Annotated in this window: 100 protein-coding genes, 1 tRNA gene and 1 pseudogene (2 of these 102 only partly in view); 49 read left to right on the plus strand and 53 right to left on the minus strand. The window is 63.4% G+C overall.

Annotated elements, in window-relative coordinates; genetic code table 11:
- Positions 1-37, plus strand: partial view of an LPS biosynthesis protein gene (locus DQ397_RS08065; protein WP_043210365.1) — the end only. It extends 740 nt beyond the left edge of the window; only the last 37 of its 777 coding nucleotides appear in the window; the start codon falls outside the window, past its left edge; it ends in the stop codon at positions 35-37.
- A 10-nt stretch (positions 38-47) separates the two neighbouring features.
- On the opposite strand, the gene DQ397_RS08070 is transcribed toward DQ397_RS08065, so the two are convergent.
- Positions 48-596 carry a serine acetyltransferase gene (locus DQ397_RS08070; protein WP_043210363.1) on the minus strand — a complete coding sequence of 183 codons (549 nt, stop codon included), beginning with the start codon at positions 594-596 and terminating at the stop codon, positions 48-50.
- A gap of 156 nt (positions 597-752) precedes the next feature.
- Here DQ397_RS08070 and DQ397_RS08075 point away from each other — a divergent pair, with 156 nt between their 5' ends.
- The 10 genes from DQ397_RS08075 to DQ397_RS08120 all read left to right on the plus strand — a co-directional run bounded on the left by DQ397_RS08075 (position 753) and on the right by DQ397_RS08120 (position 11,592).
- Positions 753-1,214 carry an Lrp/AsnC family transcriptional regulator gene (locus DQ397_RS08075; protein WP_043210362.1) on the plus strand — a complete coding sequence of 154 codons (462 nt, stop codon included), beginning with the start codon at positions 753-755 and terminating at the stop codon, positions 1,212-1,214.
- A gap of 208 nt (positions 1,215-1,422) precedes the next feature.
- Positions 1,423-3,105, plus strand: a complete 1,683-nt coding sequence (locus DQ397_RS08080) for an NAD(P)/FAD-dependent oxidoreductase (protein WP_043210361.1) — start codon at positions 1,423-1,425, stop codon at positions 3,103-3,105.
- A gap of 14 nt (positions 3,106-3,119) precedes the next feature.
- Positions 3,120-3,914, plus strand: coding sequence for a carbon-nitrogen hydrolase family protein (locus DQ397_RS08085; protein ID WP_043210359.1), 795 nt, complete (start codon positions 3,120-3,122; stop codon positions 3,912-3,914).
- An 84-nt stretch (positions 3,915-3,998) separates the two neighbouring features.
- Positions 3,999-6,317, plus strand: coding sequence for a pyrroloquinoline quinone biosynthesis protein PqqF (gene pqqF / locus DQ397_RS08090; protein ID WP_043210358.1), 2,319 nt, complete (start codon positions 3,999-4,001; stop codon positions 6,315-6,317).
- A gap of 167 nt (positions 6,318-6,484) precedes the next feature.
- Positions 6,485-6,556, plus strand: a complete 72-nt coding sequence (gene pqqA / locus DQ397_RS08095) for a pyrroloquinoline quinone precursor peptide PqqA (RefSeq protein WP_003243383.1) — start codon at positions 6,485-6,487, stop codon at positions 6,554-6,556.
- Between the two features lie 78 nt (positions 6,557-6,634).
- A complete protein-coding gene (pqqB, locus tag DQ397_RS08100) occupies positions 6,635-7,546 on the plus strand; it encodes a pyrroloquinoline quinone biosynthesis protein PqqB (RefSeq protein WP_043210355.1) in 912 nt (303 codons plus the stop codon).
- A gap of 88 nt (positions 7,547-7,634) precedes the next feature.
- Entirely contained in the window at positions 7,635-8,390 is a 756-nt protein-coding gene (gene pqqC / locus DQ397_RS08105) for a pyrroloquinoline-quinone synthase PqqC (protein WP_043210353.1), read from the plus strand.
- The gene (gene pqqD / locus DQ397_RS08110; RefSeq protein ID WP_043210350.1) at positions 8,387-8,662 is read left to right on the plus strand and encodes a pyrroloquinoline quinone biosynthesis peptide chaperone PqqD; all 276 of its coding nucleotides are present in this window, start codon (positions 8,387-8,389) and stop codon (positions 8,660-8,662) included. The genes pqqC and pqqD overlap by 4 nt, the downstream gene beginning before the upstream one ends.
- Positions 8,634-9,794, plus strand: a complete 1,161-nt coding sequence (gene pqqE, locus DQ397_RS08115) for a pyrroloquinoline quinone biosynthesis protein PqqE (RefSeq protein WP_043210349.1) — start codon at positions 8,634-8,636, stop codon at positions 9,792-9,794. The genes pqqD and pqqE overlap by 29 nt, the downstream gene beginning before the upstream one ends.
- A complete protein-coding gene (locus DQ397_RS08120; protein ID WP_148921527.1) occupies positions 9,760-11,592 on the plus strand; it encodes a S9 family peptidase in 1,833 nt (610 codons plus the stop codon). The genes pqqE and DQ397_RS08120 overlap by 35 nt, the downstream gene beginning before the upstream one ends.
- A gap of 82 nt (positions 11,593-11,674) precedes the next feature.
- Here the strand turns inward: DQ397_RS08120 and DQ397_RS08125 are convergent, their stop codons facing one another.
- Together DQ397_RS08125 and DQ397_RS08130 are read right to left on the minus strand one after the other, a co-directional pair.
- Positions 11,675-11,833 carry a YqaE/Pmp3 family membrane protein gene (locus DQ397_RS08125; protein WP_009681539.1) on the minus strand — a complete coding sequence of 53 codons (159 nt, stop codon included), beginning with the start codon at positions 11,831-11,833 and terminating at the stop codon, positions 11,675-11,677.
- A 165-nt stretch (positions 11,834-11,998) separates the two neighbouring features.
- Entirely contained in the window at positions 11,999-13,276 is a 1,278-nt protein-coding gene (locus DQ397_RS08130) for an aspartate aminotransferase family protein (protein WP_043210346.1), read from the minus strand.
- A gap of 187 nt (positions 13,277-13,463) precedes the next feature.
- Between DQ397_RS08130 and DQ397_RS08135 the strand changes: the two genes are divergently transcribed.
- Positions 13,464-14,387 carry a LysR family transcriptional regulator gene (locus DQ397_RS08135; protein WP_043210345.1) on the plus strand — a complete coding sequence of 308 codons (924 nt, stop codon included), beginning with the start codon at positions 13,464-13,466 and terminating at the stop codon, positions 14,385-14,387.
- Between the two features lie 318 nt (positions 14,388-14,705).
- Here the strand turns inward: DQ397_RS08135 and DQ397_RS08140 are convergent, their stop codons facing one another.
- From DQ397_RS08140 to bioB, 9 genes are all read right to left on the minus strand, one after another.
- Complete coding sequence (locus DQ397_RS08140; protein WP_043210343.1) at positions 14,706-16,484, minus strand: acyl-CoA dehydrogenase C-terminal domain-containing protein; 1,779 nt, start codon at positions 16,482-16,484, stop codon at positions 14,706-14,708.
- 131 nt (positions 16,485-16,615) lie between these two features.
- Entirely contained in the window at positions 16,616-17,902 is a 1,287-nt protein-coding gene (locus DQ397_RS08145) for a diguanylate cyclase (protein WP_090346249.1), read from the minus strand.
- Positions 17,903-18,083: 181 nt separating this feature from the next.
- The gene (locus tag DQ397_RS08150; protein WP_043215854.1) at positions 18,084-19,889 is read right to left on the minus strand and encodes a phenylacyl-CoA dehydrogenase; all 1,806 of its coding nucleotides are present in this window, start codon (positions 19,887-19,889) and stop codon (positions 18,084-18,086) included.
- Between the two features lie 316 nt (positions 19,890-20,205).
- Entirely contained in the window at positions 20,206-20,502 is a 297-nt protein-coding gene (locus DQ397_RS08155) for a hypothetical protein (RefSeq protein WP_043215853.1), read from the minus strand.
- 117 nt (positions 20,503-20,619) lie between these two features.
- Complete coding sequence (bioD, locus tag DQ397_RS08160) at positions 20,620-21,300, minus strand: dethiobiotin synthase (RefSeq protein ID WP_043215852.1); 681 nt, start codon at positions 21,298-21,300, stop codon at positions 20,620-20,622.
- 1 nt (position 21,301) lies between these two features.
- Positions 21,302-22,126, minus strand: a complete 825-nt coding sequence (gene bioC / locus DQ397_RS08165; protein WP_043215851.1) for a malonyl-ACP O-methyltransferase BioC — start codon at positions 22,124-22,126, stop codon at positions 21,302-21,304.
- Entirely contained in the window at positions 22,119-22,850 is a 732-nt protein-coding gene (locus tag DQ397_RS08170; protein WP_043215850.1) for an alpha/beta fold hydrolase, read from the minus strand. Before DQ397_RS08170 ends, bioC begins: the two co-directional genes overlap by 8 nt.
- Positions 22,843-24,015, minus strand: a complete 1,173-nt coding sequence (gene bioF / locus DQ397_RS08175) for an 8-amino-7-oxononanoate synthase (RefSeq protein ID WP_148921528.1) — start codon at positions 24,013-24,015, stop codon at positions 22,843-22,845. The genes DQ397_RS08170 and bioF overlap by 8 nt, the downstream gene beginning before the upstream one ends.
- 1 nt (position 24,016) lies before the next feature.
- Positions 24,017-25,075 (minus strand): biotin synthase BioB, encoded by a 1,059-nt coding sequence (gene bioB / locus DQ397_RS08180; protein WP_043212657.1) that lies wholly within the window; start codon positions 25,073-25,075, stop codon positions 24,017-24,019.
- Between the two features lie 89 nt (positions 25,076-25,164).
- Here bioB and DQ397_RS08185 point away from each other — a divergent pair, with 89 nt between their 5' ends.
- The 4 genes from DQ397_RS08185 (at position 25,165) to rarD (ending at position 28,761) form a co-directional block, all read left to right on the plus strand.
- On the plus strand, positions 25,165-25,902 hold the full coding sequence (locus tag DQ397_RS08185; RefSeq protein WP_043212655.1) for a ComF family protein: 738 nt from the start codon (positions 25,165-25,167) through the stop codon (positions 25,900-25,902).
- Positions 25,903-25,998: 96 nt separating this feature from the next.
- Positions 25,999-26,763: a TOBE domain-containing protein gene (locus tag DQ397_RS08190; protein WP_043212653.1), complete on the plus strand. Its 765-nt coding sequence runs from the start codon at positions 25,999-26,001 to the stop codon at positions 26,761-26,763.
- 72 nt (positions 26,764-26,835) lie between these two features.
- Complete coding sequence (locus DQ397_RS08195; protein ID WP_043212651.1) at positions 26,836-27,810, plus strand: serine/threonine protein kinase; 975 nt, start codon at positions 26,836-26,838, stop codon at positions 27,808-27,810.
- A gap of 63 nt (positions 27,811-27,873) precedes the next feature.
- Positions 27,874-28,761: an EamA family transporter RarD gene (gene rarD, locus DQ397_RS08200; protein WP_043212649.1), complete on the plus strand. Its 888-nt coding sequence runs from the start codon at positions 27,874-27,876 to the stop codon at positions 28,759-28,761.
- A 238-nt stretch (positions 28,762-28,999) separates the two neighbouring features.
- Here the strand turns inward: rarD and DQ397_RS08205 are convergent, their stop codons facing one another.
- Positions 29,000-29,518, minus strand: coding sequence for a glycine cleavage system protein R (locus DQ397_RS08205; protein ID WP_043212645.1), 519 nt, complete (start codon positions 29,516-29,518; stop codon positions 29,000-29,002).
- Positions 29,519-29,978: 460 nt separating this feature from the next.
- Between DQ397_RS08205 and DQ397_RS08210 the strand changes: the two genes are divergently transcribed.
- Entirely contained in the window at positions 29,979-32,156 is a 2,178-nt protein-coding gene (locus DQ397_RS08210; RefSeq protein WP_043212643.1) for a malate synthase G, read from the plus strand.
- A 33-nt stretch (positions 32,157-32,189) separates the two neighbouring features.
- Here the strand turns inward: DQ397_RS08210 and DQ397_RS08215 are convergent, their stop codons facing one another.
- Positions 32,190-32,639, minus strand: coding sequence for a response regulator (locus tag DQ397_RS08215; protein ID WP_232095199.1), 450 nt, complete (start codon positions 32,637-32,639; stop codon positions 32,190-32,192).
- Positions 32,640-32,853: 214 nt separating this feature from the next.
- On the opposite strand from DQ397_RS08215, the gene DQ397_RS08220 reads away from it, so the two are divergent.
- The 7 genes from DQ397_RS08220 to DQ397_RS08250 all read left to right on the plus strand — a co-directional run bounded on the left by DQ397_RS08220 (position 32,854) and on the right by DQ397_RS08250 (position 41,137).
- A complete protein-coding gene (locus DQ397_RS08220) occupies positions 32,854-34,791 on the plus strand; it encodes a DUF294 nucleotidyltransferase-like domain-containing protein (protein ID WP_043212641.1) in 1,938 nt (645 codons plus the stop codon).
- The gene (locus DQ397_RS08225; RefSeq protein ID WP_043212639.1) at positions 34,788-35,501 is read left to right on the plus strand and encodes a PolC-type DNA polymerase III; all 714 of its coding nucleotides are present in this window, start codon (positions 34,788-34,790) and stop codon (positions 35,499-35,501) included. Before DQ397_RS08220 ends, DQ397_RS08225 begins: the two co-directional genes overlap by 4 nt.
- 198 nt (positions 35,502-35,699) lie before the next feature.
- Positions 35,700-36,218 carry an RNA polymerase sigma factor gene (locus tag DQ397_RS08230; protein ID WP_043212637.1) on the plus strand — a complete coding sequence of 173 codons (519 nt, stop codon included), beginning with the start codon at positions 35,700-35,702 and terminating at the stop codon, positions 36,216-36,218.
- Positions 36,215-37,171, plus strand: coding sequence for a FecR domain-containing protein (locus DQ397_RS08235; protein ID WP_043212635.1), 957 nt, complete (start codon positions 36,215-36,217; stop codon positions 37,169-37,171). Before DQ397_RS08230 ends, DQ397_RS08235 begins: the two co-directional genes overlap by 4 nt.
- Positions 37,172-37,332: 161 nt before the next feature.
- Complete coding sequence (locus DQ397_RS08240; protein ID WP_043212633.1) at positions 37,333-39,765, plus strand: TonB-dependent siderophore receptor; 2,433 nt, start codon at positions 37,333-37,335, stop codon at positions 39,763-39,765.
- Between the two features lie 83 nt (positions 39,766-39,848).
- The gene (locus DQ397_RS08245) at positions 39,849-40,961 is read left to right on the plus strand and encodes a PepSY domain-containing protein (protein WP_043212631.1); all 1,113 of its coding nucleotides are present in this window, start codon (positions 39,849-39,851) and stop codon (positions 40,959-40,961) included.
- Positions 40,958-41,137: a hypothetical protein gene (locus DQ397_RS08250; RefSeq protein WP_043212628.1), complete on the plus strand. Its 180-nt coding sequence runs from the start codon at positions 40,958-40,960 to the stop codon at positions 41,135-41,137. The genes DQ397_RS08245 and DQ397_RS08250 overlap by 4 nt, the downstream gene beginning before the upstream one ends.
- A 90-nt stretch (positions 41,138-41,227) precedes the next feature.
- Here the strand turns inward: DQ397_RS08250 and DQ397_RS08255 are convergent, their stop codons facing one another.
- From DQ397_RS08255 to glnE, 8 genes are all read right to left on the minus strand, one after another.
- On the minus strand, positions 41,228-42,670 hold the full coding sequence (locus DQ397_RS08255; protein ID WP_043212627.1) for a lipopolysaccharide kinase InaA family protein: 1,443 nt from the start codon (positions 42,668-42,670) through the stop codon (positions 41,228-41,230).
- A complete protein-coding gene (locus tag DQ397_RS08260) occupies positions 42,670-43,422 on the minus strand; it encodes a lipopolysaccharide kinase InaA family protein (RefSeq protein ID WP_043212625.1) in 753 nt (250 codons plus the stop codon). The genes DQ397_RS08255 and DQ397_RS08260 overlap by 1 nt, the downstream gene beginning before the upstream one ends.
- A complete protein-coding gene (locus DQ397_RS08265; protein ID WP_043212623.1) occupies positions 43,419-44,162 on the minus strand; it encodes a lipopolysaccharide kinase InaA family protein in 744 nt (247 codons plus the stop codon). Before DQ397_RS08265 ends, DQ397_RS08260 begins: the two co-directional genes overlap by 4 nt.
- Positions 44,162-44,968 (minus strand): lipopolysaccharide core heptose(I) kinase RfaP, encoded by an 807-nt coding sequence (rfaP, locus tag DQ397_RS08270; protein WP_043212621.1) that lies wholly within the window; start codon positions 44,966-44,968, stop codon positions 44,162-44,164. The genes DQ397_RS08265 and rfaP overlap by 1 nt, the downstream gene beginning before the upstream one ends.
- Positions 44,965-46,089: a glycosyltransferase family 4 protein gene (locus DQ397_RS08275; RefSeq protein WP_043212619.1), complete on the minus strand. Its 1,125-nt coding sequence runs from the start codon at positions 46,087-46,089 to the stop codon at positions 44,965-44,967. The genes rfaP and DQ397_RS08275 overlap by 4 nt, the downstream gene beginning before the upstream one ends.
- Positions 46,089-47,147 carry a lipopolysaccharide heptosyltransferase I gene (gene waaC / locus DQ397_RS08280; protein WP_043212617.1) on the minus strand — a complete coding sequence of 353 codons (1,059 nt, stop codon included), beginning with the start codon at positions 47,145-47,147 and terminating at the stop codon, positions 46,089-46,091. The genes DQ397_RS08275 and waaC overlap by 1 nt, the downstream gene beginning before the upstream one ends.
- A complete protein-coding gene (gene waaF / locus DQ397_RS08285; protein ID WP_043212615.1) occupies positions 47,148-48,197 on the minus strand; it encodes a lipopolysaccharide heptosyltransferase II in 1,050 nt (349 codons plus the stop codon).
- Positions 48,198-48,330: 133 nt separating this feature from the next.
- Positions 48,331-51,264, minus strand: coding sequence for a bifunctional [glutamate--ammonia ligase]-adenylyl-L-tyrosine phosphorylase/[glutamate--ammonia-ligase] adenylyltransferase (gene glnE, locus DQ397_RS08290; RefSeq protein WP_043212613.1), 2,934 nt, complete (start codon positions 51,262-51,264; stop codon positions 48,331-48,333).
- A 384-nt stretch (positions 51,265-51,648) separates the two neighbouring features.
- Between glnE and aceE the strand changes: the two genes are divergently transcribed.
- From aceE to DQ397_RS08315, 5 genes are all read left to right on the plus strand, one after another.
- Positions 51,649-54,294 (plus strand): pyruvate dehydrogenase (acetyl-transferring), homodimeric type, encoded by a 2,646-nt coding sequence (gene aceE, locus DQ397_RS08295; RefSeq protein WP_043212611.1) that lies wholly within the window; start codon positions 51,649-51,651, stop codon positions 54,292-54,294.
- Positions 54,295-54,307: 13 nt separating this feature from the next.
- Positions 54,308-55,948 carry a dihydrolipoyllysine-residue acetyltransferase gene (aceF, locus tag DQ397_RS08300; protein ID WP_043212609.1) on the plus strand — a complete coding sequence of 547 codons (1,641 nt, stop codon included), beginning with the start codon at positions 54,308-54,310 and terminating at the stop codon, positions 55,946-55,948.
- Positions 55,949-56,272: 324 nt separating this feature from the next.
- A complete protein-coding gene (locus DQ397_RS08305) occupies positions 56,273-58,966 on the plus strand; it encodes an EAL domain-containing protein (RefSeq protein ID WP_043212606.1) in 2,694 nt (897 codons plus the stop codon).
- Positions 58,967-59,110: 144 nt separating this feature from the next.
- The gene (gene msrA, locus DQ397_RS08310) at positions 59,111-59,779 is read left to right on the plus strand and encodes a peptide-methionine (S)-S-oxide reductase MsrA (protein WP_043212604.1); all 669 of its coding nucleotides are present in this window, start codon (positions 59,111-59,113) and stop codon (positions 59,777-59,779) included.
- 9 nt (positions 59,780-59,788) lie between these two features.
- The gene (locus DQ397_RS08315; RefSeq protein ID WP_043212602.1) at positions 59,789-60,412 is read left to right on the plus strand and encodes a glutathione S-transferase; all 624 of its coding nucleotides are present in this window, start codon (positions 59,789-59,791) and stop codon (positions 60,410-60,412) included.
- 142 nt (positions 60,413-60,554) lie between these two features.
- On the opposite strand, the gene creD is transcribed toward DQ397_RS08315, so the two are convergent.
- From creD to DQ397_RS08335, 4 genes are all read right to left on the minus strand, one after another.
- Positions 60,555-61,883 (minus strand): cell envelope integrity protein CreD, encoded by a 1,329-nt coding sequence (creD, locus tag DQ397_RS08320; RefSeq protein WP_043212600.1) that lies wholly within the window; start codon positions 61,881-61,883, stop codon positions 60,555-60,557.
- A 133-nt stretch (positions 61,884-62,016) separates the two neighbouring features.
- The gene (creC, locus tag DQ397_RS08325) at positions 62,017-63,450 is read right to left on the minus strand and encodes a two-component system sensor histidine kinase CreC (RefSeq protein WP_043212598.1); all 1,434 of its coding nucleotides are present in this window, start codon (positions 63,448-63,450) and stop codon (positions 62,017-62,019) included.
- On the minus strand, positions 63,450-64,130 hold the full coding sequence (gene creB, locus DQ397_RS08330) for a two-component system response regulator CreB (protein ID WP_043212596.1): 681 nt from the start codon (positions 64,128-64,130) through the stop codon (positions 63,450-63,452). Before creB ends, creC begins: the two co-directional genes overlap by 1 nt.
- 183 nt (positions 64,131-64,313) lie before the next feature.
- Positions 64,314-64,814: an ATP-dependent zinc protease gene (locus tag DQ397_RS08335; RefSeq protein ID WP_043212593.1), complete on the minus strand. Its 501-nt coding sequence runs from the start codon at positions 64,812-64,814 to the stop codon at positions 64,314-64,316.
- A gap of 182 nt (positions 64,815-64,996) precedes the next feature.
- On the opposite strand from DQ397_RS08335, the gene DQ397_RS08340 reads away from it, so the two are divergent.
- Together DQ397_RS08340 and DQ397_RS08345 are read left to right on the plus strand one after the other, a co-directional pair.
- The gene (locus DQ397_RS08340; RefSeq protein ID WP_043212591.1) at positions 64,997-65,884 is read left to right on the plus strand and encodes an acyltransferase; all 888 of its coding nucleotides are present in this window, start codon (positions 64,997-64,999) and stop codon (positions 65,882-65,884) included.
- Between the two features lie 184 nt (positions 65,885-66,068).
- Complete coding sequence (locus DQ397_RS08345; protein WP_148921529.1) at positions 66,069-67,430, plus strand: APC family permease; 1,362 nt, start codon at positions 66,069-66,071, stop codon at positions 67,428-67,430.
- 182 nt (positions 67,431-67,612) lie between these two features.
- On the opposite strand, the gene DQ397_RS08350 is transcribed toward DQ397_RS08345, so the two are convergent.
- The 8 genes from DQ397_RS08350 to glyA form a co-directional block, all read right to left on the minus strand.
- Positions 67,613-68,194, minus strand: coding sequence for a DUF2780 domain-containing protein (locus tag DQ397_RS08350; protein WP_043211124.1), 582 nt, complete (start codon positions 68,192-68,194; stop codon positions 67,613-67,615).
- A 153-nt stretch (positions 68,195-68,347) separates the two neighbouring features.
- Positions 68,348-69,547: a formaldehyde dehydrogenase, glutathione-independent gene (gene fdhA / locus DQ397_RS08355; protein WP_043211122.1), complete on the minus strand. Its 1,200-nt coding sequence runs from the start codon at positions 69,545-69,547 to the stop codon at positions 68,348-68,350.
- 250 nt (positions 69,548-69,797) lie between these two features.
- Complete coding sequence (gene purU / locus DQ397_RS08360; RefSeq protein ID WP_043211119.1) at positions 69,798-70,655, minus strand: formyltetrahydrofolate deformylase; 858 nt, start codon at positions 70,653-70,655, stop codon at positions 69,798-69,800.
- Between the two features lie 14 nt (positions 70,656-70,669).
- Complete coding sequence (locus tag DQ397_RS08365) at positions 70,670-71,302, minus strand: sarcosine oxidase subunit gamma (protein ID WP_043211110.1); 633 nt, start codon at positions 71,300-71,302, stop codon at positions 70,670-70,672.
- Positions 71,303-71,443: 141 nt separating this feature from the next.
- Positions 71,444-74,461 carry a sarcosine oxidase subunit alpha gene (locus tag DQ397_RS08370; RefSeq protein ID WP_043211107.1) on the minus strand — a complete coding sequence of 1,006 codons (3,018 nt, stop codon included), beginning with the start codon at positions 74,459-74,461 and terminating at the stop codon, positions 71,444-71,446.
- Positions 74,458-74,790, minus strand: coding sequence for a sarcosine oxidase subunit delta (locus tag DQ397_RS08375; RefSeq protein WP_043211106.1), 333 nt, complete (start codon positions 74,788-74,790; stop codon positions 74,458-74,460). The genes DQ397_RS08370 and DQ397_RS08375 overlap by 4 nt, the downstream gene beginning before the upstream one ends.
- A gap of 16 nt (positions 74,791-74,806) precedes the next feature.
- A complete protein-coding gene (locus DQ397_RS08380; RefSeq protein WP_043211104.1) occupies positions 74,807-76,057 on the minus strand; it encodes a sarcosine oxidase subunit beta family protein in 1,251 nt (416 codons plus the stop codon).
- A gap of 15 nt (positions 76,058-76,072) precedes the next feature.
- Complete coding sequence (gene glyA, locus DQ397_RS08385; RefSeq protein WP_043211101.1) at positions 76,073-77,326, minus strand: serine hydroxymethyltransferase; 1,254 nt, start codon at positions 77,324-77,326, stop codon at positions 76,073-76,075.
- 324 nt (positions 77,327-77,650) lie between these two features.
- On the opposite strand from glyA, the gene DQ397_RS08395 reads away from it, so the two are divergent.
- Positions 77,651-78,691 carry a low specificity L-threonine aldolase gene (locus tag DQ397_RS08395; RefSeq protein ID WP_043211099.1) on the plus strand — a complete coding sequence of 347 codons (1,041 nt, stop codon included), beginning with the start codon at positions 77,651-77,653 and terminating at the stop codon, positions 78,689-78,691.
- A gap of 66 nt (positions 78,692-78,757) precedes the next feature.
- On the opposite strand, the gene DQ397_RS24990 is transcribed toward DQ397_RS08395, so the two are convergent.
- The 4 genes and pseudogenes from DQ397_RS24990 to DQ397_RS08410 form a co-directional block, all read right to left on the minus strand.
- On the minus strand, positions 78,758-79,495 hold the full coding sequence (locus DQ397_RS24990) for a methyl-accepting chemotaxis protein (RefSeq protein ID WP_371906664.1): 738 nt from the start codon (positions 79,493-79,495) through the stop codon (positions 78,758-78,760).
- 126 nt (positions 79,496-79,621) lie between these two features.
- Positions 79,622-80,695: pseudogene (locus tag DQ397_RS24995) on the minus strand (cache domain-containing protein); the annotation flags it as partial.
- 273 nt (positions 80,696-80,968) lie between these two features.
- Positions 80,969-81,271: a cell division protein ZapA gene (locus tag DQ397_RS08405; protein WP_043211094.1), complete on the minus strand. Its 303-nt coding sequence runs from the start codon at positions 81,269-81,271 to the stop codon at positions 80,969-80,971.
- A complete protein-coding gene (locus DQ397_RS08410; RefSeq protein WP_043211092.1) occupies positions 81,268-81,498 on the minus strand; it encodes a hypothetical protein in 231 nt (76 codons plus the stop codon). Before DQ397_RS08410 ends, DQ397_RS08405 begins: the two co-directional genes overlap by 4 nt.
- Positions 81,499-81,833: 335 nt before the next feature.
- Between DQ397_RS08410 and DQ397_RS08415 the strand changes: the two genes are divergently transcribed.
- Entirely contained in the window at positions 81,834-83,393 is a 1,560-nt protein-coding gene (locus DQ397_RS08415; protein WP_372240751.1) for a methyl-accepting chemotaxis protein, read from the plus strand.
- Between the two features lie 104 nt (positions 83,394-83,497).
- Here DQ397_RS08415 and gbcB read toward each other — a convergent pair whose 3' ends face one another.
- A complete protein-coding gene (gbcB, locus tag DQ397_RS08420; protein WP_043211132.1) occupies positions 83,498-84,601 on the minus strand; it encodes a glycine-betaine demethylase subunit GbcB in 1,104 nt (367 codons plus the stop codon).
- A gap of 293 nt (positions 84,602-84,894) precedes the next feature.
- Here gbcB and gbcA point away from each other — a divergent pair, with 293 nt between their 5' ends.
- Positions 84,895-86,187 carry a glycine-betaine demethylase subunit GbcA gene (gene gbcA / locus DQ397_RS08430; protein ID WP_043211087.1) on the plus strand — a complete coding sequence of 431 codons (1,293 nt, stop codon included), beginning with the start codon at positions 84,895-84,897 and terminating at the stop codon, positions 86,185-86,187.
- Positions 86,188-86,946: 759 nt separating this feature from the next.
- On the opposite strand, the gene DQ397_RS08435 is transcribed toward gbcA, so the two are convergent.
- From DQ397_RS08435 to DQ397_RS08460, 6 genes are all read right to left on the minus strand, one after another.
- On the minus strand, positions 86,947-87,717 hold the full coding sequence (locus DQ397_RS08435) for an electron transfer flavoprotein subunit beta (protein ID WP_043211085.1): 771 nt from the start codon (positions 87,715-87,717) through the stop codon (positions 86,947-86,949).
- Between the two features lie 10 nt (positions 87,718-87,727).
- Positions 87,728-88,960 carry an electron transfer flavoprotein subunit alpha/FixB family protein gene (locus tag DQ397_RS08440; protein ID WP_043211083.1) on the minus strand — a complete coding sequence of 411 codons (1,233 nt, stop codon included), beginning with the start codon at positions 88,958-88,960 and terminating at the stop codon, positions 87,728-87,730.
- A complete protein-coding gene (dgcB, locus tag DQ397_RS08445; protein ID WP_043211081.1) occupies positions 88,960-90,912 on the minus strand; it encodes a dimethylglycine demethylation protein DgcB in 1,953 nt (650 codons plus the stop codon). Before dgcB ends, DQ397_RS08440 begins: the two co-directional genes overlap by 1 nt.
- A 178-nt stretch (positions 90,913-91,090) precedes the next feature.
- Complete coding sequence (gene dgcA / locus DQ397_RS08450) at positions 91,091-93,151, minus strand: dimethylglycine demethylation protein DgcA (protein ID WP_043211079.1); 2,061 nt, start codon at positions 93,149-93,151, stop codon at positions 91,091-91,093.
- Positions 93,152-93,166: 15 nt separating this feature from the next.
- Entirely contained in the window at positions 93,167-93,697 is a 531-nt protein-coding gene (locus DQ397_RS08455; RefSeq protein WP_043211077.1) for a DUF5943 domain-containing protein, read from the minus strand.
- Between the two features lie 77 nt (positions 93,698-93,774).
- Positions 93,775-94,752: a dipeptidase gene (locus DQ397_RS08460; RefSeq protein ID WP_043211075.1), complete on the minus strand. Its 978-nt coding sequence runs from the start codon at positions 94,750-94,752 to the stop codon at positions 93,775-93,777.
- Between the two features lie 275 nt (positions 94,753-95,027).
- Here DQ397_RS08460 and DQ397_RS08465 point away from each other — a divergent pair, with 275 nt between their 5' ends.
- A complete protein-coding gene (locus tag DQ397_RS08465; RefSeq protein WP_043211074.1) occupies positions 95,028-95,429 on the plus strand; it encodes a lysozyme inhibitor LprI family protein in 402 nt (133 codons plus the stop codon).
- A 48-nt stretch (positions 95,430-95,477) separates the two neighbouring features.
- Here the strand turns inward: DQ397_RS08465 and DQ397_RS08470 are convergent, their stop codons facing one another.
- Positions 95,478-96,422, minus strand: coding sequence for a GlxA family transcriptional regulator (locus DQ397_RS08470; protein ID WP_043211072.1), 945 nt, complete (start codon positions 96,420-96,422; stop codon positions 95,478-95,480).
- Positions 96,423-96,568: 146 nt separating this feature from the next.
- Between DQ397_RS08470 and choX the strand changes: the two genes are divergently transcribed.
- From choX to DQ397_RS08495, 5 genes are all read left to right on the plus strand, one after another.
- A complete protein-coding gene (gene choX, locus DQ397_RS08475; protein ID WP_043211069.1) occupies positions 96,569-97,513 on the plus strand; it encodes a choline ABC transporter substrate-binding protein in 945 nt (314 codons plus the stop codon).
- Between the two features lie 164 nt (positions 97,514-97,677).
- Positions 97,678-98,562: a 3-keto-5-aminohexanoate cleavage protein gene (locus DQ397_RS08480; RefSeq protein WP_043211067.1), complete on the plus strand. Its 885-nt coding sequence runs from the start codon at positions 97,678-97,680 to the stop codon at positions 98,560-98,562.
- Positions 98,563-98,581: 19 nt separating this feature from the next.
- Entirely contained in the window at positions 98,582-99,547 is a 966-nt protein-coding gene (locus tag DQ397_RS08485) for an L-carnitine dehydrogenase (RefSeq protein WP_043211065.1), read from the plus strand.
- Positions 99,548-99,557: 10 nt separating this feature from the next.
- On the plus strand, positions 99,558-100,028 hold the full coding sequence (locus DQ397_RS08490; RefSeq protein WP_043211063.1) for a thioesterase family protein: 471 nt from the start codon (positions 99,558-99,560) through the stop codon (positions 100,026-100,028).
- A 363-nt stretch (positions 100,029-100,391) separates the two neighbouring features.
- Complete coding sequence (locus DQ397_RS08495) at positions 100,392-100,649, plus strand: hypothetical protein (RefSeq protein WP_043211060.1); 258 nt, start codon at positions 100,392-100,394, stop codon at positions 100,647-100,649.
- Positions 100,650-100,739: 90 nt separating this feature from the next.
- On the opposite strand, the gene DQ397_RS08500 is transcribed toward DQ397_RS08495, so the two are convergent.
- A complete protein-coding gene (locus tag DQ397_RS08500) occupies positions 100,740-101,846 on the minus strand; it encodes a GlxA family transcriptional regulator (RefSeq protein WP_043211058.1) in 1,107 nt (368 codons plus the stop codon).
- A 389-nt stretch (positions 101,847-102,235) separates the two neighbouring features.
- Entirely contained in the window at positions 102,236-103,612 is a 1,377-nt protein-coding gene (locus DQ397_RS08505; protein WP_043211056.1) for an L-serine ammonia-lyase, read from the minus strand.
- A gap of 442 nt (positions 103,613-104,054) precedes the next feature.
- On the opposite strand from DQ397_RS08505, the gene DQ397_RS08510 reads away from it, so the two are divergent.
- The 3 genes from DQ397_RS08510 to choV all read left to right on the plus strand — a co-directional run bounded on the left by DQ397_RS08510 (position 104,055) and on the right by choV (position 107,116).
- A complete protein-coding gene (locus tag DQ397_RS08510) occupies positions 104,055-105,002 on the plus strand; it encodes a choline ABC transporter substrate-binding protein (protein WP_043211054.1) in 948 nt (315 codons plus the stop codon).
- A gap of 90 nt (positions 105,003-105,092) precedes the next feature.
- On the plus strand, positions 105,093-105,941 hold the full coding sequence (gene choW / locus DQ397_RS08515) for a choline ABC transporter permease subunit (protein WP_177343688.1): 849 nt from the start codon (positions 105,093-105,095) through the stop codon (positions 105,939-105,941).
- On the plus strand, positions 105,938-107,116 hold the full coding sequence (gene choV / locus DQ397_RS08520; protein WP_043211048.1) for a choline ABC transporter ATP-binding protein: 1,179 nt from the start codon (positions 105,938-105,940) through the stop codon (positions 107,114-107,116). Before choW ends, choV begins: the two co-directional genes overlap by 4 nt.
- Before the next feature lie 123 nt (positions 107,117-107,239).
- Here choV and hisF read toward each other — a convergent pair whose 3' ends face one another.
- From hisF to hisB, 5 genes are read right to left on the minus strand one after another with little or no spacing between them, the layout of a single operon-like run.
- Positions 107,240-108,010, minus strand: a complete 771-nt coding sequence (hisF, locus tag DQ397_RS08525) for an imidazole glycerol phosphate synthase subunit HisF (protein ID WP_043211046.1) — start codon at positions 108,008-108,010, stop codon at positions 107,240-107,242.
- Between the two features lie 9 nt (positions 108,011-108,019).
- The gene (gene hisA, locus DQ397_RS08530) at positions 108,020-108,757 is read right to left on the minus strand and encodes a 1-(5-phosphoribosyl)-5-[(5-phosphoribosylamino)methylideneamino]imidazole-4-carboxamide isomerase (protein ID WP_043211043.1); all 738 of its coding nucleotides are present in this window, start codon (positions 108,755-108,757) and stop codon (positions 108,020-108,022) included.
- A 27-nt stretch (positions 108,758-108,784) separates the two neighbouring features.
- Positions 108,785-109,045 carry a DUF2164 domain-containing protein gene (locus DQ397_RS08535; RefSeq protein ID WP_043211041.1) on the minus strand — a complete coding sequence of 87 codons (261 nt, stop codon included), beginning with the start codon at positions 109,043-109,045 and terminating at the stop codon, positions 108,785-108,787.
- Positions 109,046-109,684 (minus strand): imidazole glycerol phosphate synthase subunit HisH, encoded by a 639-nt coding sequence (gene hisH, locus DQ397_RS08540; RefSeq protein ID WP_043211039.1) that lies wholly within the window; start codon positions 109,682-109,684, stop codon positions 109,046-109,048.
- Positions 109,684-110,277: an imidazoleglycerol-phosphate dehydratase HisB gene (hisB, locus tag DQ397_RS08545; RefSeq protein WP_043211130.1), complete on the minus strand. Its 594-nt coding sequence runs from the start codon at positions 110,275-110,277 to the stop codon at positions 109,684-109,686. The genes hisH and hisB overlap by 1 nt, the downstream gene beginning before the upstream one ends.
- 264 nt (positions 110,278-110,541) lie before the next feature.
- On the opposite strand from hisB, the gene DQ397_RS08550 reads away from it, so the two are divergent.
- The 6 genes from DQ397_RS08550 to DQ397_RS08575 form a co-directional block, all read left to right on the plus strand.
- Positions 110,542-112,782: an AsmA family protein gene (locus tag DQ397_RS08550; RefSeq protein WP_043211036.1), complete on the plus strand. Its 2,241-nt coding sequence runs from the start codon at positions 110,542-110,544 to the stop codon at positions 112,780-112,782.
- Positions 112,779-113,846 (plus strand): A/G-specific adenine glycosylase, encoded by a 1,068-nt coding sequence (mutY, locus tag DQ397_RS08555; RefSeq protein ID WP_043211034.1) that lies wholly within the window; start codon positions 112,779-112,781, stop codon positions 113,844-113,846. The genes DQ397_RS08550 and mutY overlap by 4 nt, the downstream gene beginning before the upstream one ends.
- Complete coding sequence (locus tag DQ397_RS08560) at positions 113,843-114,115, plus strand: oxidative damage protection protein (protein ID WP_043211032.1); 273 nt, start codon at positions 113,843-113,845, stop codon at positions 114,113-114,115. Before mutY ends, DQ397_RS08560 begins: the two co-directional genes overlap by 4 nt.
- An 89-nt stretch (positions 114,116-114,204) precedes the next feature.
- Positions 114,205-114,280 (plus strand) — tRNA-Phe (locus DQ397_RS08565).
- Between the two features lie 216 nt (positions 114,281-114,496).
- Entirely contained in the window at positions 114,497-114,958 is a 462-nt protein-coding gene (locus tag DQ397_RS24495; RefSeq protein ID WP_043211030.1) for a DUF4234 domain-containing protein, read from the plus strand.
- A 79-nt stretch (positions 114,959-115,037) separates the two neighbouring features.
- Positions 115,038-115,343, plus strand: the 5' portion of a protein-coding gene (locus DQ397_RS08575; protein ID WP_043211028.1) for a hypothetical protein. Its footprint extends 15 nt past the window's final position; the window shows 306 of its 321 coding nt (coding positions 1-306); it begins with the start codon at positions 115,038-115,040; the stop codon falls past the right edge of the window.

The raw sequence follows: 115,343 nt of genomic DNA on the forward strand, positions 1-115,343 counted from the left end.
GAAGATCAGCATCGAGGCGTTCAGATCGATGATCTGACGCCTGAAGCTCATTTCTCGACCAGAACGCCACTGCGCTGCGTGTAATAAATGCTATTGGCAGGCACACTTTTATTGACCAACGACATCGCGCCAATGGTCACGTTGTCGCCGATGGAAAGCGTATCGCCAATGATGCAACTATTGGCACCAATGCTCACATTGTCACCAATTTCCAGTTGGTAACGTTCGAGGCCAAGGGTCTTTATCCCAATGGTGCTGTTCTGGCGAATGAACAAATTCCGACCAATCCGGGCGTAGCCGCTGATGACGATACCCGGCAAATGGGCAATTCGCAGCCCTGGTCCAATGCTAGCGTCCAGACTTATGTCGACAGCGTACTTGAGATTCAAACGCTGATTGAGCCGGCGAGCATAAGCTGCGCGTAGCCCTTTCTTTCGATGAAGGTATTGGGCGAAACGAAACCACAACAAATAGCGCAGCTTATTGTTTCGGCGTGCACGCCTGAGAATATTGAAAAACAAACTGACACGGCGCCCTGGTTTTTTCTTGTTTGACACTTCTGCACGCCAGCACTCGAGCAACTCTTCAAAACTCACTTTCCGCCCCGCTTGACCATTTCCAAGATTACCCCTCTTCCCAACTGCTGGTCAGCATAGCGGCTGCGCTCTTATGATAAAAGGCGGCCCAGGCAGGCACTTTTCCTCCTGCACAGCACTCCCACCCCGCTGAACCGCCTATCAAAGAGATTCGCCATGCCCGACGCTCGCTCCATCACCCTCGACGAAATCGACCGCCAGTTGATCTCCCTGCTGCAGATCAACGCCCGGGAAAGCGTCGCCACCCTCGCTCGGCAGTTGGGTATTGCCCGTACTACCGTCAATTCCCGCCTGGAGCGGCTGGAGAAGGGCAAGATCATCACAGGCTACGGTGTGCGTCTGGGCCAGCGGATGCGTGGAGGGGGGTTGCAGGCCTATGTGGGCATCAAGGCGCAGCCGCGTTCGGGAAAGGACATCGTGCGCCGCCTCAGCGCCATGGGCCAGGTTCAGCAGCTGTGCGCGGTCAGTGGCGAATTCGACTACGTGGCCTGGCTGAGCAGCGACTCGCCGGAACAATTGGACCAGCTGCTCGATCAGATCGGCAGTCTCGAAGGGGTCGAGAAAACCACGACTTCCATCATTCTCAGCAGCAAGGTCGACCGGGGCCAACCGGGCTGATCATTCAGCCTCGTAACCAAGGCGAGCTTGCCCCTGGCGATCAGCGCTCGTCATTCTGCATGCAAAAGCCGTCATTAAGACGACAAATTTCACATAACGACGCCACTCTGCACCTTAATTACGAACGTCCCGCTTCATAAAATGGCCTCCAGACATTTTCTATACTCAGGCTCCGCCTTCTGCGTAGCCTCCCTGGCAAGGTCATCACATGAACAAGAAAAACCGCCACCCCGTCGACGGCAAGAAACCTGTCACCATCTTCGGCCCGGACTTTCCCTTCGGCTTTGACGATTGGCTGGAGCACCCGGCTGGCTTGGGCAGCATCCCGGCCGAGCGTCATGGCGAGGAAGTGGCGATCGTCGGGGGCGGCATCGCAGGTCTGGTGGCGGCGTACGAGCTGATGAAGCTGGGCCTCAAGCCGGTGGTGTACGAAGCCTCGAAACTGGGTGGGCGTCTGCGCTCGCAGGCCTTCAACGGTACTGATGGCATCGTCGCCGAACTGGGCGGCATGCGCTTCCCGGTCTCGTCCACGGCGTTCTATCATTATGTCGACAAACTGGGCCTGGAAACCAAACCTTTCCCCAACCCGCTGACCCCAGCCTCCGGCAGCACGGTCATCGACCTGGAAGGCCAGACCTATTACGCCGAGAAGATTTCCGACCTGCCGGCATTGTTCCAGGAAGTGGCCGATGCCTGGGCCGATGCCCTGGAAAGCGGCGCCCAGTTCAGCGAGATCCAGCAAGCCATCCGTGACCGCGATGTACCGCGCCTGAAAGAGCTGTGGAACACCCTGGTTCCGCTGTGGGACGATCGCACCTTCTATGATTTCGTCGCCACCTCGCGCTCCTTCGCCAAGCTCAGCTTCCAGCACCGCGAAGTCTTCGGTCAGGTCGGTTTCGGCACGGGCGGCTGGGACTCGGACTTCCCCAACTCGATGCTGGAAATCTTCCGCGTGGTGATGACCAACTGCGACGACCATCAGCATCTGGTGGTCGGCGGCGTCGAGCAAGTACCTCAGGGCATCTGGCGTCACGTACCCGAGCGTTGCGCCCACTGGCCAGCCGGCACCAGCCTGAGCTCGCTGCATGGCGGCGCGCCACGCGGCGGCGTCAAGCGCATCCACCGAGCAGCCGATGGCAGCCTGGCGGTCACCGATACCTGGGGCGATACCCGCAATTACGCCGCAGTGCTCGCGACCTGCCAGACCTGGCTGCTGACCACCCAGATCGACTGCGAGGAGTCGCTGTTCTCGCAAAAGATGTGGATGGCCCTGGACCGCACCCGCTACATGCAGTCGTCGAAAACCTTCGTCATGGTCGACCGGCCGTTCTGGAAGGACAAGGACCCGGAAACCGGGCGCGACCTGATGAGCATGACGCTCACCGACCGCCTGACCCGTGGGACCTACCTGTTCGATAACGGCGACGACAAGCCGGGGGTCATCTGCCTGTCCTACGCGTGGATGAGCGATGCCCTGAAGATGCTGCCGCACCCGACTGAAAAACGTGTGCAGCTGGCCCTCGATGCTCTGAAGAAGATCTACCCGAAAACCGATATTGCGGGGCACATCATCGGCGATCCGATCACCATCTCCTGGGAGGCCGACCCGTACTTCCTCGGCGCCTTCAAAGGCGCGCTGCCAGGGCACTACCGCTACAACCAGCGCATGTACGCGCACTTCATGCAGCAGGACATGCCTGCCGAGCAGCGCGGCATCTTCATTGCTGGCGACGATGTGTCGTGGACCCCAGCCTGGGTGGAAGGCGCGGTGCAGACATCGCTGAATGCGGTGTGGGGTATCATGAACCACTTCGGCGGCAAGACCCATCCTGAAAACCCGGGCCCAGGCGATGTCTTCCATGACCTCGGCCCGATCGCCCTGCCGGACTGACACGAGGACGCACCATGCGCATCGCCCTGTACCAAGGCGCGCCAAGGCCACTGGACGTACCCGGCAACCTCGAGCGCCTGCAACAGCAGGCGCAACTGGCCGCCGCTGGCGGCGCGCAGTTGCTGGTATGCCCGGAGATGTTCCTGACCGGCTACAACATCGGCCTGGGCGCCGTACAGCGCCTGGCTGAGCCCAACGATGGCCCGTCGGCCATGAGCGTGGTCGATATCGCCCAGGCCCATCGCATCGCCATCGCCTATGGCTATCCGGAGCGAGGCGAGGATGGCGCGCTGTACAACAGCGTGCAGTTGATCGACAGCCACGGTCGCAGCCTGTGCAACTACCGCAAGACGCACCTGTTCGGCGAACTGGACCGTTCGATGTTCAGCCCAGGCCCTGATCACTTTCCGGTGGTCGAGCTGGAGGGCTGGAGGCTGGGTATGTTGATCTGCTACGACATCGAGTTCCCGGAAAACGCCCGGCGCCTGGCGCTGGGCGGCGCCGAACTGATCGTGGTGCCGACGGCCAACATGCAGCCGTACGACTTCACTTGCCAGGTCACCGTGCGCTCGCGGGCACAGGAAAACCAGTGCTTCCTCGTCTATGCCAATTATTGCGGGGCCGAGGGTGAGATTCACTACTGCGGCCAAAGCAGCATCATCGGGCCGGACGGCAGCGTTCTGGCGATGGCCGGCCAGGAGGAATGCCAGTTGGTGGCGGACCTTGACCACGAATGCGTGGAGCAAGGGCGCAAGGCATTTCCTTATTTGACCGACCTGCGCTGCGAGCTGCATCTTCGTAACACCTGAAACCTGCGAGGGGCCGGATGCGGCCTGGCACTAAGCAGGCCCACGCCTGCAGCTCAGGGCCGGCCAATGCGTTAGGATTACGCCATGCCTGACGCCACCCGCCACCTCACCCTCTCCAATGGCCTGCAGCTCACCCTGCGCCACGCCCCGCGCCTCAAACGCGTTGCCGCGGCCATCCGGGTGCATGCTGGAAGCCATGACGCTCCAGCCCAATGGCCTGGGCTGGCGCACTTTCTCGAGCATTTGTTCTTTCTCGGCACCGAGCGCTTTCCCCTGGCAGATGGCCTGATGCGCTACGTGCAGGGCCTGGGCGGTCAGGTCAATGCCAGTACCCGCGAACGCACCACCGATTTTTTCTTCGAAGTCCCGCCCCACGCGTTGGCAGGTGGCCTTGAGCGACTGTGCCAGATGCTGGCGGAACCTGACCTTAGCATCGAGCGCCAACGCCGTGAGCGGGAAGTGATCCATGCAGAGTTCATCGCCTGGGCGCGCAACCGGCAAGCCCAACGGCATTTCGCCCTGCTGCAGAGCGCAGCCCCTGCACATCCGCTGGGCGGCTTTCACGCTGGCAATCGATACACACTGGCCATACAGGCGCCAGCATTCCAGTTGGCGCTGCGCGACTTCCATCGATGCTATTACCACGGCGGGCAAATGGTGCTCAGCCTGTGCGGGCCCCAGTCGTTGGATGACCTTCAAACGTTGGGCACTCGCTTTGGCCTGTTGCTGGCCTCTGGCGATCCCACCGCGCAAGCCCTGCCGCCGAGGCTCTTGCAGCGTGCGGAGCCGGCCGCTGTCAGAGTCGATGATCGTCTCGTCCTGCTGTTTGCCCACGAGCATCTGCCCGAGGGCACCGAAGCCGCCCTGGAGTTGCTGCTCGCCTGTCTGGGCGACAACCGGCCTGGCGGCTGGCTGGCCTATCTGCGCCAGCGCGGCTGGCTGCGCAGCTTCAAGGCCGAGCCCCTTTATGTTCATGCCGGGCAGTTGCTTTGGAGCGCCCAGCTACAGGTAAGCGAAGACGCCTCGCAAGATGAGATCCTGGCCTCGCTCCAAGGCTGGCTGGGCTTTCTGCGCCAGACCGATCACAACGCACTGAACCGCACCCATGCCCAGTTGCAGCAACGTCGCGCATACACGGCCAGCGCTCTGGAACTGGCACGCCGGGATAGCACAGGTCTGCCCTTTCGCCACCTTGACGAGCAGGGCCTCGCGGCCTTGCGCACGCTGCTGGACAGCCTGCCGCACCGCGACCATGGCCACTGGCAACTAGCGCCCGCGGACCCCCTTTTGCTGGCAACCCTGCCTCGCCATGCGCGCGTAGCCCTGCCCGCGAGCCTCACGATCAGCGATGCCTTGCCCGCTTCACGCCGCTTTGCCGCGCTCTACCTGCGCTGGCACGTCAGCTCTCCCTTGGGCCAGCGCTTCCAACCCCTGCTCGAGCATTCGCTACAGCCGCTGGTCGAACGCGCCGAGCGGGCGTCATTGCAGTTGGATTTCACGGCGAGCGGCAATGCCTGGCTATTGCACTGCGCAGGTGCACCACAAGCGGTGATACGCGCACTTGACGAAGCCCTCCCGCTGCTACGCCGACCTGGCGTGGACGACTGGACATCACCATCGGCGTCCAAGCCTGCGTTGGTTCCGATCCGCGCGTTGCTTCAGGCCCTGCCCGATGCGATCCGGCACGACCCGTCTCGACAGCCCGATGACACAGTGCTGGACCAAGCCTCACTTGACGCGCTCTGGCAAACCGCTCGCTGGCAGGGCTTGGCGGTGGGGTTCGCCGCGGCCGAGCAGTCAGCGCTGGCTGCAGCACTGCAGGGGGTGATGGGCACGCCTGAAACGCGCCATGCCCCTCCATCGCTCATGGGTCGTCGTTGGCATGCGCTACAGACCCCAGGCAGCGAACCGGCGCTGTTGCTGTTCTGCCCACTGCCCGCGCACCAGCAAGCCGCTGGCCGTCTGCTCGCCCACTTGCTGCAAGGCCCGTACTATCAGCGTCTGCGAGTCGAATTGCAGTTGGGCTACGCCGTGTTCAGTACCTTTCGTCAGGTCGAAGGTGTCTGCGGGCTGCTCTTCGGCGTGCAGTCGCCCAAGGCCAGCCATGCACAGATCCTCGACCATATCCTGAATTTGCTCGGGCAGAACCTGCCGCTCGACGTGCAAGCCCGCGAAAACCTCGCCGCTCAATTTGAAGAAAATGCCATGAACAATGGCGATGTCGCGCAATGGGCATGGCAGACACACCTGGCTATACAAGCCGACGATCTTGCTGCGCTAAGGCGGTCTATCCTGACGACAGAGCAAACGCATCTGGATCGGCTCAGGCAGGCCCTGCTGACAGCCGAGCATGGCTGGGTGTGCCTGGCCAACGCCCCGGCGCCGGATGCCAGTTGGCACTGAACCCAGCCGGATTGTTACGGAGACTGCAACGGCACTTTTCGAATAATTAACCTTTCGGTACAAATTTTTCTTGTAAGATAGCGCAATCTCAGTCAATGGAACCTCCTCCCCAAGGCGGCGCCAAACAAGTAACTGACCACCCAACCCCATCCGGAAGGAGAACGCCCATGTGGACCAAACCTGCTTACACTGACCTGCGTATCGGCTTCGAAGTGACCATGTACTTCGCCAACCGCTAAGCATCGCTGCGATCAGACGCCTCGGTCCGCCGGGGCGTTTGCGTTTTTTGGCAACGGTTTTTCGGATAGAGAGCAGCCATGTACATCCAGATTCTCGGTTCCGCCGCCGGTGGCGGGTTTCCTCAGTGGAACTGCAATTGCGCCAACTGCAAGGGCTACCGCGATGGCACCTTGCGCGCCACCGCGCGTACCCAGTCCTCCATTGCACTGTCGGACGATGGCGAGCACTGGGTCCTGTGCAACGCCTCGCCGGACATCCGTGCCCAGCTCCAGGCCTTCGCGCCAATGCAGCCAGCCCGCGCCCTGCGCGATACCGGTATCGACGCGATCGTCCTGCTCGACAGCCAGATAGACCACACCACCGGCCTGCTCAGCCTGCGCGAAGGCTGCCCGCACCAGGTCTGGTGCACCGAGATGGTCCACCAGGACCTGACCACCGGCTTCCCGCTGTTCACCATGCTCAGCCACTGGAATGGCGGTCTGGTGTGGAACCGCATCGAGCTCGAAGGCAGCTTCGTCATCCCAGCCTGCCCGAACCTACGGTTCACCCCCTTCCCCTTGCGCAGCGCCGCGCCGCCCTATTCGCCCCACCGCTTCGATCCACATCCGGGAGACAACCTCGGCCTGCTGGTGGAAGACACCCGCACCGGCGGCAAGCTGTTCTATGCCCCGGGCCTGGGCCAGGTCGACGACAAATTGCTGCAGATGATGCAGGGCGCCGATTGCCTGCTGGTCGATGGCACCCTGTGGGAGGATGATGAAATGCAACGCCGCGGTGTCGGCACCCGTACCGGCCGCGAGATGGGCCACCTGGCGCAGAACGGTCCGGGTGGCATGCTCGAGGTGCTGGACGGCTTCTCGCGTCAGCGCAAGGTGCTCATCCACATCAACAACACCAACCCGATTCTCGATGAGGACTCACCCGAGCGGGCCGAAGTGCAACGCCGCGGCGTGGAAGTGGCCTACGACGGCATGAGCATCGAGCTGTAACGAAGCTGCTCGGCCCTTGTGGGAACGGGTTCACCCGCTCCCACAGGCGGCGAAGTCAGCCGATAGTGCGTTCTATGGGAGTCAATTGATGAACGATGCACGACCCATGTCCCCTGCCGAATTCGAGCAGGCCCTGCGCGCCAAGGGCGCCTATTACCACATCCACCACCCCTACCACGTGGCGATGTACGAAGGCCGCGCCACCCGTGAACAGATTCAGGGCTGGGTGGCCAACCGCTTCTATTACCAGGTCAACATCCCGATGAAGGATGCGGCGATCCTGGCCAACTGCCCCGATCGCGAAGTACGCCGCGAGTGGATCCAGCGCCTGCTCGACCACGATGGCGCACCGGGCGAGGACGGCGGCATCGAAGCGTGGCTGCGCCTGGGCCAGGCCGTGGGCCTGGACCCGGACCAATTGCGCTCCCAGGCTTTGGTACTGCCGGGCGTGCGCTTTGCCGTGGACGCGTACGTCAACTTCGCCCGCCGCGCCAGTTGGCAGGAGGCCGCCAGCAGTTCGCTGACCGAGCTGTTCGCCCCGCAGATCCACCAGTCGCGTCTGGACAGCTGGCCCACGCACTACCCCTGGATCGACCCGGCCGGGTACGACTATTTCCGCACCCGCCTGGGCCAAGCCCGGCGCGACGTGGAGCACGGCCTGGCGATCACCCTGCAGCACTACACGACCCGCGAGGGGCAGGACCGCATGCTGGAGATCCTGCAATTCAAGCTGGATATTCTCTGGAGCATGCTCGATGCCATGAGCATGGCCTATGAACTGAAACGCCCGCCTTACCACACCGTCACGGCTGAGCGGGTCTGGCACAAGGGGATCGCCCTATGAGTTTCGACCGCAAGCAAGTCCCCGCCTGGCGCCCGGGCTATCGTTTCCAGTACGAGCCTGCGCAAAAAGGCCATGTCCTGCTATACCCCGAGGGCATGATCAAGCTCAATGAGAGCGCTGGCCTGATCGGCGCGCTGATCGACGGTGAGCGCGATGTGGCAGCGATCATCGCCGAGCTCGAGGGTCAGTTCCCGGATGTCCCGCAAGTCGCCGAAGACATCGAGCAGTTCATGGAGGTGGCCCGTGCCGAACACTGGATCGTCCTCGCCTGAAATGCCAGCCAAGCCCGAAGTCGGTCTGCCGCTGTGGCTGCTCGCCGAGCTCACCTACCGCTGCCCTTTGCAATGCCCGTACTGCTCCAACCCGCTGGATTTCGCCCGGCAGGGTCAGGAGCTCAGCACCGAACAGTGGTTCCGGGTGATGGCCGAGGCCCGCGAGCTGGGAGCGGCCCAACTGGGCTTCTCCGGCGGCGAGCCGCTGGTACGCCCGGACCTGCCCGAGCTGATCGGCGAAGCCCGCCGCCTGGGCTATTACACCAACCTGATCACCTCCGGCATCGGCCTGACCGAGCAGAAGATCGCCGCCTTCAAGCAGGCCGGGCTGGACCACATCCAGATCAGCTTCCAGGCCAGCGACGAGCAGGTGAACAACCTGCTGGCAGGCTCCCGGAAGGCCTTCGCCCAGAAGCTGGAGATGGCCCGCGCAGTGAAGGCCCATGGCTATCCCATGGTGCTCAACTTCGTCACCCACCGGCACAACATCGACAAGATCGACCGCATCATCGAGCTGTGCATCGCCCTGGAAGCGGATTTCGTAGAACTCGCCACCTGCCAGTTCTACGGTTGGGCGCACCTCAACCGCCTGGGGCTGTTGCCGAACCGCGCCCAACTGGAACGGGCCGAGCGCATCACCAACGAATACCGCGAGCAACTCAAGGCCGCGGGCAACCCCTGCAAGCTCATCTTCGTCACCCCGGATTACTACGAGGAACGCCCCAAGGCCTGCATGAACGGCTGGGGCAGCCTGTTCTTGACCATCACGCCCGATGGCACCGCCCTGCCCTGCCACGGCGCACGTCAACTGCCGGTGCAATTCCCCAACGTGCGCGACCACGATCTGCGGCATATCTGGTACGACTCCTTCGGTTTCAACCGCTTCCGTGGCTACGACTGGATGCCCGAGCCCTGCCGCTCGTGCGACGAGAAGGAAAAGGACTTCGGCGGCTGCCGCTGCCAGGCCTTCATGCTCACAGGCGATGCCAGCAACGCCGACCCGGTGTGCGCCAAATCCCCTGATCACGGCATCATTCTCAAGGCCCGTGAAGAAGCGCAAACCGCCCAGTTGACCATCGAAGAGATGACCTTCCGCAATGAGCGCAATTCACGAATCATCACCCGCGGCTGATTTCAGCGCCGCCCAGGCGGTCGCGGCCAGCACCGATTTCGCTGAGCTCAAGGTCGGTGCCAACGGCGTATTCTGGAACGAATTCCGCCCCGCCGATGGCGCCTGCCGCCTCTGGCATTGGCGCAACGAGCAGGCCCACTGCCTGACGCCGGACGGCTTCAGCGCCCGCAGCCGCGTCTATGAATACGGCGGCGGCAGCTTCTGCCTTGGCGGCGACGGCGTGGTGTTCGTCAATGAAGCCGACCAGCAACTCTATACCCAGGCCCTCGATGGCTCCCCACCGCGTCCGCTGACCCAGGATGCGCAGTGCCGCTATGGCGATGTGCTGTGGCATGCGCAACGGGTACTGGCGGTCGAGGAGCGCCATGGTGTGTCGGTCGAGCATCGGCTCGTGGCCATCGGGCCCGAGGGGCGCGAAGTATTGGCCGAAGGGGCTGATTTTTATGCCTCGCCCACCCTCAGCGACGATGGACAGCGCCTGGCCTGGATCGAGTGGGACCGCCCCGCGCAGCCCTGGACCCAAACACGCCTGATGTGCCAGGCGCGCAACCATGACGGTCGTTGGGGAGCAGCGTTTTGCCTGGCAGGGCATGGGACGCGGGAGGTTTCACTGCAACAACCGCGCTTCGATGCCCAAGGGCAGCTCTACTGTCTCTCTGACCAAAATGGTTTCTGGCAACCCTGGGGCGAGCTGGGTGGCACCTGGCAAGCCTTGCCTGCCGCAGCCGCCGACCATGCCGCCGCACCTTGGCAACTGGGCGCCAGCACCTGGCTGCCGATCGGGCCGCAAGCGTACCTCGCCAGCTGGTTCGAGGATGGGTTCGGGCTGCTGGGGCTGTACGGCGAAGATCGTCAGGTTCAGCGCCTGGGCCGTGAATACACGCGCTTTCGCAGCCTCGCCGCGGATGACGGGCATGTCTATGCCATCGCCGCCTCGCCCCTGACCCCGCCTGCGGTCGTCGCGTTCGATCGGCACACCGGCCGGAGCAGGGTACTTGCCGGCGGTGGCCTTGCGTTACCCGCCGACCGGGTCAGCCGCCCGCGCCCCATCCACTACCCCAGTGGCGATGGCCAGGCCCATGGCTTCTTCTATCCTGCCGTCGGCGCCGAAACCCCTTCGCCACTGGTGGTGTTCATCCATGGCGGACCGACCTCGGCCTGCTACCCGGTGTTCGATGCACGCATCCAGTACTGGACCCAGCGCGGTTTCGCCGTGGCCGACCTCAACTACCGGGGCAGTACCGGCTATGGCCGTGCCTATCGCCAGGCCCTGCACCTCAACTGGGGCGAGCTCGATGTGCAGGATGCCTGCGCCGCCGTCGACCATCTGGCCAAACTCGGCCTGGTCGACCCGCGTCAAGCCTTCATCCGCGGCGGCAGTGCCGGGGGCTACACCACGCTGTGTGCCTTGGCCTTCCATGATGTGTTCCGCGGGGGGGCGAGCCTCTATGGGGTCAGCGACCCGGCCGCCCTCGACCAGGCCACCCACAAGTTCGAAGGCGATTACCTGGGCTGGCTGATCGGTGATCCGCAGCTCGACCAAGAACGCTATCGCCAACGCACGCCGTTGCTACACGCGGCCCAGATCAAGGTGCCGGTGATCTTCTTCCAGGGCGAGCTGGACGCCGTGGTAGTGCCCGAACAGACCCGCGCCATGCTGGCCGCACTCAAGGCCAATGGCATCGAAGCCGAAGGGCACTTCTATGCCGGTGAGCGGCACGGGCTGCGCAAGGCGCAGAACCTGGCGCACGCGTTGGAGGAAGAATGGAAGTTCTATTGCCGGGTGCTGGGGCGATAGACATCGGAGGCCTTTTCGCTGGTAAGACCGCTCCCGCAAGACGGGCAATGAGCCGTGGGGGAGCAGGCTTACCCGCGAAGTGTCAGCGCTTGGCGATGATATACACCGCGTGCACGATGCCCGGAATGTAACCCAGCAATGTCAGCAGAATGTTCAGCCAGAACGCGCCGCCGAACCCGACCTGGAGGAATACGCCCAGTGGCGGCAGGATGATAGCGATGATGATGCGGATGAAATCCATGTTCGTCTCTCCTTGGAAGGGTTTCAAAAGAGACTAGCCGGGCCACGCCAGGGTTCCATGACCAAGCGCCAGGCAAAAAAAACGCCCCGAGCCAAATACTGCTGGCCAAGGGCGATGCGCAGGAACGCGAGACGGTTCGGTGAAATTCGTGGCGCCCGGGGCCGGTCAGGCCGAAACCTCGCGGCGACTGTGTTGCTGGGCATGCAGGCGGGCGAAGGCGCGGGCCAAGCGCAGGAGCATCTCGTCGATGTTGCCCTTGCTCACGGTCAGCGCTGGAGAGAAGCGCACCACATCGGCCTGCGGTGCGTTGAGCAGCAGCCCCTCGTGCAGCGCCGCCTCGACCAGCTCGCGGGCCAGGTCCTCGTGCAACTGCAGCGCCCAGAGCAGCCCTTGGCCACGCACTTCGCCCTGGCCATAACGACCGGCCAGGCGGCTGAGGCCGTCACGCAGGTGGCGACCGCTGTCCTGCACGTGTTCGAAGAAGCCTGGCTCGAGCACAGTCTCCAGTACCGCAAGGCCGGCCGCGCTCATCAGCGCGTTGCCATGATGGCTGCCCTCCAGTTCGCCCGGCTCGGCGCAGCATGCGCTGCCGCGGGCCAGCAAGGCCGCCAGCGGCACACCACCACCCAGGCCTTTGCCCAAGGTAATGATGTCGGCACGCACGCCGTAGGTCTGCTCGGCGAGCAGGGCGCCACAACGGCCGATGCCCGTCTGCACCTCGTCGAGGATCAGCAGGATGCCGAGTTCGCGACACAGACGCTCGACCCCTTGCAGATACTCGCGAGTCGCCGGGATCACCCCCGCTTCGCCCTGGATCGGCTCGAGCATGATCGCCACGGTGCGCGAGTCCACGGCGGCGTGCAGGGCCGCGAGGTCGTTGAAGGGCACCTTGCTGAAACCTGGCAGGCCAGGCTCGCAGCGATTGCAGGGCAACGGGTCGGAAGCCGACAGCGCCCCCAGGCTGCGTCCATGGCAGGCCTGGCTGGCAGTGATGATGTGATAGGCGCCGTTGCGATGCAGCTGCCCCCATTTGCGCGCCAGCTTGATGGCGCCCTCGCAGGCCTCGGCACCGCTGTTGAGCAGGTAGGCTTGATCGCTGCCGGTGCTCTGGCAGAGGCGATCGACCAGACTCAGCAAGCCACGACTGTGGAACCCCGCGCCAGGGTTGATCAGCGCCTGGGCCTGGTTGCCCAGGGCCTTGACCAGCACGCTTGGGCTGTGGCCGAGACTGTTGACGGCGCAGCCCTGGGTGAAGTCCAGGTAGGCATGGCCTTGGTTGTCCCACAGCCAAGAGCCCTGGCCTCGTACGAACACCTGAGGCGCCCGCTCGGCGCTTGGCATCAGCCGTTCGCGGGTCGGCTCCGACGCCGCTGGCGCGCTCACCGGAGCAGGCTTGGGCTCGGCAGCGGCAGGGGCCGAACGGCGCAGGTTGAACAGGTTCATCGGGGCTCCAGCCATCTGGGTCAGGGTCGGCAGCGGTTTATTTTGCCTTGCCTATCAAAAGTGTTTTTCCCTGCAGGTAACAATCGGCTCGGCGAGCGCTGTAACCCTTTGGAATACGGCGATAGACTAGGCTTCAAGCCGACATTCGGCCATTCCGTTTTTCCAGCTTTTTCGATAAGTAGATCTTATGGATTTTCGACAACTGCGCTATTTCGTCGCGGTGTATGAAGAAGGCCATGTGGGCAGGGCCGCCGAGCGCCTGTCGCTGTCCCAGCCGGCGTTGTCGCAGCAGATCCGCCAACTTGAACACAGCCTCGACCTGAGTCTGTTCGAGCGCAGCAACAAACGCCTGCTGCCGACCCTCGCCGCCCATACCTTGTACAACCACGCCCTGCCCTTGCTTGACGGCCTGCAGCGCGCCCATGAAGCGATGCGCAACTTCAAAGGCCAGTCTCTGCGTACGCTGGCCATCGGCGTACTGCAGACCGTGCGCCCGAGTTTGGTACCGCAATTGCTGGAGCGCGTGCGCCGGGCTCAACCGCACCTGGTGGTGCAGATCTATGAGTTGTCAGGGTTAGAAATCGAGCGGCGCCTACTTAATGGCAGCCTGGATATCGGCATCAGCTACCTGCCGCCACGCCAACCGGGCTTGCATGGATTGCTGTTGTACGAAGATGAACTTCAATTGGTCATCCCCAATACCCACCCCTTGAAGGACTTCAAGAAAGTCTCGTTGCGCCAGGCGGCTGAGTTGCCGATGCTGATGCTCGGCGAAGAGTTCCAGATTCGGCAGATCTGGCAGGCGCAACTGGCCAGCCTGGGGCGCAGGCCGCAAGTGCAGGCGGAGATGAACAACATGGCGGGGATTCTCGACAGCCTGGCCCATACCGCCTTGGCAACCATCCTGCCCGGCCGGGCGAAGGATGCCACCGAAGATGACCAGGACTTGCTGTGGAAGCCTTTGAGCGAACCGAGGGTGCCGCTGAAGGTCGGCCTGGTGTTCCGCGATGCCCAGCGCCAGCAGGCCTCGGTGGAACTGCTGCGTACACTGCTGGAGGAAGAGACCGACGCCCGCCTGCCAGGCGTTTCGCCCTTGGACGTGCTTGGCTGAAAAACGAGCGGACAAAGAAAACCCCGCCGAAGCGGGGTTTTCCAGACTGTTTCCCTTGACATCCTTATCGCCCCGCCACCCTGGCAGGAAATCCTACGTTGTCCCTGTTCTGTCCATTGCGCATCCTGCGCTACGTCCATGGGGTGAAGATTAGCCCTGGATCCAATTTCAGAAAAGAGGAAAAAAGCCACCGCGTCGTGTAAGAAATCACTTACACAAAAGTCTCAAAAGACGACATGCTGTGGATTCGCACTCGAAAAAAAGCCCACTCCTACCTGGCCGTGGTGACCGTGTAGGAGCGGGCTTACATGGGCGATATCAGAACTGTGCGGCGTCGAGCAGGTATAACGTCTCGCTACCGGCTTTCACCGATGCCACCAGCGAATTCACGCGCGGCAGCAGACGGGCAAAGTAGAAGCGCGCGGTGCCAAGCTTGGCACCATAGAACGCCTCGTCGTCCTTGCCGGCCCGAGCAGCGCGCGCCATCAAAGCCCACATGTAGCCATAAGCCACGTAACCGAACGCCTGCAGGTACTCCACCGAGGCCGCACCGATCTCGTTGGGGTTGCCCTTGGCCTGCGCCAGTACCCATTCGGTCAACCCGTCCAGCTCGTCGAGCGCGGTGGCCAGTGGCTGGGTGAACTCATCCAGCTCGGCACCGGCGCTGGCAATGAACTGACGGATCTCATCGGAGAACAGGCGGTAGAACGCGCCGCCACTGCCGATCACCTTGCGTCCCATCAGGTCCAGGGCCTGGATGCCGTTGGTGCCTTCGTAGATCTGGGTGATTCGCACATCGCGGACCAGTTGCTCCTGCCCCCATTCGCGGATGTATCCGTGACCGCCGAACACCTGCTGGCCGTGAACGGTGCACTCAAGGCCCAGGTCGGTGAGGAAGGCCTTGGCCACGGGGGTCAGCAACGCTACCAACTCTTCGCTGCGCTTGCGCGTGGCGGCATCTTCGCTGTACTTGGCGCTGTCCAGTTGCAGGGCGACATAGGTGGAGAAGGCACGCCCGCCTTCGATCAGCGCCTTCATGGTCAGCAACATGCGACGCACGTCGGGGTGGACGATGATCGGATCGGCGGCCTTGTCCTTGGCCTGCGGGCCGGTCGGTGCCCGGCTCTGCAAGCGTTCGCGGGCATACTCGACAGCGTTCTGGTAGGAGCGCTCGGCCGACGCCAGGCCCTGGATGCCAACACCCAGGCGCTCGTAGTTCATCATGGTGAACATGGCCGCCAGGCCTTTGTTCGGCTCGCCCACCAAGTAACCGGTGGCGTCATCGAAGTTCATCACGCAGGTGGCCGAGGCCTGAATGCCCATCTTGTGCTCGATCGAGCCGCAGGTGACCGGGTTTCGTGCCCCCAGGCTGCCATCTTCGTTGACCAGGAACTTAGGCACCAGGAACAGCGAGATGCCTTTGGGACCCGCCGGCGCATCCGGCAGCTTGGCCAGCACCAAATGGATGATGTTCTCAGTCAGGTCGTGTTCGCCGCCGGTGATGAAGATCTTGGTGCCGCTGACCTTGTAACTGCCGTCAGCCTGGGGCTCGGCTTTGGTACGGATGATTCCCAGGTCGGTACCGGCATGGGGCTCGGTCAGGCACATGGAGCCGGCCCAGACACCGGCGTACATGTTGGGCAGGTACTTTTCCTTCAGTGCCTCGCTGGCGTGGGCGTTGATCGACAGGCAGGCACCTGCGGTCAGCATCGGGTATAGGCCAAAGGCAAGGCTGGAGGCGTTGACCATCTCTTCGACCTGCGCCGAAATGGCTTTGGGCATGCCCATGCCGCCAAACAGCGGGTCACCGCCCACGCCCACCCAGCCGCCTTCGGCGTAGGTCTTGTAGGCCTCGATGAAGCCAGCCGGGGTGCGCACGGTGCCGTTGTCCCAATGGCAGCCTTCTTCGTCGCCGCTACGGCTTAGCCCAGCGATGGTCTTGCCGGTGACCTTGCCCGCCTCTTCCAGAACAGCCATGGCGGTATCCTGATCGACCGCCTCGGCCAGGGCCGGCAGTTGGGACCAGAGCTTGGCCACCTCGAAGACTTCATTCAGAACGAAACGCATGTCGCGCAGCGGCGCTTTGTACTCAGCCATGACAACCTCTCGCTATCAGGTCGGGGCGATCCCTCAGGATCGCGACACTAGGTTGGAGCCAGTGTAACCGAACAACTTTTACGAGACATAGGGTCATCATGCGACTGATAAGTCAGTTTCAGTCACCACGATCACGACGCCATGCGAACCGCCCCGCGCCGGGAATGCTGCCCGAAAACCATGACGCAGTTACGACCGGCTCCCTTGGCGCTGTAGAGCGCCTCGTCGGCTGACTTGAGCACCTCGTCCGGTGAACGATGATCCACCTGGCGTTCCGCAACCCCAATGCTGATGGTCACCGAGACCGTACTGCCCGCGCCGCCCGCGCGGCGCTGACGTCCGGTCGAATCGTCCTGTGGGCGGCTGTTCTGGTCACGCAGCTGGATCGCATAGTTGGCAATCATTTCCCGCACCGCTTCCAGGTGGGGCGTGCACTCCTCGACCGTCTTGCCGGCAAAGACCAGCGCGAACTCCTCGCCACCGTAGCGATAGGCGCGCCCACCCCCGGTCACACGCCCCAAGCGACTGGCCACCAGACGCAACACCTGGTCACCGACATCGTGACCATGGGTGTCGTTGAATTTCTTGAAGTGGTCCACATCGGTCATGGCGATCACGTAGTTGCGCCCCAGCCGCTGCATGCGCTCATTCAGAGCGCGGCGCCCCGGCAGGCCAGTCAGCTCATCGCGAAAGGCCATTTGATAGGCCTCGTGAGACACCGCCGCTGCGATCATCAGCATGACCTGACTGCACATGATGTTGAGGGTGAACGGCAGGATGAATGTTTTGGGCAGCATCCAGAAGATGCCGATCAGACCGATGATCTGCGCCGCATGCAAGGGCCGTGGCTGGCGCAGGTACTGCACCACCAAGAGCACGAACATCCCCAGGAACAGTGGATAGGCCAGCTGGATCAGGCTCATCCATTGACCATGCAGCGATGGCCAGCGAATCTCCGCCAACCAGCTCAGCAGTGCCTGGGGAAAACTCTGCTCCAACGCCACTGCCACGCTGCCGACGGCGAACAGCACGGCGAAGCGGGCGAGCAGGTCTTGGGCCAGGTGGGTGCGCTCCTGCCACGCCGCGAACAGCCCGAACAGGAGGGGCAACAGCAGGCAGACCAGATGGAACACGACCGCCGCATCCTCTCGGACCCGGCCGTTGTCGCGATAGAAATCGGTCTGCGTGTCGAGCAGGAAGTAGGCGATGTACACCGTGACCATCAAGAACAGCTCGCGCTGGCGACGGTACACGGCGCAATAGGCACCGCCGAGCAACAACACCAATGTCGGCAGTACATTGAATAGGGAGGTGAAGAAGACGCTGAGGTCCCTCACATAAGCTGCCGCCAGCCCCGACAGCAACAGGAACAACGAAGGCAGGAAATGGCTCGCGCGTACAGCGGATAGACGAAACAAAAGGCAATCTCCGACCCGGCAGATCAATAATAGCATTGTGCCTCTAGTTCATCGGCAGCGCACATGAATAGATGAATACACGGAACGTTTAAACGATTGCTGGATGTGTGCTTGCAGCGCCAGGCAAAAAAAAAACCGCCTGCCGGTGAAGGCAGGCGGTTTTTCCTGGTTACCGCTTGGCTCAGCAGGACAGACCGAAGTCTTCTTCCTTCATGGCCATCAGGTTGCCCGCGCCGGACAGCATGGCCGCCACGTGCGCACGGGTACGCGGCAGGATACGCTGGAAGTAGAAGCGCGCGGTTTGCAGCTTGGCAGTGTAGAACGCCTCTTCGCTGGTGCCGGCGGCCAGCTTCTCGGCAGCCAGGCGGGCGATGTCGGCCCAGAAGTACGCCAGGCAGGCGTAGCCGGAATACATCAGGTAGTCCACCGAGGCAGCACCGACTTCTTCGCGGTCTTTCATCGCGGCCATGCCCACCTTCATGGTCAGTTCGCCCCACTCCTTGTTCAGCGCGGCCAGCGGCTCGACGAATTCCTTGACGGCTTCGTTGCCTTCCTGGGCCTGGCAGAACTTGTGCACGATCTTGGTGAAGCCTTTGAGCGCCTCGCCCTGGGTCATCAGCACCTTACGACCGAGCAGGTCCAGGGCCTGGATACCGGTGGTGCCCTCGTACAGCATGGAGATGCGGCTGTCGCGTACGTTCTGCTCCATGCCCCACTCGGCGATGAAGCCATGGCCACCGTAGATCTGCACACCGTGGTTGGCAGCCTCGAAGCCAACCTCGGTCATGAAGGCCTTGGCGATCGGAGTCATGAAGGCCAGCAGGGCGTCGGCTTTCTTGCGCTCTTCCTCGTCCTGGCTGTACTTGACGATGTCCACTTGTTTGGCGGTGAAGTAGACCATGGCGCGGTTGCCTTCGGCGAAGGCCTTCATGGTCAGCAGCATGCGGCGCACGTCCGGGTGGACGATGATCGGGTCGGCTGCTTTGTCTGGCGCTTTCGGGCCGGTCAACGAACGCATCTGCAGACGCTCGCGGGCATACTTAAGGCCACCCTGGAAAGCCACTTCGGCGTGGGCCAAGCCCTGCAGCGCGGTGCCCAGGCGGGCGGTGTTCATGAAGGTGAACATGCAGTTCAGGCCCTTGTTGGCAGGGCCGATCAGGAAGCCGGTGGCGCCGTCGAAGTTCATCACGCAGGTGGCATTGCCGTGAATACCCATCTTGTGCTCGATGGAGCCACAGCTCACGGCGTTGCGCTCGCCAACACCGCCTTCGGCGTTGGGCAGGAACTTCGGCACGATGAACAGCGAGATGCCTTTGGTGCCCGCCGGGGCATCGGGCAGGCGGGCCAGGACGATATGGACGATGTTGTCGGCCATGTCGTGCTCGCCAGCGGAAATGAAGATCTTGGTGCCGGACACCTTGTAGGTACCATCCGCCTGGGGCTCGGCCTTGGTGCGCAGCATGCCCAGGTCAGTACCGCAGTGCGGCTCGGTCAGGCACATGGTGCCGGTCCACTCACCGGTCACCAGCTTGGTCAGGTAGGTGTGCTGCTGCTCGGCGGTGCCGTGGGCAGACAGGGTGTTCATGGCGCCGTGGGACAGGCCTGGGTACATGCCCCAGGACCAGTTGGACTCACCGACCATTTCGCTGATGGCAAGGCCCAGGGACTCAGGCAGACCTTGGCCGCCATGTTCCACGTCATGCGCAAGGCTCGGCCAGCCGCCTTCGACGAACTGCTGGTAGGCCTCCTTGAAACCGGTCGGGGTCTTAACGCCAGACTCGCTCCAGGTGCAGCCTTCCAGGTCACCGACACGGTTCAGGGGCGCCAGCACCTGCTCACAGAACTTCGCGCCTTCCTCGAGGATCGCGTCGACCATGTCCGGCGTGGCGTCCTGGCAACCCGGCAGGCTCTGATAATGCGCCTCGTAGCCGAGCAGCTCGTCACGGACGAAGCGAATATCACGCAAGGGGGCTTTGTAATCAGGCATAGCGATGAACCTCTGTGATGAGTCCAGTGGAGAGACCGCAGGTACCAACCAGCTCTTGGCGGCTTTCGGTCAAACAGTTGTTTGAAACTTACGTTTAGCCCCGCCCAATGTCAAGGATGGACTATGGTGCCATTTACGCCGCGAAACACGACATAAACGCCATAAGCGCCGAAGCGACCCTGGATGCCGCAGCCTGTTCGCAGGTTTAACCGCGAATAGGACGACACAGACAACGGAGCCGTCTGGTTGAGGTCAGAAAATCAGCGGATAGAACCGCCGCTCTACAAGGAGTCTAGGCGGTGGATGGGGGGTTGGATCAGACGTAAGTATCGATGAACCGGCCAAGCATCTCGTCCGAGGCTTTGGCGACTTTCACGCCCAATGCGACTTCATGCTTGCCCAGCGCCAACTCGACGGTGCTGGTGGCCAGGTCCATCTGCTGGCTGCGATCGACCGCTCGCAGGCGTTCGGCTTGATAGTCGCTGGACTGGCTGGTGGCGGCACGCTCGACGGTGCTGCTGGCGATTTGACTGGCGGCTTGGTCGACTCGGTTCTGCCCGGCCTGGATGGCGCCAAGGCCAGCGTAATAGGCAGTGCTACCGGTGATTTCCATGTCAGGACTCCAAAGACGCAGGATGCGAGGTCAGGCTTATTAAAGCAGCCGAAAGCGTAAAAGGCCCGTTTAAATACCTAATAGCCTTGTGCCACTTAATAGACAATGTTGAGCGCGTCAATCCAGAAGATCCAAGTGCAGGTGCTCCGCCACGGCCTCGGCTGTGGCCTGCTTGAGCTTCGGCACCCGTCCCAGGCAAGGCGCCGGCAATCGCTCGGCGAGGCTGGCGAGGTTTTCTTCCAGACGCGACGTCCGCGGGTCGACGATATTGGCCACCCATCCTGCCAGTGGCAGCCCATCACGGGCGATGGCTTCAGCGCTCAGCAAAGCGTGGTTGATGCAGCCCAGGCGCACGCCCACCACCAGGATCACCGGCAGCTTCAAGGCGATAGCCAGGTCCGACAGATGGGCATGGGCGGACAACGGCACCCGCCAGCCCCCTGCCCCCTCCACCAGTGTGAAGTCGGCCCCTTGGGCCAGTACATGCTGCATGGCCTGCAGCAGCACCGGTACGTCCAGGCTGACCCCTGCCTCACGGGCCGCCACATGCGGAGCGATGGCCGGCTCGAATGCGAATGGATTGACCTGCTCGTAGGGCAGCTTCACCGAGCTTTCGGCGATCAAGGCCAGGGCGTCGGCGTTGCGCAGGCCCTTGGCGCCTGGCGTGCAGCCGGATGCCACCGGTTTGGCGCCCAGGGTGCTCAAGCCCTCCAACCGCGCCGCATGCAGCAGCCCGGCCGCGATGGTGGTCTTGCCGACATCGGTGTCGGTGCCCGCGATGAAATAGGCCTGGCTCATGTCACGCCTCGTCTGCCAAGGGTTTGCGCAGTACGCCATAGACCACCTGGTAGGTGGCCGGCAGGCCCTCGGGCTGGCGGAAGCGTTCATAGGCCTGCAACAGGCCCTGCATCCGCGCCCGCCCGGTCAGGCCCGAAGGCCGTCCAGGGTTGAGATTGTGCGCCCCCAGGGCCTTGAGCTCGTGGGTCAGGCTGCGCACGTCTGGGTAATGCAGGACATGCGGGCGACGCTCCAGGCCAAGCACCTGCAGGCCACTCTGGCCACACAGCCGCTGATAGTCCTCCAAGCGTCGGAAACGATTGACGTGGACCAGGCCGTCCACCGCCTGCCAACTGGCACGCAGCTCATCGAGGGTGCCGACGCACAGGCTGCTGAATGCCAGCACCCCGCCCGGCCGCAGCACACGGCGGGCTTCGCTCAGCACGCTGCCGAACTGGTCGCACCATTGCACCGCCAAGCTGGAGAACACCAGGTCGACACTGTCATCGCGCAACGGCAGCCGCTCGGCATCGCCCGCCACATGATGATGCGCCCCGCCCTGTTCACGGGCATGGCGCAACATGCCTTCGGCGATGTCCACTGCCACACCCGTCGCAGCGCTGAAGCGCTCGGCCAGGGCGCGGCTGAAATGCCCCGTGCCGCTGCCCAGGTCAAGCCAGCGCTCAGGCTGCAGGTCAGCAGGGAGCTGGCCGAGCAGCGCCAGGCCCACCGCCCGTTGCAGGGCCGCCACGCTGTCGTAGCTGGCTGCAGCGCGGGAGAACGAGACCGCCACCTGGCGCTTGTCCGGCAGAGTGCCGGGCAGGGTCGGACGGGAAAGGTCAGTCATCACCACTCTCATGCAGGAAACTCTTGATACCCGCCGCCAGCTCCTGTGGATACTCCAGCAGGAAGGCGTGGGAACTGTCTTCGACCAGGCCGACTTCCACATCCGGCAACAACTCGCTCAAGGCCTTGGCTGCCTCCGCCGGCACCAGCGCATCGCTGCCGGCAAACAGATGCAATTGCGGCCCGCCGTACTGCTCCAGGGCATTGCGGGTGTCCAGCTTGGCCAGCACTTCCAGCCCTGTGGCCAGGTAGAGCGGATCGGTGTCCGGCACGCCGACACCCAACTGGCGCAGTAGCGTGCGCGGCATTTGCGCGCCATCGCTGCACAAGCTGCGAAAACGCTTGAGGGTCACCTGCGTATGGCTGCGACAGCCGTCGAGGAACGTACCGAAGGTGTCCACTGCCATGCCATGGGGCCAATCAGCGCGCTGGACGAAGCTCGGGTTGCTGCCGAGCGTCACCAGACCACAGCAGTGATCGCCACGTGTGTGCGCCAGGGCACTGGCGAGCATGCCCCCGAACGACCAGCCGCCCAGCCAACTGTCGGTGGGCAGCTTGCGGTCCAGGTAATCGATCCAGGCATGGACATCGGCATCGGCGAGCTCCGGCAGCGGCATCAGCTCGACCTGCAGACGTGAATCCTGGGCCCTGAGACTGGCAGCCAGGGGTTCAAGTGCAGCAGTGCCCAGACCCCAGCCGGGCAAGAGGATCAGTCGGTTACGCATCGGCGGACTCCAGCAGTGGGTAACACTCGGCCAATGCATTCAACAATAGCTGGACCTGCGCCTCGCTGTGGGCCGCGCTCAGGGTCACGCGCAGGCGTGCACTGCCGGCGGGGACGGTCGGTGGGCGGATCGCAGTCACCAGCAAGCCCCGCTCGCGCAGCATCCGGGACAACTGCAGGGCGCGTGCGCTGTCGCCGATCAGGATCGGCTGGATCGCGGTCGGGCTGTCCATCAGCGCCAGCCCGATCTGCTCGGTACCCTCGCGGAACTGGCGGATCAATGCCGCCAGGTGCTCGCGGCGCCAGGTCTCGCGGCGCAGCAGCTCGAGGCTCTTGAGCGTGGCGCAGGCCAGCGCTGGCGGCTGGCTGGTGGTGTAGATATAGGGACGGGCGAACTGCACCAACGCCTCGATCAACTCCTCGCTGCCGGCCACGAAAGCACCAGCGGTGCCGCACGCCTTGCCCAGGGTACCAATCAACACCGGAACATCCTCAACGCCCAGGCCGAAATGCTCGACGATGCCGCCACCCTGGGCACCGAGCGTGCCCAGTCCATGGGCGTCATCGACCATCAGCCAGGCGTCATGAGTGCGGGCGGCCTTGGCCAGCGCAGGCAGGTCGGCCAGGTCGCCGTCCATGCTAAACACGCCATCGGTGACCACAAGCGTATTGCCGGTCGCCTTCTCCAGGCGGTTGGCCAGGCTCACGGGGTCGTTGTGCAGGTAACGGCTGAAACGCGCACCGCTGAGCAGGCCGCCATCGAGCAGCGAGGCATGATTGAGACGATCCTGCAGCACCGTGTCGCCTTGCCCCACCAAGGCGGTGATGGCGCCGAGGTTGGCCATGTAGCCGGTGGAAAACAGCAGCGCGCGTGGGCGTCCGGTCAGTTCGGCCAGGGCTTCTTCCACCTGGTGATGAGGCGTGCTGTGACCGACCACCAGATGCGAGGCACCTCCCCCCACTCCCCAGCGCTCGGCGCCTGCACGCCAGGCGGCGATCACTTCCGGGTGGTTGGCCAGCCCTAGGTAATCGTTGCTGCAAAAGGCCAAGAGCGGCTGGCCATCGACCACCACCTCCGGCCCTTGGGGGCTTTCGAGCAATGGCCGCTGCCGGTACAGATCCGCGGCGCGCCGTTCGGCCAGGCGCGCCGCCAGGTCGAACGCCATGTCAGGCCTGTGCTGCGTCGTAGAACAGCTCGTTGCTGCGTTGTTCGACCAGTGCCTGCTCGATGGCCGCCTGGTGCACCTCATCGGCGTGCTCTTCGCGCGCTTCGGGCTGGATACCGAGACGGGCGAACAGTTGCATGTCCTTGTCAGCTTGCGGGTTGGCGGTGGTCAACAGCTTCTCGCCATAGAAGATCGAGTTGGCGCCAGCCATGAAGGCCAGGGCCTGCATCTGTTCGTTCATCTGCTCGCGGCCAGCGGAGAGACGCACGTGGGACTTGGGCATGAGGATGCGCGCTACCGCGAGCATGCGGATGAAATCGAACGGGTCGACGTCTTCCTCTTCGGCCAGCGGTGTCCCAGCGACCTTGACCAGCATATTGATCGGTACCGACTCCGGATGCTCCGGCAGGTTGGCCAGCTGGATCAGCAGGCCGGCGCGGTCATCGAGCGACTCGCCCATGCCAAGGATGCCACCGGAGCAGATCTTCATCCCCGCATCGCGCACATAGGCCAAGGTCTGCAGACGCTCGGCATAGGTGCGGGTGGTAATGATGCTGCCGTAGAACTCCGGCGAGGTATCCAGGTTGTGGTTGTAGTAGTCCAGGCCGGCGTCGGCCAGGGCTTTGGTCTGCTCTTGATCGAGCTTGCCGAGGGTCATGCAGGTTTCCAGCCCCATGGCCTTGACGCCTTTGACCATCTCCAGGACGTAGGGCATGTCCTTGGCCGACGGGTGCTTCCAGGCAGCGCCCATGCAGAAGCGGGTGGAGCCGATGGCCTTGGCCCGAGCGGCTTCTTCCAACACCTTCTGCACTTCCATCAGCTTCTGTTTTTCCAGGCCGGTGTTGTAGTGGCCGGACTGCGGACAATATTTGCAATCTTCCGGGCAGGCGCCGGTCTTGATCGACAGCAGCGTGGAAACCTGCACGCGGTTTGGGTCGAAGTGCGCGCGATGCACGGTCTGCGCCTGGAACAGCAGGTCGTTGAACGGCTGCTGGAACAGGGCCTTGACCTCGGCCAGGGACCAGTCGTGACGTGTTGTTGCAGTTGTGCTGGCGCTCATCGGTGTTTCCTTGTTTAGGCTCTTGCTGGCGCCGGGACAGGAAAGCCCGCCAGCGCATCACGGATAGCTCGCATACTCATGGAAGGCCCATGCACTGTCAACCACTCGCAAAACACTTGGTTTACAAGTGTATAAATATTAGCCAGCACTGTTTGCTCTGTGACGAGCCCGCCGACCAGGCCTATCCCCTGTGCACCGAATGCGAGCACGCACTGCCCTGGCTGGACGATCACTGCATCCGATGCGCCCTACCCCTGCCGATGGCCGGTTTGACCTGCGGCCATTGCAGCCGCTATAGGCCGGCCTTCGACCACGTCGTGGCGCCCTGGTACTTCGGATTTCCCATCGACACGCTGGTGAGCCGTTTCAAGCATCACAGCCAGTGGCCGCTTGGCCGATTGATGGCCCGTTTGCTGGGCCAGGCGCTGTCGCATCGCTTCGCCGAGGGGCTGGCAAAACCTGACCAGTTGTTACCCGTACCCCTGGCTGCTCGTCGACTGCGCCGACGAGGGTTCAACCAGGCTGCCTTGCTGGCACGGTGGCTATCCGCGCAAGTGAACATCCCGTGCAACGAGCAATTGCTGCGCCGGCCCCGCGACACCCCTGCCCAACAGACCCTCGGCGCCAAGGCCCGGCAGCGCAACCTGCGCCAGGCGTTCGGGCTCGCACCCGATGCCCGGCTCGATGGCCTTCACCTGGCCATCATCGATGACGTATTGACCACTGGCGCCACCGCCCAGGCCATCGCCACACTGCTGCGCAAAGCCGGTGCCCGGCGGGTCGACGTGTATTGCCTGGCGCGCACGCCCAAACCAGGGCAGGTGTGAGTGGTGCTGGCACCATCGCAGGGAGGGCACCTTGTCTTGACTTGCCAACAGGCCACCGGCACCGTCACAGCATCTTCACCGAGACCGACCTCCGTCATGTCACTACCTGCCCTGCTCACCCAGCACATCGCCCGTCGTCCTCAGCGCATCGCCTTGCTGCAACATGTTGCCGAACAAGGTTCGATCACCCGCGCTGCCAAGGCGGCCGGCATCAGCTACAAAGCTGCCTGGGACGCCATCGATGAGCTCAACAACCTGGCCACCCAACCCTTGGTGGAGCGCAGCACGGGCGGACGTGGGGGTGGCGGTGCGCGTCTGTCGGCCGAAGGCGAGCGGGTGTTGCGCCTGTATCAACGTTTGCAAACCCTGCAGGCCCAGTTGCTGGACGCCGCCGAAGAAAGCAGTGACCTCGATCTGCTCGGCCGCCTGATGCTGCGCACCAGTGCCCGCAACCAGCTGCAAGGACGCATCAGCGGGTTGCGCCGCGAAGGGCGGCACGACCGGGTCAGCCTCGATCTTGGCGGCGGGTTACAGATCGAGGCGCTGATCACCCGAGGCAGCACCGAGCGCCTGGAGCTGACGCTCGATACCACCGTGGTCGCGCTGCTCAAGGCCGGCTGGGTGCAGTTGCTCCTCGAGGGCGATCACGTCGAAGCGGGCAGCAATTGCCTTATGGCCACCGTCGAACAGGTACTGACCGATGAAGACGGGCCCAGCGAAGTGCGGCTGGTGCTGGGTAACGGGCAGACCCTGTGCGCCTTTGCCGATGAGCACTGGCTTACACAGCATGAGCTGGATGCCGGTAGCCAAGTGCGTGTGCAGTTTCATCCCTCTTATGTATTGCTGGGGGTTCCGGTGTAACAGGGCCAGGGCAGCCTCTGGTCAACCTGCGCTACCATGGCACCTTATCCTGCCGCCGTGCCCGGAGCCTTCATGTCCCACCCCTTCGACACCCTCACCCCCGACCTGGTCCTGGACGCCGTGGAAAGCCTGGGCTTTCTCAGCGATGCCCGGGTGCTGGCCCTCAACAGCTACGAGAACCGGGTCTACCAAGTGGGCATCGAAGGCGCGCAACCGCTGATCGCTAAGTTCTACCGCCCCGGACGCTGGACGGACGATGCGATCCTCGAGGAACACCGCTTCAGCGCCGAGCTGGCCGAATGCGACGTACCGGTGGTGGCTCCCCTGCTGCACGAAGGCCGCAGCCTGTTCGAACACCAGGGCTTTCGTTTCACGCTGTTTCCTCGCCGTGGCGGCCACGCACCGGAGCCGGGCAACCTCGATCAGCTCTACCGCCTGGGCCAACTGCTCGGACGCCTGCACGCGGTCGGCGCTGCCCGCCCCTTCGAGCACCGCGAAACGCTGGCGGTGGATAACTTCGGTCATGCCTCGCTGAACACCTTGCTCGAAGGTAACTTCGTACCCAAAGAACTGCGACCGGCTTTCGAATCCGTTGCCCGGGACCTGCTGCAACGGGTCGAACGCCTCTACGCCCGCACCCCGCATGAAATGATTCGCCTGCACGGCGACTGCCACCCAGGCAACCTGATGTTCCGCAATGAGGCCTTCCATATCGTCGACCTCGATGACTGCCGCATGGGGCCTGCGGTCCAGGACCTGTGGATGATGCTCGCCGGCAGCCGCGAGGAGCGCATGGGCCAGTTGGCGGAGCTGATCGACGGCTACAACGAATTCCACGACTTCGACCCGCGCCAACTGGCCTTGATCGAACCGCTGCGTGCCCTGCGCCAGCTGCACTACAGCGCCTGGCTGGCCCGGCGCTGGGACGACCCGGCATTCCCGCCGAGCTTCCCCTGGTTCGGCCAGCCGCGTTACTGGGGCGATCAGATCCTCGCCCTGCGCGAACAGATCGCAGCGCTGGATGAAGAACCGCTGAAATTGTTTTAGAAGCGACAGGTGGTCTGTCTACAATAGGCGTGCAGTATTTAGTTACCTAAGCAAGGACTCTCCATGCACGCCGCCAACCCGCGCCGCGGGTACATCCTGGGCCTGAGCGCCTACATCATCTGGGGCCTGTTCCCCCTGTACTTCAAAGCCATCCAGAGCGTCCCGGCGGTGGAAATCATCGTCCACCGCGTACTCTGGTCGGCGCTGTTCGGCTCGCTCCTGCTGCTGGTCTGGAAGCACCCGGGCTGGTGGCGCGAACTGCGTGAAAACCCGCGCCGCCTGGGCATCCTGGCCCTGAGCGGGGCGTTGATCGCCGGCAACTGGCTGACCTATGTGTGGTCGGTGAACAACGGACGCATGCTCGAAGCCAGCCTGGGTTACTACATCAACCCCTTGGTGAACGTCCTGCTGGGCATGTTGTTGCTCGGCGAGCGCCTGCGTCGCCTGCAATGGCTGGCAGTGGGCCTGGCGGCGGTGGGTGTGGCCCAGCAGGTGTGGCAAGTCGGCAGCCTGCCGTGGGTGTCGCTGGTGCTGGCGTTGTCGTTCGGCTTCTATGGCCTGATCCGCAAACAGGCACCGGTCGCAGCCCTGCCTGGCCTGGTGGTGGAAACCTGGATGCTGGTCCCCCTGGCCGCCGGTTGGCTGCTCCTCAATCCAGAGGCGACCAGCGCCCATGCCAGCTTCTACATCAGCAGCGAAGCCCTCTGGCTGATGGCAGCCGGGCCGGTCACCCTGGTTCCGCTGGTGTGCTTCAACGCCGCCGCGCGTCACCTGCCCTACACCACCCTGGGCTTCCTGCAGTACCTGGCGCCGACTCTGGTTCTGCTGCAGGCGGTACTGCTGTTCGGTGAACACCTGTCGTCCAGCACCCTGCTGGCGTTCGTCTTCATCTGGGCAGGCCTGGCCCTTTACAGCGTGGATGCCTGGCTGAGCCTGCGCAAACGCGCCTGATCAAAAAACGAACAGCCCGCTGCAAGCCACGTACGACGTGGCCTGCAGCGATGTCTCCAAAGGTTATCCACACCCTCGTCCCCGCGCTTTGTGCACAACGCACTGAAATCTGGACATTTTTTGCTCAAAGTGCCGGAAGCCCTGACAGGCCTGGGCTACAGCGGTGCACCCCCAGGTTATCCACAGCGCCGCCCCCACGAATCTGGGATAACCCTTCCACGGGATTACCCGCCAGCATTCACTCTTCAGGCCGCAACTTCAGCTCGACCATCAGATCATCCGCCAGGCTCTCCAGCCGCCGTTGCAGGTCATCCAAGGATAACGTCAGCGGCAGCGCCAACAATGCATCGGCACAAAACAGCGGCTCGCTGCTCATCGGCGCCGGGCGCACCTCGGTCGTGAAGCGCTCCAGATTCACGCCCTGCTCGGCCAGCAACCGGGTGATATCGCGCACGATCCCGGGCCGGTCGTTGCCCACCAGCTCCATGGCGATCGGTTTCCAGGTGCAGGAAGGCTCGATACCGCTCTCGGCGATCAGCACGCGAATGTCGTGGCTGGAAAGCTTTTGCAGGGCCTCCACCAAGTCGTCATAGGACTCGGCCGGCACCGCCACACGCAAGATCCCGGCAAACTGCCCGGCCATCCGCGACATGCGACTCTCCAGCCAGTTACCGTTATGCTCGGCGATGCATTGAGCGATACGCTCGACCTGCCCGGCTTTATCGGGGGCGATCACTGTCAGTACGAGATGGTCCACGGGGCCGCTCCTGAGCTCTGCTGTTAGGTCTAGGACACCGCTGCACGCGGCGAAATACGGGGGCATCGCCTCAGTATAGGCAAGGCGCGGCAACCTGCCGCAGGGCGGTTCGCACGACGAATCGTGTACTGTTTCAAGATTTATCTGGAACAATCCACCTGTTTTTTGCGAACATATCCTCTCCCAGCGTGACCATACGCGACCGATTGGTCGCACAACGACGCTTTTAGTCTGATGTTCACCAGCCTACTGCCTCATGTAGTATGCCTCGGTGCGGACTACAAAACGTCGTTTGGATGTCTGCCAAGGCGCCTGTGAAAATACGCAACCCGCCCGCCAGCCCGTCTGGCGAGCCGCACCCAGCCGCGCTCAGACGAGGGCAAGTACTGGTGCCGTGTTTAGAGAAGCGCTACAGGCTTAATACAGAAGAGCGAAATAGCTGAGCAGAGTGAGGCAAGCAATGACTGGATACGTTCAAGTCGGTGGCCTTCAGGTCGCCAAGGTCCTGTACGACTTCGTCAACGACGAAGCCATTCCAGGGACCGGCATCGTCGCCGAGCAGTTCTGGGCCGGTGCGGAAAAGATCATCAATGACCTCGCTCCAAAGAACAAAGCCCTGCTCGCCAAGCGCGACGAACTGCAAGCCAAGATCGATGCCTGGCACCAGGCACGCAGAGGCCAGGCCCATGACGCCGTGGCCTACAAGAGCTTCCTCCAGGAAATCGGCTACCTGCTGCCACAAGCCGACGATTTCCAGGCCACCACCGAGAACGTGGACGAAGAAATCGCCCACATGGCCGGCCCACAGCTGGTCGTGCCGGTAATGAATGCCCGCTTCGCCCTCAACGCCGCCAACGCTCGTTGGGGTTCGTTGTACGACGCACTCTATGGCACCGACGCCATCAGCGACGAAGGCGGTGCCGAGAAAGGCCAAGGCTACAACCCGGTCCGCGGCAACAAGGTCATTGCCTTCGGTCGCGCCTTCCTCGACGAAGCCGCGCCCCTGGCGGCCGGCTCCCACGTCGACTCCACCGGCTATCGCATCGACGGTGGCAAGCTGATCGTCGCCCTCAAGGGCGGCAGCAACAGCGGCCTACGCGATGACGCTCAGCTGATCGGTTTCCGTGGTGATGCCAGCGCCCCGACCGCCATCTTGCTCAAGCACAACGGCCTGCACTTCGAAATCCAGTTCGATGCCAGCACCCCGGTCGGCAGCACCGACGCAGCCGGCGTGAAGGACATCCTGATGGAATCGGCTCTGACCACCATCATGGACTGCGAAGACTCCGTCGCCGCGGTCGATGCCGACGACAAGGTCGTGGTCTATCGCAACTGGCTGGGCCTGATGAAAGGCGACCTGTCCGAAAGCGTGACCAAAGGCGGCAAGACCTTCACCCGCACCATGAACCCTGACCGTGAGTACACCGCAGCCGCCGGTGGCACCGTCACCCTGCACGGTCGTTCGCTGCTGTTCGTGCGCAACGTCGGTCACTTGATGACCAACCCGGCGATCCTCGACGCCCAAGGCAACGAGATTCCCGAAGGTATCCAGGACGGTCTGTTCACCAACCTGATCGCCCTGCACAACCTCAAGGGCAATACCACCCGCAAGAACACCCGCACCGGCAGCGTCTACATCGTCAAGCCGAAGATGCACGGTCCGGAGGAAGTGGCCTTCGCCGCCGAGATCTTCAGCCGCGTCGAAGACCTGCTGGGCATGAAGCGCAACACCGTCAAAGTCGGCATCATGGACGAGGAGCGCCGTACCACGGTCAACCTCAAATCCTGCATCAAGGCTGCCGCCGAGCGCGTGGTATTCATCAACACCGGCTTCCTCGACCGTACCGGTGATGAAATCCACACCTCCATGGAAGCCGGTGCCGTGGTGCGCAAAGGCGCCATGAAGAACGAGAAGTGGATCGGCGCCTACGAAAACAACAACGTCGACATCGGCTTGGCCACCGGTTTGCAAGGTCGCGCCCAGATCGGCAAGGGCATGTGGGCCATGCCGGACCTGATGGCCGCCATGCTCGAGCAGAAGATCGCTCACCCACTGGCCGGCGCCAACACCGCCTGGGTACCATCGCCGACCGCCGCCACCCTGCACGCCCTGCACTACCATAAGGTCAACGTGCAGGAGCGTCAGCGCGAGCTGGCCAAGCGCACACCGGCTTCGGTGGACGACATCCTGACCATTCCGCTGGCGACCGACACCAACTGGTCGGAAGAAGAAATCCGCAACGAGCTGGACAACAATGCCCAGGGCATCCTGGGTTACGTGGTCCGCTGGATCGACCAGGGCGTAGGCTGCTCCAAGGTGCCGGACATCAACGATGTCGGTCTGATGGAAGACCGCGCCACCCTGCGTATCTCCGCCCAGCTGCTGGCCAACTGGCTGCGCCATGGCATCGTCAGCCAGGAGCAGATTCTGGAAAGCCTCAAGCGCATGGCGGCGGTGGTCGACAAGCAGAACGCCGGCGACGCCCTGTACCGCCCGATGGCACCGAACTTCGATGACAACATCGCGTTCCAGGCCGCTATCGAGCTGGTCATCGAAGGCGCCAAGCAGCCGAACGGCTACACCGAGCCAGTGCTGCACCGTCGTCGCCGCGAGTTCAAGGCACGCAACGGGCTGTAAAACCTTTTGGGGCCGCTCTGCGGCCCCAATGCTTCATTCGATTCCCAGTTCCTTTCTCACCAGCTCCAGCAACCTGTCCAGGTCCACTGGCTTGAGCAGGAAATCCACCACCCCAAGGTGCATCACGTCCACCGCCTCCTTCACATCGGTGTCGCCCGACACCACGATGATCGAAAGCGCCGCACACTGCGATTCACGCACCTGCCGAATCAGTTCCAGCCCGTCCTTGGGCTCCATGCGCAGGTCGGTGATCATCAGGCCGATGTTGGCCCTGCGCTTGAGCAGGCTCAGCGCCGCCTGGGCACCGTCAGCAGTGATGCAGTCGATTCCCTTGGACTTGAGGTAAAGACACAACGCTTCACGGTTCGCGACATCATCGTCCACGACCAGCACCCGTTGCGCCGGCGCAGCCGGAGCGGTCAGCGTGGCCAATGCCTCGCGCTCGTCGTCACTGAGGATGTCGTCATGCTCGGCCATGTTCATCTCGTCAAAAAAATCCCGTTCTAAGAGTTCAGACCGCAAAACAACGCTATGCAAGGCACCTTTCGTCGTCTATTTGACACCCAGGCGCCTGCCAGGCGGGGCGTGCCGTGCCTTATAGACTTACGTCCAATGGGCACCGCACGGCCAGCGGCCGACCATGGAGCCTTAGAACAACAGGGCCTGCGCCTAGTGCCCCCTAAATGCGGTCAGTTCCATGAGCAAGAAGGACGCCTACAGCCAGGCCGGCAGAACGGCAGTGCTGCAGAACATCCAGGGTACCCTGCAGTTCCTGCAGCGCTTCCCGCCGTTCAATCAGATGGAGCCCAGCCACCTGGCTTACCTGGTGGAGCAATGCCAGCTGCGCTTCTACGCCAGCGGCGAGAGCATCATCAAACCGGCCGACGGCCCGGTCGAACACTTCTACATCGTCAAGCAAGGCCGAGTGGTCGGCGAGCGCCAGCACGTCACCAAGCCGGGCATGGAAACCACCTTCGAAATCGCCAGCGGCGAGTGCTTCCCTCTGGCAGCGCTGCTGGGCGAGCGGGCCACGCGCACCGAGCACCTGGCCGGAGAGGACACCTTCTGCCTGCAACTGGACAAGAGCGCGTTCATCCGCGTGTTCTCGTTGTCCGAGCCATTTCGCGATTTCGCCTTGCGTGGCGTCAGCAGCCTGCTCGACCAGGTCAACCAGCAAGTACGCCAGCGCGCCGTGGAAACCCTGGGGACCCAGTATTCCCTCAATACGCCGCTAGGCGAGCTGGCCATGCGTCACCCGGTGGTGTGCACACCGGACACCCCTTTGCGCGAAGCCGTGGGGCTGATGCACGAACAGCAGGTCGGCAGCATCGTCATCGTCGATCCACAGCGCTTCCCCCTCGGCATCTTCACCCTGCGCGACCTGCGCCAGGTAGTGGCCGACGCCAGCGCCGAACTGACCGCGCCGATCGAGCGCTACATGACCGCCCAGCCGTTCTACCTCAGCCCCCAGGCCAGCGCCTTCGACGCCGCCATGGCCATGACCGAACGGCATATCGCCCACGTCTGCCTGGTGGATAACCAACGCTTGTGCGGCGTAGTGTCCGAGCGGGACCTGTTCTCCTTGCAACGGGTCGACCTGGTGCACCTGGCCCGCACCATTCGCCACGCCCCACGCCTGGAGAACCTGGTATCGCTGCGCGGCGAGATCGGCCAACTGGTCGAACGCATGCTTGCCCACGGCGCCTCTTCGACGCAGATCACCCAGATCATTACCCTGCTCAACGACCATACCGTGTGCCGGGTAATCGAGCTGGCCCTGGCCGAGCGCGGCGATCCGGGCGTGCCGTTCAGCTGGCTGTGCTTTGGCAGCGAAGGCCGCCGCGAGCAGACCCTGCACACCGACCAGGACAACGGCATTCTCTTCGAAGCCAATGACGCCGCCGAGGCCGAGGCGATTCGCGCCCGACTGCTGCCACTTGCCCAGTACATCAATCAGTGCCTGGCCCAGTGCGGCTTCACCCTGTGCAAAGGCAATGTCATGGCCGGCAATCCCGAGTTGTGCCTGTCGCGCAGCGAATGGGCGCGCCGCTTCGCCGGTTTCATCCGTGAGGCCAGCCCCGAAAACCTGCTGGGTTCGAGCATCTATTTCGACCTGCGGGTGGTCTGGGGCGACGAACAGGGCTGCGAACAACTGCGCCGCGGTATTCTCGAGCAGGTCGCTGACAACCGTATCTTCCAGCGCATGATGGCCGACAACGCCCTGCGCCAACGCCCGCCGGTAGGCCGCCTGCGCGAGTTCGTGCTGACCCGTCAGGGCAACGACAAGGCCGCGACCCTCGACCTCAAGGTCCAGGGACTGACCCCCTTCGTCGATGGCGCACGCCTGCTGGCGCTGGCCAATGGCATCAAGGCCTGCAATACCCTGGAACGTCTGCGCCACCTGGTAGCCCGGGGCATCATCGAGCCACTGGATGGCGCCGCCTACGAGGAGGCCTACCACTTCATCCAGCAGACCCGCATGCAGCAGCACCAGCGCCAAAGCCGTGACAACCTGCCCTACTCCAACCGGCTCGACCCGGACAGCCTTAACCACTTGGACCGACGCATCCTGCGTGAGTCCCTGCGCCAGGCTCAGCGCCTGCAAAGCAGCCTGGCCCTGCGGTATCAGTTATGAGCTTGTTCGCCTGGCTGCGACCGACCCAGCCGTCGCTGGACGCCGACTTGTGCCAGCGCATTGCGCGTCTACCCAAGACCGCGCCGACACTGGGCGTGCTGTCGTTGCGCGAGCAGCGCTGGGTGGTGCTGGACCTGGAGACCAGCGGGCTGAACGTCAACCGTGACCAGGTGCTGTCGATCGGCGCGGTCGCCATCGAGGATGGCGCCATCGATTTCCGCCAACAGTTCGAGCGCACCCTGCACCGCCCGGCGCAGAAGACCAACCCCAGCGTCCTGATTCATGGCCTGGGCCCCAGCGCCCTGGCCGCTGGCTGCGACCCGGCCACTGCACTGCTCGACTTGCTGGAATTCATTGGCGACAGTCCCGTGCTGGCGTTTCACGCCCCCTTCGACCAGCGCATGCTGGCTCGCGCCCTGAAGGACAGCCTCGGCTATCGTCTGCAGCATCACTTCTTCGATGTGGCCGACATGGCCCCGATGCTCAACCCCGATACCGTGCTGCGCGAAGCCAGCCTGGACGATTGGATCGCCCGCTTCGGCCTGCAGGCAGAAGAACGCCATCACGCCAGCGCCGATGCCCTGGTCACAGCCGAACTGGCCCTCATCCTGCTCAGCCAGGCCCGCCGCCAGCAGCTCGACAGCCCCCTGCAGCTGAACCTGCGTCTGCAGCAGTGGCGCCGGCGCAAGACCCAGCAATACAGCTTGTAGCCCCTACATCGCTCGCGTCTGCTCGTGCGCGGATGGACCCGCTCCCTTGACTCGCAGGCCCCAGGGGAGCCTGACCTCCTGTGTGGAGGCAAACCCGCCTTCACAATCCGATCAGCGTCAATTGCACCGGGCACCTCCGCTCTGCCACAATCGCGAATAATTATCGTTAGTTAACGCATTCTTTTCGGGGGACGCTTCTTGTCGTCTGCGCAGAGCCCACATGCCCAGCTGGTCGGTACGCTGTACCGCGACCATCGCACCTGGCTGCTGGCCTGGCTGCAACGCAGCACAGCCTGCCGCCAGCGCGCCGAAGACCTGAGCCAGGACACCTTCGTGCGCCTGCTCGGTCGGGAGCAGCTCGACGTTCCGCGCGAGCCCCGTGCCTTTCTGGTCGCCGTGGCCAAGGGCCTGCTGTTCGACCACTTCCGCCGTGCGGCTCTGGAGCAGGCCTACCTGACCGAGCTGGCCAGCCGGCCCGAGGCCGAGCAGCCTTCCCCAGAAATCCAGCACCTGATCCTCGAAGACCTCAAGGCCATCGACCGGCTCCTGGGCAAGCTGTCGAGCAAGGCGCGGGCGGCCTTCCTGCACAATCGCCTCGATGGCATGGGCCATGCCGAAATCGCCGAGCGCTTGGGCGTGTCGGTCTCACGGGTGCGCCAGTACATCGCCCAAGGCATGCGCCAGTGCTACGTGGCGCTCTATGGAGAGCCGACGTGAACACCAAGCCCGTATCGGCCAAAGTGCTGGACGCCGCCATTGCCTGGAAATTGAGCCTCGATGGCGGCGACGGCACCGCAGATGAACGCATCGAGTTCATGCGCTGGCATGCCGCCAGTGAGGAACATGCCCGTGCCTGGCAGCAACTGGGCATGCTCGATCAGCGCGTCAGTGCCGCGGCAGGCCCGGCACGCAAAGCCCTGGTGCAATCGCGAGCAAGTTTGCGCCAGCGGCTGGGCAGGTTCGGTGGCGGCCTGGCTGGTTTGCTGCTGGTAGGCGCACTGCTGATCGGTGTTGGTGCACCTTCGTTGTCGCCGGGCTACTGGCTGGCCGACCAGCGCACCGGCACCGGCGAGCTGCGCACCCTGCGCCTCGAAGACGGCACCGTGCTGAGCCTCAATACCAGCACTGCGGTAGACATCGACTTTACCGGCACGCAGCGGGTCATCGTCCTGCACCAAGGCGAGATTTCCGTCGAAACCGGCCATAGGGATGCCCGTCCGTTGCTGGTGCGTACCGATGATGGCCGCCTGCGACCGCTGGGAACGCGATTTCTGGTCAAGCGCGAAGGCGACGGCACCCGCCTGGAGGTGCTCAAGTCCCAGGTAGCGGCCAGGCCACTGAACAGCAGCGATGAGCAGGTCCTGCGCGAAGGCCAGCAGGTACTGATGACCGCCGACGGTCTTGGCCAGGTCGACCCCGTCGCGGTCGGTGCCGATGCCTGGACCCGCGGCATGCTGGTCGTGGACAACGTACGCCTGGCCGATCTGGTCGCCACGCTCGCCCACTACCGCAACGGCCACCTGGGGGTTGCCGCCGAAGTGGCCGATCTGCGTGTGAGCGGCAGCTTCCCGCTGACCGACACCGACCTGGCCCTGGCATCGCTCACCCCGGCGTTACCGGTGAAGATCGAGCTGCATACGCCGTGGTGGGTGACCGTCACCGCCAAATAGACTCACGACACTCAGTCTCCCTGCGTGGGAACTGGCCAAGCCTGCGAGGGGCTGCGAAACAGCCCCAGTCCCCTTGCACATTTTTTCCATCACCCTCTGTCACTTTTCACATCTCGCTCGGCAAGGAAGCAATCAGCACTTATTCGTCGAGGAGCCGCTGCATGTCCCGTGCCGTAGATTCTTTCCTGCGCCCTAGCCTGATGGCCCTGGCCGTTGCTCTGGCCATCCCGCTGGGCAGCCCTGCCGTGCAGGCCGCCGAACAGACGGCTCTGCGTACCTACGATCTGCCCAGCGCACCGCTGGCCAGCACCCTGAACCAGATCGCCAGCCAGGCCGGTATCGCTCTGGCGTTGGATCCGGCGCTGGTCGATGGCCGCACCTCGGCCCGGGTCAGCGGCCAGTACGACGCCTTGGGCGCCCTGCATGCAGCGCTGCGCGGCACAGGCTTGCAACTGCAGCAAAGCAGCGTCGGCAGCTACAGCCTGGTGGCCACCCCCGACGGCACCCTGGCACTTCCGGAAACCGCCATCCATGCCAGCGGCGACTTGGAAACGGCCTGGGGCCCGGTAGAAGGCTATACCGCCACCCGCACCGCCGCAGGCACCAAGACCGATACGGCACTTGTCGAAGTCCCCCGTTCCATCTCCGTCGCGACCCGTCAGCAGATGAATGACCGGAGCGTGCACAGCCTCGACGATGCCGTGCGCTACATGCCAGGGATCGTTTCGGCGAGTTTCGGCAGTGATACACGGTACGACTGGATGCTCGTGCGCGGCTTCGAGCCGACCCAGTTCCTCGACGGACTGCCACTGCCTCGTGGCGTCTACGCCAACCCCAAAGCCGAGACCTGGAACCTGGACCGTCTGGCGCTGCTACGCGGCCCGTCCTCTTCGATCTACGGGCAGACTCCACCCGGCGGCCTCTTGGACATGGTCAGCCGCCGCCCGCAGGCCGAAAGCGCCCATGAAATCGAACTGCAGTACGGCAGCGATAACCACCGACAGATCAACTTCGCCAGCACCGGCAAGATCGATGACCAGGGTCAGTTCCTGTACAGCCTGAGCGGGGTGCTGCGCGACGGCGGCACCCAGATCGACCACATCGACGACAAGCGCTACAACATTGCCCCTAGCCTGACCTGGAACATCGACGAAGACACTTCGCTGACGTTTCTGTCTCAGTTCACCCGCGACGATACCGGCGTCACGAGCCAGTTCCGCCCGATCCAAGGCACCAAGATCGACATGCCGTTCGGCAAGATCTCGCATCACAAGAACCTAGGCGACCCAAACTACGAGTTCTACGACCGCACCTATTACGCCTTGGGCTATGCCTTCGAGCACCGCTTCAACGATGTCTGGCAGTTCCGACAGAACCTGCGCTACACCAAGTCGGACCTGGCTTTCCAAACGATTACGGTCAGCAGCTACAACCCCACCAACCCGCCGGTGGACAACCAAGGCAACACCAGCCGCATGTCCACCAATGTCGATGAGGACATCAGCCAGTTCGCCGTCGACAACAACTTCCAGGGCAACTTCGACACCGGCGACATCAGCCATACCCTGTTGATCGGCCTGGATCACCAGCGCACCAACACCAACTACCTGGCGATCTACGGCTTCAACGTGCCCGACACCAACGTCAACAACCCGGTGTATGGGCTGCCGATCACCCGCCCGCCCCGCGCCGACGCCTATTACGACTACAACCAGAAAACCCGCCAGACGGGCCTGTATGTCCAGGACCAGATGGCCCTGGACAACTGGCGCCTGACCATTGGCGGGCGTGAGGACTGGGTGCACACCGGCACTAAGTACTTCAACGACAATGACGCGACCACTACCCAGCGCGACAAGAAATTCAGTGGCAACGCCGCCATCAGCTACGTGTTCGACTCAGGCTTTGTTCCCTACCTGTCCTACGCCGAATCCTTCCAGCCGACCAGTGATCCAAGCCCTAAAGCCACGGAGTCGTTCAAGCCGACCGAAGGCCAGCAGTGGGAACTTGGCATAAAGTACCAACCTCCTGGTTCCAACACCCTGCTCTCCGCCGCGATCTATGACCTGACCCAGAAGAACGTCTCGGTCACCGACACTGTCGCAAACGTGACCGTCACCAGCCAGACCGGCGAAGTGAAAGTCCGTGGTCTGGAGCTCGAGGCCGTCTCCGACGTCAACGAGAACCTGAAGGTGATCGCCGCCTATACCCTGGCCAAATCCGAAGTGCAGGACGGCCTCTACAAAGGCAATCGCCTGCAGCGGATGCCGAACCAGCAAGCCTCGCTGTGGGCCGACTACACCTGGCACACCGGCGTGCTCGATGGCTTCGGTATCGGTGCCGGTGCGCGCTACACCGGCAATACCTATGGCGACCAGGCCAACACCTACCTGGGCAAGGCCGACGCCTACACCGTGTTCGATGCCGCCGTGCACTACGACCTGGGACGTCTCGACAACAGCCTGAAGGGCGCATCGGTGGCCATCAACGCCACCAACCTGTTGGACAAGGACTACATCTCCACCTGCGATGCGTACTACTGCTATTTCGGAGACCAACGCAGCGTCGTCGCCAGTGCCACCTACAAATGGTGATGGCCTGACGTCATTCGCTCATCGATCAAGCCGTCCCCGGAAGACGGCTTTTGGTCTTTCCGGACGCAGAGAAACAACATGAAATGAAAAGCTCAACCATCCGCCGCTGGTCCTTCATCCACACCTGGACCAGCCTGGTCTGCACCCTGTTCCTGATGCTGCTGGCCCTCACCGGCCTGCCACTGATCTTCCACCACGAACTCGAGCACCTGCTCGGCGATGCCCCCGAACTGCGCCAGATGCCCGAGGGCACGCCGCACCTGGACCTGCAGCACCTGGTGCTCAAGGCCCAGGCCCATCGTCCTGGCGAGGTGGTGCAGTACTTCGGCTACGACGAGGACGAACCTGACGGCGTGGTTGCCATCACGGCTGCCACCGCTGGCACCGAACCCGATGCCTCGCACACCTTCATGCTCGACGCCCGCACGGGTGAAGCGGTGGCGATGCCTGCGGCCAACGGCGGGCTGATGATGACCCTGCTACGCCTGCATGTAGACATGTTCGCCGGCCTGCCCGGCAAGCTGCTGCTGGCGTTCATGGGGGTGTTGTTCGTGGTGGCGATCATCTCCGGCACCGTGCTCTACGCCCCCTTCATGCGCCGCCTGGGGTTCGCCACGGTGCGCCATGATCGCTCGCACCGCCTTCGCTGGCTCGACCTGCACAACCTGATCGGCATCGTCACCCTGACCTGGGCCTTGGTGGTCGGCGTCACCGGGGTGATCAGCGCCCTCTCCGATGTGGTCATCGCCGCCTGGCGCAACGACAGCCTGGCAGCGATGGTCGCCCCTTACCGGGACGCACCACCGCTCACCGAGCGCGCACCGGCCAGCCGTCTGCTGGACATCGCTGCCGAGGCGACGCCTGGCATGCGGGCGGACTTCATCGCCTTCCCCGGCACGCGCTTTTCCAGTGAGCACCACTACGCGGTGTTCATGAAAGGCGCCACCCACCTGACCTCCCACACGTGGACCCCGGTGCTGATCGACGCTCGCACACTATCAGTCACTGCCATCGGTGATCGGCCTTGGTACATGGATGCCATGGGGCTGTCGCAGCCACTGCATTTCGGCGACTACGGCGGGCGTCCCATGCAGATCCTCTGGGCGGTGCTCGACGTGCTGACAATTGTCGTGCTGGGCAGCGGCCTTTACCTGTGGTGGGCCAAGCAGCGCAAGGGTCGGGAGGTGACGGCATGAGCCACAGGTCGCAATCGACCCGGCGAATCTTCGCCTGGCCGGCGCTCATCGCCGTTCTGGGCGCGGCAGGGCTGTTTGCCGCGTTATTGGGAGATGGCGGGTGGGACGTGTTGTCCTGGGTGGGATTGGGCGTGCCCGCGGTGCTGGGGCTGCGAGGGCTGATCGGCCGCGCCTGAATACCGTGGAATTGGGCACCGTCGTCCCCCGACAGGGCCTGAGTCGCCACCCAGAGCCCTGTCGTGCCTATCGGCCGCGCGGTGTCCGGGCTACTGATCGATGCGCGGCAACAGCGCATCCAGCCGCTGGTGCAACGCGCTGCCGCTTGGCCAGTTGCGCAACATCCGCGCCCGGTCACGGGCATAGGCTGGTGCGAAGCTGAGCTGGGTGGCGTGCTGGCACATGGCATCCAGGTCGATCAGCGACCACTGGCCGTCCTGCCAGAACAGATTGTGTCCTTTGAAATCGCCATGGCTGATGCGCTCGCGAATCAGCTGCTGCATCAGGTGCACCAACGCCTGCACCTGTTCCTCAGGCGCCTCGCCGCTCTCGACGTACGGCTGGAAACACTCGATCAGATCCGGCCCATCGGCATACTCGGTGACCAAAAAGGCTCGGCTGCGCAGGCCCATGACCCGCTGCTCCAGCACCGCCAGCGGCCGCGGCGTGGCGATGTCGAGAAATTCGAGACGGTGCCCTTCGATCCAGGAGTGCCAGGCGCGGCTGGGGCGCCAGAAGCGCTTGAACCAGTGAGCGGTGTTCTTGATGTTGTAGCGCTTGAGCACCAACGTGCGGCCATCGACCTCGATACGCGCCACGCTCGCTGCACCGCCGGTCTTGTACAGATGCCCCGCATCGATCAACGCATCGGCGTTCTGCAGCACCGACAGCATGGCCGGCACTTCGGCGCGACGAATCGCGCGCAGGCCCGAGAGGCTGCGCTCGACGCTGAACAGCGTGCACTCGCGCCCGGCCTTTTCCAGGTAATCCTTCAAGCGCCAGTTGCGCACCTTGTCGATCTGCTTCTGCAAGGCTTCCAACGGCAGGGCATGTTCGGCATTGGCCAACAAGTAATGGACCAGCAGCTCTTCGATGAAAGGCTCCAGGCGCTTGGGCAACTGGGCGAAGAACACGCCGAGGTTTTCCAGCACACGCTGGCGCGACAGTTGCTGGCCCGGGGTCTCGGCCTTGATGCCGCCCCCGTCGATCAAGTACAGCTGACCGCCATGACGCAGCAGGTTGTCCAGGTGCAGGTCTTCTTGCCACAGGCCCTTGGCGTGCATGTGCGCCACAGCGGCGAGCGCTTCGCCCAGCACCTGCTGCTGCTCGTCGGCCAGCACCGGCAGGTTCTCCACCGCTGCCCAGGCGTCGCCCAAGCTCTGGGCGCCTTCGAGTAACTCGAACAGCAACCAGCCGCCTTCGCCTTCCTTCAGGCCATCTGCCAACAGCTGGGGTGTCGTCAGGCCTTGTGCGGCAAGCAACTTCACACCTTCGAGTTCGCGCTGGAAGTGTCGGGCGGCATTGCCACCGACCAACAGCTTGGCCAACACCGGCGTGCCACGCCAGATGCCGGCGCCGACATAGCGTTGCCCCGGCAGCACGCGCAGCAGACTGAGCAATTGCAGGTCCGCGCTGCCGGCCGCATCGGCCAGCGTCACGCTCAGCGGTAACGACGGGCTGCGCCCGGCGCTTTTGAGTTCAGACAAACGCATCAACGCGCCTCCTTTTCACGGCGACGACGCACCAAGCGTTGCAACCAAGTATCGACCAGGCTGCTGTCGCCAGGCTGCTCGAGGTAGGCCCCCAGCAGGCTGCGTACGTCCGCCTCGCCCCAGACGCGGGCACGGCGCAGCAAGGGTTCCAGGTCCTTGAGCCGGTCACGCATGCCCATTAACAGCGGGCGGGTCTTCTCCAGATCGATCAACTGGGCCTGCCAGCCTTCGCGACGCTCACGCAGGAAGATGTGCTTGGGGTAGAAACAGCCGTGCACCTGGCCTGCCGCGTGCAGAGTGCGGGCCAGCTGGCCGCAAGCCTTGAGGATACCCTCGCGCTGCCCGGCTGCCAGTTGCGGCCACTGGGCCAGCAGGCTATCCAGATCGCGCCAGTCATCCAGTGCTCGGGTCATGAGAATGGCGCGGTGCTGGCCGTTGCCCTTGCGTTCACCATAGAACACCGCCTGCAAGGCGGGAATCCTGAGCTTTTGGTAACGGCTGATATTGCGGAACTCACGGGCGAAGGTCGGCTCGCCAAACGGCCGATGCAGGGTCCGCGTGAGGTAGTTGCTCTGGCGCTTGAGGTAGAAGCCCTTGCCCTCGAGCTCCAGGCGAAACACGCTGCTCCAACCGCCACGGCCGGTGTTGGGCTCGTCCACGGCGTCGAGCTGCAGCGCCCACAGCGCCTCGAAGTCATTTAGCCCGTGACGTTGCAGCAACGCCTCGTCGGCACTGGCCAGGTAATCGGTCATTCCCTTCCCTCGAAGAAGCTCACCACCTCACGGATCCGTCGCTTGTCCCTGGAATCCAGGCGCTGGTGACCGCGGTACTGCAGGTAAAAGCGCAGGCGTTGGGTTGCCGACAGGTGGTATTTGGCGACCTTGTCCAGGCACGCCAGGTCCTTGATCAGGCGGTGGCGCAACATCAGGGCACGGCAACCGCGCCAGAAGTCGCCGGTCGGGCAGTCAATGAAGAACAGCGTCGCCTTGTCGTCCACCAGCAGGTTGCGCCACTTCAGATCGTTGTGGGCGAAGTTGTGATCGTGCATGACCCGGGTATGCCTGGCCAGTTGACGGCTGACATGGTCGACCCAGGTGCGGTCGGCCAGGCGCGGGTCCTTGCGTTCGGCCAGGGCGGACAGATCCTCGGTATTGGGCAGTTCGCGGGTGATCATCGCACCGCGGCCAAAACCCAGGCCGTTGCGTTCCAGGCCCCAGGCCACCACTTCGGCGGTGGGGATCCCCCATTTGGCAAATTGCTTGAGGTTCTGCCACTCGGCCTTGATGCGCGGCCGCCCCACGTATCGACGCAGGGCCTTGCCGGCACCGGTGTAGCGTTTGACGTAATAGTTGACCCCATCCCGCTCGATGCGCACCACTTCGCTGAGCGGGTCACGGGTGAGGCGTTCACCTTGAAGGGCGAACACCGCATCGAGACTGCCGAAATCCGCCGCCAGGCCTTCGTAGCCTGGTGCCAGTGTCCAACCCGCCATCAGAGCGCATCCCCATAGCGTTGCTTGCGATCGTAGAGTTTCTGCGCCTTGCGCTCGAGCCAGGCGAGCAGCGCGGCCTCATCGGCCAACACCTGGCGCAACGGGCGCTGGAAGTATCCACGCAAGAAGCGCAGCTTGTCGCGGCGCGTCAGGCCGATGTCCAGGGCCGAGAAATACAAGGCAGCCAGGTCCTTGTCGCGCCAGCGGCGGGTGATCTTGTCACGGGTCTGGGCCCGGTGCAGGTCGATTACCGACAGCTTGAAATCTTCCGGCGTCACCGGTCGATCGGTGTGCAGCAGGAAGTGGCAGATGTAGCAGTCGCGGTGGTTGACCCCGGCACGGTGCATGCCGCCGGTCATCTTCGCCACCTCGGCGATCAGCGCCCATTTCAGACGTGCCTGGGGCGGTTGCTTGACCCAGTCGATGCTGAAGTCTTCCAGGCTGATGGTCGGTGCCAGCTCTTCGGTGACGATGAACGAATGCTGACTCGCCGGGTTGCTGCCGCGCTCGCCGTAGGCCACGGCGGTCATGGTCGGCACGCCGGCTTGGTGTAGACGCTGGATGGCGCGCCACTCCTGGCCGGCGCCGAGGACAGGCAGCTTGGCGCTGAACAGGTTCTTGAAGATCTCGCCCCAGCCGATGCCGCGGTGGATCTTGACGAAGTACCCCTCGCCCTCGACCTCGGTACGCAGCGTGCGGCGGCCTTCCAGTTCACGGAACACTTCGCCCTGCAGGGCCTCCACGGCCTCGAAGGGATCGCGCCCTGCCCACAGGCGCTTGAACGGCTCGGCCAGTATCAGCTTCATGCCTGCTCCTGCCCGAGGATCACGTCGGCGGCGTGCTGCGGCATGCTGTAAAGGTCCGCGGTATCGGCGAAGGCCAGCCCGTTGCGCGCCCAGGCGGCACGCGCCTGGCCGTCTTCGAGCATGCGTTGCAGGTAGCGGTTGAGCTGCTCCTGCTCGAACGGCTCGTCCAGCACCAGGCCGCTGTCGGCCTCGGCAATGTAATGGGCATAGCCGCACACTTGGGAAACCAGCACCGGCAAGCCGGCCACCAGGGCCTCCAGCAGCACGGTGCCGGTGTTTTCGTTATAGGCCGGGTGGATCAGCAGATCGGCCCCGAGCAGGAAGCGCGGGATATCGCTGCGCCCCTTGAGGAACTGCACCTGCTCGCCCAGGCCCAGCGTGGCGCTCTGCAACTGGAACACCTTCGGATCGTCCTGGCCGATGACCATCAGCCGGGTGCGTTTGCGCAGCGCCGAGGGTAACGCTGCAAGCGCCTTGAGGCTGCGGTCCACGCCTTTGGTCTTGAAGCCCGAGCCGATCTGCACCAACAGCAGATCGTCCTCGCCCAGCCCGAACTCCTTGCGAAACTGCGCGCGGATCGCCTCGGCGTCGGCCGGGCGGCGGCGGTCCTGGGAAATCCCCGGCGGCAATAGGTGGAAGCGCTCAAGCGGGGTGCCGTAGTGCTTGATGAACAGCGGCTGCTGCACCTCGGAGATCATCAGCACCTCGGTGCGGGCGTCCTTGGCGAACACGGCGCGCTCGTACTCGGCAAAATGCCGGTAGCGGCCCCAGCGGCGGTACAGGCCGCCGCGCAGGGTCTGGGCCTTGTCCTCGAAGCAGCCGTCGGCGGCGTAGTAGACGTCCAGCCCAGGCATCTTGTTGAAACCGATCAGGCGATCGACCGGGCGCTTGGCCAAGTCCGCGGCCATCCAGGCACTGAGCTTCTCGTTGCGGCGGTGATTGAACAGTGCCTTGACCGGCGCCACCAGCACCTCGAAGCCCGGCGGAATGTCGCCTTCCCAGATCAACGTGTAGACACGGATCTGGTGGCCCCGCTTCTGGCACTCCAAGGCAATGCGCATGAAATCGCGCTGCAGCCCGCCGAAGGGGAAATATTTGTAAAGCACGAAAGCCAGTTGCATCAACGAACATCCTCAGCCAGCAGCAGCGCGCTCAAGCGGCTCGCCACATGCTCGGGATTCAGGCGAGTGAAGCACAGTGGCCACTCGCGTTTGAGATCGAACCGGCGCAGGTCCTCGGCGCTCGGTTTGTAGGTGCACTTCTTCTGCAGGCAGGGCGCGCAGGGGAAGTCGCTGGCCTGATGGACCTGCACACGCCCGTAGGCGCCGGTCAGGCCAGGGTTGGTTGGGCCGAACAGGGAGATGGTCGGCACATCCAGTGCCGCCGCCAGATGGCCCAAGCCGGTATCCACCGCCACGCAGGCCTTGGCCGCCGCCAGTACGCGGGCGACACCTGCCAGGTTCAACTTGGGCAGGACTTCGCAATTCTTCAAGCCCTGGGCGATACGCTCGGCGCGGGCTTTCTCGGCCGGGTTACCCCACGGCAGGCGAACCTGCAGATTGCGGCGCCCAAGGCGCTCGGCCAGTTCGCGCCAATAGGCCTCAGGCCAGTGCTTGGTGGCCCAGGTGGTGCCATGCAGGAACACCACGTATGGCGCGGCAGGCGGCAGTTGCAGGCGATCCAGGTCCAGGCCATAGCGGCCGATGCCTTCGGGCAGGTCATAGGCCAGGGCCAGGGCGAACAGTTGACGCACCCGCTCCACGGCATGCTGGCCGACGGCGACCGACAACCGTCGGTCATAGAAGCGGCTGGCCCAGCCTTCGCGCGCGGAGTAGCGGTCGAGCCCAGCCACCGGCGCCTTCACGTAGCGCGTCAGCCAGGCCGATTTGACCAGCCCCTGGGCGTCGATCACCAAGTCGTACTTTTGCGCGCGCAGACGCTGCTTGAACGCCTTCCATTCGCCGCTCTTGATCGTCTGCCAGAGATTCTTGCGCCAGCGCCGGATGGCCACCGGAATGACCTGGTCGACCGCCGGGTGCCAGCTGGGGATCTCGGCGAAACCTTCCTCCACCACCCAGTCGAAGCGGATACCAGGAAGAGCGTGCGCGGCGTCGGTGATCGCGGGCAGCGTGTGGATCACGTCGCCCAGCGAAGATGTCTTGATGATCAGGACCCGCACTTAGTCGACCTCGGCCAGGACATCGATCAGGTTCGGTCCGCCCAGATGCGTGAGCGCGGCAATCACTTTGCCGGGCTCGAGCAGACGCAGGCAGTTGTAGTGACCGAAGCGGCAGGTGCGATCGAAGCAAGGACTGCATTCGATGCCCAGGCGCACGATCTCAACCTGTTCGGCCAAAGGCGGGGTGAAGCCCGGCGAGGTGGAGCCGTAGACCGCCACCAGCGGGCGATTCAAGGCGGCGGCCACGTGCATCAGCCCGGAGTCGTTGGACACCACGGCATCGGCGCAGGACAACAGGTCGATGGCCTCGGCCAGGGACGTGTCCCCTGCAAGGTTGTAGGACTCCTCGCGCAACCCTGGAATCAGCCGATCCCGGATCGCCTCACCCACTGGGTGGTCGTTCTTCGAGCCGAACAGCCACACCTGCCAGCCCTGACGGATCATCGCGTCAGCGACCTCGGCGTAGTGCTCGGCCGGCCAGCGCTTGGCCTCGCCGAACTCGGCGCCAGGGCACAGCGCCAGCACCGGTCGATCAAGCGCCAGGCCGAACTTGGCCAGCGCGGCGTCACGGCTCTGGGCTTCGATCCGCAGGCTTGGGCGTGGATAGGGCTGTGGCAGCTCGGCCCCTGGCGCATAGGCCAGGGCCATGAAGCGCTCGATCATCAGCGGATAGCGGGTTTTGTCCAGCTTGCGCACATCGTTGAGCAGGCCGAAGCGCATTTCGCCGCGCCAGCCGGTGCGTTTGGGGATGCCAGCGAAAAACGGTACCAATGCCGATTTCAGCGAGTTAGGCAGGAGGATCGCCTGGTCATACTGACCCGCCAGGGATTTGCCGATGCGCCGACGCGTGGCCAGCTCCAGCGCGCCATGGCCGAGCGGGAAGCTCAGGGCTTGGCGCACCTCGGGCATGCGCTCGAGGATCGGCCGGCTCCACTCGGGCGCCAGCACGTCGATCACGCATTCGGGGTGCTGCTGTTTCAGGCACTGGAACAAGGTCTGCGCCATCACCATGTCGCCGACCCAGCTGGGCCCAATGATCAGTATTCTCATGCTTAGTCCAGAAACGCTCGGGGAGGCTCAGCGTTGGCCTGGCCTCCCCTCTTTATATTCAGGCTATGTGGCGGACAGTGTAACACCCAGGCATTTCTACCGCTGATCGCCCCTACAGGGCTGGCGGAGGGCCTCAGGTCAGCCCGAGCTCGCTCCAGATCCGCCGCACCTGGCGACGCTGATCGGCAAACTGACCGGCATCGACGACCCCGGCTTGCTTCTGCAGGGCCTGGCGGTGCGAGGCCGAGCGGAACGCCTTGTATACCTCGCGCAGCAGCACCGCATCGTCGGCCGGCATCAGCCCAGCCTGCTCCAGCTCCTCGAGAATGCGGATGTTGTCGGTCCAGCGCAGCAGGGCCGGGTGGTCGTGGGACCAGGCCAAAGCGGCGTATTGCACCATAAATTCGATATCCACGATACCGCCGGCATCCTGCTTGATATCGAAGGGCATGCCGGCCTCGAACGCATTGGCGGCAGTGCCGGCGGCGGTGCTCTTGGTGCCAAGGTTGTCGCGCATCTTGGCGCGCATCTCGCTCACTTCCTGGCGCAGTTTGTCCAACTCGCGCGGCTTGCCCAGCACCCGGGCGCGCACGTCCTCGAACGCCGCCGCGACCTGCTTGCAGCCCACCAGCACTCGCGCCCGCACCAGAGCCTGGTGCTCCCAGGTCCAGGCCTCGCCCTGCTGGTAGCGCTCGAAGGCACCCACGGAACTGACCAGCAGCCCCGAGGCGCCGGAAGGACGCAGGCGCATGTCCACGTCATAGAGCTGACCGGAGTTGGTCTGGGTAGTCAGCATATGAATGATGCGTTGGCCCAACCGGGTGAAGAATTGCGCACCGTCGATGGGTTTGGCGCCGTCGGTTTCGCCCTGGGGATCGCCATCGTGGATGAACACCAGGTCCAGGTCCGAGCCATGCCCCAGCTCGATGCCGCCGACCTTGCCGTAGCCGACGATGATGAAACCCGGATCGCACAGGCTGCCATCGCTGCGCTTGGGCTGGCCGTGACGGGCCACCGTCTGGCGCCAGGCCAGGGCCAGCACCTGATCGAGGATCGCCTCGGCCAGCCAGGTCAGGTAGTCGCTGACTTTCATCAGGGGCAGGTTGCCGGTGATCTCCGAGGCGGCTACCCGCAGACTGTGGGCCAGCTTGAAGTGACGCAAAGCCTCCATTTGCTGCTCCAGATCGTCCTCGGGAATGCGCGTCAGGCGCTCGCGCAGCTCGCAGGCCAACTCCGGCGCCAGGGGCGGGCTGAACAGCCGGCCTTCATTGAGCAGTTCGTCGAGCAGCAACGGGTAGCGGGCAATCTGTTCGGCGATCCACGGGCTAGCCGCGCACAGCGTCAGCAACCGGCGCAAAGCACCTGGGTTCTCGGTCAGCAGCACCAGGTAGGCCGAACGTCGCGCCACCGCCTCGACCAGCGGCAACAAGCGCTCCAGGACCAGGTCCGGGTCATCGTGCTCCACAGCCTGGGCGAGCAGGCGCGGAATGAAGGCGTCCAGGCGCTCGCGACCGATACGCTGCATGGAGCGCAGCGACGGACTGGAGCGCAGCAACGCCAGGCGACGCAAGGCCTCGGCGGGCTGCTTGAAGCCGGCTTCCTCCAACTGACGGCAGGCGGCCTCTTCATCCTGGGCCTGCTCCCACAGCGGCGACCATTCGCCACCGACGACCAGCTCGCCCTCGCCTTCCTCGTCGTCGGGGTCGGCGATCACCTGGCGGAAATGCCAGTCGATCCGGCCACGCCAGTGCATGAGCTGGTCATGGAAGCTCTGCCAGTCGGCAAAGCCCAGGATAAACGCCACGCGCTCGCGATCCTTTTCGTCCTCCGGCAACATCTGGGTCTGGCGGTCGGCGATGGCCTGGATCGCATGCTCGGTATAACGCAGGAACTCATAGCCCTCACGCAACTCGGCCACCACCGCCGGCGGCAGGTAGCCCTGGCCTTCGAGGGTCGCCAGCACCTTGAGCAGTGGCCGCTGCTGCAGGCTCAGGTCGCGCCCGCCGTGGATCAACTGGAACGCCTGGGCGATGAACTCCACTTCGCGGATACCGCCCGCGCCGAGCTTGATGTTCTCCGACATGCCCTTGCGCCGCACTTCCTGCTGGATCAGCTGCTTCATGGTGCGCAGCGCCTCGATGGCCGAGAAATCCAGGTAACGCCGGTAGACGAACGGGCGCAGCATATTCTGCAGCTGGGCGCCGGCCACCTGGTCGCCGGCCACGACCCGTGCCTTGATCATGGCGTAGCGTTCCCAATCACGCCCTTGGTCCTGGTAGTACTGCTCCAGGGCATTGAACGACAACGTCAGGGCACCGGCCGAGCCGTAGGGGCGCAGGCGCATGTCGACACGGAACACGAAACCATCAACGGTCACTGGATCCAGCGCCTTGATCAGACGCTGGCCCAGACGGGTGAAGAACTCCTGGTTGTCCAGCGAACGCTTGACCCCTTCGGTCTCGCCGCCCTCGGGAAAGGCGAAGATCAGATCGATGTCCGAAGACAGGTTCAGCTCCACCGCGCCCAGCTTGCCCATGCCCAGCACCACCATGTGCTGCGCCTGGCCGCTGCGGTTGCCGATGGGCGTACCGAACTGCTGGCAATGGCGCGGATACAACCATTGGTAGGCCTGGTCGATGGAGGCGTCGGCCAGGTCGGAAAGGTCGCGGCAGGTTTCTTCCAGCGCGGCCTGGCGGGTGATGTCGCGCCAAATGATGCGCACCTGCTGGCGGTTGCGCTCGCGACGCAGGTTGCGCGCAAGCTCCTCCTCGCTCTGCGCCGCTTCGGCGGCGGCGGCGATGCGCGCGCGCAGCTCGCCAGGGGCGAAAGGCCGCTCCAGTTCACCGCTGGCCTGCAGCGTAAAGAGCATGGCCGGCTCGCGCAGGGCCACTTCCAAAACGAAGTCGCTGACTGCAGCCACTTGATCGAACGCATGGCGCTGGGCGGAGTTCCAGGCATCGAAGTCCAGCCCCTCGATACCCGCGATGGCCTCACGCAGGGATTGTTGGTTACGGACGACCAGCGGTTGCAGGACGGCGGGCAGATCGAGCGGCAAAGGCAGGCGCATGGTCTATCCTTGGTCGGCGTGAGTGGGAGGGGTAGAGGCGGCCGAGGGGATGCCGAATGACGGTTGGACTGTCATACAAAAGTTGGAAATAGCTGAAATAAACGAATCATTGGTAAAAAACATCAAGATTCACCCAATCAAAGCCCAGTCCAAACCTACGGGAACGTTTTTCCCCACAACCCGGCATGCGACAAAATGCCGCTTTTCTGTAGTTTTACTACTACCCCGGCTGTTCAAAAGCATGAAATGCCAAACCATTTGTAGTAAAACTACACGGCGCCGGATGACTGTCCGGCTAATCCAAGAATTCACGACGTCTGCCCAAAAGGCCAGTCGCAAACTCAGGCCCCCGATTCTGGTGGCCTTTCCGCCCTGGAGCAAGCCATGCAAGACCTCGATCCCGTCGAAACCCAGGAATGGCTGGATGCCTTGGAGTCGGTCCTCGACAAAGAAGGCGAAGACCGCGCTCACTACCTGATGACCCGTATGGGCGAGCTGGCCACCCGTAGTGGCTCTCAGCTGCCGTACGCAATCACCACGCCATACCGCAACACCATCCCCGTTACCCACGAAGCACGCATGCCTGGCGACCTGTTCATGGAACGCCGCATCCGCTCGATGGTACGTTGGAACGCCCTGGCCATGGTCATGCGTACCAACCTGCGGGATTCGGACCTGGGCGGCCACATCTCGAGCTTCGCCTCCAGCGCCACCCTGTACGACATCGGCTTCAACTACTTCTTCCAGGCTCCTACCGAGGAGCACGGTGGCGACCTGATCTTCTTCCAGGGCCACGCCTCCCCAGGCATCTATGCCCGCGCCTTCCTCGAAGGTCGCATCACTGAAGACCAGATGAACAACTTCCGTCAGGAAGTGGACGGCAAGGGCCTGTCCTCCTACCCGCACCCATGGCTGATGCCTGACTTCTGGCAGTTCCCGACCGTTTCCATGGGTCTGGGTCCGATCCAGGCGATCTACCAGGCACGCTTCATGAAGTACCTGGAAGCCCGTGGCTTCATCCCGGCCGGTAAGCAGAAGGTCTGGTGCTTCATGGGCGACGGCGAGTGCGACGAGCCAGAATCCCTGGGCGCGATCGCCCTGGCTGGCCGCGAGAAGCTGGACAACCTGATCTTCGTCATCAACTGCAACCTGCAGCGCCTCGACGGCCCGGTCCGCGGCAACGGCAAGATCATCCAGGAACTCGAAGGCGTGTTCCGTGGCGGTGGCTGGAACGTCAACAAAGTCGTCTGGGGCCGCTTCTGGGATCCGCTGTTCGCCAAGGACACCAACGGTGCCCTGCAGCGCCGCATGGACGAAGTCATCGACGGCGAGTACCAGAACTACAAGGCCAAGGACGGTGCGTACGTCCGTGAGCACTTCTTCAACACCCCAGAACTCAAGGCCATGGTCGAAGACCTGTCCGACGACGAGATCTGGAAGCTCAACCGTGGCGGCCACGACCCGTACAAGGTCTATGCGGCCTACCACCAGGCGGTCAACCATCAAGGTCAGCCGACCGTCATCCTGGCCAAGACCATCAAGGGTTACGGTACCGGTGCCGGCGAAGCCAAGAACACCGCGCACAACACCAAGAAGGTCGACGTCGACAGCCTGCGTCACTTCCGTGACCGCTTCGACATCCCAGTCAAGGATGCCGACCTGGAAAACCTGCCATTCTTCCGTCCGGAAGAAGGCAGCGCCGAAGCCAAGTACCTGGCCGAGCGCCGCGCAGCCCTGGGTGGCTTCGTACCGCAGCGCCGTGCAAAGAGCTTCAGCATCCCGACTCCGCCGCTGGAAACCCTGAAGGCGATCCTGGACGGTTCGGGCGACCGCGAAATCTCCACCACCATGGCCTTCGTGCGTATCCTGGCGCAGCTGGTCAAGGACAAGGAGATCGGCCAGCGCATCGTTCCGATCATCCCGGACGAAGCCCGTACCTTCGGTATGGAAGGCATGTTCCGCCAGCTTGGCATCTACTCGTCCGTGGGCCAGCTCTACGAGCCGGTCGACAAGGACCAGGTGATGTTCTACCGCGAGGACAAAAAGGGCCAGATCCTCGAGGAAGGCATCAACGAAGCCGGCGCCATGTCGTCGTTCATCGCCGCCGGTACCTCGTACAGCAACCACAACCAGCCGATGCTGCCGTTCTACATCTTCTATTCGATGTTCGGCTTCCAGCGTATCGGTGACCTGGCATGGGCCGCTGGCGACAGCCGCACCCGTGGCTTCCTGATCGGCGGTACCGCTGGCCGTACTACCCTCAACGGTGAAGGCCTGCAGCACGAAGACGGTCACAGCCACCTGATGGCTGCCACCATCCCGAACTGCCGCACCTATGATCCGACCTACGGCTACGAGCTGGCGGTGATCATCCAGGACGGCATGAAGAAGATGACCGAAGAGCAACAGGACGTCTTCTACTACATCACCGTGATGAACGAAGCCTACACCCAGCCTGCCATTCCGGCCGGCGCCGAGGAAGGCATCATCAAGGGCATGTACCTGCTCGAGGAAGACACCCGCGAGGCCGCGCACCACGTGCAGTTGCTGGGTTCGGGCACCATCCTGCGCGAAGTCCGCGAAGCGGCCAAGATCCTGCGCGAGGAATACAACGTCGGCGCCGACGTCTGGAGCGTCACCAGCTTCAACGAACTGCGCCGTGACGGCCTGGCCGTGGAACGCGCCAACCGCCTCAAGCCTGGCCAGAAGCCACAGCAGACCTACGTCGAGCAGTGCCTGGCCGGCCGCAAAGGCCCGGTTGTAGCGTCCACCGACTACATGAAGCTCTTCGCCGAACAGATCCGTCAGTGGGTCCCGAGCAAGGAGTACAAGGTCCTGGGTACCGATGGCTTCGGTCGCAGCGACAGCCGCAAGAAGCTGCGTCACTTCTTCGAAGTCGACCGTCACTTCGTCGTGCTGGCTGCCCTGGAAGCCCTTGCTGACCGTGGCGAGATCGAACCGAAGGTGGTGGCCGACGCCATCGTCAAGTTCGGCATCGATCCGGACAAGCGCAACCCACTGGACTGCTGAGGAGTATTTTTAAGTGAGCGAACTCATTCGCGTACCTGACATCGGCAGCGGTGAAGGTGAAATCATCGAGCTGTTCGTCAAGGTCGGTGACCGTATCGAGGCTGACCAGAGCCTGCTGACCCTGGAGTCCGACAAGGCCTCCATGGAGATCCCAGCACCCAAGGCCGGCGTGATCAAGGAACTGAAAGTCAAGCTGGGTGATCGCCTGAAAGAAGGCGACGAGCTGATGGTCCTGGAAGTCGAGGGTGCCGCTGCGGCGCCCGAGGCTCCGGCCGCTGCTGCCCCGGCTGCCGCAGAGCAACCGGCTGCCGCACCTGCGCCAGCCGCCACCCCTGCCCCAGCTGCTGCGCCTGCTGCCGCCAGTGTGCAGGACATCCATGTGCCGGATATCGGCTCGTCGGGCAAGGCCAAGATCATCGAAGTACTGGTCAAGGCCGGCGACACCGTCGAAGCCGACCAGTCGCTGATCACCCTGGAGTCCGACAAGGCCTCCATGGAGATCCCATCCCCCGCCGCTGGCGTGGTGAAGGAAGTTATCGCCAAGCTGGACGACGAAGTCGGCACCGGTGACCTGATCCTGAAGCTGGAAGTCGCGGGCGCCGCCCCGGCTGCCGCTCCAGCCGCTGCCGCACCGGCCCCTGCCAAGGCCGAGTCGGCGCCAGCCGCCGCGCCTGCTGCAGCGCCAGCTGCGGCTGCTGCACCGGCTCCGGTCGCCACCGCGCCGGCTGCTGGCAGCAACGCCAAGGTCCATGCTGGTCCTGCCGTGCGTCTGCTGGCCCGTGAGTTCGGCGTCGACCTGGGCGCGGTCGCCGCGACCGGTCCGCACGGCCGTATCCTGAAAGAAGACGTGCAGGTCTACGTCAAGGCCATGATGCAGAAAGCCAAGGAAGCTCCAGCCGCTGGCGCGACCGGTGGTGCAGGCATCCCGCCGATCCCGGCTGTGGACTTCAGCAAGTTCGGTGAAGTGGAAGAAGTCGCCCTGACCCGCCTGATGCAGGTCGGTGCCGCCAACCTGCACCGCAGCTGGCTGAACGTGCCGCACGTCACCCAGTTCGACTCCGCCGACATCACTGAGCTGGAAGCCTTCCGCGTTGCGCAGAAGGCCGTGGCCGAGAAGGCTGGCGTGAAGCTGACCGTCCTGCCGCTGCTGCTCAAGGCCTGCGCCTTCCTGCTCAAGGAACTGCCGGACTTCAACAGCTCGCTGGCACCCAGCGGCAAGGCGATCATCCGCAAGAAGTACGTGCACATCGGCTTCGCCGTGGACACTCCGGACGGCCTGCTGGTCCCTGTGATCAAGAACGTCGACCAGAAGAGCCTGCTGCAACTGGCTGCCGAAGCCGCGGCGCTGGCCGAGAAGGCCCGCACCAAGAAACTGTCTTCCGACGAAATGCAGGGCGCCTGCTTCACCATCTCCAGCCTCGGCCACATTGGCGGCACCGGCTTCACGCCGATCGTCAACGCGCCTGAGGTGGCGATCTTGGGTGTCTCCAAGGCCACCATGCAGCCGGTCTGGGATGGCAAGGCGTTCCAGCCCAAGCTGATGCTGCCGCTGTCGCTGTCCTACGATCACCGTGTGATCAACGGCGCCGCCGCCGCGCGCTTCACCAAGCGTCTGGGCGACGTGCTGGCGGACATCCGCACCATGCTGCTGTAACGCAGCCCCTTGCCTCACCCTCCAAGGGGTGAGGCAAGCCTGTTTCGAGCTGCCACGCTCGTACCTCAACCCCGCCACTCTGGCGGGGCTTTTTTTGCCTGATGCCAAAGACGCGAATACGCCGTCAAACTCGCAACCCTTCGCAGGCGAACCCGTTCCCACCACCCCTTCTGGCCTTCAGATTTCCGTACAACCGCCGACAAGCTGTACATAGCTTCCCGCATGGCCGCTTGCCAGCCCTCGGGACATGATGCAACCTTGCCCTAGGCACCGCCGCATAGCTCGTGGCCCGCCGCGCCAACCGCCCTTTCAAGCGAGTCTTCGATGAAAAGCCAACCCGATGCCGCCAGCCGAGTGGCGGCCGAGGTCGTCACGCAGCTCCCCGTGCCTTCACGGCTCGGTATGCTGCGTTTCGAACGGCTCAACGAAGCCAGCTGGGCGATGCTCTATCTCGATCCTGCCTGCGAGCGCCAGTTCGGCCTGCCTGCCGCCGACCTCTGCGCCCTGATCGGCTCACCCTATGCCAGCCTCATGGAGCCAGAGGCGCGCTACAGGCTGCATGACGAGATCCAGCTGCAACTGGCACAGCGTAACCACTACCGGATCCGCTACACCCTGCACACCAGCGGCGCAGCCTTGCGCTTGCTGGAGATCGGCGAAGCCTACCGCCAGCACAACCGCCAGCTGTTGCGCGGCTATCTCATGGTGCTCGATGATCAGCAGGACCAAGAGCCAGAGCTTGGCGAGGACGATCTGGAGTCTCGCAACAGCCGTCTGCAACTGGCCTTGCAGCTCAACCAGCGCGCCCAGCAGGAGCAGCTGCTGCACCTTGAGCGCGTGCGCGCCCAGCAGGACCTTATCCTGCGCCTGGCCCGGCAGCGCTACAGCGCTGAAAACTCCTTGCAGGAGGCGGCCGAGCTGATCACCCGCAGTGCCTGCGAAATCTACAAGGTCGATTGCGCCAGCCTCTGGCATCTGCAGGATCAGCATCTGGAACCGATCAGTGCCTGGCACAGCCTGGATCAGCGTCACTACCTGCCCCAGCCCATCGATGCCAGCTGTTTCCCGGACTACCTCGATGCCCTGCACGCCAGCCGCGCCATCGATGCCCATAACGCCGGCCAGGACCCTCGCACCCGCGACATGGCCGAGACCCTGTACGCAGCGACCAACAATGCCATGCTCGACGCCAGCATTCGCGTCGATGGCCAGGTCGTTGGCGTGCTGTGCCTGGAACAGATCGGCAAGGCCCGTGCCTGGCAGGCCGACGAAATCGCCTTCGCCGGGGAACTGGCCGACCAGGTCGCCCAGGTGATCACCAACCACAATCGACGCACGGCGGCCAGTGCCCTGCACCTGTTCCAGCGGGCCGTGGAGCAGAGCGCCAGTGCCTTCTTGCTGGTCAACCGCGACGGCGTGGTGGAATACGTCAACCCAAGCTTCACCGCCATCACCCAGTACAGCACCGATGAAGTGCAGGGGCGCCATCTGGCAGAACTGCCTGCGCTGGAGAACCTGAGCGAGCTGCTGTTCCACTCGCCCTCGAGCCTGGCCATGGGCAACAGCTGGCAAGGCGAGTTCAAGAGCCGACGCAAGAGCCTGGAACCCTACTGGGGCCAGTTGTCGATTTCCAAGGTCTTTGGCGACAACCGCGAGCTGACGCACTACATCGGCATCTACGAAGACATCACCCAAAGCAAGCTGGCCCAGCAGCGCATCGAACGCCTGGCCTACACGGACAACCTGACCAACCTGGGCAACCGTCCCTCGTTCATCCGCAACCTCGATGAGCGCTTCGAACACATCGGCGACCGGCCCCTGTGCCTGCTGCTGGTGGACATCGATAACTTCAAGCGGATCAACGACAGCCTCGGCCATCAGACCGGCGACAAGCTTCTGGTCAGCCTGGCCCGGCGCCTGCGCAACAGCCTGGGCAGCAGCGATATCCTGGCGCGTTTTGCCAGTAACGAATTCGCCGTGCTGCTCGACGATGCGAGCCTGGAGACCGGCCAGCAAGTGGCCCAGCAACTGCTGCACACCCTCGACAAACCCATGTTCGTCGACAACCAGCTGATCAACGTCACCGCCTCGGTGGGCCTGGCTTGTGCCCCCCTGCACGGCAGCGACCCGCAAAGCCTGATGAAGAACGCAGGCCTTGCCCTGCACAAGGCCAAAGCCAACGGCAAGCACCAGGTCCAGGTTTTCACCGAAGTGCTCAATGCCGAGGCCAGTTACAAGCTGTTCGTGGAGAACAACCTGCGCCGCGCCCTGACCCAGAACGAGCTGGAGGTGTTCTACCAGCCCAAGCTGTGCCTGCGCAGTGGCCGCCTGCTGGGCCTGGAGGCCCTGCTGCGCTGGAACCATCCCGAAAAAGGCATGATCCGCCCCGATCAGTTCATTAGCGTCGCCGAGGAAACCGGGCTGATCATCCCGATCGGTAAATGGGTCGTGCGCCAGGCTTGCCGCATGAGCCAGCACTTGAGCCAGGTCGGCCTAGGCGACCTGCACGTGGCCATCAATCTGTCGCCCAAGCAGTTCTCCGACCCGGAGCTGGTGGCCTCGATCGACACCATCCTCAAGGAAGAAGCCCTGCCACCGCACCTGCTGGAGCTGGAACTGACCGAGGGCCTGCTGCTGGAAGCGACCGTCGATACCCACCGCCAGCTCGACGAGCTCAAGGCCCTCGGCTTGATCCTGGCCATGGACGACTTCGGCACCGGCTATTCATCGCTGAGCTACCTGAAGAAGTTTCCGATCGACATCATCAAGATCGACCGCAGCTTCATCAACGAGATCCCCGACAACCAGGACGATATGGAAATCACCTCGGCGGTGGTGGCGATGGCTCACAACCTCAAGCTCAAGGTGGTTGCCGAAGGCATCGAGACCGCCGAGCAGTTGGCTTTCCTGCGGCGGCATCGCTGCGATGTCGGCCAAGGCTACCTGTTCGACAAGCCGATTCCGGGGCGCGAGCTGGCCGAGCGGCTCAAGCGATATCCACGTGGCCCGGTGGCCTGACAGCGACGCCAAGCTCGGGCACTATAAGCCTCATTCGAGACATTTCACGGTGCGCCCACTTCCGTAGGCACGACGCTGCTGATGGGAGCGGGTTTACCCGCGAAGCGGTCAACACTCATCCACCTGACATACAGAGGAACGGCCATGGTCCTGCGTTCGGAAATCCTGGTGAACAAAAACGTCATGCCTACCGCGGAACAGGCGCTGCCTGGTCGCGACACCCCGATGCCCCTGCCCGAGTTCCACTACGTGTTCAAGGACACGCCGCTGCTGGGCCCCTTCTTCGAGGGCAGCATCGATTTCGCCATCTTCGGCCTGGGCTGCTTCTGGGGCGCCGAACGGCGTTTCTGGCAGCGCGAAGGCGTGGTCAGCACCGTGGTCGGCTATGCCGGCGGCTTCACCCCCAACCCGACCTACGAAGAAGTCTGCTCGGGCCTGACCGGCCACACCGAAGTGGTGCTGGTGGTGTTCGACAAGGACAAAGTGAGCTATCGCGAGCTGCTGGCGATGTTCTGGGAACTGCACAACCCGACCCAAGGCATGCGCCAGGGCAACGACATCGGCACCCAGTACCGCTCGGCCATCTACTGCACCAGCCCCGAGCAACTGGAACAGGCCAAGGCCAGCCGTGACGCCTTCCAGGCCGAGCTGACCAAGGCCGGTTTCGGCGAGATCACCACCGAGATCGACCAGGCACCGACCGTGTACTTCGCCGAGGCCTACCACCAGCAGTACCTGGCCAAGAACCCCGACGGTTACTGCGGCATCGCCGGCACCGGCGTCTGCCTACCTCCCAGCCTGCAAGGCAAATGAGGCCTGGCCATGACGACCATGACCCTGTTCCACTCGCCGCTCTCGCCGTTCGTCCGTAAGGTAATGGTCGTGCTGCACGAGACCGGTCAGCTCGACCGCGTGACCTTGCAAGCCGTCAACGTCAGCCCTGTCAATGGCGATGACCAGCTCAACCAAGACAACCCGATCGGCAAGATCCCGGCGCTGCGCCTGGAAGACGGCACGGTATTGCACGACAGCCGGGTGATCTGCGAGTACCTCGACCTGCAACACGTCGGCAACCCGCTGATCCCCCGCGAAGGCTCTGCCCGCTGGCGGCGCCTGACCCTGGCCTCCCAGGCCGATGCGATCATGGATGCAGCGGTCTCGACCCGTTACGAGACCTTCCTGCGTCCACAAGACAAGCGCTGGGAAGGCTGGATCCAGGCCCAAGGCGAGAAGATCCGCCGCAGCCTGGCCAACCTGGAGCAGGCACACTTGGCGGAGCTCGCCTCGACCTTCGACATCGCCGCCATCGGCGTGGCCTGTGCACTGGGCTACCTGGACCTGCGCCAGCCGCAGTTCGGCTGGCGTGAGCAGCAGCCCGGCCTTGCCGCGTGGTATGCCGACGTGACCAAGCGGCCGTCGATGGCTGCAACGGCTCCGGTGATCTGACGGACCGGTCCGCAGATGAACCCACGCCCACTAGGGTCCAGCCCTGTGGGCGTGGGTTTTCCCGCGAAAGCCTCATCCCGGTGCCACTGAACAAGCATCCCGATCCGATAGGCCAACCACCGCCCCGCTTCCCGATCCTCTCTCATGCCGCCCTCCCCACCCGCGCCCAGTCCAGGCGACGGGTCAGCACCATGAACACGCCAAGCAGGCCAAAGCACAGCAGCGAGCCCATCAGCAGCGCATAGTCTTCGGCACTGAGCAGGCCGAAGAGCAGTCCATACAGCCCACTCAGCCCCGCCGCAAAGCCGATCCCCCGCCTCATGCTGCCCAGCACATGGCTCAGGTAGAAGCCAATCAGCAGCACGCACGCCGAGGCCGACAACCCATAGGCCAGGCCAAAGCCCAGGTGTTCGGCCAACGACAGCAGCAACAAATAGAACAAGGCCAGCGCCACCCCCACCAGCATGTACTGCATAGGGTGCACGCGAAGGTTCTTCAGTACCTCGAACAAGAAGAAACCCGCGAAGGTCAAGGCGATGAACAACAGCCCGTACTTGATCGCCCGCTCACTCTTGAGGTACTGGTCCACCGGGTCGACGAAACTCACGCCAAAGGCGCGCGCATTGAAATCCGTGCACTGACCCTGGCCGGTACATTGGCGCAGCGTATCCTCGAGGTTGGTGGCGAAGAACGAGGTCTGCCAATGGGCCTTGAAGCCTTGATCGTGTATTTCTCGACGGCTGGGCAGGTAATTGCCGACAAAGCTTGGGTGCGGCCAGTTGGCGCGCATGTCCACCCTGCTGCTGCGCCCCACCGGCACGACATACAACTGGCCAGTCCCCTGCAAGGCCAGATCGAAGCCATAGGTGAACTCACGGGCCTGGCCATCCCCGAGCATCGGCAAGGCGACATGCACGCCCCCGCCCAGCCAATCCAGGCCAGTGCCGGGCTCGAACGGCAATCGCTGGTCATCCAACGTCAGTGCCAGGGCGTTCTCGATGCCGCGAATGTCACTGATGCCCACCACCAGATAGGGCCTGTCGAAGCGGTAGTCCTCCCAGTCCTTCTCGATACCCCAGCGCGCCGGGACCTTGAAACGTCCGCTCACCCTGCTCTTGGCGTGGAACAACCGGGCCTGGTAGATGCCCCGAGCGCGCAGTTCGGTATCGATATCGGTGTCTACGTGGAAGGTTTCAGGCAGGAAGTACAGTTGGCCATTGAGCGTGATCGTCTGCTCGACGCTCTGGCCGTTCTTCTCGATCCAGCGCCGCTCATACTTGCGGTAGGGCACCACCAGCAGCGGGCCACTGATCTGCTGGCTGAAGCTTGAGCTTTGGGCGATGTCCTGCAGCACGCTATCGCGCAAGGCCTGTCGTTCACCGATCAGGCCACCGATCATCAACAGCGGAATCAACAACAGCAGCATCAGCAGGGCAATCATGCCGAGCTTGAAACTCAGGGTTTTGGTCATGGGCTAGGGCTCCGTTTGCGATGGGCGCAGTGTGGAACCACTGCGTGGAGCCTTTGTGAAGTGCGTGTGGAGATTGGGTGGTGTTTTCAGCAACACCTGTGCTCGCGAAGGGGCTGCGCTGAAGACCGTCGGCTCAATTCACACGTCGCGCCGGCAACCACAACCGCACGCGCACCCCGCCCTCGACGTTCTCCACGGCCAACGCGCCGCCATGCAGCTGCATCACCTCCGCCACGAAGTTAAGCCCCAGCCCCGTGCTCTTGCGCCCGCTGCCTGGCCGTGGCAGTGAATAGAAGCGCTCGCTGACCCGCCCGATGGCGTAATCGGGGATCGGCTCGCCCTGGTTGAAAACACTCAGCGCCACCCGCTCGCCGTCGCGTTCCAGCTCGAACAGCAACGCTCCGCCTGCCGGCGAGAAATCCAGCGCATTGTCCAGCAGGTTGGCCAGCGCCTGGCGCATCAGGAAAGGATCACACAGCAACCTCAGCTCCACCGGCACCCGCTGGCGAACCTGCAAGCTCGCGCCTTCAATGCGCGCCGCATGGCTCAACAGCAACTCATCGATCAGCGCCGCCAGGGCGACATACTGTTCGTCTTCCAATGCCTGCATCTGCTCGACCCTCGCCAGGTTGAGCAAGCGCTCGATCATCTGTTGCAAGCGCCCGCTCTCGCGCTCGATGTTGCTGGCAAAACGCATCCGCAGGTCTTGCGGCATATCGCCCTGAAGCAGCTCAGAGGCTCCACGGATCGCCGCCAGCGGGCTCTTGAGTTCATGGGTCAGGGTGTGCACGTAGCGCTCGACATAGGCCTTGCCTTCGAGCTGGGTCCGCATGCGCTCTACCGCTGTGGCCAACTGCCCCAACTCGCCCCCTTTGTAGTGGGGCAAGGCTGCGCGCTGGCCCTCGCTGACGGCCTGGGCATAGCGCGTCAGCCGACGCAGCGAGCGCGCCAGCCACCACGACAGCGCCGCCCCCACCAACAGGCCAAGGCCGATCAGGCCCAGGCCCAGATTCAGCAGCCGCTGCTCGGCGCGGTCGATGTAGGGTTGCAGCGAGCTGTTGGGCTTGGCCACCGTCACCACACCGATGATCCGGCCCTGATCGAGGATCGGCGCCGCCACGTGCATCACCGAGGTGGTTTCGTCAGCCGGATCGCTGCGCGTGGAGCGCGCGCCATACTGGCCGCGCAGGGTGAGGTAGACATCGTTCCAGCGAGAGTAGTCCTTGCCCACGTCCTGGCCGCTGGAGTCCAGCAGCACGGTCCCTCGGGCGTCGGTGACATAGATGCGGTGGCTGATCTGGTTCTTCGCCAGCCCCCAGATCTGCGCGCCTGGACGGCGCTCGCCGTAAGACGCCAATACCTGAGGCAGCCGGCTTTGGCTCAGAGTGCCGGCTTTGACGTCGTCATGGAGAATTTCCGCGAGCAGGTTGGCAGTGTCCACGAGGGTCTCCTCGGAGGACTGGCGCACGACCGGGCGGATCTGTTCGCGCACGGTGCTGAGCAGGAAGTAACCAGACAACCCGACGAACAGGAAATACACCAGGAAGATGCGGATGCCCAGGCGCATCAGGCGTGATCCGGGCTATAGCTGTAACCCAGGCCACGATGGGTCTGGATGGGCTCGGCATCGGCAGCGACCTGGCGCAGCTTGGCACGCAGGCTCTTGATATGACTGTCGATGGTACGTTCGTAGCCGGCATCGGAGGCTACACCCACCGCATCGAGCAGTTGCTCGCGGCTGAACACCCGCCGGGGTTGCTCCAGCAAACATTGCAACAGACGAAATTCATGACGGGTCAGGGCCAGCGGCTGGGCGTGGTAGCTGACCTGCATGCGCAAGGTGTCGAGCTGGAACACCGTGGCCTGGGCCGAAGCTTGGGCCTGGGGCACCAGGCGCTTGAGGATCGCCCTGACGCGCGCGGCCACTTCCCGCGGGCTGAACGGCTTGACCACGTAATCGTCGGCGCCGATTTCGAGCCCCACCACCCGGTCGATTTCGGCATCGCGGGCACTGAGGAACATCACCGGTACGTCGCTGAAACGGCGCAACTGCCGACAGGTTTCGAAACCGCTGATGTCAGGCAGGCCGATGTCGAGAATCACCAGGTCCGCAGGATGCAGACGCTGCTGCTCGAGGGCTGCGCTACCGAGCGTTACCCAGTCGGTGCTGTGGCCATCGGCCTGCAAGGCATAGACCAACGTATCGGCAATGGCGGATTCGTCTTCGACGATGAGAATGTGGGGCATGGCGTCCGGCCTTGCTTGGACAAATGCTGGACTTGTAGGTGATCAGCAGGCATCACGCAACCCCTGTGGGGGCATTGGGCCAAGTGCGGACCGCTTCATGGGTCACCCCGCGCCCACAGGGTTCATTGCCAGCCCAGTGGGAGCGGGTTCCCAACACCGGCAATGCCGGTGCATACGTCTGAACTAGCAGTCCGGCTTGCCGGCAGTGAACTTCTTGGCCGGGTTCACCGCCGCCTTGAACTCTTTCAGGGCCTTGGAGCCGATCAGCAGTGGGTAGTTGAAGTGGCTGCGGTCGACCAAGTTGACCTCCACCGTACGTTTGACGTCACCCAGGCACAGCTCCAAATCGATCACTGGACGCTTGGAGACTTCCGGGACGTCCCCTTCTTCGTCCTCGTCTACGCGGTTCTTGATCTTGCTGATGCGCGACAGCTCATGTTCGTAGACCTTGCCGTCGGCGTTCTTGGTCGCCAGACGGAAACGCACCCACTCATTGCCATCGCGGGTGAACAGCTCGATGTCCTTGGCCGACAGCGAGGCGGTGTAGGCACCGGTGTCCATCTTGGCCTTGAGGGTTTCGCCAAGCTCCGGCAGGGCAATGTTCTCGTAGCGGCCATACAGGGTTGGCTCGGCGGCCATGACCGGAAGGGCGAGGATCGACAGCAGGGCAAGCAGTGATTTCACAGGTTAGGCTTCCTTGAGGTGGGACAGCACTTAGACTACCCGGGCACGATAGGTTCGTTGTCAAAGCTTATCCAACACAATGTGAAACATTTGTCCCAGTAATTGGCCAATGCGCATTTGGCGAAGGCCGGTGCCCCACTTATCATTGCCAACCGTTTTTATCCCACAACAAGAGTCTCTTTATGCGTCGCCTGCTCACCGGCATCCTCACCACTGTCCTGCTGCTGCTCAACACCCTGGTGTTGATCTGCCCGCTGATGGTGTTCGCCCTGCTCAAACTGGTGCTGCCGGGGCGTGGCCGCGACTATGCCTCTTGGGCGGTGATGTGGATCGCCGAGACCTGGTCGGAAATCGACAAGGCGATCTTCGCCCTGTGCATCCCGACACGTTGGGACATCCGCGGCATCGAGAAGCTGCGCCAGGACACCTCCTACCTGTGCGTGAGCAACCACCAGAGCTGGGTGGACATCCCGGCCCTGATCGAGAGCCTCAACCGCCGGGTGCCGTTCTTCAAGTTCTTCCTCAAGAAAGAGCTGATCTGGGTTCCGCTGCTGGGCCTGGCCTGGTGGGCGCTGGACTACCCCTTCATGAAGCGCTACAGCAAGGCTTTCCTGGACAAGCACCCGGAGCTCAAGGGCAAGGACCTGGAGATCACCAAGGCAGCCTGCGAGCTGTTCAAGCGCCAACCGGTGACCGTGGTCAACTACCTCGAAGGCACGCGCTTCAGCGAGGCCAAACGTCAGGCCCAGCAATCGCCCTACCAGCATCTGCTCAAGCCCAAGGCAGGTGGCGTGGCGTTCGTACTGGCCGCGCTGGGCGAGCAGCTCGACGCCCTGCTGGACGTCACCATCGTCTATCCCGGCAACAGGGCGCCGGGGTTCTGGGACCTGCTCAGCGGCAACATCAGCCGGGTGATCATCGACATCCGCGTGCGTGAACTGGACCCAGCGCTGTGCGCGGGTGATTACGAGAACGATCCGGCATTCCGCCAGACCGTGCAGGCTTGGGTGAACCAGCTGTGGGTCGAAAAGGACCAGCGCATCGAGCAGTTGCGCGCCGAAATGCGCTAAGAGGTGCGTGGCCTGGGCGGCCCTTGCCGAAGAGCAAGCCCGCGCCTACCGTGGGCTGTACACAATAAGATGCCGATTAAAATCCAGATTTATAATCGACATTAGCAACTCTTTGTTTGTCTTCACCTACCCAGGTGGATAAAAATCGATCAACGCACAACTACAAAAATGCTTGGATCGATCGATGGCCAAACAACCTCGCCCCGCTGCCGTGGCAGCTCCCGCCCAACTTCGCCGCGTCCTCGGGCTGCCCGCCCTGGTGTTCTTCGGCCTGGTGTACATGGTCCCGTTGACCATCTTCACCACCTACGGAATCGTCACCGAGATCACCGGGGGCCGCACCGCTGGCGCCTATCTGGTGACCCTGCTGGCAATGCTGTTCACCGCCACGTCCTACAGTTTCATGGTCAAGCGCTTCCCGGTGGCAGGCTCGGCCTACTCCTACACCAACTTGGCGTTCGGCCCCAACGTGGGCTTCCTGGCCGGCTGGTCGCTGCTGCTCGACTACCTGTTCATCCCGATGATCAATTACCTGCTCATCGGCCTGTTCTTGAACATCGCCTTCCCGGCCGTTCCGGCCTGGACCATCGTCCTGGCCTCGATCGCCCTGGTGACCGTGCTCAACGTGGTCGGCATCCATTCGGTGGCCAAGGCCAGCAACTTGATCGTCGGCGCGCAGATCGTCTTCATCGGAGTGTTCGTGGCCTTGTCCTACCAGTCGCTGGCAGGCCAGCCGGTTGACCTGCTCTCGCCGCTGCTGGGCGATGGCAGCCAGCCAGGCTTCGGTCACCTGATGGCCGGTGCAGCAGTGCTGTGCCTATCGTTCCTGGGCTTCGATGCGGTCTCGACGCTGGCCGAGGAAACCCGTGACGCCCGCCGCGACGTACCCCGCGCAATCATTCTCACCACCCTTGGCGCCGGCCTGCTGTTCACCCTGCTGGCCTATATCAGCCAACTGGTGCTGCCAGGCAGCACGTTCGCCAATGCCGATGCCGCGGCCAACGAAGTGATGTTCAAGGCTGGCGGCCAGTTCCTGGCCAACTTCTTCACCGCAGCCTTCGTCGCCGGCAGCCTGGGTTCGGCCCTAGCGTCCCAGGCGGCGGTGTCGCGCATTCTCTACACCATGGGCCGCGACAAGGTGCTGCCACAGCGCACCTTCGGCCAGCTGTCGCCGCGCTTCGGCACCCCGGTGTTCGCCATCGTGCTGGTGTCGGCGTTCTCGCTGCTGGCCCTGGTGATCGACCTGGCCACGTTGGCATCGCTGATCAGCTTCGGCGCCCTGGTGGCGTTCTCGGCCGTCAACCTGGCAGTGGTGCGCACCCACCTGATCAACGAGCGCACCCACCGCAACCTCAAGGGCCTGGCGTGCTATGGCGTGGTGCCGCTGGTCGGTCTGGGCCTGACCCTGTGGCTGTGGACCAGCCTGTCGGCGCTGACCTTGGTGATCGGCCTGTGCTGGTTCGCCCTGGGCCTGGCTTATCTGGCAGTGCTCACCTCCGGCTTCCGCCGCCCGATGCGCCTGGTGGATTTCTCCGAAGCGGCCTGATGCGCCACTGCCCTTTGGGGGAGCGGATCTTACCGGCGACAAGGTGGTGAATCGGCCGTCGTATTCGCGGGTAAACCCGATCCCATAGGGCCGACGGTGACCTTATGGGAGCGGGTTCATCCACGAAGCAAACGCCTCGGTAGAGGGCACGGGCTCAGCCCGTGTACACCCATGAAGAAAGCTCAAACAGACGGAACGGCCGCTGGCGCCGCAGGGGTCATCCACAGGCTTCCCAGATTCTGCAACAGCGACCCGGCAAGGCCCTGCTGGCCCAGGTACTGAAGGATCAGCGGGGCAAACTGGCCGATCATGTTCGTATCCATGCCCAGCAACCTGAAGGCGTTATCCAGGTCGCTGCGGTTCTCGACGTTGCCCAACGCATTGCTCAAAGGCGATGGGCTCTCGCTGCTCTTGCCGAGCAACTCACCCAGACCGCTCAGCCCACCCAGGGCGTTGGCGCCGGAAAGCAGGTCCAGGCCGGGCACGGCCTGGGTCAGCTGGCCATAGTCGGCCTCGCTCAGGTTGTTGCGCGCCAGCCCCAGCATCGCACCGGCGCCGCCAATGGCCTGTTCAGGGGTGATCTTCAGCTCGCTACCCAAGGTATTGAGCAGGTTGGCCTGGCCCGCTGGAGCCTGTACCTGACCCTGTTGAGTTGAATTCTGGTTCTGCATCGCCGACACGGCATTGGCCGCATCGCTCAAATTGAAGGCGAACACCGGGCTTGCGGCCAGGGTCATCAGGGTTGCCAGGGTGAATGCTTTCATCGGGAGGGACCTCGTCGGCCGGGATGGCCGGGGAAACGAGGCATTGGACTGGAGCTGCAGGGGTTTGTTCCAGGCCGGTTATCGGCCTGCCGAAGCCTTGTGACTGAAGCCGCTTAAAGCACAACGCCCCCGCAGGGGCGTTGAGTCTGAAGGTTAAGCCGCGCCCCACATCTTGTGAGGGTCGATCACGAACTTCTTCGGTACGCCTGCATCGAACTCGCCGTAGCCTTGCGGCGCTTGGTCCAGGTTGATCACCTGCACGCCAACCACTTCGGCGATGTTGATACGGTCCCACATGATCGCCTGCATCAGCTGGCGGTTGTACTTCATGGTCGGGGTCTGGCCAGTGTGGAAGCTGTGCGATTTCGCCCAGCCCAGGCCGAAGCGGATGCTCAGTGCACCGATCTTGGCGGCGGCATCGACCGCGCCCGGGTCTTCGGTCACGTACAGGCCTGGAATACCGATGTTGCCGGCAACGCGGGTCACCTGCATCAGGGAGTTCAAGACGGTAGCCGGCGCCTCATGCTTGGCACCTTCATGGCCATGGCCACGGGCTTCGAAGCCGACGGCGTCGATGGCACAGTCCACTTCCGGTTCACCGAGGATATCGACAATCTGCTCGTGCAGCGGGGTGTCCTTGGACAGGTCGACCACTTCGAAGCCCTGGGCCTTGGCATGGGCCAGGCGAGCAGGGTTCAGGTCACCGACGATGACGCAGGCCGCGCCCAGCAGGCGCGCCGAGGCAGCGGCGGCCAAACCGACCGGGCCGGCACCAGCCACGTAGACGGTGCTGCCTGGGCCGACGCCGGCAGTCACGGCGCCGTGGTAACCGGTTGGCAGGATATCGGACAAGCAAGTCAGGTCACGGATCTTCGCCATGGCCTTGTCGCGATCGGGCAGTTTCAGCAAGTTGAAGTCAGCGTACGGCACCAGCACGTATTCGGCCTGGCCGCCGGTCCAGTCGCCCATGTCGACATAACCGTAGGCACCACCGGCGCGGGCCGGGTTGACGGTGAGGCAGACACCGGTGTGCATCTCTTTGCAGGAACGGCAACGACCGCAGGCGACGTTGAACGGAACGGATACCAGGTCGCCGATCTGCAGGCGTTCGACATCGCGGCCCTTCTCGACGATTTCACCCGTGATTTCGTGGCCGAGGACCAGGCCGACCTGGGCGGTGGTACGGCCACGGACCATGTGCTGGTCGGAGCCGCAGATGTTGGTGGAGACCACCTTCAGGATCACGCCGTGCTCGATTTTCTTGCCGCGTGGGTCCTGCATTTTGGGGTAGTCAATCTTCTGCACCTCGACCTTACCGGCACCGAGATACACCACTCCACGATTACCAGACATGCTCTTACCTCGCTTGATTTGTATTTATGCAGCGGTGGAAAGCGCCGCCTTCCGTGGGCGGCATGTGTTACTGGAATGCAGGGAATTGTGGGCCTGATACAACTTGTCGCAGTGACTGGAAGCGACAGAGGATTGCCTGTTAACGGCAGGTTAAAAAGGGTGAATCCATTCGCGGGTAAGCCCGCCCCCACACAAGGCTACGCAGAACCTTTGGGAGCGCGCTTACCCGCGAACAAGACAATGAGGACTGTCAGAGCACCACGGTGCGATTGGCGTTGAGGAACACCCGGCGCTCGATGTGGTACCCCACCGCCCGCGCCAGGGTCAGGCACTCGATGTCGCGCCCCTTGGCGATCAGGTCTTCTGGGTAGTGACTGTGGTCCACCACCTCCACGCCCTGGGCGATGATCGGGCCTTCGTCCAGGTCGTTGTTGATGTAGTGGGCCGTGGCGCCGACCATCTTCACGCCCTTGTTGTAGGCCTGGTGGTACGGTTTGGCGCCCTTGAAGCCGGGCAGCAAGGAGTGGTGGATGTTGATCGCCCAGCCGTCCAGGCGGCGGCACAGCTCAGGCGACAGCACCTGCATGTAGCGGGCGAGAATCACCAGCTCCGCGCCGGTCTCCTCGATCACCTGCAGCACCTTGCGCTCCTGGGCAGGTTTGTCCTTGGGGTCCAGGGCAAAGTGGTAGTAAGGGATCTTGTGCCACTGCGCCAGGGGCTCGAGGTCGGGGTGGTTGGACACCACCGCCACCACGTCCATGGCCAATTGGCCGATGCGCTGGCGATACAGCAGGTCGTTGAGGCAGTGGTCGGCCTTGGACACCATGATCACCACCTTGGGGCGGTGATTGGGCGCGGTCAGCTCGAAGGTCATGCCGAAGGCGTCACTGCGCTCGGCAAGGCCGGCCCGGAAGCCCGCCTCGTCGAAGTCGTCCGGCTGGCGGAACTCCACGCGAATGAAGAACCGCCCCGAGAGCCGGTCGTCGAAGGAGTGGTGCTCCGTGACGTAGCAGCGCTGCTCGTAGAGGTAACGCGTCACTACGTCGACGGTGCCGAGCATGCTCGGGCAGTCGGCAGTGAGAATCCAAGTGTCCGGTGCCCGACTCATGCGTGTTCTCCTTTTTAAGCCTCGATGGCCAGGCCGTACTCGGCCGAAGCGTCCTGCAGCCACAGCCACCAGTAATCGGAGAAGCTGCGGCGGATCACCAGTTCCCAAGTGTCTTCGGCAGTGCGGCGAATCACCAGTTGCGACTTGGCGAACACGGTGCCGACGGCCTTGCCGACCGGGAAGTTGTTCGGGTGTACATCATAGCTGGTGGATTTCATCAGCACGTCGCGTACGTTGGGGCCGCGCAGCTCGAGCAGCGTTTGCCCGCCGCTGACGTTGACCACCTGAATGTGCTGGCCTTCGAGGGCCTCGCGCAGCTTCTGCTCGATGGCGAACTCCTGACCGCCCGGGACGATCAGCAGCCACTCATCCGGTCCGACCCACTGCAGCGACATCTCGTCGTTGGCGACCACGGTCAGGGCGACCGGCAGTTCCAGGCCCAGAGCCTTCTTCACGCCTGCGGCGAAGGCGGCGTCGTGGCCGTCGCCACGGATCGTCAGGTGGCCGAGGAATTTGTGCTCGCGCAGGGTCACGCCTGCGTTCTTGCGGCCCTTGCCGACCAGGCTGGCCAGGTCAGCGTGGTGCAGTGGCGACTCGGCCCGGGCGTTGGAGCCCGGATTTTGCTGGAAGACGTTGATTACGCTCATTTCTTACCTGCCTTGAATTCTGTTGTGCCGAACGGCGCTGGATCTGGGAGAGCGGGCTTGCCCGCGAATGGGCCGGTGAGGCCAACATCGCATTCGCGGGTACCCCGCCTCCACAAGCTCCAGCACTGCCTTGCGGGGGCCTTAGACGTTCTGCCGCTCACCCTTCGGATCGAAGAACACCGAAGACACGATCTCTGCCTCGATCACGCTGCCGTCAGCCTGCGGCGAGTAGACACGCTCGCCCATACGCTTGAGGCCGCCTTTGACCACACCCATGGCGAACGAATAGCCCAGGGAGTTGGAGGCATAGCTGGAGGTCACGTGACCGACCATGTCCATCGGGATCGGCTGGTTCGGGTCGAACACCAGCTGGGCGCCTTCGGGCAGCCACTTGGTCGGGTCGACAGGCTTGAGGCCCACCAGTTGCTTGCGGTCTTCGCGCAGGCAGTCCGAACGGGTCATGCCGCGTGCGCCGATCCAGGAGAACGGCTTGTTGCGACCGACACACCAGCCCATGTTCAGGTCGTCCGGGTTCATCGAGCCGTCGGTGTCCTGACCGACGATGATGAAGCCCTTCTCGGCGCGCAGTACGTGCATGGTCTCGGTGCCGTACGGGGTCAGGTTGTACTTCTTGCCCGCCTCGACGATCTGCTCCAGCACGCCCATGGCGTAGTTGGCCTGGACGTTGATCTCGTACGACAGCTCACCGGTGAACGAGATACGGAACACCCGGGCCGGCACACCGCCGACCAGACCTTCCTTCCAGCTCATGAACGGGAAGGCTTCTTTGTCCAGGTCGATGTCGGTCAGCTCGGCCAGCAGCTTGCGGCTGTTGGGGCCCGACAGGGTCATGGTGGCCCAGTGGTCGGTCACGGAGGTGAAGTACACCTTCAGGTCCGGCCATTCGGTCTGGTGGTACAGCTCCAGCCACTGCAATACGCGGGCAGCGCCGCCGGTGGTGGTGGTCATGATGAAGTGGTTGTCGCCGACGCAGGCGGTCACGCCGTCGTCGAAGACCATGCCGTCTTCTTTACACATCAGGCCGTAACGGGCCTTGCCCACATCGAGCTTGGTCCAGGCATTGGTGTAAACGCGGTTGAGGAACTCACGCGCATCCGGGCCCTGGATGTCGATCTTGCCCAGGGTCGAGGCATCGAGCAGGCCCACGCTGTCACGCACGGCCTTGCACTCACGCTCCACGGCGGCATGGATGTCTTCGCCGGCTTTAGGGAAGTACCACGGACGCTTCCACTGGCCAACGTCTTCGAACTCGGCGCCGTTCTTCAAGTGCCAGGCGTGCAACGCGGTGAAGCGTACCGGTTCGAACAGGTGGCCACAGTGACGGCCCGCTACCGCGCCGAAGGTCACCGGCGTGTAGTTGGGGCGGAACATGGTGGTACCCATCTGCGGGATGGTGATACCCATCGAGCGCGCAGCGATGGCCAGACCGTTGATGTTGCCCAGTTTGCCCTGGTCAGTACCGAAGCCCAGCGCGGTGTAGCGTTTCACGTGCTCGACCGACTCGAAGCCTTCGCGGGTAGCCAGTTCGATGGCGGCCGCGGTGACGTCGTTCTGCTGGTCGACGAACTGCTTCGGCGCACGGGCAGTGCCTTTGTCGTGCGGCACCTGGAACAGCGCCACGGTGGCCTCTTCCTTGCGGGCAACGACTTTCGGCAGGGTGCCGACGGTCGCCTTGAAGCCTGCTTCGGTGGCTGCCTGAACGCCGCCTTCGAAACCATCGGCAATCGCGTCGCCGAGCGGATAGACGCCATTCACGCCACCCACGCAGACACGTTTCTGAGGCGCATCGCCCGGCACGAAGCCGAGGATGTCGTCACGCCAGATCGGACGACCGCCCAGGTGCGAGGCCAGGTGAACCACCGGGCTGTAGCCACCGGAGCTGCCGATCAGGTCGCACTCGAGCCATTCGCCTGGGCTGGTGACCTTATGCGCCACGGCATCGATCGCAGCGACGCGGGCGCCGGTTACGTGCTTGGTGCCCTTGGCCTCGATCACGGCGCTGGAGGTCAGGATGCGGATGCCCTTGGCGCGCGCTTCCTCGACCAGCGAGCCGCGCGGGTTGTGGCGCGCATCAGCGATGGCGACCACTTGCAGGCCGGCGTCGTGCCAGTCCAGAGCGGTGCGATAGGCGTGATCGTTGTTGGTCGACAGCACCAGCTTGCGGCCCGGTGCCACGCCGTAACGGCGCACGTACACCGAGATGGCGCCGGCGAGCATGTTGCCCGGCACGTCGTTGTTGCCGTACACCAGCGGACGCTCGTGGGTACCGGTGGCCAGTACCACACGCTTGGCACGCACGCGGTGGACGCGATGACGGACCTGGCCGATCGGGGCGCGGTCACCGAGGTGGTCGGTCATGCGCTCATGGATGGTCAGGAAGTTGTGGTCGTGGTAGCCGTTGACCGTGGCGCGAGGCAGCAGGGTCACTTCCGGCAGCGATTGCAGCTCGGCGACGACGGCAGCAACCCAGTCCGCGGCAGGCTTGCCGTCGAGGGTTTCGCGGGTGTCGAGCAGGCTGCCGCCGAACTCTTCCTGTTCATCGGCGACGATCACGCGGGCGCCGCTGCGACCGGCGGCCAGGGCCGCGGCCAGGCCAGCAGGGCCGGCACCGACGATCAGCACGTCGCAGTGCTGGTTCATGTAGTCGTAGCTGTCCGGGTCGTTCTGCAACGGAGCACGGCCAAGGCCTGCCGCTTTACGGATGTACTTCTCGTAAGTCATCCAGAACGACTTGGGATACATGAAGGTCTTGTAGTAGAACCCGGGCGGCATCATGCTGCCGCCGACCTTGCCAAGGATGCCCATGACGTCGTTGTTGACGTTCGGCCAGCCGTTGGTGCTGGTGGCAACCAGGCCCGAGTACAGGGCTTGCTGGGTGGCGCGCACGTTCGGCACCTGGGTGGCCTCGCTCGAGCCCAGCTGCAGGATGGCGTTCGGCTCTTCCGGGCCTGCGGCGACGATGCCGCGAGGACGCGAGTACTTGAAGCTGCGACCGACGATGTCGACGCCGTTGGCCAGCAGCGCAGCGGCCAGGCTGTCACCGGCATAACCCTGGTAGGTCTTGCCGTTGAAGGTGAAGTTCAGGACCTTGCTGCGATCGATGCGACCGCCGCTGGCGAGGCGATAGACCTGGCTCATACTTTTTCTCCCTGGCCTTTGACGGCCGACTGCGCGGGGTTCAGCTTGTTCGCGGTGACCTGCGGCTTCTCGCCGATCTTGTAGGTTTCCAGGATCTCGTAGGTCTCGGTGTTACGCGTGACGTTGAAGTACTGGCGGCAGCCGGCAACGTGGTCCCACAGTTCATGGTGAATACCGCGCAGGTTGTCGCGGAAGAACATGTAGGTACCCCATTCCTCGTCGGTGCAGGCGCTAGGGTCCAGCGGACGGGCGATGTGCGCCTGGCCGGAGGAGTGGAACTCTTCTTCGGAGCGCAGCTCGCCGCAGTGGGGACAGAAAATATGCAACATGACGAATTGTCTCCGATTAGTGGGCGACGGCCGCGGCGCCGTGTTCGTCGATCAGCGCGCCGGTGTAGAAGCGATCGATCGAGAACGGCTTGGCCAATGGGTGCATCTCGCCTTTGGCAAGGCTCGCGGCGAAGACGTTGCCCGAACCCGGGGTCGCCTTGAAGCCGCCGGTACCCCAGCCGCAGTTGAAGAACAGGTTTTTCACAGGGGTCTTGGAGATGATCGGGCACGCGTCCGGGCAGGTGTCGACGATGCCGCCCCACTGACGGTTCATGCGCACGCGCGAGAGGATCGGGAACATCTCGACGATCGCCTGCATGGTGTGCTCGATGATCGGGTACGAACCGCGCTGGCCGTAACCGACCCAGCCGTCGATACCGGCGCCGATGACCAGGTCGCCTTTGTCGGACTGGCTGATGTAGCCGTGCACGGCGTTGGACATGATCACGCTGTCGATGATCGGCTTGATCGGCTCCGATACCAGCGCCTGCAACGGGTGCGATTCCAGCGGCAGACGGAAGCCGGCCAACTTGGCCATGTGACCGGAGTTACCGGCGGTGACCACACCGACGCGCTTGGCGCCAATGAAGCCCTTGTTGGTTTCCACGCCGATGACCGCGCCGTTTTCCTTGCGGAAGCCGATCACTTCGGTCTGCTGGATGAGATCGACGCCCAGGGCGTCGGCGGCACGGGCGTAGCCCCAGGCCACGGCATCGTGACGGGCCACGCCGCCACGGCGCTGGACGGTCGCACCGAGGATCGGGTAGCGGGTGTTCTTCGAGCAGTCCAGGTACGGGATTTCGGCGGCGACCTGCTCGGTATTGAGCAGCTCACCGTCCACGCCATTGAGGCGGTTGGCGTTGACCCGACGCTCGGAATCGCGGATGTCCTGCAGGGTGTGGCACAGGTTGTACACACCACGCTGGGAGAACATCACGTTGTAGTTGATGTCCTGGGACAGGCCTTCCCACAGCTTCATGGCGTGTTCGTACAGCTTGGCCGACTCGTCCCACAGGTAGTTGGAACGCACGATGGTGGTGTTACGGGCGGTGTTGCCGCCGCCCAGGTAACCCTTCTCGATCACCGCGACGTTGGTGATGCCGTGCTCCTTGGCCAGGTAGTAGGCCGTGGCCAGGCCATGGCCGCCACCGCCGACGATGACCACGTCGTACACCTTCTTCGGCGTCGGCGTGCGCCACATGCGCTGCCAGTTCTCGTGGTGGCTGAGGGAGTGTTTGAAAAGGCCGAAGCCCGAATAGCGTTGCATGGTTGGTTACTCCACTCAGCGGTAGACCGGGAAATCCGCGCACAGGGCGGCGACGTTCTTGGCAACGTCGGCTTCGACGTCGGCATCACCCAGGTTGTCCAGCACATCGCAGATCCAGCCAGCCAGGGCAACGCACTGGGCTTCCTTGAAGCCACGGGTGGTGACGGCCGGGGTACCGATGCGCAGGCCCGAGGTGACGAACGGCGACTGCGGGTCGTTAGGTACGGCGTTCTTGTTGACGGTGATATGGGCGCGACCCAGGGCGGCGTCGGCGTCTTTGCCGGTCAGGCCCTGACGGATCAGGCTGACCAGGAACAGGTGGTTGTCGGTGCCGCCGGAAACCACGTCGTAGCCGCGGTCGATGAACACCTTGGCCATGGCTTGGGCGTTGGCGATGACCTGCTTCTGATAGGTCTTGAATTCAGGCTCCAGCGCCTCCTTGAAGCACACGGCCTTGGCAGCGATCACGTGCATCAGCGGGCCACCCTGGGCGCCCGGGAAAACGGCAGCGTTGAGCTTCTTCTCGATCTCTTCGTTGGACTTGGCCAGGATCAGGCCGCCACGCGGACCACGCAGGGTCTTGTGGGTGGTGGTGGTGACCACGTCGGCGAACGGAATCGGGTTCGGGTACAGGCCAGCGGCAACCAGGCCGGCAACGTGGGCCATGTCGACGAACAGCAGTGCGCCCACTTTGTCGGCGATGGCGCGGAACCGTGGGAAATCCAGGGTCTTGGAGTAGGCGGAGAAGCCGGCGACGATCATCTTCGGCTTGTGCTCGACCGCCAGGCGCTCGACTTCGTCGTAGTCGATCAGGCCGGTGGTGTTGTCGATGCCGTACTGGACCGCGTTGTACAGCTTGCCCGAGGACGACACCTTGGCGCCGTGGGTCAGGTGACCGCCATGGGCCAGGCTCATGCCCAGGATGGTGTCGCCGGGCTGCAGCAGGGCCAGGTAGACGGCGCTGTTGGCGGAGGAGCCGGAGTGCGGCTGGACGTTGGCGTAGTCGGCGCCGAACAGCTGCTTGGCGCGCTCGATCGCCAGCGCCTCGACCTTGTCGACGTACTCGCAGCCACCGTAATAGCGCTTGCCTGGGTAGCCTTCGGCGTACTTGTTGGTCAGGCCGCTGCCCTGGGCCTGCATGACGCGCTTGCTGGTGTAGTTCTCCGAGGCGATCAGCTCGATGTGATCTTCCTGGCGCTGTTCTTCGGCATTCATCGCCGCCAGCAGTGCGTCGTCGTAACCCTGGATCTGGTCTTGCTTGCTGAACATCTTGTTTCTCCCGGCAGCGATCATTTCTTGTCTTGAGGCACTGTGGCCCTTTGAGGCGATGGTATGACCGGCGAGGGCGACTCAGATGCCTGCGCACGCCTTGCAATGGCGCGTTTACGACATTCGCATCTGCCTGGTGCCTGTGCGGGCCCCTTCGCGGGTAAACCCGCTCCTACAGGGGCTGTGCAATCCCTGTGGTAGCGGGTTTACCCGCGAAGAAGCCCGCAAGATCAATACAGCCAGTTGCTCGAACAGGCCTTGTATAGGCAACCGCTGAATCGATGGTTTAGAGTGCGGATCTGCGTCGTAAAAAGGACAGATGTCATGACTGATAACAGCCAACAATTCGCCAGCGACAACTATTCCGGCATCTGCCCCGAAGCCTGGGCCGCGATGGAAAAAGCCAACCTGGGCCACGAGCGCGCCTATGGCGACGACCAATGGACCGAACGTGCCGCCGAGTATTTCCGCGAGCTGTTCGAAACCGACTGCGAGGTGTTCTTCGCCTTCAACGGCACCGCCGCCAACTCCCTGGCCCTGGCCTCCCTGTGCCAGAGCTACCACAGCGTCATCTGCTCCGAGACCGCCCACGTCGAGACCGACGAGTGCGGTGCGCCGGAGTTCTTCTCCAACGGCTCCAAGCTGCTCACCGCACGCAGTGTAGACGGCAAGCTGACGCCCGAATCGATCCGCGAAGTCGCGCTCAAGCGCCAGGACATCCACTACCCCAAGCCACGCGTGGTGACCATCACCCAGGCCACCGAAGTGGGCACGGTGTACAACCCCGACGAGCTGCGGGCGATCAGCGCCACCTGCAAGGAGCTGGGGCTGAACCTGCACATGGACGGCGCCCGCTTTTCCAACGCCTGCGCTTCCCTGGGCTGCACACCGGCGGAGCTGACCTGGAAGGCCGGGGTGGATGTGCTGTGCTTCGGCGGTACCAAGAACGGCATGGCCGTGGGCGAGGCGATCCTGTTCTTCAACCGCGCCCTGGCCGATGACTTCGATTACCGCTGCAAACAGGCGGGCCAGCTGGCGTCGAAGATGCGTTTTCTCTCCGCGCCCTGGGTCGGCCTGCTCGAAGACGGCGCCTGGCTGCGCTATGGCCGCCACGCCAACCATTGCGCACAACTGCTGGCCTCGCTGGTGAGCGACCTGCCGGGCGTGGAGCTGATGTTCCCGGTGCAGGCCAACGGCGTGTTCCTGCAAATGCCGGAAGCCGCGTTGGAGGCGCTGCGCGCCAAGGGTTGGCGCTTCTACACCTTCATCGGCAGCGGTGGCGCGCGGTTCATGTGCTCGTGGGATACGCAAGAAGCGCGAGTGCGTGAACTGGCGCAGGACATCCGCGCCGTCGTCGGCGCCTGATGTCCGCGGGTAAATCGGAGCGGCGGTTGGGCGCCCCGATTTACCCGCGAAGCGTCCAACACCGACCTAGAGCTTGAACCCGCCCATCTGCCGCGCCAGGTCATCGGCCAGGCCACGCAACGCCTGGCACTCGTCCCGACAGGCCTGCACTTCGGCCGCCGTCTCCCGGGCCAGGTCGGAAATCCCCTGCACAGTCCGGTTGATCTCCTCGGTCACCGCCGACTGCTCTTCGGTCGCCGTGGCTACTTGATGGTTCATGTCGCTGATGTGCTCCACCTGATCGGTGATCGCCCCCAGCGAGGCACCGGTGCGCTGGCTGGACTCTACCCCGCCCCCGGTCGCCTGCTGCCCGGCATTCATTGACGCCACAGCGGTGCCTGCGCCTTGCTTGAGGCGCTGGATCATCTGTTGCACCTCGTCGGTGGACACCTGAGTACGCCGCGCCAGCGTGCGCACTTCATCGGCGACCACGGCAAAGCCGCGCCCCATTTCACCCGCTCGCGCCGCCTCGATGGCCGCATTGAGGGCCAACAGGTTGGTCTGTTCGGAAATACTGCGGATCACGGCCAAGACCTCGTCGATCGAGGCGACTTCGTCGGCCAGCTGGCTCACCGCCTCCGCCGCCCGGCTGATTTCCCCGGACATGCCTTCGATGCTGTGGATCGACCGGCGCACCACCTCGCGCGCCTGCAGGGCCTCGTCGCGCGCCGACTGCGAGGCATGGGCGGCATTGCCGGCGTTCTGCGCGATGTCCTGCACGGTCAGTCCCATTTCGTGCACGGCGGTGGCGACCATTTCGGTCATCTCCTGCTGGCGGCTGGAACGGTCGGCGGTGTTGTCCACCACGCGGGTCACCTGCTCGACCGACCGGTGCAGGCGCTCGGTGGTGCGCAGCACCTCGCCGATCAGCACCCGCTGGCTGTCGAGGAACCGATTGAACCCGCGGGCCAGGTCGCCCAGCTCGTCCTCACGCGTATCGTCCAGCCGCTGACTGAGGTCGCCAGCCCCGCTGCCGATCTGGGTCAGCGCCGTGGTCACCTGGCGGATCGGACGTACCAGCCCACGCGCCAGCAACACCACCAACAGCAACGACACTAACGCCACCGCGCCACCGATCAGGCTGGTCAGCCACACCGCTTCGTGCATCTGTGCGTAGATTTCGTCTTCCGGCACCTCGGCCACCAACGTCCAGTTCAGATCGCGAAGCGGTAGGCCCAGCGCAAGAAACGCTTCGCCGTCGCGGCTGAAACGCACCTTGCGCAGGCCTTCACCCTTACCCAACACGGCTTGGGTCGCCTGCTCGCCGACCTGCTCGGCCAACTGGCGCTTGCCGCTGAATTCGTGATCCGGGTGGACCTGGATCAGGCCGTCGTTGCGCACCAGGAACACCCGCCCGCGATCACCGAAACTAAAGTCATGGATCAGTTTCGACAACGCCGTCATGCGCAGACCCATACCCGCCACGCCCACCAGCTGTCCGTCTTTTTCGACCCGGTAATCGATGAACAGCGCCAGCTCCCCGGTGGAGCCATCGATGTCGATATTGATCAGGCGTTCGGCGCCGCTGTCGATGTAGCCGTAGAACCATTTGTCCTTCGGGTTATCGCGGCTGAGGGTGCGATCCAGGCCTTTCTCGTTGTAGTAGTGGCCGGTCGCCGTGGAGGCGAACAATGTCGTGAAGGCCTGGTTGCGCTGTTTGGCAGCCTCCAGGTACTCGAGAAAACGGGGGGCTTGGGCGGGGTCTTCGCCGGCTGCGAGCCAATCACGCAGCAGCGTGTTGCCGGCAATGTCGGCCGCCGCCACCAGCGGCTTGCCGAGCATGCGCTCGATGTCGTTGCGGATCGCTTCGACGCTGGCCGGCAGTGCCGTATCCACCAGGTAACGTTCGGTCAGGCGGTTGACCGCCTCGGTATACACCCCTACCACCACCAGGATGCTCGCCAGCAGGGCTGCGCCCATGCTCGCAATCAACTGCCACTGGATACTCCGCCGCCAGATCCGCATGCCCCAACTCCCCAATCATTATTATTTTGGGTGATTGTATACACTTACGTATCCGGTTATTCCAGTGATCTAAAACAATGTCCACGACCCGTGGCGCGTCGTTTTTGCCGCAAGATCCGATGCTAAAGCGACTGGCGCGGTGGCGGGCGAACACGCTCGCACGCGCCCGGCTCACTTCGAATCCTGGGATGACGCCAGACGGTGGCGCGGGTTTACCCGCGAATGCGATGCGAAACTCACCGATGCATTCGCGGCAAACCCGAGGTCAGGCAATTACTGTTCGGCGATGGTCCGAACGATAGCGTCCACCGTGGCGTCGATCTGCGCCTGGGTCCGCTCGAGGGTCTGCTGATGTTCCTTTTGCAACTCGACCTGCTTGGAACACAGATTCAGGGCTGCCAGCACCAGCAGCTTGTCACCGATCAGGGTGGGGTATTGACGCTTGGTTTCGGCCAAGGCGGTGTTGAGCATCCGCACGGCTTGCGCCAGGGTCTCTTCCTGGCCTTGGGGCGCCTTGATCGAATAGTCGTTGCCCAGAATGGACACGACATTGATCGGCTGCGCTTGCAGTCTCATGCGTTGACGACACCTGCGCTGGCGCGCTCTACCAGCGCCTGGATACGGGCCGCGGTGGCGCCGTGCTTCTCTTCCTGCTCCAGCAGCGACAGCTGCAGGGTTTCATTCTCTTCCTTGGCCTGGGCCAGTTCCTGGCCGAGGGCGGTGTTCTGCTCGGTGAGTTGAGCGTTTTTCTGCATCAGGTCGTTGACCAGTTGCTCGAGTTGATTCAGGGAAGCTTCCAACATGGGGGTCTATCTCGGGTTGTTGCAAAGGGCGCACACGATAAAGAAAAGCGCGCGTCCTCGCCATTAAATATCGGGACACAAAGGCTTTAGCCTGGGCAGATTGACAGGCCTGGGCCGGGCTTGTTCCGACCTGGGTCAACCACCTGTCCGGAAACTCGATAGCAGGCTCACAATTTCATTCAAGCGCGGCCCGTTTCTACCGATAACCCGAGCAGGTCACATTCTGTCGCAGGGAACGCGCATTTTATTCCTTGCCCGGATTACAACCCATGTCCCTACGCAATATGAACATTGCCCCGCGTGCGCTGTTGGGCTTTGCCCTGATCGGCGCGCTGATGCTTGGCCTTGGCACCTTCTCCCTCATCCAGATGGGCAACATCCGCCAGGCTGGCCTGGCCATCGAAGCGGTGAGCGTGCCCAGCATCAAGACGCTCGATGAACTGGCCCTGCTCAACCTGCGCATGCGCACCCTCGCCTACCGCCTGGTGCTCAACCGCGACCCACAGTTCCAGCAAGACACCCAACGCCAGATGGACGAGCGCAACGCGCAGATCGACAAGATACGCGCTACCTACCGCACGCTGGTCGAAGGCCCTCAGGAACAAGCCGCCTTCGATCGCTACAACCAACTGCTGGGCCAGTACCGCCAGCTAGAAGCGCGCATGCGCAGCTTCAGCCAGGCCAATCGCGTGGAAGAGCTGCAAAATCTGATCAACCGCGAGCTGTTCGAAAATGCCGAGCAGATCAACCAAGCCATGGCGGACCTGGTGCGCATCAACACCGACCAGACCCGAGCCACCAATGCCAGAGCCGCCAGCCAATATGACACCGCCTTCACCCTGGTCATCGGCCTGCTGGTGGCCGCTACCGTGCTGACCCTGCTGTGCGCCTTCCTGTTGACCCGCAGCATCGTCAAGCCGATCGATGAAGCGCTCAAGGCCGCCGAACAGGTCGCCGACGGTGACTTGACCCAAGTGATCCGCGCCGAGGGCAACGACGAAGCCGCCCGCCTGCTGCGCGCCATGGCGCGGATGCAGGACAAGCTGCGCGACACCCTGCAACTGATCGCAGGCTCGGCTACCCAGCTGGCCTCGGCCGCCGAGGAGCTCAACTGCGTCACCGACGAAAGCGCTCGAGGCCTGCAGCAACAGAACAACGAGATCGAACAAGCCGCCACCGCAGTCACCGAAATGACCAGCGCGGTGGAAGAAGTGGCGCGCAATGCCGTGAGCACCTCCGAAGCCTCCAGCGAGGCCAGCCGTTCGGCGGGCGATGGACGCGATCTGGTGCTGGAGACGGTGGGCGCCATCGAGCGCATGAGCAGCGATGTGCAAGCCACCGCGACACTGGTCACCCGTCTGGCATCCCAGTCCCGGGATATCGGCAAGGTCCTGGATGTGATCCGTGGCCTGGCCGATCAGACCAACCTGCTGGCACTCAATGCCGCGATCGAAGCCGCCCGTGCCGGCGAGGCTGGCCGGGGCTTTGCCGTGGTGGCTGACGAGGTACGGGCCCTGGCCCACCGCACCCAGCAGTCGACCAGCGAGATCGAACGGATGATCGCCAGCATTCAGGGCGGGACCGAAGAAGCGGTCACGTCGATGCGCACCAGCACCGAACGTGCCGAATCGACCCTTAACATCGCCCGTGGTGCCGGCCTGGCACTGGACAGCATCGCCAGCGCGGTGGCGCAGATCAACGAGCGCAACCTGGTGATCGCCAGCGCCGCCGAAGAGCAGGCCCAGGTGGCTCGGGAGGTGGACCGCAACCTGGTGAACATCAATGATCTGTCGGTGCAGAGCGCGACCGGGGCACATCAGACCAGCGTGGCCAGCGCCGACCTTTCCCGTCTGGCGGTGGACCTCAACGGCCTGGTGGCGCGTTTTCGCACTTGATGAATACATTCGCGGCGGTTCGACGCCTCGATAAACCCGCTCCCACAGGTTCTGCATCGACCTGCTGGAGCGGGTTCACCCGCAAAATGTAGGAATGGGCTGGATCAGTAGTCGATCCGCACATCCCCTTGCGGGACACTGCAGCACGACAAGATGTAGCCTTCGGCTTCGTCTTCCTCGGTGATGCCGCCGTTGTGGTCCATGACCACTTCGCCGCCGAGCTTGAGTACCTTGCAGGTACCGCAGATGCCCATGCCGCAGGCCTTGGGGATCATCAGCCCGACCTTCGCCGCAGCCGCATGCACCGTCTCGCCCGGGGCGATACGGATGCTCTTGTCGCTGCCGACGAACTCCACCAGGTTGAGGTCGGCCGCGTCGAGTTCCTCGGCCGCCTCGGCCGCCTGCTCGGCATGTTCCACAGCATCGGCCTTGGCCTCTGCCGGGGTCGCGCCAAACGACTCTTCGTGGTAGTTGCGCATGTCGAAGCCCACCGCCTCGAGCATGCGCTTGACCGCGTTCATGTAAGGCGTCGGGCCGCAGCAGAAGACCACCCGCTCCATGTAGTCAGGCGCGATCAGCTCCATCAGGCGCTGATTCAGGTAGCCACGGTAGCCCGACCAGGGCTCGCCCAGACCGTGCTTCTCGCAAATGATGTGCAGACTGAAATTGGGGATCCGCGAGGCCATCTGGTCCAGTTCGCGGTGATAGATGATGTCCTTCGGCGAACGGGCGCTATGGACGAAGACCATGTCGACATTGCCATTGGTGTCGTAGAACCAACGGGCCATGGACATCACGGGGGTGATACCGACACCGCCGGAGAGGTACAGCACCTTCGGCGCCGGGAAGTCGATGGCGTTGAACAGCCCCACCGGTCCGTGCACCGCCAGCTCGAAGCCCTCGTGCATGTTGTCGTGCAGCCAGTTGGACACCTGCCCGCCGGGTACCCGCTTGACGGTGATCGAGAAGCTGTAGGGCACCGATGGCGAGCTGGAAATGGTGTACGAGCGCATCACCTGTTTGCCATCGATCTCAAGCTCCAGGGTGACGAACTGCCCAGGCTTGAAGAAGAACATGATCGGCTGGTCGGCCATGAAACAGAAGGTGCGCACGTCCCAGGTCTCCTGGATGACCTTGACGCAGCGCACCACATGGCGGCCGTTGGCCCAGGTCTGGGTCGTGACCGGATTGAGGAAGGTATCGGACATGTTCTTCTCCAGCGGCCGACTACCGGCCTTCATGGCTCCGATAATGCGCAAGCCGGCGACGAAGTACATTCCTATCAGCGACATCGGCGTGCTTATCGCGACCAGCCCCGCGCTACAAGGGCTGGCGCGTCGGAATCGGATTCGGCCATGTCGCCCGTGGATATGGTTCCTGTCGGCGGCGAACGCACACTCCACGGCAAATGAAACAGCTGTTTTTAGCAAGCAGCCTTGCGGCAAACCACAACAACGATTAGCCACTTTCGCCGGCCGCATACGGCCCTGAGGACCAAACGATGGACGTCACCGCAACCCTGAGCCTGGGCGATCCACTGGAAGCTGCACGCAAGGCCACCGCCGAGATGCTGCAGACCCGCGAGCGCACCTACTCGCTGCCCCAGCCTTTCTACACCGACGAGCGTCTGTTCCAGATCGACATGCAGGAGATCTTCCACAAGGAGTGGTTGATCGCCGGCATGACGTGCGAGATTCCGACCAAGGGCAACTTCCTGACCCTGCAGATCGGCAAGAACCCGATCATCGTTATCCGTGGCGCCGAAGGCCAAGTGCATGCGTTCCACAACGTCTGCCGTCACCGCGGTTCGCGCCTGTGCACCAGCGACAAGGGCAAGGTGGCCAAGCTGGTCTGCCCATACCACCAGTGGACCTATGAAATCGACGGTCGCCTGCTGTTCGCCGGCACCGAGATGGGCGCCGACTTCGACATGAAGCAGTACGGCCTCAAGCCAGTGCACGTGAAGACCGCCGGTGGCTATATCTTCATCAGCCTGGCCGAGAACCCGCCAGCGATCGACGAGTTCCTGGCAACGCTCGATCACTACATGGAACCGTACGACATGGAGAACACCAAGGTGGCGGTGCAGACCACCTTGATGGAAAAAGCCAACTGGAAGCTGGTGTTGGAAAACAACCGTGAGTGCTATCACTGCAACGGTTCGCACCCTGAGCTGCTCAAGACACTGCTGGAGTGGGACGATACCAACGACCCACGCGCCGACCAGGCGTTCAAGGATCACGTCGCCGCCTCCGCTGCAGCCTGGGAAGCCGAGAAGATCCCGTACCTGCACAAGAGCCATGGCCTGCGTAACCGCATCGTGCGCATGCCGCTGCTCAAGGGCACCGTGTCCATGACCATGGACGGCAAGCAGGCGTGCAAGAAACTGATGGGCCGCATCAAGAACCCGGACCTGGGCTCGATGCGTATCCTGCACCTGCCGCACTCCTGGAACCACTGCATGGGCGACCACATGATCGTGTTCACCGTGTGGCCCATCAGCGCCCAGGAAACCATGGTCACCACCAAGTGGCTGGTGCACAAGGACGCCGTCGAAGGTGTCGACTACGACCCGGAAAACATGCGCAAGGTCTGGGACGCCACCAACGACCAGGACCGCCGTTTGGCTGAAGAGAACCAGCGCGGCATCAATTCCACCGCCTACCAGCCCGGCCCGTACTCCAAGACCTACGAGTTCGGCGTGGTCAACTTCATCGACTGGTACTCCCAGCGCGTGCTGAACAACCTGGGGGCGGAGCCAGCGCCGTACCTGAAGGAAGTCAAAGCGCAGTAAGGCATCGACGCGAAACGAAAAGAGCAGCCAGGTGGCTGCTCTTTTTTTTGCTCGAATCGGGCCAACAGCACAGTCCGGTCATGAAGAGCGATGATCAATTCTTGATCAACCTTCCCCCAGCCAAGGCCTCCCAAGGCCTGCAGCCACCGACCAACATTTTATCCACAGCCTGGCGCACAGTATTTGTGGAAACGTGGGCCGAGCAGTAGCCGGACGCTTTGATCATTATTTGACCATTCCTCTACAAGCCTTTGATTACAAGGGCTCTAGCGTTCGCCGAACACGTTGTCCACAGAGCGGCCAACAGACTTTGTGGGCAATGCGCAGGCGTTCGGCCAATGCCTGTGGATAGACCTCCAGAGCGCCCGACACAAGCGTGCTGCACAGCCGTTTCGCAGCAATTGATCAATTATTGACCAAACCTCTGCAGCCCAGGCAGATCAAGGGATTGCGCCGCTACCAAACAGATTATCCACAGAGACGCCAACAGCGATTGTGGGCAACCTGGGCCGCTTGGAATGAAAAGACCGTGTGGCGTTGATCGGCTGGGGTGGTCAAATAACAACCAGCTCTCTGCAGGCTTGATATGACGGGGCCTGTAGAGAGGCGCGAACACTTTATCAACAGGTTGGCAAACAGATTCGGTGTGTAAAAACCTAAGGGTCGCTGACCAAGCCTGCGAAGGGCTGCGAAACACCAAGAAAAAAGCCCACGCTGCAGGCCATGCAACGTGGGCTTTGGCTCTTGAACGGGCAACCGCTAGCGCAGCACCCCTTCTTCCACCAGCAACTTCAGGATCGCCTCGGCGCCTTCTTGTGGAGAAACATCCTTGAGCACCTTGCCGCCCCCACCGCTGGCCTTGGCCGTGGCGGCTTTCATGCGGTCGGCGCCACTCTTGGCCTTGATCACCTTCAGCCGCTTGGGTCGTGGACGGGCCGGCTGCAGCTCGGCATCGGCCAGCAGTTCATCCTCGACCACCGCCACGTTGCGCGCCGCCAACACGCCCCGGCGCGCGGGGCCAAAGGCGCTCTGGCGTGGCTTGGGCGCCGCGTTATCCACAGTCGCCAAGAGCGGCAGGCGCACCTTCAACCGACGCCGCTGCCCACGTGGCAAGGCCTGCAGGACTTGCGCGGTGCCGTTGTCGATGGACTCGACCTCAGCCAGGCCCACCACCAGTGGCCAGCCCAGGCGCTCGGCCAGCAAGAACGGCAACATGCCCGAGCCTTCGCCGGTTTCCGCCTGGCTGCCGGTCAGCACCAGTTGTGCCCCGGCGTCGCGCAGGTAATCGCCCAGCACGCCGAGCACATCGGCACCTGCCGGCTGCTCCAGCACATCCAGATGATCCAGGCCCATGCCCAGGTATGCGCGCAGCGCTTCCTCGCGAGGATCGCCGGCATGCACCACCTGCAAGTTATCCCCAGCCAGCTGCAAACCCAGCTCGACGGCACGTGAGTCCTGCTCGGCACGACGGGTGCGGCCGGAGCTGGGGTGAGCGCCGATGGAGACCAGGCTGATGACTTTCGTACTCATGCTCGTGCCCTTATGCCGCGTCGCGCTGACCGGCGCTGCGGTAGTTGTCCACAGCCTCGATCAACGCCTGGAGAATCGCCGAACTGTCGCCAATCACCGACAGGTCCGCCCGTTTGATCATGTCGCAGCCTGGGTCCATGTTCACCGCCACCACCTTGTCGCAGGCGCCGATGCCCTGCAGGTGCTGGATCGCCCCGGAGATACCCACAGCCACATAGACACGTGCCGTGACCCAGGTACCGGTGGCACCCACCTGGCGGTTGCGGGGCATGAAACCATCGTCCACCGCCACCCGCGAAGCGCCTTCGGTAGCACCGAGGGCGGCGGTCGCCTTGTGGAACAGATCCCAATCCTTGACGCCGTTGCCGCCGGAGACGATGAACTCCGATTCGGCCATGGCGATGGCCGCAGGATCCACCGCCACCGGGCCCAGGTCTTCGATACGCGACAGGCTGCGCGCCACGCTTGTGGACAACTCCACCGGCAGCGCTTCGTGACGGGTTTCGCTGACCGGGTCGGAGCATTCGGCCGCCGCCAGGATCAGGCGCGGCAGACCGCGCTGCAGGTCCTGCTGGCCCGCCCCGGCTCGGCCGATGCACTGGCCGTCCTTGACTTGCCATACCCGCGTCGCCGGGCGTTCGCCCAACGCGGCGGCCAGGCGCCGGCCGAGCTCGCCACCACCGGTGCGGCTGTCTGGCAGCAGCCAGTGGCGCGGGGTGAACTGGTTATCCACAGCGCGCAGACCCTGCACCAACTGCTCCGGTGCATAACCTTCGAACGCTTCGCCTTCGATGACCAGCAACCGGTCGACGCCGGCTGTGGAAAAGTTGCTTTCCTTGTGTTCGCCGAACACGATCGCCAGGACGGCGCCGTCGCTGCCGGCCAGGCTGTGGGCCAGGCCCAGCAGGTCGCGGTCGTGGCTGCCCAGACGACCACCGACCATGTCCGGAACCACGGCGATATAGAACGCCGGCTGCGCGACCTGATGCAGCGGCAGCTGCACCTCGGCCGCTGCGGTACGGCGACCGCCGCCAGCGGTGCCCTGTTGGGCGCCGCTTCGGTCGATGCGCTTGAGGCCGTTGGGGCCGATGAAGCCGGCGGCGATCGCATGGGGGTTCTTGCGGATGAGGCCGTTGGGCCCCATCCAGCGGGTCTGTTGCGTCTGCATCGCCGCGTGCAGCGGATGCAGACGGTTACGGGCGATCCACTCGGCACGAGGGTCGCGGCGGATGATGTCGCTCATCAGTGCACCTCCGCAGGTTCACGTTTGGCCGCCTGGGATTTGGCGCTGGCAGGAGCGTCGTCCTCGATCAGCACGTCGGCGACGAGCTCGGCGATGTCCTTGATCTGCGGACGGGGTTCGACCACGCCTTCGAGCATCGCAGTGCACTGTGGGCAACCCACGGCCACCAGCTCTGCCTCGGTCGTGCGGATGTCGTCCATGCGCATGTCAGGGATACGCTGCTTGCCCGGGATGTCGGTGATCGGCGCACCGCCGCCACCGCCACAGCAACGGGAGCGGAAGCCGGAGCGTTCCATCTCGCGAACCTCGATGCCGAGGGCCTTGAGCACATCGCGAGGCGCCTCGTACTCGCCGTTGTAACGGCCCAGGTAGCACGGATCGTGATAGGTGACGCTGCCACCCTTGTGCTGGCCCAGGTTGAGCTTGCTGGCCGCAATGAGTTCGGCGATGTAGGTGCTGTGGTGCTGTACCTGGTACTCACCGCCCAAGGCGCCGTACTCGTTCTTCAGCACATGGAAGCTATGCGGGTCGCAGGTGACGATGCGCTGGAAGCGGTACTTGTTCAGTGTCTGGATGTTGCGCTTGGCCAGTTGCTGGAAAGTCGCCTCATCGCCCAGCCGGCGCGCCACGTCGCCGCTGTCACGCTCTTCCAGGCCGAGCACGGCGAAGTCCACACCGGAGGCCTTGAGGACTTTGACGAAGGCCCGCAGGGTGCGCTGGTTGCGCATGTCGAAGGCACCATCACCGACCCAGAACAGCACCTCGGTGCTCTTGACCTCGGACATCAGCTTGAGATTGAGGTCGGCCGCCCAGTTCATCCGACCGCCTGGGTTGAAGCCGCCAGGGTTGTCGGTGGCGATCAGGTTGTCCAGCACCTCGGCGCCCTTGTTCGGGGTCGCGCCTTTTTCCAGGGTCAGGTGACGGCGCATGTCGACGATGGCATCGACGTGCTCGATCATCATCGGGCATTCCTCGACGCAGGCGCGGCAGGTGGTGCACGACCACAGGGTCTCGGCGTCGACCAGGCCATTGACGATCGGCTGATGCGGGTGACCGCCATGCTCGCCGATCGGCTTGCCCGGATAAGGGCTGCCGGCGAACTGTGCGTCGGTGCCACCGGCAAGACCAATGACCATGTCCTGGATGAGTTTTTTCGGGTTCAGCGGCTGGCCGGCGGCGAATGCAGGGCACATCGCCTCGCACTTGCCGCACTGCACGCAGGCATCGAAGCCGAGCAGTTGGTTCCAGGTGAAGTCCACGGGTTTTTCCACGCCCAGCGGCGCGTTCGGGTCTTCCAGGTCCAGCGGCTTGAGGCCGGTGGAGCGACCACCACCGAAACGCTCGGCGCGGCGGTGCCAGGCCAGGTGCAGGGCACCGGCGAAGGCGTGCTTCATCGGGCCGCCCCAGGTCATGCCGAAGAACAGCTCCGACACGCCCCACAGCACGCCCACACCCAGCACGGCGACCAGCAGCCAACCACCGGTACCTTCAGGCAGGATGCCGGCAACAGGCAGCGTGGCGATGAAGAAGCTCGCGGCGAACACCAGCAAGCTCTTGGGCAGGCGCATCCACGGGCCCTTGGACAGGCGCGAAGGCGGGTTCAGACGACGCTTGAAGACGAACAGGGCGCCACAGAACATCAGCACCGTGGCCGCCAGCAAGGCGTAGCCGAGGATCTTGCTCTGCAGGCCAAAGCCATGGACCAGGATCGCCAGCACGGCCGACAGCACGAAGCCGCCGGCGGTGGCTACGTGGGTCTTGGACATGTACTTGTCGCGCTCGACCACATGGTGCAGATCCACCAGATAGCGCCGCGGCATGGCCAGCAGGCCGCCGATCAGGTTGACCTTCGAAGGTCGACCACGCCGCCACATGCGCACCCGGCGCAGGGCGCCGAGCACCGCCAGGCCAAGGGCAGCGAACAGCAGGATGGGTAGAAGGGTGTTCAACATGGGAGGCTCCCACAACAGCTGGATTCTTGCACCGCCCTGGCGGCTGGATCGGCCCCTTGTGGGAAGCGGGTTTACCCGCGAATGCGTCAGATCAGACAACCATGTTGCTCGTGCTGACGCTTTCGCGGGTAAACCCGCTCCCACAGGGGCCGCGCTCAGTGGCGACGACTGTTAACGATCAGAAGTCCTTGCACAGGCGCAAGGCGTCGTAGATCGCCGCGTGGACGTTACGCTGGGCCACGCAGTCGCCGATGCGATACAGCAGGTAGCCCTCGCCCGGCTGGCTGAGGATCGGCTGCGGCTTGATGGCGAACAGCGCTTCGATATCGATCTGGCCCTTGTTGCGCGAACCTTCCTTCAGTGCGTAGTACAGCTGCTCGTCGGGACGCACGCCGTTTTCCACCACCACTTGGTCGACCACGCGCTCTTCCTTGGCGCCGGTGTATTCGTTCTCCAGCACCGCCACCAGCTTGTCGCCTTCGCGGTAGACCTTTTCCAGCATCATGTCGCCGGTCATGATCACTTCTTTGGGGTAGATGCTGCGGTAGTAGGTCGGGAAGGTGGTACCGCCCATCGCGACGCCCGGCTTGATGTCATCGGTGACGATCTCCACCTGGCTGCCCTTGTCGGCGATGAAGTCGGCGACGGACATACCGGTGAATTCGCAGATGGTGTCGTACACCAACACGTTCTTGCCCGGCGCAACCTTGCCGTCGAGCACATCCCAGCTGCTGACCACCAGCCCTTCGGCGGCGCCCCAGTGTTCGTTCTGCTCCAGGAACGAGTGCCCGCCCACAGCCAGCACGACCACGTCCGGACGCAGGTCCATGATGGTTTCGGCATCAGCGGCGGTGCCCAGGCGCAAGTCGACCTTCAGACGCGCCAGCTCCAGCTGGTACCAGCGGGTGATACCGGCGATCTGGTCGCGCTGCGGTGCCTTGGCGGCGATGGTGATCTGCCCGCCGATCTGGTCCTTCTTCTCGAACAGGGTCACATCGTGGCCACGCTCGGCGGCCACGCGTGCGGCCTCCATACCGGCAGGACCGGCGCCGACCACCACCACCTTGCGCTTGGGCCCGGTGGTCTTTTCGATGATGTGCGGCACGCCCATGTATTCACGGGAGGTCGCGGCGTTCTGGATGCACAGTACGTCCAGGCCTTGGTACTGGCGGTCGATGCAGTAGTTGGCACCGACGCACTGCTTGATCTGGTCGATCTGGCCCATCTTGATCTTGGCGATCAGGTGCGGGTCGGCCATGTGGGCGCGGGTCATACCGACCATGTCCACGTAGCCGCCTTCCAGGATGCGGGTCGCCTGGTTCGGGTCCTTGATGTTCTGCGCGTGCAGCACCGGGACCTTGACCACTTCCTTGATGCCGGCCGCCAGGTGCAGGAACGGCTCCGGCGGGTAGCTCATGTTCGGGATGACGTTGGCCAGGGTGTTGTGGGTGTCGCAACCCGAGCCGACCACGCCGATGAAATCGATCATGCCGGTGGCGTCGTAGTAGGCGGCGATCTGCTTCATGTCCTCGTGGCTCAGGCCATCGGGGTGGAATTCGTCACCACAGATACGCATGCCCACGCAGAAGTCAGGGCCTACCTCGGCACGCACGGCCTTGAGCACTTCCAGGCCGAACTTCATGCGGCCTTCGAAGGTACCGCCCCATTCGTCGGTACGCTTGTTGACCCGCGGGCTCCAGAACTGGTCGATCATGTGCTGGTGCACAGCCGACAGCTCGACGCCGTCCAGTCCACCTTCCTTCGCCCGGCGTGCGGCCTGGGCGTAGTTGCCGATCACACGCCAGATCTCTTCGACCTCGATGGTCTTGCAGGTAGCGCGGTGCACGGGTTCACGAATGCCAGACGGCGACATCAGGGTCGGCCAGTTGAAGCCGTCCCAACGCGAACGACGACCCATGTGGGTAATCTGGATCATGATCTTGGCGCCATGCTTGTGCATGGCGTCGGCCAGGTTCTGGAAGTGCGGGATGATCCGGTCGGTGGACAGGTTCACCGAAGACCACCATTCCTGCGGGCTGTCGATCGCCACCACGGACGAGCCACCGCAGATGGCCAGGCCGATGCCGCCCTTGGCCTTCTCTTCGTAATACTTGACGTAACGCTCGGTGGTCATGCCGCCGTCGGTGGCGTAGACCTCGGCGTGCGCGGTGCTGAGCACGCGGTTGCGGATGGTCAGTTTGCCGATCTGGATCGGCTGGAACATTGCTTCGAATGCCATGACGCTCTCTCCGACTTACAACGGCTTGACGATGAACAGGCCGTCGTCGTGGCCTTCTTCCGAACCACCGTAGACCTGCTCGGCCACGGTCCGAATGGAGCTGCCGCGCGCGGCGAGAATCTGATCCATGGCGCCAGCGAACCAGCCGGTGAACATGTAGTCGACCTTGCGGCCGCACTTGCCATAGACGTAGACGAAAGCCGAGTGCTTGAGCTTGACGCTGCAGGTGCCTTTATCCAGGTCGATGTCCTGGATCTCGAACAGGCCCCAACCACGCTGGGACAGGCGCTTCATGTAGTGCTCGAACACCGCGACGCCTTCCAGGCCATGGCACTCGGCCTCTTTTTCGCACCAGTGCCAGGCGGACTTGTAACCGGCCTTGTAGAGGATCTCGGCGTAGGCGTCAGCGCCCAGCACTTCCTCGATGCCGATGTGGTTGTTGACGAAGAAATGACGCGGCACATACAGCATCGGCAGGGCGTCGGTGGTCCAGACACCAGTCTCGGTATCGACTTCGATTGGCAATTGCGGGGCGATCTTGGCCATGGAAACTCAACTCCATCAAAATTTTTATTGGGTTGCCCCGACGTTGCTGGCCGGGGCTTTCAGGCTTGGAGAGCGGCTTACTCGCCCCAGACGTCTTTCAATACGTTTACCCAGTTCTCACCCATGATCTTGCGTACCACACGCTCGGAGTGGCCGCGCTTGAGCAAGGTCTCGGTGAGGTTCGGGAATTCGCCGACAGTGCGGATCCCCAGCGGGTTGATGATCTTGCCGAAGTTTGTCAGGCGACGGGCGTACCCCTTGTCGTGGGTCAGGTACTCGAAGAACTCCTGGCCGTGGCCCTGGGTGAAGTCAGTACCGATACCGATGGCGTCTTCACCGACGATGTTCATGGTGTACTCGATCGCCTCGGCGTAGTCGTCGATGGTCGAGTCGATGCCTTTGGCCAGGAACGGCGCGAACATGGTCACACCCACGAAACCACCGTGGTCGGCGATGAACTTCAGCTCTTCGTCGGACTTGTTGCGCGGGTGCTCTTTGAGGCCCGAAGGCAGGCAGTGGGAGTAGCAGACCGGCTTCTTCGACTCGAGGATGACTTCCTCGCTGGTCTTGGAGCCGACGTGGGAGAGGTCGCACATGATGCCGACGCGGTTCATCTCGGCGACGATCTCGCGACCGAAGCCCGACAGGCCACCATCACGCTCGTAGCAGCCGGTGCCTACCAGGTTCTGGGTGTTGTAGCACATCTGCACGATGCCAACGCCCAGCTGCTTGAACACATCGACGTAGGCGATCTGGTCTTCGAACGCATGGGCGTTCTGGAAGCCGAACAGGATGCCGGTCTTGCCCAGCTCCTTGGCCTTGCGGATATCGGCGGTGGTGCGCACCGGCATGACCAGGTCGCTGTTCTCGCGGATCAGCTTCTGACTGGCGGCGATGTTGTCGACAGTCGCCTTGAAGCCTTCCCAGACCGATACCGTGCAGTTGGCCGCGGTGAGGCCACCTTTGCGCATGTCCTCGAACAGTTCGCGGTTCCACTTGGCAATGATCAGACCGTCGATGACGATGCTGTCGGCGTGCAGTTCGGCTGGGCTCATCAGGCTGTCCCCTTTTATAGAGTTCGCTTGCGCCAAACCTTGTGCCGGCGCTTTGGGGCCAGCATATGCCTGCGGCCCGAGGCGCCCCGATGCAAAAACGACAGGGGGTTTGCCGAAAGCGTCAAGACGTTCAAAGGCCTCCGCTGCCGCGGGATTTGGCAATGAGAGCGAGTCTCGATAAGCGCCTTCCATGAACTTTTCTTCAGGGATCTACCGCCGCGCTTCGCGCTGAGCGAGAATCCCTGCGATTCGTCAGCCTGTTGAGGAGAAAACGGATGAAATCAATGGCATGGCTGGCCCTGGTGGCCGTCGCCCTGGGCGCCCAGGCGAGCGAGGAAGACAGCACGCCCTGCGACAACGTCGAGACCGACGCGCAGAACTACGCCTGCGCTGCCTACAACAAGCAGACCGCCGAGCGGGAGCTCAAATCGGCCTTTGACGATCTCATCCAGCGCATTACCGACCAGTACCCGGACGAAAACGACAAGGTCCAGCAATTGACCGCCCGCCTGCAGGCAGCCGAGACCCTGTGGACCCAATTGCGCGACGCCGACTGCAAAGTCGAGACCTTTGCCGAGAAGCCCGGCAGCAAGGCCTTCGAGGCAGCCTGGAACACCTGCGTGGCCCAGCGCAGCGATGACCGTTCCGAGTACTTGCAGTCCATCGGACAGCAGTGATCCTGGGGCCGCTGCGCGGCCCTGGGTTGAGCGGTCACGATCCCGAGATCAGGTCACCTTGACCAACCGATCCTCCCGCGGACATCGCTCGAACCGCGCCCGATAGCAACGGGTGAAATACGACGCCGACTCGAATCCACAGGCGATGCTCACCTCCAGCACGCTCATGTCGGTCTGGCGTAACAGCTGCCTGGCCTTGTCCAGGCGCAGTCGCAAATAGAAACCACTGGGCGTGTCGTCCAGGTGCAGGCGGAACAGTCGCTCCAGCTGACGCCGGGTGATCTGCACGGCATCGGCCAGGACCTCGGTATTGAGCGGCTGCTCGGTGTTGCGCTCCATCTCGCCGATCACCCGCACCAGCTTCTTGTTGTTGATGCCGTAGCGCGACGCGATCTGCATGCGCTGGTGATCCTGTCGCGGACGGATACGTCCGAGCACGAACTGCTCCGACACCTGCACCGCCAGTTCACTGCCATGGGTCTGGGCGATCAGGTCGAGCATCAGGTCGATGGACGCGGTGCCGCCGGCGCAGGTGATGCGTCGTCGATCGATTTCGAACAGCTCCTGGGTGGCCTGCAACCTGGGGTAGCGCTCCTTGAAGGCTTCCAACGCCTCCCAATGCACGGTCGCCCGGTGCCCATCGAGCAGCCCGGCTTCGGCCAGCACCATCGCCCCGGTATCGATGCCACCCAGCAACACGCCTTCATGGTCCAGACGGCGCAGCACTTGGTGCAATTGCGCGCCATAGCAGGCCAGTGGTTCGAAGCCGGCCACGATCAGCAGCATGCGCGCCGCCTCCCCCTCCCCCAGCACGCCATCGGCGTTCACCGACATGCCGTTGCTGGCCTGCACTGCACCGCCATCGAGGCTCAACACGCGCCAGCGGTACAGCGGCCCACGGAAGCGGTTGGCCACGCGCAGAGGCTCCAGGGCACTGATGAAGCCCATTGCCGAAAAGCCGGGCAACAGCAGAAAGTGAATGATTTCAGACATTGCATGCTCCACGGGAAAAGTGGTCGCTTCCGTGCAACTCTTGGTCGTCAGAGTGCGAATTTCCACCCCGCCACCAGCGTAGCGTGTTCACACGGCCCGCAGAGGCCGGCCCCAATAACAATATGCACTGCCGTTGGAGAGCCACCATGCACAGCTTCATCCGCCGCAGCTTGTTGTCCCTCGCGTTGAGCAGCACCCTCGCCACTCCCCTCCTGGCCGCCGAGCCCGCCGCCTGCAAAGACGTGCGCCTTGGCGTGGTCAACTGGACCGATGTCATCGCCACCAGTGCCATGGCCCAGGTCCTGCTCGATGGGCTGGGTTACCAGACCAAACAGACCAGCGCGTCGCAGCAGATCATCTTCGCCGGTATCCGCGACAAGCGCCTGGACATGTTCCTGGGCTACTGGAACCCGATCATGACCCAGACCATCACACCGTTCGTCCAGGCCGGGCAGGTCAAGGTCCTCGACAAGCCCAGCCTGGAAGATGCGCGAGCCACCCTGGCGGTACCGAAATACCTGGCCGACAAGGGCCTGAAGACGTTCGCCGACATCCACAAGTTCGAGAAGGAGCTGGGCGGCAAGATCTACGGCATCGAGCCCGGCTCCGGCGCCAACACCCAGATCAAAGCGATGATCGCCAAGAACCAGTTCGGCCTGGGCAAGTTCCAGCTGGTCGAGTCCAGCGAGGCCGGCATGCTCGCCGCCGTCGACCGCGCCGTGCGGCGCAAGCAGGCGGTGGTGTTCTTCGGCTGGGCGCCGCACCCAATGAACGTGAACCTCGATATGGTCTACCTGGGCGGCAGCCAGGACGCCCTGGGCCCTGACGAAGGCCGCGCCACGGTCTGGACCGTCACCGCGCCCGACTACGCCGAGCGCTGCCCCAACGCCCACCGGCTGCTGGCCAACCTGAGTTTCAGTGCCGAGGACGAGAGCCGCATGATGCAGCCGCTGCTCGATCACAAGGATCCGCTGGAATCCGCCCGCCAGTGGCTCAAGGACCACCCCGAGGACAAGGCACGCTGGCTCGAAGGCGTGACCACCTTCGACGGCAAGCCGGCGGCTGAGAACCTGAGTCTCAGCGCCAACTGACTCTACCGGTTCGCGGGTAACCCGCTCCCCACAACACACGATGCTGCGCCTGTGGAAGCGAGGTTGCCCCGCGCCCCCAGGGCTCACCTAGGCCCAATGGGAGCGGGTCCACCCGCGAAAGCCACACCACCGACCTCACAGACATACCCTGAAGGATCCGCGCCATGAACCATGACGTCATCATCACCTGTGCACTGACCGGCGCCGGCGACACCGTCGCCAAGAGCCACCTCGTCCCGGTCACACCCAAACAGATCGCAGAGTCCGCCATCGAAGCCGCCAAGGCCGGCGCCACCGTGGTCCACTGCCACGTCCGCGATCCACAGACTGGCCGCTTCAGCCGCGACGTGGCGTTGTACCGCGAAGTGATGGAGCGCATTCGTGAAGCCGACGTGGACGTGATCGTCAACCTCACCGCCGGCATGGGTGGCGATCTGGAGATCGGCCCTGGCGAAAAGCCCATGGAATTCGGCCCAGGCACCGACCTGATCGGCCCGCTGGAGCGCCTGGCACACGTCGAGGCCCTGCTCCCGGAAATCTGCACCCTGGACTGCGGCACGCTCAACTTCGGCGATGGCAACGCCATCTACGTCTCGACCCCGAGCCAACTGCGTGCCGGCGCCAAGCGCATCACCGAACTGGGCGTGAAAGCCGAACTTGAAATCTTCGACACCGGCCACCTGTGGTTCGCCAAGCAGATGATGAAAGAAGGCCTGCTGGACGATCCGCTGTTCCAGCTGTGCCTGGGCATCCCATGGGGCGCGCCAGCCGACACCACCACCATGAAGGCCATGGTCGACAACCTGCCCGCCGGCGTGACCTGGGCCGGTTTCGGTATCGGCCGCATGCAGATGCCGATGGCGGCCCAGGCTGTGCTGCTCGGCGGCAACGTGCGGGTCGGCCTGGAAGACAACCTCTATCTGGACCGTGGCGTGCTGGCCAGCAACGGCCAGTTGGTCGAACGCGCGGTGGAGATCATCACCCGCATGGGCGCTCGCGTCCTGACCCCGGCCGAAGGCCGCGAAAAAATGAACCTCAAACGCCGCTGAGCCCCCCCGGAGAATCGCCATGACCTTCATCACCGAGATCAAGACCTTCGCCGCCCTCGGTAGCGGCGTGATCGGCAGCGGCTGGGTTGCCCGCGCCCTGGCTCACGGCCTGGACGTGATCGCCTGGGACCCAGCCCCAGGCGCCGAGCAGGCCTTGCGCAAACGTATCGCCAATGCCTGGCCAGCCTTGGAAAAACAAGGCCTGGCGCCAGGCGCCTCACAAGATCGCCTGCGGTTCGTGGCCACCATCGAGGAATGCGTACGTGACGCCGATTTCATCCAGGAAAGCGCCCCGGAGCGTCTGGACCTGAAGCTCGACCTGCACGCCAAGATCAGCGCCGCGGCCAAGCCCAACGCGATCATCGGCTCCAGCACCTCGGGCCTGCTGCCCAGCGAGTTCTATGAGTCCGCCACACACCCGGAGCGCTGCGTGGTGGGCCACCCGTTCAATCCGGTGTACCTGCTGCCCTTGGTGGAAATCGTCGGTGGCCAGCACACCGCCCCCGAAGCCATCGAGGCGGCCAAGGCCATCTACACCGCCTTGGGCATGCGCCCGCTGCATGTGCGCAAGGAAGTGCCGGGCTTCATTGCCGACCGACTGCTTGAAGCGCTGTGGCGAGAGGCCCTGCACCTGGTCAACGACGGGGTGGCCAGCACCGGCGAGATCGACGATGCGATCCGCTTCGGCGCAGGCCTTCGCTGGTCGTTCATGGGCACCTTCCTCACCTATACCTTGGCCGGGGGCGACGCAGGCATGCGGCACTTCATGGCGCAGTTCGGCCCAGCGCTCAAGCTGCCCTGGACCTACCTGCCGGCGCCGGAGCTGACCGACAAGCTGATCGACGATGTGGTCGAGGGCACCTCGGAGCAACTGGGTGATCGCAGCATCGCCGCGCTGGAACGCTACCGGGATGACACCCTGCTCGCTGTGCTCGACGCAGTGAAGAACAGCAAGGCCCGCCACGGCATGGCCTTCGGCGATTGAGGAAACGGCAATGCCCGCACTGATCACCTACCGCACCCCAGTCCAGGAGGACTGGGTCGACTACAACGGACACCTGCGCGATGCCTATTACCTGTTGATCTTCAGCTACGCCACCGATGCGCTGATGGAGCGCATCGGCCTGGATGCCGACAGCCGCGGGCAAAGCGGCAATTCGCTGTTCACCCTGGAGGCGCACATCAACTACCTGCACGAAGTGAAGCTGGGCACCGAAGTGTGGGTGCAGACACAGATCATCGGCTTCGATCGCAAGCGCCTGCACGTGTATCACAGCCTGCACCGGGCGGGGTTCGACGAGGCCCTGGCGGCCAGCGAACAGATGCTCCTGCACGTGGACCTGGCGGGGCCGAAATCGGCACCGTTCAGTGAACGCAGCGCAGGCCTGCTTCAGGGGTTGGTGGATGAGCAACGGGACCTGCCAGCGGCAGCGTTTGTCGGGCGGGTGATGCAACTGCCTGGCTGAAACACGGCCCTTGGGGCTACTACCCCCCCTATCGCGGGACAAGCCGCTCCTTCCGATCCAGGAGGAGCGGCTTGTCCCGCGAGGGTTTCCCGCAGGCAAAAAAATAACCCCGGAAAGCCGTGAGCATCCGGGGCCAAGAGAGCGAGCAACATCCACTTTGCACGAGTGAGGGTGACCAAACCCTCGTTTGCCGTGAATGCGTCCAGTGTGGGGCAGCCCGGGTTGCTGGATTTAGCCGGGAACGACCTGTTCTTAGCCAAAGAAGCCATTGCGACATTCTGTCCTTGCCGCCCTGTCGGCTTGGTCAGAGAATCGGTTGCAGATCACAGCAGCACTCTCTTAGCGATAAAAGGGACAACAGCCATGATGCATGCGGATTTGATTGATCAGGAAGACCTGCTGGGCCAACTGCGCTCCAGGGGCTTCGAAATTCCGGCGGGCGCCAGTGCCGAGCAGGCCTGCGAGGCCGTGGTGCGGGGGCTGACCGAGCCCAACGCACGGGCGCTCAAAGGCATGGTCGAGCAGATGTACACCGGCAGCGCCACCATCCTCCCGGCCGTGCGCCAGGCCATCGAGAAGCAGCTGCTGCCAGCATTGGCAGAGTTCAAGAACCGCGCCTGACTGCAGAATCGCTTCGCGGATCGACCCGCTCCCGCAGGGCTCGACATGATCCCTGTGGGAACGGGTTTATCCGCGAAGCGGCAATGCTTGTCAGAGCCTTACGCTGGCAAACGTCGACTCGTTGCGCGCCTGGCTCAGCGAAGCCATCGGACCGCTGTGCGGGGTCAGTGCCATGGCCTGCGGGATCGGCATCATCGCCACCTGCTGGGCGGTATTGGAGCCCACGCGCTCGTCACGCGGCGGAATACCGAAGTACTCGCGGTAGCACTTGGAGAAGTGCGGCGTGGAAACGAACCCGCACACCGAAGCCACTTCGATGATCGACATCGGCGTCTGCTTGAGCAGCTGCCGCGCGCGGATCAGGCGCAGCTTGAGGTAGTACCGCGACGGCGAGCAGTGCAGGTACTTCTGGAACAGCCGCTCGAGCTGGCGCCGCGACACCGATACATACACCGCCAGTTCATCCAAGTCGATTGGCTCTTCCAGGTTCGCCTCCATCAGCGCGACGATCTCCTGCAGCTTCGGCTGGTTGGTGCCGAGCATGTGCTTGAGCGGCACGCGCTGGTGGTCCTGTTCGTTGCGGATGCGCTCGTAGACGAACATCTCGGAGATCGCCGCCGACAGCTCACGGCCATGGTCACGGCTGATCAGGTGCAACATCATGTCCAGCGGCGCGGTGCCGCCGGAGCTGGTGAAACGGTTACGGTCCAGGGTGAACAGGCGGGTGCTCATGTTCACCCGCGGGAAGGCTTCCTGCATCGCAGCAAGACACTCCCAATGCACGCTGCAATCGAAGCCATCGAGCAGCCCGGCACACGCCAGCGCCCAGCTACCGGTACATACCGCGCCAAGGCGACGCGACTGACGCGCCTGGGCTTGCAGCCAGGTGACGTGCTCGCGGGTGACGGTGCGCTGGATGCCGACACCACCGCAGACGATCACGGTGTCCATCGGCGGCGCGCTGTGCATGGCCGCGTCCGGCGTGATCTGCAGACCGTCGCTGGCCCAGACCTGACCACCATCGACGGTCAGGGTGTGCCAACGGTACAGCTCACGGCCGGAGAGTTGATTGGCCATGCGCAGCGGCTCGACGGCGGATGCGAGGGAAATCAGGGTGAAATTATCCAGCAGGAGAAACCCGATGGACTGGGGAGCTGTGCGGTTCTGGGTTGGGGTCCCGGAGGTGTACGACGTCATCGCGATTTCTCCTCACACAATGCAGGGTGTGCCTCAGGCTGGCACTGTTTTATTGTCATGGCCCCAGTTCGTATGCAGGGGCTTTGCCAACTACAACGCAAAGGTCGTGCCTGAAATTGAACGACCATTCAAAAAAAACCAAAAACGACGTCGTGTCAGGGCTGTCAGAGCTTTTCCATCAGATTTGTAGGAAAACGCGAACAGGCGCGCTAGCGCCTTTGCGTGTAACCCCTGAGCAGTTAAGTAGCACTTTTGGGAAGGATGCCCAGAAGCGACATCCATAAGTGTCACCGACAACGACACCTCTGGTAGCGACAACTGACAGCCGGTAGGGAACGATCGGTGCGCCAATTTGGGGCGCACCGACCGCAGAAGGGGCAAGAACGGCATCAGCACTCGATGGCGCTGACAGCCAGACCGCCGCGCGAGGTTTCCTTGTACTTGTCGTGCATGTCGGCCCCGGTATCACGCATGGTGCGAATCACCTGGTCGAGAGAGATGAAGTGCTCGCCGTCACCGCGCAGGGCCATCTGCACGGCGTTGATCGCCTTGACCGCAGCGATGGCATTGCGCTCGATGCACGGCACCTGGACCAGACCACCGACCGGGTCGCAGGTCAGGCCCAGGTTGTGTTCCAGAGCGATTTCGGCAGCATTTTCCAACTGCGGCGGGGTGGCGCCCAACACCTCCGCCAAGCCGGCTGCGGCCATGGCGCAGGCCGAACCGACTTCGCCCTGGCAACCGACCTCGGCACCGGAGATCGAAGCGTTCTTCTTGCACAGGATGCCCACCGCGGCAGCGCCGAGGAAGAAATCCACCACGTTGGATTCATCGACTGCATCCGAGAAACGCATGTAGTAGTGCAACACCGCCGGAATGATGCCCGCCGCGCCATTGGTAGGCGCAGTCACCATGCGCCCGCCCGCGGCGTTCTCTTCATTGACGGCCAGGGCGAACAGGTTGACCCACTCCATGGCGCTCATGGTCGAGCCAATCACATTGGGCTTGCCGAGCTCCTGCAGGCTGCGGTGCAGCTTGGCGGCACGGCGTCGTACGTTGAGCCCCCCAGGCAGGGTGCCCTCGTATTTGAGGCCGTTGTTCACGCATTCCTGCATGGCGTGCCAGAGCTTGAGCAGGCCAGCGCGGATTTCTTCCTCACTGCGCCAGGCCTTTTCGTTCTCCATCATCAATTGCGACACGCGCAGGTCGTTTTGCTTGCACAGGCTCAGCAGTTCGGCCGCGCTGTTGAAATCGTAGGGCAACACCGTCTCGTCAGCGTCCAGCACACCGCTGGCGGCCTGGGCGGCGTCGACCACGAAGCCCCCGCCGACCGAGTAGTAGGTGTCACGGTGCAGCTCACCTTGCGCGCCTTCGGCGATAAGGGTCATGGCGTTGGGGTGGTATGGCAGGTTCTCGTCCAGCAGCAGCATGTCGCGGCTCCAGACGAACTCGACCGGCAGGCGGCCATCGAGCTGCAAAGTGCTGGTTTCGCGCAATTCGGCGATGCGCGGGGCGATCACCGTGGGGTCGATGGAGTCGGGCCACTCACCCATCAGGCCCATGATGGTGGCATTGTCGGTGCCGTGGCCGACGCCGGTCGCCGACAGCGAGCCATACAACCGGACTTCCACTCGCCTGACCTGTTCCAGCTCGCCGCGCTGGCGCAGCCCTTGGACGAACAGGGCGGCGGCACGCATGGGGCCGACGGTGTGGGAGCTGGAAGGCCCGACACCGATCTTGAACAGGTCGAACACGCTGATGGCCATTGTCGAATCACCTCTTGATGGGCTTGTCTCCCCGCGGCGTATGGCGGGTTGCGCAACTGCTAGGCTGATACCGCGAGTTGCCACGAATGCACGCATCATCAGGCTTTTGCCCCACTACCCGCCGTCTGCAACCGACGTACTTTTGTCCAGCAACGCCGCCCGCTCCAGGCGCCTTGCGCGCCGCTTTCGAGGGGTCCGGTGACGTAAAAACGCAGGGTAGAGGGTGGAAAAATCCATATGCGACATTGCCCTTACTGGATGCGACCCGTCCTGTACTGGTTACGACCCCACCAGTAGGCGATTGCCGAACGCTGGGGGATTATCGAAAGCGACTCGTATTGCACGGCCTCGCATCCTGCCCTCTGCAGGCCTGGTCGACCGGAGCCTAGAGAAAGCCCGGCGCCCCGCGGGAAACCCGAAGAAAAATCACAGGAGTCCATCCATGAAAGGTTCACCCTCGCTCTTGCTGGTCGCGATGCTCGCAACACCTCTGCTGGCTCAGGCCGTGGAGCCCGAGCAGTGTCAGACGGTACGGTTCTCCGACGTCGGCTGGACCGACATCACCGTGACCACCGCCGTCACCAGCGTTGTACTCGAAGCCCTGGGCTACAAGACTCACACCACCATGATCTCGGTACCGGTGACCTACAAATCGCTGGCTGCCGGCAAGGACCTGGATGTGTTCCTCGGCAACTGGATGCCGACCATGGAGAACGACATCAAGCAGTACCGTGACGCCGGCACGGTCGAAACCGTGCGTGCCAACCTGGAGAACGCCAAGTACACCCTGGCCGTACCCCAAGCACTGTATGACAAGGGCCTCAAGGACTTCGCCGACATTCCCAAGTTCAAGAACGAACTGGGCGGCAAGATCTACGGCATCGAGCCGGGCAACGACGGCAACCGCACCATCCAGAGCATGATCGACAAGAACGCCTTTGGCCTGAAGGACGCCGGCTTCAAGCTGGTGCAGTCCAGCGAGGCAGGCATGCTGTCGCAGGTAGATCGCTCGCAGAAACGTGGCGAGGCGGTGGTGTTCCTGGGCTGGGAACCGCACCCGATGAACAAGCGCTTCAAGATGCAGTACCTGTCCGGCGGTGACGAGTTCTTCGGCCCCGAGTTCGGCAAGGCGACCGTGCTGACCAATACCCGCAAGGGCTATACGCAGGAATGCAGCAACGTCGGCCAACTGCTGAAGAACCTGTCGTTCACCCTGGACATGGAAAGCACCCTGATGGGCAATGTCCTGGACGACAAGATGAAACCCGATGCAGCCGCCAAGGCGTGGCTGAAGAACAACCCGCAAGTGCTCGATACCTGGTTGGCCGGAGTGACGACCGTGGATGGCAAACCCGGGCTGGAGGCGGCCAAGGCCAAACTGACGCAATAACAACAAGGATGCAGTAGCAATTGGCACTACCTCGGGGCAGGCCAACGCCCGCCCCGGACTGATTTCAATCTTTGCAGGTGGAAGCTCGCTATCATGCTTATCGATCAGAAAATACCTCTGGGGCAGTACATCGCCTCATTCGTCGAATGGTTGACCCAGAACGGCGCCAACTATTTCGACGCCATCGCCCAGGGCCTGGAATTCATGATCCATGGGGTCACCAGCGCCCTGACCTGGTTCAACCCCTACATCCTCATCGCCTTGTTCGCCGCCCTGGCGCACCTGATCCAGCGCAAATGGGCGCTGACGGCATTTGTCGCGCTGTCCTTCCTGCTGATCTTCAACCTCGGCTACTGGCAGGAAACCATGGAGACCCTGGCGCAGGTCACCTTCGCCACCGTGGTATGCGTGGCCATCGGCGTGCCGCTGGGCATCGTCGCTGCGCACAAGCCGATGTTCTACACCGCCATGCGTCCCGTCCTGGACCTGATGCAGACGGTGCCTACCTTCGTTTACCTGATCCCCACCCTGACCCTGTTCGGCCTGGGCGTGGTGCCAGGGTTGATCTCCACGGTGGTGTTCGCCATCGCCGCGCCGATCCGCCTCACCTACCTGGGTATCTGCGATGTGCCCCAGGAACTGCTCGACGCCGGTAAGGCCTTTGGCTGCTCGCGCCGCCAGCTGCTGACCCGCATCGAACTGCCCCATGCGATGCCCAGCATTGCCGCGGGCGTTACCCAATGCATCATGCTGTCGTTGTCGATGGTCGTGATCGCCGCCCTGGTGGGCGCTGACGGCCTCGGCAAACCTGTGGTCAACGCACTGAACACCGCCGATATCGCCCTGGGCTTCGAGGCGGGCCTGGCGATCGTGCTGCTGGCGATCATGCTGGACCGTATCTGCAAGCAACCGGAGCTGCCGGCACGAGGTGAGTCATGAGCATCATTCGTTTCGAAGACGTCGACGTCATCTTCTCCAACAAGCCACGCGAAGCGCTGGCGCTGCTGGACCAAGGCCAGACCCGCGAGCAGATCCTCAAGAAGACCGGCCTTGTGGTCGGCGTCGAGAAAGCCAACCTGGACATCAACAAAGGCGAGATCTGCGTGCTCATGGGCCTGTCCGGCTCGGGCAAGTCGAGCCTGCTGCGCTGCATCAACGGCCTGAATACCGTCAGCCGCGGCAAGCTGTTCGTCGAGCACGAAGGCAAGCACATCGACATCGCCCACTGCACCCCGGCGGAACTGAAGATGATGCGCACCAAGCGCATCGCCATGGTGTTCCAGAAGTTCGCCCTGATGCCCTGGCTGACCGTGCGCGAGAACATCAGCTTCGGCCTGGAAATGCAGGGCCGTCCCGAGAAAGAGCGGCGCAAGCTGGTCGATGAGAAGCTCGAGCTGGTGGGCCTGACCCAATGGCGCAACAAAAAGCCCGACGAGCTCTCCGGCGGCATGCAGCAGCGCGTGGGCCTGGCCCGGGCGCTGGCCATGGACGCAGACATCCTGCTGATGGACGAACCCTTCTCGGCCCTCGACCCGCTGATCCGCCAAGGCCTGCAGGACGAGTTGCTGGAGCTGCAGAACAAGCTGAGCAAGACCATCGTGTTCGTCAGCCACGACCTGGACGAGGCGCTCAAGCTGGGCAGCCGTATCGCCATCATGAAAGATGGCCGGATCATCCAGTACAGCAAGCCTGAAGAAATCGTCCTGAACCCGGCCGACGACTATGTACGCACCTTCGTGGCCCACACCAATCCGCTCAACGTGCTGTGCGGTCGCAGCCTGATGCGCAGCCTGGACAACTGCAAGCGGGTCAACGGCTCGGTATGCCTGGACCCAGGCGGTGATTCCTGGTTGGACCTAGGCGAAGGCAACTCGATCAAACGCGCCCGCCAAGGCCAGAACGGCCTGGACCTGCAGAACTGGGTACCGGGCCAGGATGTGGAAACCCTGGGCCGCAAACCGACCTTGGTCAATGCCAATATCGGCATGCGCGAGGCCTTGCAGATCCGCTACCACACCGGCAACAAGCTGGTGCTGCAGGAGAACGACAAGGTGGTGGGGATTCTCGGCGACAGCGAGCTGTATCACGCGCTGCTGGGCAAGAACCACGGGTAATGACAGGGGCCGCTGTGCGGCCCTGTCACGGCACAAGGCCGCGGCCACAGGGGAGGTATTGCACCCTCTCTGTGACAGCGGCCTTGTGTTTTTTCAGGAGGGCAAAGCCTTCCCGGCAGTGGTTCAGCGAACGACGATCCCGCGCGCAGCCATATAGGCCTTGGCTTCCGGCACGGTGTACTCACCGAAGTGGAAGATGCTCGCCGCCAGTACCGCACTGGCATGGCCTTCCAGGATGCCGTCAGCCAGGTGTTGCAGGTTGCCGACACCGCCCGAGGCGATCACCGGAATACCCACTGCATCGCTGATGGCCCGGGTCACGCCCAGATCGAAACCGCTCTTCATGCCGTCCTGGTCCATGCTGGTGAGCAGGATCTCACCGGCCCCCAGCCCTTCCATCTTCTTGGCCCAGGCCACTGCATCCAGACCGGTCGGCTTGCGCCCGCCATGGGTGAAGATCTCCCAACGCGGCGCCTCGCCGGGGCCGGAGACCTTCTTGGCGTCGATGGCGACGACAATGCACTGGGAACCGAAACGCTCGGCAGCCTCACCCACGAACTCGGGGTTGAACACTGCTGCGGTGTTGATCGACACCTTGTCGGCGCCGGCGTTGAGCAGGTTGCGGATGTCCTGCACGGTACGCACGCCACCGCCCACGGTCAGCGGGATGAATACCTGGCTGGCCATGCGCTCGACGGTGTGCAGGGTGGTGTCACGGCCATCGACACTGGCGGTGATGTCCAGGAAGGTGATCTCGTCAGCACCCTGCTCGTCGTAGCGACGCGCGATTTCCACCGGGTCGCCGGCATCGCGGATGTTCTCGAACTTGACGCCCTTGACCACCCGGCCGTTGTCCACGTCCAGGCAAGGGATGATGCGCTTGGCCAGTGCCATGTTCTGTCCTCAGCCTTGGTAGTTGTCGCAGAAGGCCTGGGCCTCAGCGACATCGAGGGTGCCTTCATAGATGGCGCGGCCGGTGATGGCACCGATGATGCCCGGGGTCTTGGCATCCAGCAGGGCCTTGATGTCGCCCAGGTTGTGGATGCCGCCGGACGCGATCACCGGAATCGACGTGGCTTCGGCCAGGGCCTTGGTGAAGGGCACGTTGCAGCCCTGCATCATGCCGTCCTTGGCGATGTCGGTGTAGACGATCGCCGAGACGCCATCGGCCTCGAAGCGCTTGGCCAGGTCGATGACCTGCACCGAGCTGACTTCGGCCCAACCGTCGGTGGCGACGAAGCCGTCCTTGGCATCCAGGCCAACGATGACCTTGCCTGGGAACGCCTTGCACGCCTCGGCGACGAATTCAGGCTGCTTGACCGCCTTGGTGCCGATGATGACGTAGCTCACGCCAGCCTTGACGTAGTGCTCGATGGTCTCCAGCGAGCGGATGCCGCCGCCGATCTGGATCGGCAGGTTCGGGTAGCGCTTGGCGATGGCAGTGACCACTTCGCCGTTGACCGGCTGGCCTTCGAAGGCGCCATTGAGGTCGACCAGATGCAGGCGACGGCAGCCACCCTCGACCCATTTGGCGGCCATGCTCACCGGGTCGTCGGAAAATACCGTGGAGTCTTCCATGCGGCCCTGGCGCAGACGCACGCAGGCACCGTCCTTCAGATCGATAGCGGGGATAATCAGCATCTTGGGAACCTGTCTAATCAGTGAAATTCAGGGCTTCTCGAGTGCCCACAGGTCGCTCTCGATGCTCTCGAACCGCTCCTTGAGGTGCAGCTGAACATCGGCAATCGCCCTGTTGTAGTAGTGAGGTGCAATTTCTTTGCTGAACAAATCGAGGACCTCGGCCACCTCGAACGACCCAAGCGTCAGCTCGAAGCGGTCTTCGAGAAAGCGCTTCAAGGTGTCGAGCGCCTGGCGCTCCTGCTCGGGCGCCAGGGTGATGATCGGGGCCTTGGTCCGCGATTTGCTCATTTACCAGCGTCCATCCCAGCTGACGAAGTTCTGCAGCAGTTGCAGGCCATGGGTATGGCTCTTCTCGGGATGGAACTGCACGGCGAAGCGCGAGCCCTCGGCCAGGGCCGCGGCGAAATCGACGCCGTAGTGGCCGCGGCCTGCAACCTGCCCAGGCTTGCCGGCATTGATGTAGTAGCTGTGCACGAAATAGAAGCGCGCGCGGTCGGGAATGTCATGCCACAGGGGATGGTCGATGGTCTGGCTGACTTCGTTCCAGCCCATGTGGGGAACCTTCAGGTGCTCGCCGTCTTCCTGCAGGTCTTTGCCGAAGAAACGCACCTGACCGGGGAACAGGCCGATGCAGTCGACGCCGTCGTTCTCCTCGCTGTGGTCCAGCAGGGCCTGCATGCCCACGCAGATACCGAGGAACGGACGGTCCTGGCTGACTTCACGCACCAGGCTGTCGAAGCCCAGGCGACGGATCTCGGCCATGCAGTCGCGGATCGCGCCAACGCCTGGGAACACCACACGGTCGGCCTCGCGGATCACGGCCGCGTCGCTGGTGACCAGCACCTTGCCAGCCCCCACATGCTCCAGGGCCTTGGCCACCGAGTGCAAGTTGCCCATGCCATAGTCGATTACGGCGACGGTCTGCATCACAGGCATCCCTTGGTGGAAGGCATCTGCCCGGCCATGCGCTCGTCCTGCTCGACGGCCATGCGCAGCGCGCGGCCAAAGGCTTTGAACACGGTTTCGATCTGGTGGTGGGTATTGTGACCACGCAGGTTGTCGATGTGCAGGGTCACCAGGGCATGGTTGACGAAGCCCTGGAAGAACTCCTGGAACAGGTCGACATCGAAGCCGCCCACGCTGGCGCGGGTGTACGGCACGTGCATCTGCAGGCCCGGACGGCCGGAGAAGTCGATGACCACACGCGAAAGCGCTTCGTCCAGCGGTACGTACGAATGACCGTAGCGACGGATGCCCTTCTTGTCACCGATGGCCTGGGCGAACGCCTGGCCGAGGGTGATGCCGACGTCTTCGACGGTATGGTGGTCGTCGATATGCAGGTCACCCTTGCACTCGATGTCCAGATCGATCAGCCCATGCCGGGCGATCTGGTCGAGCATGTGTTCGAGGAAAGGCACACCGATATCGAATCGGGCCTTGCCACTGCCATCGAGGTTGATCGAGGCTTTTACCTGGGTTTCCAGGGTATTGCGCTCGACGGAAGCCTTACGTTCGACCATCACCAGCTCCGCAAAATCATTGGGCGAAAAGGCTGCCATTATAGGCCCAGATCGCGCCCGCTTGGAACGCGGATGACATATGGCAATGTCGCATATGTGTAATTTCTGCTGTTTGAAGCGACAGGGCGCTCGCTCGCGGGACAAGCCCTGCCGACACGGACTGCCCTGGCCCTGCCGTCCGCCACTATTGATTACGCCGAGGTCCTACCCACGGCGCTATACTCCCAGGCTTGAATTTCAAAAACGGACTACAAGGACTCGCCCATGAAAGCGTTCGGCAAAATCCTGGGGCTGGGGCTTCTCGGGTTGCTGCTGATCATCGTGGCGCTGGGCTTCGCCCTGACCCACCTCTTCGATCCCAACGACTACAAAGACGAGATTCGCCAGTTGGCCCGCGACAAGGCCCACATCGAGTTGACGCTCAATGGCGATATCGGCTGGAGCCTGTTCCCCTGGCTGGGCCTGGAACTGCACGAGGCCAGCATCGCCACGCTGAACAAGCCCAAGGAGCCATTCGCCGACCTGCAGATGCTGGGTTTGTCGGTCCGTGTACTGCCGCTGCTGCGCCGCGAGGTGCAGATGAGCGATGTGCGCGTCGAGGGCCTGAACCTGATCCTGAACCGTGACGAACACGGCCACGGCAACTGGGAAGACATCGGCAAACCACTGCCGCAGCCTGCCGGCACGCCGTCGACCAGCACGACCGAGGCCCCCGCCACGGCCGATACGCCGGCCAACAAGGAAGACTCCCGCGAGCGCATGGTCAAGCTGGACATCGACAGCCTGACGGTCAACAACGCCCAGGTGCAGTACACCGATGCCAAGACCGGCCAGACCTTCAGCGCCCAAAGCATCCAGCTGAGCACCGGTGCAGTCCATGAGGGCGTGAACATCCCGCTCAAGGCCAGTGCCTTCCTCACCGTTGGCCAGCCGAGCCTCAAGGCACGCACCGAATTGACGGGTGAGCTGCGTTTCGACCGTAAGCTCAAGCGCTACAACATCGAGGACATGCGCCTGTCGGGCGAGACCTCTGGCGAACCGCTGGCCGGCAAGACCATGACCTTCGCCGCCCAAGGCCAGCTACTGGTCGACCTCGCCGCCAACGTGGCCTCCTGGAATGGCTTGAAGCTCTCCGCCAACCAGCTGCGCGCCCTGGGCGAGCTGAACCTGCGCGACCTGGACAAGACCCCGCAACTGAGCGGCGGCCTGTCCATCGCTCAGTTCGACCTGCGCACCTTCCTCGACAGCATCGGCCATCCGCTGCCTGCCACTGCCGACCCGGCCGCGTTCGGCAAGCTGGAACTGGTCACCCGCCTGCAGGCCAATCCAACCAGCCTGGCCCTGGAAGACCTGGCCGTGAAGCTCGACGAGAGCACCTTCAGCGGCCGCATCGCCATCGACGACTTCGCCAAGCAGGCCCTTCGCCTGCGCCTTAAAGGCGACACGTTCAACGCCGACCGTTACCTGCAGGCCAAGAGCGAACAAGCCAAGGGCGCCAGCGCCGCGCGCCGGGCCGAGGTCCAGCAGCAGGAAGCCAGCGCCGTCAGCGGCCCGAGCACGACTCCGCTGCCCAACGCGCCGACCCAGGTGGCCTGGAGCAGTGACAAGCTGCTGCCGGTGGATCGCCTGCGCCAGCTCGATCTGCAGGCAGACGTATCGTTCGGCACCCTGACCCTGGACAAGCTGCCGATCACCGATGCCCAGCTCAAGGCCAACGGCCAGGGAGGCCTGTTGACCCTCGAGACCCTCCGAGGGGGCCTGTACGACGGCGGCTTCGAGACCAACGGAACACTCGACGTGCGCCCGGCCGTGCCACAGATCGGCATGAAGACCCGGATCAACCGCGTGCCGGTGGAACACTTCATCAAGTCCGACACCCCGGACAAGGCGCCCCCGGTCAAGGGCCTGCTCACGCTGTCCAGCGACCTGACCGCCACCGGCAACAGTCAGAAAGCACTGGTCGACACCCTCAACGGCAATGCCAGCTTCACCCTCAACGATGGCGTGCTGGTCAACGCCAACCTCGAGCAGCAGCTGTGTCATGCCATCGCGACCCTCAACCGCAAGACTTTGAGCGGCGAGCCGCGCGGCAAGGACACCCCCTTCCAGGAACTGCGCGGCAGCCTGGTGGTGCGCAATGGCGTCGCCAGCAACCCGAACCTGAAGGCAAGCATTCCAGGCCTGACCGTCAACGGCCATGGCGATGTGGACCTGCGCGTACTGGGCATGGACTACAACCTGGGCGTGATCGTCGAAGGTGACCAGCGCGCCATGCCGGACCCGGCCTGCCAGGTCAACGAGCGCTATGTCGGTATCGAGGTGCCGGTGCGCTGCCGTGGCCCGCTGGAACTTGGCGCCAAGGCTTGCCGCCTGGACCAGGAAGGCCTGGGTAAGGTCGCAGCCAAGCTGGCCGGCAACCGCCTGCAAGAAAAACTCGACGAGAAGCTTGGCGACAAGGTCAGCCCGGAGCTCAAGGATGCACTCAAGGGGCTGTTCAAACGATGAGTCCCGAGCAGTTCTCCCATGCCGTTTTGCAGTGGTACGACCAGCACGGCCGTCATGACCTGCCCTGGCAACAGGGCATCACGCCCTATCGGGTGTGGGTGTCGGAAATCATGTTGCAGCAGACCCAGGTGAGCACGGTGCTCAACTACTTCGATCGCTTCATGCAGGCCCTGCCGACCGTGCAGGCCCTGGCCGAGGCGCCGGAGGACGAGGTGCTGCACCTGTGGACGGGCCTGGGTTACTACACCCGGGCGCGCAATCTGCAAAAGGCCGCGAAAATCGTGGTCGAGCAGCATGGCGGCGAGTTTCCACGCAGCGTCGAGCAACTAACGGCGTTGCCGGGCATCGGCCGCTCCACTGCCGGTGCCATCGCCAGCATCAGCATGGGCATTCGCGCACCGATCCTCGATGGCAACGTCAAGCGCGTGCTGGCCCGCTACACCGCCCAGGCCGGCTATCCTGGCGAGCCCAAGGTGGCCAACGCGCTGTGGGCCAACGCCGAGCGCTTCACGCCGTACGCCAGGGCCAACCACTACACCCAGGCGATGATGGACTTGGGCGCGACCCTCTGCACCCGCAGCAAGCCCAGCTGCCTGATCTGCCCGCTCAAGACCGGCTGCCAGGCGCACCTGCTCGGGGAGGAAACCCGATACCCCGAGCCCAAGCCACGCAAGACGCTGCCGCAGCGCCGCACATTGATGCCGATGCTGGCCAACCATGAGGGCGCTATCCTGCTCTATCGCCGCCCCTCGAGCGGCCTATGGGGCGGGCTGTGGAGCTTGCCGGAGCTGGACAACCTGGAACAGCTCGACGACCTGGCCTACCAGCACGGCGTGCGCGCGACCGACAGCCAAGCCCTGGATGGCCTGACCCATACCTTCAGCCATTTCCAGCTGGCCATCGAGCCGTGGCTGGTGCGTGTCGACTCGCTGGGCACGACCGTGACTGAGCCCGACTGGCTCTGGTATAACCTCGCCACCCCGCCGCGCCTGGGCCTCGCCGCCCCGGTCAAGAAGCTGCTCAAACGCGCGGCCGATGAATTGATTGCAGGAGAGTCCCGATGACCCGCACCGTGAAGTGCCGCAAGTACAACGAAGAGCTCCCTGGCCTGCCACGCCCTCCCTACCCGGGCGCCAAAGGCCAGGACATCTTCGATCACATCTCGCAAAAGGCTTGGGATGAGTGGCAGAAGCACCAGACCATGCTGATCAACGAAAAGCGTTTGAACATGATGAACGCCGAGGACCGCAAATTCCTCCAGGCGGAGATGGACAAGTTCTTCGCTGGCGAGGAGTACGCTCAGGCCGAAGGCTACGTTCCGCCCAGCGAATGACCGAAAAACGTAAGCGACGGAATTAATTTAAAAAATTTTCAAAAAAGTCGTTGACGGAAGGTCTGAAAACCTTTTTAATTCGCCCCGTCGCCCAGATAGCTCAGTCGGTAGAGCAGAGGATTGAAAATCCTCGTGTCGGCGGTTCGACTCCGTCTCTGGGCACCAAGTGCCAAACCCCAGGTAACGCAAGTTGCCTGGGGTTTTTTAATGCCCGCGACTTTTGCAACGAAAGTCTGGCGTCAAAATAGCCATGTGCTATCATTCGCGCCGCGCTGCCCCCGCCTTGCAGCGCACACCCCAAGGACGATGGTTGAGCAAGGAATGCCTCATCAGACAGCCGATGCCTCAGCCCGTTTTTTCCTCTCGAAAATCGGAAGCGCCATGACATCCCCTGCCGAACTCATGAACAAGGTCAATCGCAAGACACTGCACCTGGTACTGCTGTGCGCGGCCACCGGCGGCCTGTACCTGCTGATCTGGCTGTACAAGACCAACCAACACCTGCGCGAAGCCACTGGGCAGACGGTCTGCAGCGAGACCTACATTATCTGGATCTGCGTCTGCATGGGCCTGAGCGGAGTGTTCATCGACAATCCCGAACCCTTCCTGGTCGGCATCGGCGCCCTGCTGAGCATCGCCAGCGGCGTATTGTTCATCGTCTGGGCATTCAATGCCCGCAGCCTGCTGATGACCTATGCCAACGCCCAGCAGCAGCCTTACTTCTCGATGAACGCCTTCTACACGTTCCTGTTCAACGCGTACTACATCAATTACTGCATCAACGAACTGGGCGAGAACGCGCAGCGCCAGCAACCGATCCATGCGCAGCCGGCACAGCCCTGATCCACGAACGCCAACCGGCACAAGGATTTGCATGTCAGCCCGCCCATGCATTGAAAAGCGGGTGTACAAGGAGAGATAAATGGCCTACACGTCGATCATGTTCAAGAACCCGAAAACCGGCGCGCTGAAAGAAGCCCCGGTCGGTTTCTCCTGGACCACCTTTTTCTTCGGTTTCTTCCCGGCGCTGTTCCGTGGTGACTGGAAGTTCGGTGCGATCCAGTTCGTACTGCAGATGCTCACCATGGGCCTGAGCTCGCTGGTGTTCTGCTTCATCTACAACAAGCTGTACATCAAGGACCTGATCGGTGCTGGCTTCCAGGCGCAGTCGATCTCCAAGGGCGACATGGACTACGCCGCCGCCAAACTCGGCCTGCAAATCCCCGCG

It is taken from the genome of Pseudomonas sp. CK-NBRI-02, assembly GCF_008124495.1.
GTDB lineage: Bacteria > Pseudomonadota > Gammaproteobacteria > Pseudomonadales > Pseudomonadaceae > Aquipseudomonas > Aquipseudomonas guariconensis.

Excerpts from the sequence above, each read along its gene's own strand:
- DQ397_RS08075 (WP_043210362.1), top strand. The coding sequence starts at position 753 with ATGCCCGACGCTCGCTCCATCACCCTCGACGAAATCGACCGCCAGTTG.
- choX (WP_043211069.1), top strand. The coding sequence starts at position 96,569 with ATGCACAGCTTCATCCGCCGCAGCTTGTTGTCCCTCGCGTTGAGCAGC.
- hisH (WP_043211039.1), bottom strand. The coding sequence starts at position 109,684 with ATGCAGACCGTCGCCGTAATCGACTATGGCATGGGCAACTTGCACTCG.
- pqqD (WP_043210350.1), top strand. The coding sequence starts at position 8,387 with ATGAGTTTCGACCGCAAGCAAGTCCCCGCCTGGCGCCCGGGCTATCGT.
- DQ397_RS08500 (WP_043211058.1), bottom strand. The coding sequence starts at position 101,846 with ATGACGTCGTACACCTCCGGGACCCCAACCCAGAACCGCACAGCTCCC.
- DQ397_RS08370 (WP_043211107.1), bottom strand. The coding sequence starts at position 74,461 with ATGAGCCAGGTCTATCGCCTCGCCAGCGGCGGTCGCATCGATCGCAGC.
- DQ397_RS08195 (WP_043212651.1), top strand. The coding sequence starts at position 26,836 with ATGTCCCACCCCTTCGACACCCTCACCCCCGACCTGGTCCTGGACGCC.
- choV (WP_043211048.1), top strand. The coding sequence starts at position 105,938 with ATGAGCATCATTCGTTTCGAAGACGTCGACGTCATCTTCTCCAACAAG.
- rarD (WP_043212649.1), top strand. The coding sequence starts at position 27,874 with ATGCACGCCGCCAACCCGCGCCGCGGGTACATCCTGGGCCTGAGCGCC.
- DQ397_RS08275 (WP_043212619.1), bottom strand. The coding sequence starts at position 46,089 with ATGCAACTGGCTTTCGTGCTTTACAAATATTTCCCCTTCGGCGGGCTG.
- DQ397_RS08130 (WP_043210346.1), bottom strand. The coding sequence starts at position 13,276 with ATGAACCTGTTCAACCTGCGCCGTTCGGCCCCTGCCGCTGCCGAGCCC.
- DQ397_RS08120 (WP_148921527.1), top strand. The coding sequence starts at position 9,760 with ATGAGCGCAATTCACGAATCATCACCCGCGGCTGATTTCAGCGCCGCC.
- DQ397_RS08260 (WP_043212625.1), bottom strand. The coding sequence starts at position 43,422 with ATGACCGATTACCTGGCCAGTGCCGACGAGGCGTTGCTGCAACGTCAC.
- pqqF (WP_043210358.1), top strand. The coding sequence starts at position 3,999 with ATGCCTGACGCCACCCGCCACCTCACCCTCTCCAATGGCCTGCAGCTC.
- DQ397_RS08170 (WP_043215850.1), bottom strand. The coding sequence starts at position 22,850 with ATGCGTAACCGACTGATCCTCTTGCCCGGCTGGGGTCTGGGCACTGCT.
- fdhA (WP_043211122.1), bottom strand. The coding sequence starts at position 69,547 with ATGTCTGGTAATCGTGGAGTGGTGTATCTCGGTGCCGGTAAGGTCGAG.
- hisA (WP_043211043.1), bottom strand. The coding sequence starts at position 108,757 with ATGCTGATTATCCCCGCTATCGATCTGAAGGACGGTGCCTGCGTGCGT.
- DQ397_RS08415 (WP_372240751.1), top strand. The coding sequence starts at position 81,834 with ATGCTTGGCCTTGGCACCTTCTCCCTCATCCAGATGGGCAACATCCGC.
- glyA (WP_043211101.1), bottom strand. The coding sequence starts at position 77,326 with ATGTTCAGCAAGCAAGACCAGATCCAGGGTTACGACGACGCACTGCTG.
- bioC (WP_043215851.1), bottom strand. The coding sequence starts at position 22,126 with ATGACTGACCTTTCCCGTCCGACCCTGCCCGGCACTCTGCCGGACAAG.
- DQ397_RS24990 (WP_371906664.1), bottom strand. The coding sequence starts at position 79,495 with ATGACCGAAATGGTCGCCACCGCCGTGCACGAAATGGGACTGACCGTG.
- DQ397_RS08395 (WP_043211099.1), top strand. The coding sequence starts at position 77,651 with ATGACTGATAACAGCCAACAATTCGCCAGCGACAACTATTCCGGCATC.
- DQ397_RS08440 (WP_043211083.1), bottom strand. The coding sequence starts at position 88,960 with ATGAGCGACATCATCCGCCGCGACCCTCGTGCCGAGTGGATCGCCCGT.
- DQ397_RS08495 (WP_043211060.1), top strand. The coding sequence starts at position 100,392 with ATGATGCATGCGGATTTGATTGATCAGGAAGACCTGCTGGGCCAACTG.
- waaF (WP_043212615.1), bottom strand. The coding sequence starts at position 48,197 with ATGAGAATACTGATCATTGGGCCCAGCTGGGTCGGCGACATGGTGATG.
- DQ397_RS08340 (WP_043212591.1), top strand. The coding sequence starts at position 64,997 with ATGCGTCGCCTGCTCACCGGCATCCTCACCACTGTCCTGCTGCTGCTC.
- DQ397_RS08190 (WP_043212653.1), top strand. The coding sequence starts at position 25,999 with ATGTCACTACCTGCCCTGCTCACCCAGCACATCGCCCGTCGTCCTCAG.
- DQ397_RS08255 (WP_043212627.1), bottom strand. The coding sequence starts at position 42,670 with ATGCGTTTGTCTGAACTCAAAAGCGCCGGGCGCAGCCCGTCGTTACCG.
- DQ397_RS08140 (WP_043210343.1), bottom strand. The coding sequence starts at position 16,484 with ATGGCTGAGTACAAAGCGCCGCTGCGCGACATGCGTTTCGTTCTGAAT.
- msrA (WP_043212604.1), top strand. The coding sequence starts at position 59,111 with ATGGTCCTGCGTTCGGAAATCCTGGTGAACAAAAACGTCATGCCTACC.
- creD (WP_043212600.1), bottom strand. The coding sequence starts at position 61,883 with ATGACCAAAACCCTGAGTTTCAAGCTCGGCATGATTGCCCTGCTGATG.
- DQ397_RS08435 (WP_043211085.1), bottom strand. The coding sequence starts at position 87,717 with ATGAGTACGAAAGTCATCAGCCTGGTCTCCATCGGCGCTCACCCCAGC.
- gbcA (WP_043211087.1), top strand. The coding sequence starts at position 84,895 with ATGGACGTCACCGCAACCCTGAGCCTGGGCGATCCACTGGAAGCTGCA.
- DQ397_RS08350 (WP_043211124.1), bottom strand. The coding sequence starts at position 68,194 with ATGAAAGCATTCACCCTGGCAACCCTGATGACCCTGGCCGCAAGCCCG.
- DQ397_RS08245 (WP_043212631.1), top strand. The coding sequence starts at position 39,849 with ATGAAAAGCTCAACCATCCGCCGCTGGTCCTTCATCCACACCTGGACC.
- DQ397_RS08155 (WP_043215853.1), bottom strand. The coding sequence starts at position 20,502 with ATGGAAATCACCGGTAGCACTGCCTATTACGCTGGCCTTGGCGCCATC.
- creB (WP_043212596.1), bottom strand. The coding sequence starts at position 64,130 with ATGCCCCACATTCTCATCGTCGAAGACGAATCCGCCATTGCCGATACG.
- gbcB (WP_043211132.1), bottom strand. The coding sequence starts at position 84,601 with ATGTCCGATACCTTCCTCAATCCGGTCACGACCCAGACCTGGGCCAAC.
- DQ397_RS08265 (WP_043212623.1), bottom strand. The coding sequence starts at position 44,162 with ATGGCGGGTTGGACACTGGCACCAGGCTACGAAGGCCTGGCGGCGGAT.
- DQ397_RS08560 (WP_043211032.1), top strand. The coding sequence starts at position 113,843 with ATGACCCGCACCGTGAAGTGCCGCAAGTACAACGAAGAGCTCCCTGGC.
- bioD (WP_043215852.1), bottom strand. The coding sequence starts at position 21,300 with ATGAGCCAGGCCTATTTCATCGCGGGCACCGACACCGATGTCGGCAAG.
- hisB (WP_043211130.1), bottom strand. The coding sequence starts at position 110,277 with ATGGTCGAACGTAAGGCTTCCGTCGAGCGCAATACCCTGGAAACCCAG.
- DQ397_RS08485 (WP_043211065.1), top strand. The coding sequence starts at position 98,582 with ATGACCTTCATCACCGAGATCAAGACCTTCGCCGCCCTCGGTAGCGGC.
- DQ397_RS08460 (WP_043211075.1), bottom strand. The coding sequence starts at position 94,752 with ATGAGCCCAGCCGAACTGCACGCCGACAGCATCGTCATCGACGGTCTG.
- DQ397_RS08215 (WP_232095199.1), bottom strand. The coding sequence starts at position 32,639 with ATGAACATGGCCGAGCATGACGACATCCTCAGTGACGACGAGCGCGAG.
- hisF (WP_043211046.1), bottom strand. The coding sequence starts at position 108,010 with ATGGCACTGGCCAAGCGCATCATCCCTTGCCTGGACGTGGACAACGGC.
- DQ397_RS08315 (WP_043212602.1), top strand. The coding sequence starts at position 59,789 with ATGACGACCATGACCCTGTTCCACTCGCCGCTCTCGCCGTTCGTCCGT.
- DQ397_RS08465 (WP_043211074.1), top strand. The coding sequence starts at position 95,028 with ATGAAATCAATGGCATGGCTGGCCCTGGTGGCCGTCGCCCTGGGCGCC.
- bioB (WP_043212657.1), bottom strand. The coding sequence starts at position 25,075 with ATGAGCGCCAGCACAACTGCAACAACACGTCACGACTGGTCCCTGGCC.
- DQ397_RS08410 (WP_043211092.1), bottom strand. The coding sequence starts at position 81,498 with ATGTTGGAAGCTTCCCTGAATCAACTCGAGCAACTGGTCAACGACCTG.
- DQ397_RS08305 (WP_043212606.1), top strand. The coding sequence starts at position 56,273 with ATGAAAAGCCAACCCGATGCCGCCAGCCGAGTGGCGGCCGAGGTCGTC.
- glnE (WP_043212613.1), bottom strand. The coding sequence starts at position 51,264 with ATGCGCCTGCCTTTGCCGCTCGATCTGCCCGCCGTCCTGCAACCGCTG.
- pqqB (WP_043210355.1), top strand. The coding sequence starts at position 6,635 with ATGTACATCCAGATTCTCGGTTCCGCCGCCGGTGGCGGGTTTCCTCAG.
- DQ397_RS08550 (WP_043211036.1), top strand. The coding sequence starts at position 110,542 with ATGAAAGCGTTCGGCAAAATCCTGGGGCTGGGGCTTCTCGGGTTGCTG.
- dgcB (WP_043211081.1), bottom strand. The coding sequence starts at position 90,912 with ATGTTGAACACCCTTCTACCCATCCTGCTGTTCGCTGCCCTTGGCCTG.
- DQ397_RS08535 (WP_043211041.1), bottom strand. The coding sequence starts at position 109,045 with ATGAGCAAATCGCGGACCAAGGCCCCGATCATCACCCTGGCGCCCGAG.
- aceE (WP_043212611.1), top strand. The coding sequence starts at position 51,649 with ATGCAAGACCTCGATCCCGTCGAAACCCAGGAATGGCTGGATGCCTTG.
- DQ397_RS08080 (WP_043210361.1), top strand. The coding sequence starts at position 1,423 with ATGAACAAGAAAAACCGCCACCCCGTCGACGGCAAGAAACCTGTCACC.
- DQ397_RS08125 (WP_009681539.1), bottom strand. The coding sequence starts at position 11,833 with ATGGATTTCATCCGCATCATCATCGCTATCATCCTGCCGCCACTGGGC.
- DQ397_RS08375 (WP_043211106.1), bottom strand. The coding sequence starts at position 74,790 with ATGTTGCATATTTTCTGTCCCCACTGCGGCGAGCTGCGCTCCGAAGAA.
- DQ397_RS08510 (WP_043211054.1), top strand. The coding sequence starts at position 104,055 with ATGAAAGGTTCACCCTCGCTCTTGCTGGTCGCGATGCTCGCAACACCT.
- bioF (WP_148921528.1), bottom strand. The coding sequence starts at position 24,015 with ATGGCGTTCGACCTGGCGGCGCGCCTGGCCGAACGGCGCGCCGCGGAT.
- DQ397_RS08470 (WP_043211072.1), bottom strand. The coding sequence starts at position 96,422 with ATGTCTGAAATCATTCACTTTCTGCTGTTGCCCGGCTTTTCGGCAATG.
- DQ397_RS08135 (WP_043210345.1), top strand. The coding sequence starts at position 13,464 with ATGGATTTTCGACAACTGCGCTATTTCGTCGCGGTGTATGAAGAAGGC.
- creC (WP_043212598.1), bottom strand. The coding sequence starts at position 63,450 with ATGCGCCTGGGCATCCGCATCTTCCTGGTGTATTTCCTGTTCGTCGGG.
- pqqC (WP_043210353.1), top strand. The coding sequence starts at position 7,635 with ATGAACGATGCACGACCCATGTCCCCTGCCGAATTCGAGCAGGCCCTG.
- DQ397_RS08185 (WP_043212655.1), top strand. The coding sequence starts at position 25,165 with ATGCACTGTCAACCACTCGCAAAACACTTGGTTTACAAGTGTATAAAT.
- mutY (WP_043211034.1), top strand. The coding sequence starts at position 112,779 with ATGAGTCCCGAGCAGTTCTCCCATGCCGTTTTGCAGTGGTACGACCAG.
- DQ397_RS08225 (WP_043212639.1), top strand. The coding sequence starts at position 34,788 with ATGAGCTTGTTCGCCTGGCTGCGACCGACCCAGCCGTCGCTGGACGCC.
- DQ397_RS08220 (WP_043212641.1), top strand. The coding sequence starts at position 32,854 with ATGAGCAAGAAGGACGCCTACAGCCAGGCCGGCAGAACGGCAGTGCTG.
- DQ397_RS08490 (WP_043211063.1), top strand. The coding sequence starts at position 99,558 with ATGCCCGCACTGATCACCTACCGCACCCCAGTCCAGGAGGACTGGGTC.
- dgcA (WP_043211079.1), bottom strand. The coding sequence starts at position 93,151 with ATGGCATTCGAAGCAATGTTCCAGCCGATCCAGATCGGCAAACTGACC.
- DQ397_RS08345 (WP_148921529.1), top strand. The coding sequence starts at position 66,069 with ATGGCCAAACAACCTCGCCCCGCTGCCGTGGCAGCTCCCGCCCAACTT.
- DQ397_RS08210 (WP_043212643.1), top strand. The coding sequence starts at position 29,979 with ATGACTGGATACGTTCAAGTCGGTGGCCTTCAGGTCGCCAAGGTCCTG.
- DQ397_RS08455 (WP_043211077.1), bottom strand. The coding sequence starts at position 93,697 with ATGGCCAAGATCGCCCCGCAATTGCCAATCGAAGTCGATACCGAGACT.
- DQ397_RS08505 (WP_043211056.1), bottom strand. The coding sequence starts at position 103,612 with ATGGCCATCAGCGTGTTCGACCTGTTCAAGATCGGTGTCGGGCCTTCC.
- purU (WP_043211119.1), bottom strand. The coding sequence starts at position 70,655 with ATGAGTCGGGCACCGGACACTTGGATTCTCACTGCCGACTGCCCGAGC.
- rfaP (WP_043212621.1), bottom strand. The coding sequence starts at position 44,968 with ATGAAGCTGATACTGGCCGAGCCGTTCAAGCGCCTGTGGGCAGGGCGC.
- DQ397_RS08380 (WP_043211104.1), bottom strand. The coding sequence starts at position 76,057 with ATGCAACGCTATTCGGGCTTCGGCCTTTTCAAACACTCCCTCAGCCAC.
- DQ397_RS08480 (WP_043211067.1), top strand. The coding sequence starts at position 97,678 with ATGAACCATGACGTCATCATCACCTGTGCACTGACCGGCGCCGGCGAC.
- DQ397_RS08240 (WP_043212633.1), top strand. The coding sequence starts at position 37,333 with ATGTCCCGTGCCGTAGATTCTTTCCTGCGCCCTAGCCTGATGGCCCTG.
- DQ397_RS08085 (WP_043210359.1), top strand. The coding sequence starts at position 3,120 with ATGCGCATCGCCCTGTACCAAGGCGCGCCAAGGCCACTGGACGTACCC.
- DQ397_RS08365 (WP_043211110.1), bottom strand. The coding sequence starts at position 71,302 with ATGAGCGTAATCAACGTCTTCCAGCAAAATCCGGGCTCCAACGCCCGG.
- DQ397_RS08250 (WP_043212628.1), top strand. The coding sequence starts at position 40,958 with ATGAGCCACAGGTCGCAATCGACCCGGCGAATCTTCGCCTGGCCGGCG.
- DQ397_RS24495 (WP_043211030.1), top strand. The coding sequence starts at position 114,497 with ATGACATCCCCTGCCGAACTCATGAACAAGGTCAATCGCAAGACACTG.
- DQ397_RS08150 (WP_043215854.1), bottom strand. The coding sequence starts at position 19,889 with ATGCCTGATTACAAAGCCCCCTTGCGTGATATTCGCTTCGTCCGTGAC.
- DQ397_RS08405 (WP_043211094.1), bottom strand. The coding sequence starts at position 81,271 with ATGAGACTGCAAGCGCAGCCGATCAATGTCGTGTCCATTCTGGGCAAC.